The sequence below is a fragment of the Flavobacterium sp. genome, from assembly GCF_041392005.1.
Lineage (GTDB): Bacteria > Bacteroidota > Bacteroidia > Flavobacteriales > Flavobacteriaceae > Flavobacterium.
This window is the reverse complement of the sequence record NZ_JAWKMX010000004.1, coordinates 57672-161971: the sequence shown is the minus strand read 5'-3', so window position 1 is coordinate 161971 and position 104300 is coordinate 57672. Positions and strand designations below refer to the sequence as shown.

Sequence of the window (104300 nt, the reverse complement as noted above, 5' to 3'; positions counted from 1 at the left end):
CGCATACTACTCGATGCAGCGTCTTTTAAAAGCAAGAATGTATAGCGATTTTTTAAGTAAATTCAACTTTTGGGGTTGGCAATTAATTATTGTAGGAGCAGCTATAACATTGCCACTTGGTATTACATCCTCTAAAGAATATGCCGAGTTAGAATGGCCTTTCGATATCGCCATTGCTTTAGTTTGGGTTGCTTTTGGTGTAAATATGATAGGAACTATTATTAAAAGAAGAGAACGCCATATTTATGTTGCTATTTGGTTTTATTTGGCAACGTTTATTGCGGTTGCATTGCTTCATATTTTTAACAGTATTGAAATTCCAGTTTCAGCGTTCAAAAGTTATTCTGTTTATGCAGGTGTACAAGATGCGTTAGTGCAATGGTGGTACGGGCATAATGCAGTAGCCTTCTTTTTAACCACTCCATTTTTAGGTTTAATGTATTATTTTGTACCAAAAGCGGCTAATCGTCCTGTATATTCATACCGATTATCAATTATCCACTTCTGGTCGTTAATCTTCATTTACATTTGGGCTGGACCTCACCACTTATTATACTCTACATTACCCGATTGGGCACAAAACTTAGGGGTTGTGTTTTCGGTAATGTTAATTGCGCCATCTTGGGGTGGTATGATTAATGGTTTGTTAACACTTCGCGGTGTTTGGGATAAAGTGCGAGTTGATCCTGTATTAAAATTTATGGTAGTGGCTATTACAGGTTATGGTATGGCAACGTTCGAAGGGCCTATGTTATCCTTAAAAAATGTAAATGCTATTGCCCACTTTACCGATTGGATTGTAGCTCACGTGCACGTTGGTGCCTTAGCATGGAACGGTTTTATGACTTTTGGTATGATTTATTGGTTAATACCACGAATGACGAAAACGAAATTATATTCTATAAAATTAGCTAATTTCCATTTTTGGATTGGAACTTTAGGTATTATTTTATATGCGTTACCAATGTATGTTGCTGGATTTACACAGTGGTCTATGTGGCAACAATTTAATCCAGATGGATCGTTAGTATATGGTAACTTTCTAGAAACCGTTACCGAAATTATGCCAATGTATGCTATGCGTGCAATTGGAGGTACATTCTTTTTTATTGGTATTTTAACATTGGTTTATAATGTTATTAAAACTGTAGCTGCAGGTTCTGCTGTAGAAGATGATTTAGCAGAAGCTCCAGCTCTTGCTAAAATTTCGAAACACCAATTAAAAGGAGAAGGATGGCACTCTTGGTTAGAAAGAAGACCTGTTCAATTTATTCTTTTAACAACTGTAGCTGTAGCTATTGGTGGTATTATTCAAATTGTACCCATGTTAGTAGTAAAATCAAATATTCCTACCATAGCAAGTGTTAAACCATATACTCCGCTAGAATTGCAAGGGCGCGATTTGTATATAAGAGAAGGTTGTAACAACTGCCACTCGCAATTGGTTAGACCTTTCCGCCACGAAGTTAAACGTTATGGCGAGTATTCTAAATCGGGCGAATATGTGTACGATCATCCATTCCTTTGGGGTTCTAAACGTACAGGACCAGATTTACAACGTGTAGGAGGAAAATATAACGATAACTGGCATTTTAACCATATGTACGATCCGCAAAGTACTTCGCCAAACTCAATTATGCCAGGCTACAAATGGATGTTTGCAAATAAGCCAATAGACAATAGTTTAATCGAGAAGAAAATGGAAGTTATGCAAACCTTAGGTGTTCCTTATACTAATGAAGATATTGCAAATGCTCGAAAAAGTATAGAAACGCAATCGGCTAAAATTGAACAAAATTTACATGCAGATCCAGATTTTGTAAAACAATACGAAAATAGTAAAAAGCGTATTACAGCTTCTGGCGAAAAATTTGTTCCTATGAAAGACAGAGAAATCGTGGCGCTTATTGCTTATTTACAACGATTAGGTACTGATATAAAAGTAAAAGACGAAGCTAAATAATAGAAATTATGCTAAAATTTGTTAAACATAATCTAGAAGGTATAGCCAATGTTGAAGTATATCCTATACTATCATTAACTTTATTCTTCATAATATTTGTTGTATTCTTTATTTGGGCAATGACCTACAGTAAGGAAAAAATTAACGAATTAAGCGATTTACCATTTAAAGAAGATAAATAAAAAATCAACCGAATTATGAGAAAATTAATTCCAGCATATGTAAGAGTTCCATTAATATTTGCCATAGTATTTGGCGCAATGGAGTATTTTATCGATTCAGGAGATAAACCCGCCTTTATAGAATACCCTATGGTTTCTGTGTTTTTATTAGTATTTCTGTTTTTATTAATAGCTATAGAAATTGTTTTAAATGCAGTAGATAAGGTTACTTATAGCTTGTTAACAGACGAACAAAAGAAAAAGCTAGACGAAGCACAATCGTTCTCTTTTGAAGATAGTAAATTAATGAAAATGCTTACGCGTTCAAAATCTATCGACGAAGAAAAAGATGTAATGTTAGATCACGATTACGATGGCATTAAAGAGTTAGACAATGTATTACCACCATGGTGGGTAGGTCTTTTTTGGGCCACTATAGTTTTTGGTTTAATTTACATTTTCCGCTTTCATATTTATAACGATTACACGCAAGATCAAGAGTATGAACAAGAAGTAGAGTTAGCAGAACTTGAAGTACAAGAATATTTAAAAAATGCTCCTGATATTACAAACAAAGACAATGTAACACTGCTCACCGATGCTGCTGATATTGCCGCTGGTAAAGAAATTTTTATGGCAAATTGTATGGCGTGTCATAAAGCCGATGGTGGTGGCTCAATAGGTCCTAACTTGACCGATAAATTCTGGATTTTAGGAGGTGGTATTAAAAATGTATTCAATACAGTTTCAGAAGGAGGCCGTTCAGGAAAAGGTATGGTGCCTTGGAAAGAAACCTTAAAACCAAAGGAAATTCAAAAAGTGTCAAGTTATGTGTTATCGTTACAAGGTACCAATCCGCCCGATGCTAAACCTGCAGAAGGCGATGAATGGATAGAAGAAGGAACAGCACCAACTGATGCTACAGAAGCAACAATAACAACCGTTGTAGATTCAACAAAAACAGAATAATTTTTAAAAAAGGATTTGGTACTATCAAATCCTTTTTTAGCCCTAAACACAAAATTATGGCAACCTCTCATTTACCAGACGAAAGTTTTAGAGATAGTATAGGAACTATTACCGAAGACGGTAAACGTAATTATATTCATCCTAAAAAACCTTCTGGAAAATATTACGATAAAAGAAAAATAGTAAGCTATGTATTATTATTGTTTTTATTTTCGGCTCCTTTTATAAAAATAAACGGCAACCAGTTTCTATTATTTAATGTATTAGAACGCCGATTTAATATTTTTAGTTTTCCGTTTTGGCCACAAGATTTCTACTTATTCGTAATTTCAATGATTGTTGGCGTAGTTGGGCTAACTTTATTTACGGTAGCCTTTGGACGTATATTTTGTGGATGGTTTTGTCCACAAACTATCTTTTTAGAAATGGTTTTTCGTAGAATAGAATTTTGGATAGATGGCGATAGAGGAAAACAAATTCGACTAGCAAAGCAAGAGTGGAATGCCGAAAAAATAAGAAAAAGAATAACCAAATGGGTTATTTTCTTCATTATTTCTTTTATAATTGCGAATGTGTTTCTAGCGTATTTAGTAGGAAGCGACACATTAATTCAAATGGTAACAGAAGGCCCTGCAAAGCATTTAAGTACTTTAATAGCACTGCTTGTGTTTACGTGTGTTTTCTATTTTGTATTTACTTGGTTTAGAGAGCAAGTTTGTATTATTGCTTGCCCATATGGCAGAATGCAAGGTGTGTTGTTAGATAATAAATCCATAAATGTAGCCTATGATTATGTAAGAGGAGAAGCTAAAAATGGTAGAAAGAAATGGCGTAAAGATGAAGATAGAACTGCATTAGGCTACGGCGATTGTATCGACTGTAACCAATGTGTAGTTGTTTGCCCTACGGGTATCGACATTAGAAATGGAACACAACTAGAATGTGTAAACTGTACGGCTTGTATTGATGAATGCGATACCGTAATGGAAAAAGTTGGGCTACCTACAGGATTAATCCGTTATGCTAGCGAAGATGAAATAGCTAAAAATGAGAAGTTCACTTTAACTACTCGAATGAAAGGCTACATTGCAGTTCTTACCATTTTAATAGGTGTTTTAATTGCGCTACTTTTTATGCGTACCGAACTCGAAGCTACCGTTTTACGTTTACCTGGGCAGTTATACGAACATAAAGGCGAAAATATTAGTAATGTTTATACCTATAAAATTGTAAACAAAACAAATAACGATTATAACAATGTTCAGTTTAAATTGGTATCGCCTAAAGGCCAAATAAAAATGGTAGGAAACCCTACAGTTAAAGTTGAAAAAAACAGCTTATCGCAAGGAACATTGTTTATCGAAATAAATGAAGCTCTATTAGAAGGCGATAAAACAAAACTAAAAATAGAGCTGTATGATGGCGATAAACGTATTGAAACCACATCGTCTAATTTTTTAGGACCACGTAATTTTTAAAAAAAGAAAAATGAAAATAAATTGGGGAACAGGAATTGTAATTGCAATTGTTTTATTTATGAGCTTTATACTCTATTTCGTAATAAAAGCGCAAACCAATCCAGAGTTTGATAATGAATTGGTAACGAATGAATACTATAAAGAAGAAGCTTTTGTAGAGCAAGATATAGAAAAGCAAAAACGTGCTAATAGCCTAGAAGAAAAACTAAAAATAACAAAAACAACGGAAGGAATTGAAGTTGTTTTTCCATCAAATTTTTTATCAGAAAACATAACTGGAAAAGTGTCCTTTTATAGACCGTCTAGCCAAAAGTTAGATTTTGAAATGCCTATTTCGTTATCTAATTCACATTTGCTCATACCTAAAAAAAGTTTGGTTAGCGGTCTTTGGGACATTACCGTAGATTGGGCATATAATAACGAAACCTATTTAAACAAAGAAACTATTTACTTTTAAATAAATGCTTTATACGGCTATAATTTTAGGTTTAATAAGTAGTTTACACTGCATAGGAATGTGTGGGCCAATAGCCCTAATGCTTCCTGTTGACCGAAAAAATGAAGCCAAAAAAACACTCCAAATTATAACCTATCATTTAGGACGATTAACAGCCTATGGCAGTTTAGGTTTATTATTTGGTAGTATAGGAAAAGGATTATTTATAGGGAGTTGGCAACAACAAATTTCTATTGCAATTGGTATAATTATGATACTAATTGCGCTAGTTCCAGAAAAAGAATTTGCAAAATACAATTTATCGAAGCCTATATACAAAATACTATCAAAAATTAAAGTTTCTTTAGGTAAGCAATTTAAGAAAAAAACATTTGGTTCTATTTTTACCATTGGTTTATTAAATGGATATTTACCCTGTGGAATGGTTTATGTAGCACTTTTTGGTGCGTTGTCTATGGGTACAATTGCTGGTAGTTTCTTTTATATGGTTTTGTTCGGAATGGGTACTATACCACTAATGAGTATTGTAGTTTATGTCGCAAATTTATTAACAACTTCGGTTCGATCTAAACTTCAAAAAGTAATTCCTTATGTAATTGTTACAATAGGTATGTTGTTTATTTTAAGAGGATTAGCACTTGGTATTCCTTATATTTCGCCTAAAAATGTAGATTTATTTGTACAAAGCGAAGCAAATTGTCATTAAAAAATTATTATTTTTTTTGTAACCCCATTTTTTCAGCTTTTTTTATTATAAATTGACGAGCAGCATTATATTCATTAGTAATTTCGCCTTCTAAAATAGCTTCTTTTACGGCTTCTTTTAAAATGCCAATTTCACGGCCTGGTTTTAAGTTGAATAATTCCATAATTTCTTCGCCGTCTATTGGTGGTTGAAAATTTCGAACCCTATCTTTTTCTTCAACTTCTATAATTTTTTCGCGAACAATTTTAAAATTATTGTGGTATTTCTGAAATTTTTTAGGGTTTTTTGTGGTAATATCAGCCTCACAAAGTGTCATTAAGTCATCAACATCTTCGCCAGCGTCAAAAACCAAACGGCGTACAGCAGAATCGGTAACAATATCTTGCGCTAAAACAATAGGTCGCGAACTCATGGAAACCATTTTTTGAACAAACTTCATTTTTTGGTTCAACGGCATATGTAAGCGCGTAAATATTTTCTTAACCATTTTTCCGCCTAAAAATTCGTGTCCGTGAAATGTCCAACCTTGTTTTTTATTGAATTTTTTTGTTGGTGCTTTACCAATATCGTGTAATAATGCTGCCCAGCGCAACCATACATCATTAGTATTAGCGGAAATATTATCGACTACTTCAAGTGTATGATAAAAATTATTTTTATGTGTTTGTCCTTCTACTTCTTCTACATTGTTTAAAGCAGTAAGTTCGGGTAAAATAATATCTAATAGTTTTGTTTGGTAAAGTAATAAAAAACCGATTGAAGGCTTTGGCGTAGCCAAAATTTTATTCAATTCGTCAACAATTCGTTCGCCCGAAATTATTTTTATACGTTCTGCATTTCGAGTAATTGAATCAAGTGAATTTTTCTCAATTTCAAACTGTAATTGCGTAGCAAAACGAATAGCACGCATCATTCGCAATGGATCATCAGAATAGGTAATATCTGGATTTAAAGGCGTTCGAATTACTTTGTTTTCTAAATCGGTTACACCATTAAACGGGTCAATTAAGTCGCCAAAATTGCTTTCATTTAAAGAAAAAGCAAGAGCATTTATGGTAAAATCACGTCGTTCTTGGTCGTCTTTAAGTGTTCCGTTTTCCACAACAGGATTTCGGCTTTCGAAATTATAACTTTCTTTTCGAGCTCCCACGAACTCCACATCCATGTCTTTATAGCGAAGCATAGCTGTTCCGTAATTTTTAAAAACTTGTACCTTTGGAGTATTAGGTAATAGAGAAGAAACCTTTAAAGCTAAATCGATACCGCTACCAACAGCAACAATATCTATATCTTTTTTGTAGTCTCGTTGTAGTAAAATATCACGAACAAAGCCACCAATTACATAAGATTCTAATTGAAGCTCATGTGCCGCTTGTGTAATGATTTTAAATATTTTGTTATTTAATTGTTCTTTATAGTTCATAATTTAATTTGAAAATTTTCAAATTATTATTTTCTAATAATCTTCACTTGGCTATCTAGCGTTAATTTGATGATAGTGGAAGGTTTGTCGCAAATTTTGTCGTGGTGCAAATTTACAACATAGTCCACACCTTTAATAATTTCGGGTGCAATTTCTCTAAAGGATTTTGGTGTAGGTTCTCCAGAAATGTTTGCTGATGTTGATACTAAAGGACGTTTTAAGCGTTCCATTAGTTTATAACAGAAAGGTTCGGTAACCATACGCACGCCTAAAGTATTATCGTTTGCAATTATATTTTTAGCAATGTTCTTAGGTTTATCTAAAATAAGCGTAGTAGGTTTTTCGAAATTATCCCAAATTTCCCAAGCTACTTGTGGGATATCTTTAAAAATTTGGTACAACATGCGTTCGCCGTTTACCAGCGTAATCATGCTTTTGCTTTCTTCGCGTTGTTTTAAATTGTATATTTTTTTTACGGCTTCTTCGTTAGTAGCATCACAGCCAATTCCCCAAACGGTATCGGTAGGGTAGAGTATAATGCCACCTTGTTGTAATATTTGAAGTGCTTTTTGGATTTCGGTATTCAAAATATAAATTATATTGAATTAATAATTCTATTTTTGCATTATATTAGTTGCAAATATAAGATTAATGGGATTAAGGAGAAACTTTGAAAAATATAAAAAAATATTTTTTGAAAAATTTAACTTAGAAAATAATATACATGCTTTTTGGTGGTCACCTAATAGAGGAGATGGAATGGAAAATTATGGTGATATATTAAATCCATTTTTAATAGAAAAATTAACAAGTAGGAAAATAATTCATATTAATTTAAACGAATTAAAAAATAATTTATATAAAAAAGAAATTTAATTATTTTGTAATAGGCAGTATTTTACAATTTTCAAATTCAAATAGTAGGATATGGGGAAGTGGTATAATAATATCAAATGAAGAAGTAAATGCCTCTAAATTTTTTGCTGTTAGAGGTCCAAGGACGAGAAAAAAGATTAATTGAACAAGGAAAAAATGCCCTGCGATATATGGCAGATCCAGCATTATTATTACCAATTTTTTCTTAGTGATAATGTTAAAAAAAATAATATGAAATAGGAATAATACCCCATTATGTAGATTAAGATTATGTAACTTCAACATTTGGTAATAATGAAAATATAAAAATAATTAATTTATTGACTAATGATATAGAGTCAAAACAAAAGAAATTTTATCGTGTAAAAGAATAATTTCTTCATCTTTGCACGGGGTTATAGTTCCTCAAGTGCTTATGGAATTCTGCAATTTGGGTGCAATTTTCAAATAAATTATCTGGAGATAATGTAAAATTTTTTGATTATTTTGAATCAGTTGATATTATTTATAATGAAATTTATAATATCGATACTTTCAAATTTGACCTATGTTTCAGTAAATGATTTTTTTCACCATTAATATGCCTATAGTTTTACCATCAAAATCAATTTTAAAAAAAGAAAAATGAATTAATTAAGAGTTGTCCTTTATAGATTCTAAAATTAAAAGGGAAAATTAAATTTTGAAAAAATGATGAATGAAAAGTAAGTATAATTATTCCAACATATAACCAAGCCAATTATATTGAATACACTTTAAAATCTGTACAAAAGCAAATTTATCAAGATTGGGGAAATGTATTATTATAGATGATGGTTCAACAGATAACACAGAGCAAATTGTAAAGAATTTTATAAAAGATGATATCAGATTTATTTACATTAAAAAAGAGAGACGGAGGAGCTAGTTCAGCAAGAAATTTAGGATTAGATAAAGCAAAAGGTAATTATATACAATTTTAGATTCTGATGATTACTTGGATAGCGTTAAATTATCTAAAAGTATTGAAGCTTTCGGAACAAGATTTAAATTCAAATATTGTTATTACAAATTTTAAAATGTTTCAAAATGATAGTAATATAGATGCTTCGTTACCTTATTGTAATTTAGAAAATGAAATATTTAATTACGATTCTTTGCTGTTAGATTGGGATATAAAGTATACGATACCTTGCATTGTGCTTTATTCAAAAAACTGTATAGGTAATTTAAGATTCGAAGAAAAACATACAATCAAAAGAAGATTGGGTTATGTGGTTATCAATTTTTGTAATGGTTTAAAAACAATATTTTTAAATGAGTATTTAGCTTACTATAGAGTTAATGAATATGGAAACCACACGAATGATGGATAAAAATTTTATTATGGTTACAAACTTTATTTTTAAGACTTTAACGATTCGCAAAAAGAGGCTTTTTTTAATAGAATGACTAATAACTTGTTAAAGTAAAATTTAAGTTAAAAGAATGTTCTTATTATAATGATGTAAAGGAAAAGAAATTGGAACTAATAAAATTAAGACAAAAAAGAAATTCACTTTTTAAAAAAATATATAAGGTAATTAAAAATCAATTTAAGAATTTTTAAATATTATCTGCAAAAAATGATTTAATTATTTCTTCAACTTTTTGTTTTGAGACTGGATATAGACTTTTTTCAGAATTACTTGACAGTATATTCCATTTTTCTTGATTTTCATATAAATCAATAATTGATTTAGCAAAATCTTCAGACGAATCTGATATTATTACATTTTCGTTATTTTTTAAAAACATTCCTTCGATGTTGTTACAACAAAATAATATTCAAAGGCTTGCCCTATTTTTCCTTTTACACCAGCACCTATTAAAAGTGGGGCAACCATAAATTTTGAATTTAAAAAATAGGGTTCAATATCTGCAACATAACCATGGAATTTAAATCGTTCATCGTTAATATTATTTATTACTGTATTTATATTGCTCATTACATGAACTATTATTTCAGGAATATTTTCCCAAACTTTTGGCATTATTTTTTTGTAAAGTAGTTGTAAAGCATCAAACATTTGGGTGATGAGTGGAACCAATAAATACTAAATCTTTTCTTTCTTCAAAATTTGGTATGGATTTATTATCAACTTTTGGATAATGAATATTAGAAATTGTGATCATTTTATCTTCATTTGTGAAAGATTTCATATATTCTTTTTCAGCATCAGAAATAGTAATGATAATATCAGAAACTTTTGAAGCTTCAACCTCTATCTTTTTATATTTATCAGCTTCTTTTTCAATTTTTTATTATTAATATCAAACTCTAATGCTCTTTCATATCTCAAATGATGAATATCAAATCCATGTCGTACACAAATTTCGCATTTGTAAATAATGATTTTACTTTTATTAAAATAACGATTAAACGCATTTGGTCCATAAAACCACACATAATTGGTACTTTTACAGAATGATTCTATGAAAAATTGATAATCTTTATATTGCTTATATTCATAAAAGATGTTTACTCCTAATCTTTGGTAAGTATTTAAATAGGCTTGCCAAATAAAATATCTTTAGTTATAAATGTTACATGAAAACCTTCTTTTATAAAAGAATCCATAATTTCTTTAAACGATTAGATCCCGAATCTTTATCAAATTCTGGAACAGTATCATTAAAAAAACAATAGAATTATTATTGTTTAATTCTAAAATTCTTTCTTCAACACAGATAGAGTTAATACTATTAATTTGTTTTTCCCATTTATTGTAAAACTTTTCCTGATTTGTTTTAAAAAGAATTTCTTTTCGGTTTAAACTTTCTTGATTTTCTTTTGATTTACTATTGTAAGTAATGCCATTAAAATGCAGTACTTTTGAAAAGGCGTATAATAAATGTGTTTTTTTTGATTATACTTAAATCAAAGCACAAATCAGTTTCTTCAAAATAAGCAGGAGCAAACTGTTCGTCTAATAAGTTAATCGTACCATTTTCTTTATGTTTTTTAAAAAGTAGACTACAGCCTGAGCAATAATCTACTTTTCTGATATAATTTACCTCAGGATAAAAAGGTTTTCTGTTTCTTACGATTTGATGAATCGTAAAATCTTCATAAAAACACAACCTGCTTCTTGTAGTGTTAAATTAGGATTTAAAAGCATTGAGCCAACAGCACCAACATTTTCAAAATTTTCAAATACATAAAAGTTCGTCTAAAAAGTTTTCATATAATTTCGTGTCATTGTTCAACAGATAAATATATTCACCTTTGGCAAAATTAATTCCTTTGTTTACGTTTCTTAAAAACCTAAATTAGTTTCCTGTTTTTAATTAAATTAATACCAGATATGTTTGAAAAATCATATTCTTCACTACTATTATCGTCTATTAGAATTATTTCATAAGGATAATTATTTGGTAAGATTTTTACTTAAAAATTGTAAGCAATTTCTTGTATAATTCTTGATTGTAAAATGGAATTATAATTGAAACTTTTAGGGTTGTTTGAAGGATTAAAAGAGATAGAGCTTCTATCAATTGTAGTTAATTGTCTTGGAGTAATTTTTTTTAATCGGTCGTCAAGTTGTTTAACTTTTCTTCTTCGTCTAAAAAAAAAAAGGCTTATTTTCTTTTTAATCCCATTTTATTTAATTTCTTTTATTATTTTACTAACCTATTTTTTGAAAATATTCTAAAATTAATGAAGAGCTTTTAGAAAGCTTATTCCAAAGTTCTTCATCATTGTATAACTTCAAAATATTTTTAGCAAATTCAACAGTATTATTAGCAATTAATGCTGTTTCATTATTTTTAAGATTCATCCCTTCAGCTCCTATCGATGTAGTAATTAAGGTGTAAAAAAAATATTCGTATGCTTGTCCTATTTTGCCTTTTACACCAGCCCCATATCGTAATGGAGCAATCATAAATTTTGAACTTAAAAAATAAGATTCAATATTTTCAACATAACCTAAAATCTAAAATTAGGATTATCATTAGCATGTATTTGTTCATTAACATTACCAATTATATTTACCTTAATATTTTGGTTTTCTCTCCAAACTAAAGGCATAATTTCTTTATATAAGTAGTTTACATCTATATTAGTGGGTAGAGCCAATAAATAATAAATCATTTCTTTCGGAGAATGATTTTACGTTTTTATCGTCAATTTTTGGGTAATGAATATTTGAAATAACTTTTATTTTATCAAATTCAATGTATTTTAACATTGTTTCTTTTTCTTTCAGAAATTGCAATTATTAAATTCGATTTTTTTGCTAATTGTGTTTCAATTTTTTTGTATTTAAAATAGCGTTTATAATTTGAAATCACTGATGGATTTAACTTAATTGCTCTATTATATCTTAAAAATGAATACCAACCATGTCATAGATTAACTTAGATTTTGGTAAATTATTTTCTAAATAAATTTAAATTTTTTTAAATGAATTAGGACCATTAAACCAAACGTAATCAATTGAAATTATATTTTTTAAATCGTCAATATAGTTTATTATCTTTTTAATAACGATTTTTAGTCCTTTTGAAATAAAAAAGCATAGTATTTTTCTTGTTCAAAAATTGAATCAACTAAAAAATAACAGTTAAAATTATTCTCTATAAAAGCTTCAATAATTTCTTTTAATCTGTTAGAACCAGAATCTTTATCAAATAATGGTAAAATATTGCTAACAAAAAGTATTGATTTTTTATTTTTCAAAATTTAATTATTATCACTTGTTTGTTTATGTTTCAAGGAGTCATTTAATCGTCCGCCTCTGAATAGTACTTTAAAAAGCGACCAGTATTTTGGTTTTCTTATACTTTTTATAAAATACTTTATTTGTAAAAAAAGTAAAATTATTCTATAATTAAAATAGCCGTAGTGTTTACGTATTACATATAATAACGATATTTTTAATTCGGTTTTTATAGCTATCGATTTTGGTGTACTTTTACCATGAAAATGGATAAATTTAGCACTTGGAATTAAATAGGCATATTTATTAATTTTCGATAATCGAATACATAAATCAGTTTCTTCTTGATATAAAAAAATGTTAGTATCAAAACCACCTACTTTCCAGAAATCTTCCGATCTAACCACCATAAAACTTCCCGACACAAATTGCCCTCTTTTTGGTTTTGTATATTCAAGTTTTCTATTTGGGTATTTTTGTGGATTAATTTTTTCTAAAAAATAACGCCCAAAAAGTTCTTTAAGTGGCGATGAAAAATGGTCTAGTGTGGGTAATAAATTTCCATTTTCTTTATAACTTTGTGGACCACAAATTCCATATTCTGGATTGTTTTCCATTGCATTTATAATAATAGAGAAACAATCATTTAGCAAAACAGAATCGTTATTTACAAAGGCATAATATTTAGCATCTGAAAATTGACAACCAATCATGTTTCCACCGCCAAACCCAGTGTTTATATGATTTCGGAGCAACTTAATTTTATTATTGCCTAAAGCTGAAATTGCTTCTTTTAAATTTGAATAATCATCGCTACTAGAATGATTATCAACCACAACAATACTATAATTTAGTGTTTCTGAAGTATGTTTTATAATACTTTCTAAACAGTTTATAGTATATTTACTAGTATTATAATTTATAATTACAATTGTTAAATCCAATTCAGAAGCTTTTTTAAGCAAGTTACAATATATCCTTTTAATTTATGTAAAATTTATTAGCTTTACAGATAATAAATTATACGCCGTAAAAGTACTAAATAATTTGATGAAAAACACTACAAATAATGTGTTGATAAATTACTTTTTTTTAGTTTACCAAGACTATATTTTAGACTAATTTAAACAATATAAATGAAAATACTTCATATATCGGGTGCAAATGGTTGGGGAGGAAATGAACAACAAATTATATATTTACTTCCAAAATTAAACGAATTAGGGATTGAAAATGTTGTTTGTGGATTGAGTGGTTCTATTTTAGAAAAAGAATGTAAAAAGCATAAAATTAATTTTGTTCCATTTAAAGGGAAAAAACTAAAAAAGTTTTCCAATTTTAAACAGCTTTCTGAACTTACTAAGACTGAAAAACCTGATATTATTCAACTTCACACAAGTGATTCACTGATGTTTTTCCTTTTGGCAGATTTATTTTTTAACATTAAAGGTAAATTGGTTTTTTCAAAAAAAGGAGTAGGAGTAAGCGGCAGTTTTTTTAGTAAAATAAAATATAATCATCCACGAATTGATGCTATTTTGTGTGTTTCTAAAATGGTTGAAGATTCTTTTGGTAAAATTTTAAATGAAAAAACGAAACAAAAAACACTAATTATAAACGATAGTGTTTCACTAGATGTTTTAAATTTTGAAAGAACATTAAATATTAGAGAACTCTATAATATACCAAACCATAAAGTATTAGTAGGAAATATTGCTAATCATACTAATGCAAAAGATCTTTTTACTCTAATTGACGCATTAGCTGAAGTAAAATTTAAGCATCATAGAGATGATATTATTTTCGTTCAAGTAGGAGAATTCTCTAAGAAAACAGATAAATTAAAAAATTATGCAACACAAAAAGGTGTTTTAAAAGATGTTATTTTTATGAATAAAATAAAAAACGCATCGAGCCTTAATAAGCAATTCGATATTTTTTTATTGACTTCGCAAAGAGAAGGCGGACCAACTTCTTTACTCGAAGCTATGTTAATGGAAACACCAACAGTTTCTACAAAAGTAGGAGTAGTACCCGATGTTATTGAAAACGGAGTTAATGGTTTTGTTGCCGAAATAAAAGATTATAAAAAATTAGCGGAATATGTTATTACACTGGTTGATAATAAGTTGTTACAGCAACAATTTGGCTTAAAAAGTAAAGTATTAATTCAAGAAAAATTTACAGCTTCTTATATTGCAGGTGAAATTAAAAACGAATTTGAAAAAATTGCAGCTAAAAATTAATTCAAATACTGATTAATCCCTTTTTCTATATAAACAATTTTATTTTCTCGCACTTCATCTTCTATAGCGTTATTTAAAGAAATATGACTTTTATCTTGCTCTTTATGATAAATATGATACGCAATTCCAACGTGTTTTAAACGCTTACCCCAAATACCTATGTTGTGCAAACGCTGAATCATTTCTGAATCGTCAACACCCCAACCTACTAAACCTTCATTAAAACCGTTTACTTTTATAAAATCGGCTTTCCAAAACGACATATTACAACCGCGTAATTTTTTTGAAATAGAAGTGTGTGGTTTTTCAAATAGCATAAAAAAAGGCATTCGTACTGTACGTAATCTTTTTTTAATTCCTTTAGAAAACAAACCAAAAGTAATTTTCTTTTCATTAAAAATTTGAGGTAAAATACTTTTCTGAATATTTACTCTTGATCCAAATAAGTAAAATCCTTTTTTAGCAAAATGTAAATGATCTTTCACAAAATCTTTGTGCATTATAATATCACCATCAATTTCAATAATGTATTCATATTTAGCTCTGGCAATTGCTTTATTCATTATTTTTGGTTTTTGGTTGCCATTATCTTCGTGCCAAATATGAATTAAGGGTACAGGAAATTTTTTTTGAAATTTTTGTACTAATTGCGTTGTTTCTTCTTTTGAACCATCATCAGCAATAATTACTTCATTGGGTAAAACAGATTGGTTTAAAATGCTAAGCAACAGCAATTCTAAAGCATTAGGCCAATTGTATGTTGGCGTAACTAAAGAACATTTTGGTAACACTTGTTTCATTTTTTTTGTAAAATTATTCATTTAATTGCAATTATTAAAACCATTATCTACTTTTGACAAAAAAATATTTGTTTACAATTTCTACAAAATACCAGACTATAGCAACACAAATTCGTAATTGCTTCCTTAATTTTGATAATCAAGGCGAATGGTTTATTCGTGGTTCTCGTAATGCTATAAAACTTTTTTCTATTGATAATTTGGTCGTTAATGTAAAAGCTTTTAAAAAGCCAAACTTAATAAACAAAATTGTCTATCGTTATTTTCGAAAATCGAAAGCGCGTCGTTCGTTTGAATATGCTTCCATATTAAAAGAAAAAGGTATTGGAACTCCAGAACCTATTGCTTATCAAGAAAACTACGATATTATTGGATTAAAAGAAAGTTTTTATGCTTGCGAACATTTAATTTGCGATTTAACATATAGAGAGTTAGTAGAAACCAATTATCCCGATGCCGAAAATATTTTGCGTCAGTTTACGCAGTTTACTTTCGATATGCACGAAAAAGGAATTGAATTTCTCGATCATTCACCAGGAAATACTTTAATTAAAAACGAAGGAAATGGCAATTATTCGTTCTATTTAGTCGATTTAAATAGAATGAAATTTCACAACCAACCACTCGATTTTTATACCCGAATGAAAAATTTATCGAAAATTACACCTAAAGAAAATATGGTGGCAACGATGAGTAACGAATATGCAACATTATATAGCAAAAAAACAGAAGAAGAAATTTTTGAGTTAATGTGGAAACTAACTTCGGAGTTTCAATATCGTTTTTACCGTAAAAAAAGAATTAAAAAGAAACTAAAATTCTGGAAAAAGTAGTATTTTCACTTTTTAAACTTTTTCATGAAGGTTTCTATTATTATTACAACATACAATCAAGAAGAATGGCTCAAAAAAGTGCTTACTGGTTACAGTGTACAAACCGAGCAGGATTTTGAAATTGTAATAGCTGATGATGGTTCAACTGATGCAACTAAAAAAATAATTGAATCTTTTCAAAATTTATTTAAAAACCCAATAATTCATGTTTGGCAACCCGATGAAGGTTTTCAAAAATGTAAAATACTTAACAAAGCTATTTTAAGAACAAATGCAAATTATTTGCTTTTTACAGATGGCGATTGTATTCCTAGAAATGATTTTGTTGCACAGCACCTAAAGCATCAAGAAAAAGGGTATTTATTGTCAGGAGGTTATTTTAAACTTCCTATGAAAACTTCAGTTGCTATTACTGATAAAAATATTAAAACTCAAGAGGCATTTTCTAAAAGATGGTTAGTAAATAATGGTGTAAAAAAAACATTTAAATTATCGAAATTAACTCAAAATAAATGGCTTGCTGCTTTTATGAATTGGGTTACACCCACTAAAAAAACGTTTAATGGGCATAATACTTCTTGCTTTAAAGAAGACATAATAGCAGTTAATGGGTTTAACGAAGAAATGCAATATGGAGGATTAGATAGAGAAGTAGGTGAACGTTTATTTAATTACGGAATTTTAGGGAAGCAAATCCGTTATAGTGCCATTTGTCTTCATTTAGACCATAAAAGAAGTTATGCTACAGCAGAAACTTGGCAAAAAAATAATGCAATTCGCACGTTTAATAAAAAACACAAAATTGTAAAAATTGAAAAAGGGATTAATCAGTATATAGATTAAGTTTCCTATTGAGGTGGGTTAGGGGCGTGTTTTATTTTAGAATTTCTTCAAAAAACGACTTCAGTTTTTCTTTTATTAATTCGATAGGATATTCGTCAAAATAGTTAAAAGTGTGTTCTTTTATATATTTTTCATCGTATTGGGTATAAATTTCAGGTTTCAAATCTTTTAAGTGAATGGAAATATTTTTTTCATCTTCAAAAATTTGCCACGTTTCTTTATCTACACTTGGCGAAAACAACGAAAAAGTAGGAATAAATAAAGCTTTTGCCATATTTACCGAACCACCTTCGTTACCTATTAAAGCGTCGCATTGCGATAATAAACCTAAAAACGAACGTAAATCATTTGCATATAAATCAAAATAAATGCGTTTTTGTGTTTCGGGTTGGCATAAATTATAAATTTTTAAAGCGTCTTCTTTTTGCTTCGGAATATAGTTAAAAAGTAAATTAGCATTAGTCGTTTCTACAGTAAAATCTAATAATTCTGCCATTTTTTCAAACGGATAGGTTTTGTACCATTCGCTTCCTAAAATTCCAATCATAAAAGTGGGAGCATCTTTTTGTAATGAAAATTTATCGATTAGAGCTTTAGCTTCTTTAATTTCAGTTTCAGTTAAAAATACTTTGGGTTTATAATCGGTAAATTCTTTCTTGATTAGAGGTTTTAATAAGCGTAAACGATTAATTATAGCCAAACCTATATCAGATTTTGTCCCATTTTTTAAACGTTCAATATTATAATTGTAAAATAAATTGGAATAGCCTTTTTTATACGAAATTTTATACTTTGCTCCTGAAAAAAAAGTAATTAAATTGGTTTCCAGTTTGCTGTAAGCATCAATTATAGTATCATATTTTTTAGAACGAATTTGAAAAATAAATTTAAAAAGAGAAAGATAATTTTTCCTAACTTTTTCTTCTAAAACAATAACGTTATCAATATTTGGGTTATTCTTTAAAACATCAACACAATTGGCATAACACATATAGTCAACCTGCGCATTTGGATACGCTTTTTTTAAATTATTTGATATAATAGTTGAGGTTAATACATCGCCTATTCTCTTTTGTTGTATGACTAAAAACTTCATGTTCAATTTATTTTGTGCTAAAATACACAACTAAGCAAGATTTTGGAACTTAACGAACAAAATAATTTAGTTACTTTTGCTAAAATTTTATATAAAATGGCAATTAGTGGTTTAGTAATTACTTTTAATGAGGAAAAAAATATAGGTAAATGTATTGATGCACTTTTTAAAGTTTGTGATGAAGTAATAATTGTTGATTCTTTAAGTAGCGATAATACTGTAAAAATTGCCGAAGAAAAAGGAGCAAAAATTATTTTGCAAAAATTTTTAGGAGATGGTCCACAACGTTCTCATGGTTTACCTTATTGTAAAAACGATTGGATATTAAACCTTGATGCCGATGAATTTTTAGATAAAGATGCTGAAGCCTTTATTTTAAAAGAAAAATATTTAATTGGGAATTACGATGCGTTTGCTTTTAGAGTTAAGAATTTTTTAAAAGATGAGCTAATCGATTTTTCGGGTTGGTATCCAGATAGTAAAGTGCGTTTTTTTAATAAAAAAACAGCTCATCCGTCAGACGCTAAAGTGCACCAAAAAATTATTACTACAAATGAGAAAAGCGTTCCAGTGCATATTTTGCATTATGGTTGGAGTTCGTTTGACCAAATTTTAGCTAAAAAAAATCAATATTCAACTTGGCATGCACAACAACTCTTCGATCAAGGAAAAAGAATAAATAGTTTAAAACCTGTTTTAAACGGAACCGTTGCTTTTGTTAGATGTTACTTCTTTAAAAAAGGAATTTTTAACGGTTTAGATGGTTTAACTATAGCCATGATTCAAGCTTTTTTTTCGTATATGAAATATGCTAAATTATTAAAACTGCAAAGAGAAGAAAAATTACTGAATCGTTAATTCGTTGTTAATCATTCTTTCATTAAACGATTGAATGTAAGCTTTTATAAAGCGTTCCATTTTTTTTGCAACTTCTGGTTCTTTTTGCAAAAGATTGTTTTTCAGTAATTCATCTTCTTTAAAATTATAAAGACCAATTGCATTTTTTCCGTCAAATGCCATATAATAATCGCTATCTATATAATGGTAAATGTTATCTAAATAATATACTACAAAATCGTTATTAGATTGATAAGGTTTACCAAAAGTAACAATTTTTGTGTTGATATTTAAATGCTTTAATACCGATGGCATAATGTCTATTTGCTGAAAATTCTTGTCTAGTTTGCCTTTTAAAGCAGCATCGGTTGGTTTATAGAAAAGAATAGGAACTCTAAATTTACCTACATTTGTTCTGAATTTTTCCGCAGTTGGCTCCGAAGAAGTATGATCGGCAGTAATAACAAATAAGGTGTTTTTAAACCAATCTTGTTTTGCGGCCGATTCGAAGAATTTTTGCAAAGCAAAATCAGAATACGCAATACTTTCCTGAATTTTAGTAGTTCCTTTCGGGAATTTTCCTTTATATTTTTCTGGGATAGTATAAGGATTATGCGACGAAATACTAAAAATTGAAGTGAAGAACGGCTGTTTAAATTCCCCCATTTTTTTACAATAAAACTGAAAAAAATCTTCGTCAAATACGCCCCATTTTCCATCAAAAGATTCCGGACCTACATATTCATTTTTACCAAAATAATTATCAAAACCAATGGCGTTACAATATTGATCAAAATTCTGACTCCCGTTAAAAGCACCGTGAAAAAATGCCGTATAATAGCCATTGTCTTTTAAAACTTGAGGCAAGGCATACATTTTATTTACAGCATAACTCGAGGTAATAAGCGACTGATTCATTAAACTTGGAATGCTCGATAAGGTAGAAGGTACGGCGTCAATTGACAGTTTGCCATTAGCAAAACCATTTTCAAAGAACAACGATTTGGTAATTAATGAATCTAAAAACGGCGTTTGTCCGCATTGAATATTTTCGCGACCAAAACTCTCTAAAATAATGATAACTACATTTTCTTTTGTAGGTTTCTCTTCCGAATTAAATGCTAAAACTGGATTAAAAATAGTGTTTAATTCTTCTTCCGAATAATATTTTGTAGCATCTAAATTTCCTTTTTTCCCAATCGTCTTTAAAATGCAAAAAGGCGTATTTAAAACCAATGCCGATTGATTGATAGAACCATATTCTACAGCGGTAACGATACTAATTGGTTTTTTTTGCCAACCACCACGAGCCAATAAAAAAACAATTCCCATTAGTAAAATAAAAATTCCACTTTGTTTTAAAAGGGTAATTTTTGTGAATTTTTCAGTTTCCGAAAATTGTAAATTAGGCAGTACTTTCCATAATAATATAGCTAATAGAACCGCTATAACTGGAAAATACCAAAATTCAGTTAGAAAAGAAAGTACTAATCCGCCAATTTCGTTTTCCATTCCGTTTGCGGTAATCATACTGAAAGTACTTCGGCGTCCGGTAAATTTAAAATATTCAAAATCTACAAAATTAGTTAGCATAAATGCCAAATTCACTACATAAAAGCTAACTTTCAATACTCTTTGGTAGGTTGCATTGTTTTTAAAATTCCCAGGAATTAAGTGCAATAAAGCAAAAAGTAAATTAATAAAACCAAGAGCCGAAAAATCAAATCGAATGCCGCCTAAAAAAGCTTTTAAACTTACATCGGTAAAAGCACTTCTATTAAAAAGATAAAACAAAACTCTACAAACCTGATAAAAAGCAAAAATCAACAAAAAACGTTTGGTAAATAGTTTTACATGGCTATAATAGTTTTGCATAAAAATTAGATTTGTAGAATTTTTAATTCGGTTAATTATACAGCCACATTATATTCACGTAACGCATCGTTTAACGATGTTTTTTTATCGGTACTTTCTTTACGTTTACCTATAATTAACGCACAAGGAACTTGATATTCGCCAGCAGCAAATTTTTTAGTGTAACTTCCCGGAATTACAACAGAACGCGCTGGAACATGTCCTTTATATTCAATGGGTTCATTACCAGTAACATCAATAATTTTTGTTGAGCCTGTTAATACCACGTTTGCACCTAATACAGCTTCTTTTTCAACACGAACGCCTTCCACAACAATACAACGCGAACCTATAAATGCGCCATCTTCAATAATTACAGGAGCCGCTTGTAAGGGCTCTAGTACACCACCAATTCCAACACCACCACTTAAATGGACATCTTTGCCTATTTGTGCACAACTACCCACAGTAGCCCAAGTATCTACCATAGTTCCCGCATCTACATAGGCGCCAATATTAATATAACTCGGCATCATAATTACTCCTTTAGAAACATAAGCTCCGTAACGTGCAGTTGCTGGCGGAACAACACGTACACCTTTTTCGGCATAATTGCGTTTTAACTCCATTTTATCATGATATTCGAAAATACCCGCTTCCCAAGTTTCCATTTTTTGAATAGGAAAATACATGACAACTGCTTTTTTTACCCATTCATTTACTTGCCAACCCGAAGTCGTGGGTTCAGCAACCCGTAAATCACCATTATCTAGTAATTCAATTACCGATTTTATTGCGTTTTGGGTTTCCGTTTCTTGTAATAAATCTCGGTTTTCCCAAGCTTTTTCTATAGTTAATTGTAGTGCGTTCATCAAAATTAAATTTTAGCAAATATACTGTATAATCTATTTTTTAGCGAATGGTTTTAAAATTTAGGTAATAATTTATTTTTAGATTAAAATATTTATCGTAATATTGCAATATTAAATTAAATATGATGGGCGTAACAAAAACAGAACATTTTACCCAAGAACAAAATGAAATTTCAAGGTTAACTAAAGCAATTGCTCACCCGGCTAGAGTTGCTATAATTGAGTATCTTTTAGCGGTTAAAACCTGTATTTGTGGCGACATTGTAAACGAGCTGCCTCTTGCGCAACCCACTGTTTCACAACACTTAAAAGAGCTTAAAAATGCAGGTTTAATAAAAGGAACAATTGAAGGAACTGCAATTTGTTATTGTATTAATGAAGAGGCAATGCAAAAATTACAAGAATATTTCTCAAATACATTAACTAAATTATTACAAAAGCAAGATAACTGCTGTTAATACATCGAAAAATTATGAAATTATCGCAACTAAAAGCACTATTGCCAACATTAAATGCTATTGCATTTAAATTAGAAAACGGAATGCCTGTTCCCAAACATTTTCACATAACCGAAATAGGCGTGGTAACAAAAAAGTTTATTGATTGTGGCGGAACATTGCGCAATGAAACAGTAATAAACTTTCAACTTTGGAGTGCAAATGATTTTGAACATTGTTTACAGCCTCAAAAAATATTGCAAATTATAGAGCTTTCTGAAAAAGAGTTAAATATTGAAGATGCCATAATAGAGGTAGAATATCAATTGGAAACAATAGGAAAATACGATTTAGCATTTGATGGCGAGTATTTTATTTTAATGAACAAAAAAACAGCTTGTTTAGCCGTCGATAAATGTGGTGTTTTAACCGATAAAGAAAAGTTAAATTTAAAAGATTTGCCATCAAAAAAAGAAAACGTTTGTTTGCCAAATTCAAATTGTTGTTAAAAATGAAAAGTAAAATAAATAAGTATAAAAAGCCAATTATTATTACCACAGCATTAATTGTGCTACAGCTTATTTGGGGTTTCGATCCTAAGTTTTGTATTATTAATATTATATGGTTATTCGTTTAAATTATGAGTAAGAAAATTTTAGTACTTTGTACAGGTAACAGTTGTAGAAGCCAAATAGCAGAAGCTTATTTGCGACATTTTGCTAATTCAGATGTCGAAATTTATAGCGCAGGAGTAGAAACTCACGGAGTAAACCCAAGAGCTATTGCCACTATGAAAGAAGACGGAATTGATATAACCAAACACACATCGAACCACATTGATGAGTATGCGAAAATTGAATTTGATTATGTTATTACCGTATGCGATAACGCTAAAGAACGATGCCCGTTTTTTCCATCAAAAGCAAAAATGCTACATCAAAATTTTACCGATCCAGCTAAAGCTACAGGTACAGAAGCCGAAATTAACCAACAATTTGCACAAGTTCGACAAGAAATAAAAAACTATTGCAAAAAGTTTGTTTCAGAAAATTTATAAGCTAAACTTTCTATAAGTAACATCTAGTTAAGTTATTGTATATTTACCAAAAATTTAGAACCAAACGATGCCACAAATTTTAGCTATAGATTACGGAAAAAAACGAACAGGTATTGCGGTTACCGACGATTTTCAACTTATAGCTTCGGGTTTAATAACAGTAGAAACGAGCACACTTGTTTCGTTTTTAAAAAATTATTTTTTAGCCCATAAAGTAGAAAAAGTTATTATTGGCGAGCCTAAACAAATGAATGGAACACCATCGGAAAGTACTGTATTAATAACTAGTTTTATAAAACTTTTTCAAAAAGAATTTCCACAATTACCTATAGAAAAAATAGACGAACGTTTTACATCAAAAATGGCATTTCAAACAATGATTGATAGTGGATTAAAGAAAAAACAACGACAAAATAAAAGTTTAATAGACGAAATTGCCGCTACAATTTTATTACAAGATTATTTACATTATAGAAAATTGTAAGTAGAAAGTCGAAAGTCAAAAGTCAAAAGTCGAAGTTTTTTACTAAAAAAATCTCTATTTTTGCACCTAGAAAAAATATACAATCATGATTTTACCAATATACGGATACGGAGAACCAGTTTTACGAAAAGTAGGAGAAAACATACATAAAGATTATACTAATTTACAAGAACTAATAGCCAATATGTTTGAAACAATGTACAATGCTTATGGCGTAGGTCTTGCAGCTCCACAAATAGGTTTGCCTATTCGTTTATTTGTTATTGATACCACACCTTTTGCAGAAGGTGGCGATGTTTCTAAAGAAGAAGCAACAGAATTAAATGGTTTTAAAAAAGTGTTTATAAATGCTAAAATACTAAAAGAAGAAGGCGATGTTTGGGGTTTTAACGAAGGTTGTTTAAGTATTCCAGATGTGCGAGAAGATGTTTTTAGACACGACAAAATTACTATTGAATATTACGACGAAAATTTTACAAAAATAACAGAAGAATACGACGGCTTACGAGCACGAGTTATTCAGCACGAATACGACCACATAGACGGTGTTTTGTTTACCGATCATTTATCGACACTTAAGAAAAAGCTAATTGGTAAAAAATTACAAAACATTATGGACGGCAAAGCCCGACCCGATTACAAAATGAAATTTGCCAATAAAAAAGGACGTTAATTGTAAAATTAAAAACCGCGTTGCCGTTTTGCTTCAAACAATAAAACGGCTGCTGCAACCGAAACATTCATAGAATCAATAACACCTTGCATAGGTATTATTATATTTTGAGTGCTTTTTGTACGCCAAATTTTGGTTAAACCTGTAGCTTCTGTGCCTACAACTAATGCTGTAGCTTGCGTGTAGTTTTCTTTATAATAAGCATTAGAATTTTGAAGTGTAGCACTATAAATAGCAATGTTTTTAGCCTCTAAAAAAGCAATAACCTCTTCCGATGTTCCAACAGCAATTTGACGGGTAAACAAACAGCCAACACTAGAACGAATGGTATTTGGATTGTATAAATCAGTTTTTGGATTGGCAATAATTACCGCATCAATATTTGCCGCATCGGCAGTTCGCAATAAAGCGCCTAAATTGCCAGGTTTTTCAACAGATTCAGCAACTAATACCAACGGATTTTTAGATAATTTTAAATCGGATAAACGCAATGGTTTTGTTTTGGCAACGGCTAAAATTCCTTCGGTAGTATCGCGATACGCTAATTTTTGATAAACGTCTTTTGATATTTCGATATACGCAACTTCATTACGAATAGGTAATTGTTTTAGTTTTTCTATCGAAAAAATTTCAGAATATACTAAAATTGTTTCTATATCATAATTTCCTTTTATAGCCAATTCTATTTCGCGTAAGCCTTCAATTAAAAAAGTTTGCGTTTGCTTGCGAGCTTTCGATTTTTCGTGCAATTGTACAAGCAATTTTATATAGGAATTTTGAATAGATTCTATTTTTTTCATTTTGAAAATTTACACAAAAATAAAAAAAACGCTTAATTGATTACATATAAATATCCTAAAAGAGCATCGGGATAAGCAGGATCGTTTAAGTAAAGAATATAAAAATAAGTTCCTGTTGAAGTTTTATTAGTAAACAATCCGTTTTCTGTAGTGCCATTCCAATCTGCTGTGTTATTATTTCCTGTCCATACGAGTTTTCCCCATCGATTATAAATTTCGAGTTTAAAATTTACGAAAACATCTCGTAAACCATCAATAAAAAAAGCATCGTTTACACCATCGTTATTTACTGAAACTACGTTGTGAATATTAGGTAAACAATTTGTTGTATTTAAATAAAACGATGTTATACTATAACAACTCGTATCGTTTTTTATTCGCACAAAAATTTGAAAAGGCGTTTGACTAGCAAAATAATTAGAACTATTACTAATTGGGTTTGTGTTATTGTTAGCGTCTTCATAGGTTTCAAAAAATGAAATAGTATAGGTATCGTTTTCGGCATAATTAGAAAAATCGAAATAACTACTCGTAAATCCTAAATTACAGTTGCTTATATTGTTAAAAGTAAGTGGAGTAGGGGGCAATAATTGTGTAATGCTTAAATCGTTCGATTTGTTGTTATCTTCATTTAACTCGAAAACTAGATTAGTATTATCTACAAAGGCAGTTAATATAAAACTTTCTGGAGTATTTACAGGTAAGTTTATTACTATAGTTCCACTTTCATTATCGCCTATGGCAATGTCGTTTTGTGTAGTTGTGCTTCCAACTAAATCGGACGCTATGTAAAAACCAATTTGCGTATTTGCAGGCAGCACATCGGTGCTGTTTACATTATAAACCGTATAATCAATTGTTACAGCATTGGTGTTGCAACTTGTAGTAAAATTTTCTAACGTAACTGTTGCATCTGGCAATTGGCTATTTATTTTGGTAACAACGGTATTCATTAAAATTACATCTTGTGTTGATGTTAATTCAATTGTTGCATTTGTGTTGCCAACTTGTATATAATCTTCAATCGCATAAATATCTAAATCCATATTATAATATTGGCTTGACCCCACACCTAAAATACTATTTGTACCATTAAAAACATTATTAACAGGGTTAAGATTGTTGCTTAATTCTTGTCCGTTTATATAAAAATGTTCTGTAGGTAAATCTACATCGCCTTCCCAAGCTAAAAAACCAGCAGTTGCATTGTTATTATCTAGAACATTTAAATTGGTTAAATTAATAGTTAACGTATTGGGCACGCTTTGTAAACCATCGTAAATATTTAGTTGGTTTAAGGGTAAGGTTGGTTTTTCATAAACAATAATAATTGCCCAGCCGGCAAAGTTTGTTTTTCGCATAAAATGATCACTTTCATAAGGCGAAATGTCTAAATCGGCAAGCGTATAAGTTCCGTTTCCTGTTGTTTGCACATAAGACGTAATATCTTTAAAAGCACTAAAATAACTAAGAGAATAAGGCGGAATAGTAAAGGTGCGTGTGTAAGAAAATGTACGTTCTGGAGTAATTGCATTTTCGTTTAAAGTAACATCAAAATCGCCATCGCCAGAACCAGCCCAATATAAATAAGCTCTAATTACAGTTTCATCGCTTTCTAAATTTAAAGTTGTAGAAGATGTTGTACCTGTTACATAAAAATTAGATACATTATTTTCGGCACTATTCATAGTATTGCCTATAAAGGTAAAATCGTATCTTCCGTTAAGTTGTTCGTATAGCGTAACGTTTTGACCAGTAGCTGTTTGTGAACAAAACAAAAGAAATAAAAAAACAAACTTATAGGTATTCATACATCTACAATTCTGCAACCAATTTACAAAATATAATAATAAAAACCATTGTTCGTTTTATTACTCATATAAAAATCATTAATTTTCGGCATTATTTTAAAAGATTTGCATTGTTTATAGTAAAATTATATAATGAAAAATATTACACTATTTGGAACGAATTTGTAGGAAAAGCTAAAAACGCTACTTTTTTATTTCATCGTAATTTTATGGACTATCACAACGATAGATTCCAAGATTATTCGCTTTTAATTTTTGATGAAAAAGAAAACCTAAAAGCCATATTACCAGCAAATAGAGTAGAAAACACTGTTTATTCGCATCAAGGATTAACGTATGGCGGATTAGTACTTGCGCCAAAAACTAAAACTAACGATACGTTTAAATTATTAGATACCGTTTTACATTTTTTTAAAAATAATGCTATCGAAAAACTTCAAATAAAGAAGTTTCCTGTTTTTTATTCGCCATTTGGCAATTGCGAATTCGATTATTATTGTTTTAAAAATAAAGCAAATTTGATAAAGCGCGAAATGAATTTGGTTTTTCCTTTAGGTTATAACGAATTGCTTTCGAAAAGCAAGTTAAAACACTTTGCCAAAACCAGTAAATTAGCTTTAGAAATAAAAGAAAGTACTCGTTTTAATGCGTTTTGGAATATGGTTTTACTACCACGATTAGCCGAAAAACACCAAACGAAACCAGTACATACTTTAGAAGAAATAACATTGCTAGCCCAAAAATTTCCTAATAACATAAAACAGTTCGATGTGTATTTTGAAAACACTATTGTTGCAGGAATAACACTTTTTATAGATAAATATGCGGTTAAATCGCAATACGGCGCTACAACAGCTTTAGGCGAAAAAATTCGTGCGTTAGATTTTTTATATTTTAGTTTATATGAAAAATTTGTCACTACCAATATACTTTACTTCGATATGGGCACAGTTACCGATTTTTCTTTTGAACAAGACTATAATGCTGGACTTTTACAACAAAAAGAAGAATTAGGCGGTGTGGTTTACAATCAAGATTGTTACGAATTTGATTTAAATTCCTTTTGCGTATGATAAAATTTCTCAATTTGAAAAAAATAAACAAACCATTTGAAGCTACATTCCAAGAAAAGTTGAAACATTTTTTTGAAGAAGGATGGTATATTTTAGGAAATGAAGTTACAAAGTTTGAAGAAAATTTTGCCCAATATTGCGGTTTAAAATATTGTGTAGGTGTTGGAAACGGATTAGATGCTATAACCTTAACTTTAAAGGCATATATAGCACTAGGAAAATTACAAAAAGGCGATGAGGTTATTGTTCCATCAAACACCTATATTGCTACAATTTTAGCCATACTACAAGCCGATTTAGTACCTGTTTTAGTAGAACCTAAGTTAGAAACATTCAATATAAACCCTCATTTAATTGAGGAAAAAATAACACCACGTACCAAAGTTATTTTACCGGTTCATTTGTATGGTCAACTATGTGAAATGGAAAATATTGAAGCCATTGCAAAAAAATATAATTTAATTATTATTGAAGATTCGGCGCAATACCACGGAGCATTTTCACAGTTTAGTCAATCATATCTAAGCCATACCAAAACGTTTAGTTTTTATCCGGGTAAAAATTTAGGTGCTTTAGGCGATGCTGGTGCAGTTGTAACCAATGATTTAAAATTATACGAAACCATAAAAATGTTACGCAATTACGGTTCACAAGTAAAGTACGAAAACGAAATTATAGGAGTAAATTCTCGGTTAGATGAGCTTCAAGCGAGTTTTCTCAATATAAAATTACCCTATTTAGATAAGGAAAACAATAATCGTAGAGAAATAGCAAAACGGTATTTATCTGAAATTAAGAACAAAAACCTGCAACTGCCATTTTGTAACGATATTCAAAAACATGTATTTCATTTGTTTGTTATTCGAACCGAAAATAGAATCAATTTGCAAAAATATTTATACGAAAATGGAATAGAAACCATGATTCATTACCCAATTGCGCCACACAAGCAAAAGGCAATGACTTTTTTAAACCATTTATCGTTCCCAATTTCTGAAAAAATACATAACGAAGTACTTAGTTTACCTTTAAATAGTAGTTTAACAGATGAAGAATTGAATTTTATTATCAAAATTTTAAATCGGTTTTAATGAATATTATTTCTAAAATACAAAACTTCTTTTTTATACGATTACGAATTATAAAGTATCAGTTTCTTTCTAAAAATAAAACAACGGGAAGTAAATTGATTCTAACTTATCCTGTTTTGTTTTCAGGGAAAGGAAAAATTGTAATTAAAGATAAAATTAAATTTGGTTATAGTCAATCGCCTCATTTTTTTAATACTTATGGTTATATTGAAGCACGCACTCAAAATTCGGAAATTGTTATAGGAAAAAATGTAGTTATAAATAATAACTTTTCGATTGTTGCATTAAACCGAATTGAAATTCAGGATAATTGTATTATAGGAGTTAATTTTTCTGTAATGGATAGTAATTTTCATCATTTAGAGCCTACTAAACGAAATCATCCAAATCCAGTTTCACAGCCGGTTTTAATTGGTAAAAATGTTTTTATAGGTAATAATGTAACCGTTTTAAAAGGTGTAATTATTGGAGAAAATTCAGTAATTGGTAGTAATAGTTTAGTAACGCATACTGTTCCAAATAATGTTGTAGTTTCAGGAAATCCAGCCCAAATTATAAAAAAAATATAAGAAGTTTAGTAAAACTTAAGACAATAATGAAAAAGGAAAAAATATTAGTTACCATATTTATTCCAGTTTATAATGGAGAAAAATATCTGCATAAAACATTAACTTCTATAAAAAATCAAACCTACCAGCATATAGAAGTTTTAGTAGTAGATGATTCTTCCGAAGATTCAAGTCTTTTAATATTAAATAATTTTGCTTCCAAAGATGAAAGATTTAAAATTTTTGTTAAAGAAAACGGAGGTATGGTTTCAAAATCTATTAATTTTATACTGCCAAATATAAAGGGCGATTTCTTCTTTTATTCTTCTCAAGATGATATTTTTTCAGAAAATTTAATAGAAAAAATGGTAAATAGGCACATTGAAACAAAGGCAAATTGTGTTTTACCAGATATGGAATATTTTTTTGAAGAAAGAATAAATAATAAAAGAATTATAGGATTAAACGGCGATAGAAGTGTAATTTTATCAGGTAAAGAAGCACTTATACAATCTTTGAACTGGAATATACACGGCGCGGCTTTGTTTCACTCAAATTTGGTTAAAAGCGAGAAGTTTCCAGAAGACGCTTTCGATTCTGATGAATATATTACAAGAAAAATCTTTTCAAAAAGTAATAAAATTGTATTTTCTGAAGGAGTTTTTTTTTATAGACAAGATAATTTAAATGCAATAACGAAAACATTTTGTGTAAAAAATTTTTATAGATTAAATACTTCAATAAAACTTTATGAACTATTGTTTAGTGTTAACGTAGGCGAAAAATACTTGTTAAATCAAAAAATAAACATAATAATTGAATTTCTTCAATATAAACAGAAAGCTAAGCGTTATAACTTTTCTAGTTTAGATGAAAAAATGAAAGTATTCTTTTTTTTAGCAACATTTAAAAAGGAGGTTTTAGAAAATAAATTTCATATTAAAAATATAAACGTTTCATTATTAGTATTAAAAATTAAAAAAAGAATTTTGTTTTACCGCAAGCAATAGAGATTATATGAGTCAATTTAGCTTTCATAATATACTATTTAAAAGTACTGGGCTTTTTGGAGTTTCAAAATTGCTAACTATGGCTATTAGTGTTATAACCAATAAAGTGGCGGCTTATTTTATAGGTGTAGAAGGAATTGGTAAAGTGGGCTTGCTTGAAAATACTGTAAATTTAATTCAAAGTATTACAACATTAGGTGTAACACAAAGTGGTGTAAGAGAAATTGCAGTATTAAACGATGCTAAAAAAGAACAACGATTACTACAAATTTTATACAAGTGGGCTTGGATATCGGGCTTAGCAGGTGTTGTAATTTGTTTGCTTTTTGCCAATACAATGAGTCAGTTGGTTTTTAAAAACGAGAATCATAAGTTGGTATTTTTAGCGTTTAGCGTTTATTTTCTTTTTGCTTCGGTTTCTTCTATTCGTTTAGCGGTATTAACAGGTATGCGAAAGGTAAATAGCTTGGTATTGTACCAACTTTTATTTGCTATTTTTTCGGCCATAAGCACTATTGCATTGTACTATTTTTTTAAAGAACAAGGAATAGTTCCTTCATTTATTATTACATCGTTTATTGGTTTTTTGTTGAGTTTGTATTTTACAAGAAATATTTCAATTACTAATACAAAGTTGCCTAATAAAGAATTTGTGAATGCTTTACAACCAATTATTAAATTAGGTCTTTTGCTTTCGGTAAATGCTATTTTTGGGCAATTGTGTTTTTATATTATTAGATGGTTTCTACAAAATAATTCTGAAGAAGCATTGGGTTTTTATCAGGTTAGCAATACTTTTTTAGTAAGCTATTTAGGAGTAGTTTTTATAACTATGTCTAAAGATTTTTATCCGCGATTAACCAATTACGAAAAAAACACGAAAGAATTTAATAATTTAGTAAACGACCAAACCGAAATTGCACTTTTTATAATAGTACCGGCCATTTTAGCACTATATTTAGTACTACCAACATTAATTCCTATTTTATATTCAAATACGTTTTTACCTGTTTTAAACATTTTGCATATTGGTCTTTTTTCGGTAATTTTAAAAGGAGTAGCTTGGTCAATAGGTTATATTGCTTTAGCAAAGGGTAACAAGTCTTTGTTTTTTAAACAAAATATAATTGGCGATGCTTTAAATATTATTTTCTCTATAATTTTATATCATTATTTAAACTTACAAGGACTAGGAATTGCAATAGCGTTAATGTTTTTAATATCGTGTGCTTATACCTATTGGACAGTAGCCAGAACCTACCAATTTAGATTTAGAACCGATACAAAAAAAGTTATTGCAATATCGTTTCTTTTTGGAAGTGTAGCTATTGCAGCCGTTTTTTACACAGGATTTTCAATAAGTAATCCTATTTTAATTATAACATTTATAGTAGCAGTCTTTTATTCTGTTTATCAATTGAAACAAAAATTATAGTAGTTTTGCTTTGGTTTTAATTTTTAACCAAAGTAGTTTTACACTAATATCTACATTTAAATTTTTTAGCGTAACATTAAGCAATTCGTTTATTCTATTTAGGGAAAGTTTATACTCTTCTTTTGTAGTATTTATAACAAAAATATTTTTAAGAATTAAATAGCTAGAATAGTTTAGTCGCCACGTTTTTTTGTTTAATTTTTTATAAAAGTAACTCGACAAATTAGAAGAAAACTCTCGTTTATTAACCAATGTTTCTGGAATATACTTAAACTGAAAAACTCGAGATGCTCTAACCCATAAATCTAAATCTTCATAAGCCAAGTTCTCGTTATAATAACCTACGGTTTCAAAAACTTCTTTTTTTACCATAGAACCTACAGAACAAATTTTAGCACTTCGGCTTATAATCATATTATAAATCATACCACTTTCGGGCTTGTCTTTTTCAGTATAATAAGTATTCATAAAAGCACCATTTTCATTTACGATATTAATGTTGCTATAAACAATTCCTAGTTTTTCATATTTAGAATTTAAAAAAGTAGCCATTTGAGTTGCCACACATTCGGGCTTAAGTACATCATCGGCAGCTAGATCAATTATATAATCGCCATTTGCATATTTTACCGCATTATTAAAGGTTTTAGTGTTGCCTAAATTTTTTGTATTGGGTAAAAAAAGAATAGTTGGGTGTTGCAACAACCATTTTTCAATAACTGTTTTAGAATTATCAGTACTACAATCATCGGTTATTATTAACTCAATATTTGTGTAACTTTGTTGTAAAACCGAATTTAAGGCTTCTTCAACAAATTTTTCATGATTGTAAGAAATGCAAATAACAGAAACTAACGGTTCGTTTTTCATAGCGTATGAGCAGAGTTGTTATATTTGTGCTAAATTAGTTAATAGTTAATGAGCATACAACACACAAACTATAAAATTGCATTAATAGGTTATCAATTAGCAAATGGTGGTCTTGGTCGTGCTATGGCAAATACTTCTATGGTGTTAAGTACTTCAAACGCTATTGATGTTTATGTAGTAGTGCTCGAAGATAGCGTAGCCTATCAGTTTGCAGGAAATTTAGTGAATTTTGGTGCACAAAACACTTCGTTTTTTAAACGGAAAATTAAAAAATATACACAATTAAGAACGTTTTTGAAGAATAATAAATTCGATTTTGTTATTGATTTTCGCTACCGCTTAAACCCGATAAGTGAATTTGTTTTTACGCAATGGATTTATAAAAACCAACAAGTAATTTACAGAGTAGCGAGTTCTAATTTGCAAACCTATTTTCTTAAAAGTACTTGGCAAACTCGTTTTTTATATAAAAAGGCCTACGCTTTTGTGGGTGTTTCCCAGTTTGTTACCAAAAACGTAAAAGAAAAATACGGTTTTAAAAATGTAATAACAATAAATAATGCTCTAAATTTTGATGAAATTGATACCTTGAAAAATGAAGAAATTCCATTTCATTTTAATTATATATTAGCTGTTGGTAATTTTAGAAAAATTAAACAATTTGATAAATTAATTTTAGCCTATCTCAATTCGAATTTACCCAAACAAAATGTAAAACTGCTATTACTAGGAAAAGGCGAAGAAGAACAAAATTTAAAAAAATTAGTACAAATTAATAATGCAGAAGAAAATATAAAATTTGTTCCTTATTCAAACAATCCATATCCGTATATGAAAAAGGCTCATTTTTTAGTGTTGTGCAGTGCTTATGAAGGTTTTCCAAATGTATTAATAGAAAGTTTAGCTTGCGAAACGCCAGTTGTTAGTTTTCACTTAGAATCGGGTGTTAATGAAATAATTCATAACCAAAAAAATGGAATTTTAGTTGAAAATCAAAATTTTAATGCGTTAACAACAACATTAAATAAATTAAATTATAGTAGCAAGCTAAACGAAAATACACGAAAAAGTGTAGAAAAGTTTACTTTTACCACTATATTAAAAAAATGGCTGTTAGTATTTAACAAAGCAAACAATGAAACATAAAATTATACCAATACCCAAAATTGAAGATCGTAGAGGAAACTTATCGGTAATTGAAAAAGATGTAGTGCCGTTTGCTATTAAACGGGTCTATTATTTATACGACGTGCCAGCTGGTGCAGAACGCGGCGGTCATGCTCATATTGCACAACACGAATTTTTAATAGCTCTTTCGGGCAGTTTTGAAGTTGTACTAAACAACGGAACCGAAACAACAATAGTTACATTAAATAAACCTTATGAGGGTTTGCTTATACCAAATGGTTACTGGCGAGAACTTAAAAACTTTTCTTCTGGAGCAGTTTGTTTAGTTGTGGCTTCAGAAGTATTTGAAGAAGAAGATTACATTCGAAATTATAACGATTTTTTAGAATGGAAATTTAATGATAAACCGTAAAATCAATTCCTTTACTGCGTAACCAATGTTTTGCTTGTAGTAATTTTTGCAATATAAAAGGTGGCATTTTTAACAATACTTTAGTTTTAAACGGAATTGTAGTAGTTACGTCTTTTAAATAACTATTCGATTTTTTTACTTCTCCATAAATTCTAAAATGCAAACCATATTCTATACGATACAAATCGAGAAATTTTTTTAAACTTTCATTTTTTTGTTCTGCTATTTTAAATTGAGAGAAATCGGGTAATGTTTTGTGGGTTATTTTTGTTTTCGATAACGAATTAGGAATTTGATACTCATAAATAGCAGAAACTACATTGTTAATAGCAACTTTATTATCAATTGCTAGTCTAATCCATAAATCTAAATCTTGCCCACTCGATATAGCAGTATCAAAACCATTATGTTGAATTAGTATTTTTTTAGAAAGTAATACAGAAGAAGTAGTTGCTACTCTATTTACGTAACTCGATTTAAAAAAATCAGTAATAATCCCTCTATAATCATCTGTAATATCGAGTAAATTAGTTTTAACATATAAATTTTTTGCCATTTTTGTTGTATATCGACTACAATAAATAGCACAATCTGGAAAATCTAAATATAACTTATATAATTCACTTAAATGATTGGTTTTCCAAAAATCATCAGCATCTAAAAAAGCAATTAAACTGCTAGTTGCTTTTTCAATTCCTAAATTTCTAGCTGCCGCTGCACCTTTATTTTCTTGATGAATTAAATGAATGCGATAATCTGTAAACGTTTTAACAACGGAACAAGAATTATCTGTAGAACCATCATTAACAATAAGTAATTCAAAATCGGTAAAATTTTGTGTTAAAACAGATTCTATTGTTCGTTTAATCGAAAAACCTTTATTAAAAAGGGGTATTACAACGGAAATTTTTGGCATCAATTAAGTAAACACAATTTTATTAAACGTAAAAATACTATTTTTGACACCTAATGCAACAAAAAAGTGTAAATATTGTGTCGTTCGATAATCCGTACCCGCCAAATTATGGCGGTGTAATCGATGTGTATTTTAAAATTAAAGCATTACACGAACTTGGTTTCCAAGTACATTTACACTGTTTTGCAAAAGAAATACCAACTGCATTTGATGATTTAAAAAAAATAACACATTCGGTTTATTTTTATACTATAAATCAAAAATGGTACTACATACTAAGTAAACTTCCATTATCTGTAATTTCGCGAAATAACAAAGCATTAGTCAATAATTTACTTCAAAATAGTTATCCTATTTTATTTGAAGGTTTAAAAACAACTTGCAGTATTCAAGATATTCGTATTAAAGATAGAATAAAAATTTTACGGTTACATAATCTTGAACATAATTATTTTAAAGGAATTGCACACAATGAAAGCAATATTATAAAGAAATATTTTTATTATAGAGAATTTTTAAAATACCGCAATTATTTGGTTTGGAATAATTTTACAGCCATAAAAACGCTAGCTAATTTTGAAAACGAATATTTAGTTAAAAAAGGCTTTCATGCTCAATATGTACCTGTTTTTCATGGTAATACTAAAGTGCAGTCGCTTTCTGCTTTTGGAAAAATAGTGTTATACCATGGCGATTTGTCCACGTCAGATAATGTAAAATCGGCATTTTTTTTAATTGAAATTTTTAAAAAATTACCAAGTTATAAGTTAGTAATTGCATCTGGAAGTGGAAAACAAAAAATTGAAAATAAAATAGGTTCATCATCAAATATTTCGTTTGAAGAAATACAATCGTTTAACGATTTACTGCTTTTGTTTAAAAAAGCACATATTTGTATTAGTTGGTCTTTTCAAAAATCGGGAACAAAATTAAAACTATTAAACGCATTGTTTAATTCTAGATTTTCAATAATTAACCAAAATATTATAGACGACACTAGTATAAATAAGTTGTGCGAGCTAGCTTTAACCGAAGAAGATTTAACTGCAAGCATACATAAATTAATGAAAATGCCATACGAGCAACATCATATTTTAGAAAAACAAAAAATGCTTTTAAATGAATATAACGATTTAAAAAATGCACAAAAACTAATGGAATTATGAATAGAAAGCAACTAGCCGATATAATTTTAAATAGATTACTTGAAGAAAAAGAAACTTTAAGTAACTTTTTTGAGCATTCTAAAACTCAAATTGGTTATTTTTTTATTGACGATGTTTTACCTGAAGATTTGGTTTACCAACTAAATGAGGTTTTTCCACTTTCGGAAGAAATGGTATTAAAAAAGAGTTTAAGAGAAGACAAATTTATTGGCGTTCAAATGAATAATTACAATCCTTTACTTGAAGAGGTTTTGTATGCTTTTCAAGACGAACGTATTGTAAAAGTTATTGGAGAAATTATAAAAGTAAGCGGGCTTTTTCCAGATGAAAATTTATATGCTGGAGGAATTTCTTTAATGCAACAAAATCAATTTTTAAATCCTCACTTAGACAATTCTCACGATAAAGACAGAGAACGGTGGCGTGTGCTAAATTTGTTGTATTACATTTCGCCAAATTGGAAACTAGAAAATGGTGGAAATTTAGAATTATGGCCAAATGGGTTGGCTAATTCGCCTATTACAATAGAAAGTAAATTTAATAGATTGGCCGTTATGGCAACGCATAATGCTTCATTGCATTCGGTTTCGCCAGTTAAAGAAAATGTGTTGCGTAAATGTATTTCGAATTATTATTTTTCAAACGAGCCGTTGCGAAAAGAAGATACGTTTCATGTAACTTCATTTAGAGGCAGACCAGAAAATAAATTTACCGATGTGCTACTACAAGTCGATACTTTTTTAAGAATGGGAATTAGAAAAATTTTTAAAAAAGGAATAAAAGAAAATCCACACGTTTATAAGAAAAGTAAAAAGTAAAAAGTAAAAAGTAAAAAGTATTTTTATTAATAGCTAACTTAAACTGTTCTTTGCACTACTTCAAAAACTTTTCCTTCGTCTATTTTTAAGGTTTTCGATGGAAACTTTAATAAAAGCGCATAATCGTGTGTAGCCATAATTATAGTTTTACCATTTACGTTAATTTTTCGCAGTAATTCCATTACTTCAACACTTGTTTGTGGATCAAGATTTCCAGTAGGTTCATCGGCTAAAATAAGCTCTGGGTCGTTTAGCAAAGCTCTAGCTATTGCAATTCGTTGTTGTTCGCCACCCGATAGTTGATGCGGCATTTTGGTTTGGTAATTTTTCATACCTACTTTATCCAACACTTCTTCAATTTTAACGTTCATTTCAGCTTTTTCTTTCCAGCCAGTTGCTTTTAAAACAAAAAGTAAATTGTCTTTAACACTTCTATCGGGTAATAATTTAAAATCTTGAAAAACAACACCTAATTTGCGTCTTAAAAACGGAATTTTACTTTCTTTTAAAGTATGCAATTCAAAATCTACAATAGTTCCATTTCCTTCTTTCAAAGGTAAATCGGCATAAAGTGTTTTTAAAAAGCTACTTTTTCCAGCGCCCGTTTTTCCTATCAAATATATAAATTCGCCTCTATTAACTTCAAGATTCACATTGGTTAATATCGGATTTTTTTCTTGATAAATATTTACCGATTGTAAAGAAAGAATTGTAGAAGACATAATGCGTTAAATTAGACTGTAAAAGTAAGAAGATTTTTTGGGCTACAAAATTTTGTTTGCGAAAAAGAAAATCGTTAATAAATCTGTTCAAAAGTCTTACAATATAATAGGGTAAAGGTTCGTTATTCACTATAGTAAAACGTATATTTGAAGTTTAAAACAAAACAGATAAAATGAATAAAATTTTCAGATTTTCTTTTTTAGTAGTGGCTTTTAGCACTACCATTGCAACAGCACAACAATCGGCAATTTATACTCATAATTTGCAATATTTCGATAGAGCCGAAGCACTTTATAAAGATAAACAATACCAATCGGCACAAATTATTTTTGAAAAAGTAAAAGAAAACACTTCTAATACAGATGTTCAAGCTGATTGTGCCTATTATATTGCCAATTGTGCCATTCGATTAAACCAAATTGGTGCCGATGAAATGGTAGAACGTTTTGTAGAAAACTATCCAACAAGCACCAAGCAAAACCAAGCCTATATAGAAGTAGCACATTACTATTTTGATCAAGGAAATTATCCAAAATCGTTAGAATGGTTCGATAAAGCCAATGTTTCGGCAATGTCTAACGAAGAAAAAGAACGCTATAATTTTCAAAAAGGGTATGCTTATTTTACGGTTAAAAATAAAAAAGAAGCCGAAAAATATTTAAATCGTGTGGTAAATTCTAAAGCATACGGTAGCCAAGCGAAGTATTATTTGGGTTATATGTCGTACGAAACAGACGATTATAAAAATGCCAATCAATATTTCGACCAAGTTTCAGACCAAGATAAGTACAAAGAAAAAATGGGCTATTTTCAAGCCGATATGAATTTTAAATTGGGTAATTTTCAACAAGCTATCGATTTAGGATTAGCTCAAATGCCAAAATCGCCTGCTTCAGAAAAAAGCGAATTGTCTAAAATTATTGGCGAAAGTTATTTCAATTTAAAGCAATACGATAAAGCTTTGCCATATCTGCAAGATTATAAAGGAAAACAAGGCAAATGGAACAATACCGATTTTTATCAATTAGGTTATACCTACTATAAAAATGGCGATTACGAAAGTGCAATAAATCAATTTAATAAAATTATAAACGGTCAAGATGTTGTGGCACAAAACGCCTATTATCATTTGGCAGAATGTTATTTAAAAACCAATAAAAAACAACAAGCATTAAATGCGTTTAAAACGGCTTCTGAAATGGAATTTGATACCAAAATTCAGGAAGATGCGTATTTGAATTATGCTAAATTAAGTTATGAGCTAGGAAATCCGTATCAATCGGTTCCAGAAGTTTTAAATGCGTATTTGGCAAAATACCCAAATACTTCGTATAAGCAAGAAATAAACAATTTGTTGATAAGTTCATACATTACTTCAAAAAATTATACCGAAGCATTAACATTATTAGAAAAAAATAAATCGGCAGAAAACCGTTTGGCCTACCAAAAAGTAGCCTTTTATCGCGGATTAGAATTGTTTACCGATGGCGATTATAATGCAGCTTACGATTTGTTTAAAAAATCAATAACCGAAAATAAAGATGCTCTGTTTACTACTCGCGCTACCTATTGGAAAGGTGAAACCGAGTATAATTTAGATCAATATAATGATGCTGTATTAAGTTTTCGTCAATTTGAAACTTCTTCAGAAGCTATTTCAACACCAGAATATAAGAATTTAGCATATAATTTAGCGTATGCTTACTTTAAACTAAAAGATTACGATAACGCCATTAAATATTTTACAAATTTTATAGCCGATGTTAAAAACAATAATATTCGAAAAACCGATGCGTATTTGCGTTTGGGCGATTGTAATTTTATTTCGGCAAAATATTGGCCAGCAATGGAAGCTTATAACAAGGCTATCGATATGAATGGCGTTCATAGCGATTATGCGGCATTTCAAAAAGGAATTAGCTATGGTTTTGTAGGTAGAAACGAAAAGAAAATAGAAGATTTAGAAGCATTTGCTAAAAAATATCCCAATTCACAATATGCCGATGATGCACTTTACGAATTAGGAAATACTTATGTAAACCAAAATAACGAAAGTAAAGCAATTGCCACATACGATAAATTAATTGCTTCGTATCCAAAAAGTTCGTATGTTTCTAAATCCATTCTAAAAGAAGGATTAATTTATTATAACAATAATAAAAATGAACCAGCTTTGGCTAAATTTAAAAAAGTTGTAGCCGATTTTCCTAATACGCCAGAATCGTTAGAAGCTGTTTCAACGGCTCGATTAATTTATGTAGATAATGGTAGAATAGACGAATATACCACTTGGGTTAAAGGTTTGTCTTTTGTAGAAGTAACCGATGTAGATTTAGATAATACCGCATACGAATCGGCTGAAAAACAATATTTATTAAATAATAGTAAGCAGGCTATTTCTGGTTTTAGTAATTATTTAGCCAAGTTTCCTAAAGGATTACACGCTTTGCAGGCCAATTTTTATTTAGCCCAGCTTTACTTTGCAGATGGCTTAGAAAATAATTCAATAAAGCATTACGAGTATGTAATTAATCAAGCAAGAAACGAATATACCGAACAAGCACTGGCTCGTTTGTGCCAAGTGCATTTAAAAACAAAAGATTATACAAAAGCAATTCCTGTTTTAAAACGTTTAGAAACCGAAGCCGATTATCCGCAAAATATAACCTATGCGCAGTCTAATTTAATGAAAGCATATTACGAAAAAGAAGATTATACAAATGCAGGTAATTATGCCGACAAGGTATTGGCTAACGATAAAATTGATGATAGAATTAAAAGCGATGCACAGATAATTATTGCCCGTTCGGCAATTAAAACCAATAACGAATCAAAAGCGCGTTCGGCGTATGCTAATTTGCTTGCCATAGCTCAAGGCGAACTGGCTGCCGAAGCTTTATATTACGATGCGTATTTTAAAAATAAAGATGCAAAATTTGACGAATCAAATAAAGTAGTGCAAAAATTAGCCAAAGATTATTCGGGCTATAAGTATTACGGTGCAAAAGGTTTAGTTATTATGGCTAAAAATTTCTACGGATTAAAAGATAGTTTTCAAGCTACTTATATATTAGAAAGTGTTATTAAAAACTTTAAAGATTATACAGATATTGTAGATGAAGCCCAAACCGAATTAACAAAAATTAAAACCGAAGAAGCTAAAACTAATTCATCAATTACCAATTAATTTTTTATCATTCCGCAATTGTTTCGGAATCTCAAAATTGAAAATTTGTAATTCGTAATTTAAAAATGAACATGAAGAATTTAAGAATATATTTTCCAATAATTATCACAGCAATGGCTTCACAATTTTCTTTAGCACAAGAAGAAACTATTGGCTCTGAAGTAGTAAATGTGGTAAAACCTTATACACCAACAATTTCCGATGCTTTTAAGGTAAAAGAAACACCAACAATTGAAGACGATACCAATACACAAAAAGAAGAAGTAAAATACAATATTTTTTCTTTTCCAGTGGCTTCTACTTTTACACCCGCTAAAGGAAAAGCAGCTGGTGTAGATAAAGAAACTAAAGAACGTATTTACAACAACTATGCTACAATAGGTGCTGGAAACTACGGAACTGTAAATGCCGAATTTTTTGTAACAAAAAATTTTAGTAGAAACAGTTATATTGGCGGAATGCTTCGTCATTTGTCATCGCAAGGCGGCATTAAAGATGCGGTTTTAGACGACAACTATGCTAACACAGCCTTCGATTTAACTTACGGAAATCGTAGCCGCGACATAAATTGGAATGCCGATTTAGGGATTAAGCACAATACTTACAATTGGTACGGTTTACCTATAGATGATGTTATGTTTGATGATGCAATTCGTAATGCAATTGACCCAAAACAAAACCATACTACTATAGCACTTGGTGGTCGTGCTGCAATGAGCAATAGTTTTTTTAGCGAAGCTGCTATGCAGTTTAAGCGCTTTTCAGATGCTTTTGGTTCAGGAGAAAATCGTTTTTGGATACAACCTAATTTTGATGTAGAAATACTCGATTATAAAATTGATACTGATGTAATTGTAGATTACGTAGGCGGATCTTTTAACAGTATGTACGAAAACGAAACTGCAATAAATTATAGCAATTTAATTTTTGGCGCAAAACCAAGCTTTTTATACCAACAAGACGATTTGTCAGTTCAAATAGGAGCTGGATTATTTTATGGAATAGGAAAAATAAATAACGAAAACGAAGCTAAGTTTTTTGTTTATCCAAATGTAAAAGCTTCTTACAAAATTGTAGGCGATTTACTTATTGGTTACGCTGGTGCCGAAGGTGGGCTACATCAAAATTCGTATGCCGATTTTGTTGCTGAAAATCCGTTTGTTTCGCCTACGCTATTTGTTGGCCCAACCGATAATAAATACGACGTTTATGCAGGTTTAAAAGGAAAATTAACCAATTCGGTTTCTTTTAATATTAGGGGTTCTTACAATAACCAAGAAAATAAACCATTATTTAGTAGTAACCCTACTGTTTTAGAAAATACTAATACCGAAGGTTATGCTTATGGAAACTCGTTTAATGTAGTTTATGATAATGTAAAAACCATAAGTTTTTATGGGGAAATTAAAGGCGATTTTTCAGAAAAAGTGAGCTTGGGTTTAAACGGAACATTTAATAGTTTTTCTACCAATACGCAAGATGAAGCTTGGAATTTACCAGAACTTAAAATTGGTGCTAACCTAGAGGTTACTATTACTAAAAAATGGTATGCAGGCACAAATATCTTTTTTGTTGGGGAAAGAAAAGATATTATAACTATTCCTACTGATGCAGCTGTTGTACCAATACTTTACACACAAAAACAAATTACTTTAGACAGTTATTTCGATTTAAATGCACATATTGGTTATAAATACAACGAACGTTTAACGGCATTTTTACGCGGCAACAATTTAGCCAACCAGCAATATAATCGATGGGTAAATTACCCAGTACAAGGAATTCAAGTTTTGTTAGGTGCTAGTTATAAGTTCGATTTTTAATTTATACAAATGCTATACTAGTTGGTTTTCGTAAATAGTAAAATAAAATAACCCGTAGTGCATTTAGAAAATTTTATTTGTTTATTTCGTCAGTTCGAGCATTTCTTAGATAAATTTTCATAAAATTTATCTAAGAAATGTATCGAGAACTTACAATTTAATACTTCTCGATACAATTTTTCTTCGCTTTACTACGAAAAATTACTCGAAGCTACGTTGTTTAATAACTTTTAGCTTCTAAATGCACTATGGGTTAAAATAGGATTAATTTTCTAAAAACTGTTTAATTTTTTTAAGCACATTGGCATCGCCTAAAATTTTTCGGTGACCAAGTTTTTTCGTAATTAAAAGTTGACTATTTTCTAAGTGCTTATGAATGCTTTCAGAAGCCGAAACAGGAACATCATCATCATCTTGATCATGAATAACTAAAACAGGTATAGCAACATGTTTAGCCGCTACATAAGCCGAGTAGCTTTCCATGTCTAAATTATATTTTTCTTCAAAAGAATATTTCATTTTTTCTGCAATTTTTGGCTGTAATTCTAAACGAGAAACAAAATCTAAAAGAATATCGGTTACACTGTTACCACTCGATATTATAACTGCCTTTTTAACTTGCAAACCTTGCTTTATTGCATTTAATGTTGCCATGCCACCAAGTGAATGACCAATACAAAATTCAAACGGGCCAAATTGTTTTTCAATTGTTAATATACTTGCAATAAATTCTATCATTACAGTAGTTTTTCCTGGCGATTTACCATGTGCTGGCGCATCAAAACTAATAGTACTGTAACCCATTGCAACAAGCATATCGGCAATTTTAACTAATTGTGTACCTCGACCCGACCAACCGTGTACTAACAAAACCTTTTTTGGCGAATTTCCATAATGATAAATTCTTATAGTTTTATTTAGCGATGGAACATTTATAAAAACTTGCTGGCTTTGTTTTTCCATTTCAAATTCTCGTTTCGGAATTTTATATTTTATTGGTGTTACAAATAATCGCGAAGCAAAAGATACAGCCAAAGAAGGTGCCACTTTTTCAAGAAATTTAGCTAACCATAGAATAGGTTTTGGTATAGTCGAAAGATTTTTTTTTCGTTTCAATTTTACTGAATTTAAAATTTATGTAAAAGTAAAGAATAAACTTATGCTTAAAAAATGGAATCATTTTTGCAATGTATTTTTAAGAATTAATTAACTTTGTTTAAAATAATAAAAAAATGAATTTTAAAATTAAACTTGTTTTAGGATTATTGTTCGCATTGGTTTTATCGTGCGCTAAAAATCCGTTCACTGGAAAAAGCACTATGGCATTAGTACCTAATAGTCAAATTTTGCCAATGGCTTTTCAACAATACGATCAGTTTTTATCTGAAAATAAAGTAATTACAGGTACTACAGATGCAAAGCGTGTAGAAACTGTAGGAACAAAAATTAAAGTTGCTGCAGAACGTTGGTTAAATGCACACGGGTATTCAGATTATTTAAAAGGATATGAATGGGAATATAAATTGGTTGACGATCCTACTGTAAACGCATGGTGTATGCCAGGTGGTAAAATTGTAGTATATAGTGGTATTTTACCCGTAACAAAAACCGATGCAGGTTTAGCAACCGTAATGGGACACGAAGTAGCACACGCATTAGCAAATCACGGGCAACAGCGCATGAGTGCAGGTGTTTTACAACAAGCTGGCGCTGTAGGCGTAGCAGTAGCTACTGGAGGAAAATCGGCAGAAGAACAAGCACTTTGGATGCAAGCCTATGGTATGGGTTCTCAAGTAGGAGGTATGCTACCCTTTTCTCGTAAACACGAAAGCGAAGCCGATATGATTGGTTTAACATTAATGGCAATTGCAGGGTATAATCCAGATGAAGCCGTACCGTTTTGGGAAAGAATGGCAGCACAATCTGGCGGACAAGAACCCGCAGAGTTTATGAGTACGCACCCAAGTAATGCTACTCGTATTGCAAATATTAAGGCCTTAATTCCTGAAGCTAAAGCCGAAGCAGCTAAATTTGGTGTTAAGTTTTAAAAAACATTAGAAATATTAAAATCAAATCCCGATATTAGTCGGGATTTTTATTTACTATTTTATGCCATTATTAGAAAAAGGAAATTTAAAGCTTCGCAATGCTTGGGCGTTTTACGATTGGGCAAACTCTGTTTATTCTCTTGTAATATCGTCGGCAATTTTTCCGTTGTATTATGGTTTTTTATTTCCAAAGGAAAATCCAACGGTACATTTTTTAGGTTACGATTTTAAAAATACAGCACTAATTAGCTTTGTTACTGCATTTGCATTTTTAACGGTTGCAATACTATCACCTTTATTATCGGGTATTGCCGATTATGTGGGTAATAAAAAACGTTTTATGCAATTTTTTTGTTATTTAGGCGCATTTTCTTGTATAGGAATGTATTGGTTCACACCCGAAAATATTTATTTCGGAATACTATGTTTTTATTTAGGATTAATTGGTTTTTGGGGAAGTATCGTTTTTTATAATTCCTATTTGCCCGATGTTGCCTACCCAGAGCAACAAGATAAGTTAAGTGCTAAAGGGTATTCATTAGGATATGGCGGTAGTGTATTACTACTTTTAGCTTGCTTGTTTTTAATTATGACAAAGGAAGGAACAGAGGCGCTACAAGCTATGCGTTTTTCGTTTGTATTAACAGGTATTTGGTGGTTGCTATTTAGCCAATATTCATTTTATTATTTACCAATAGGTAATAAAAATAGTGGCAAAATAAGTAAACATATACTTTTTAATGGCTTTAAAGAATTGCTAAAAGTTCAAAAAGAGCTGTTTCAACATATAGTATTAAAACGCTATCTTATTGCATTTTTCGTATATAGTATGGCGGTACAAACAGTTATGCTAGTGGCGACTTATTTTGGAGAGCAAGAAATTAATTGGGGTGGCAATACCCAAAAAACAATGGGATTAATTATTAGCATATTAATGATACAAATAGTAGCTATTTTTGGAGCACTTTTAACATCATTTTTAGCAAAAAAAATAGGTAATATTAAAACACTATTGTTTGTAAATTTTATTTGGGTTGTAGTTTGTATAATTGCTTTTTTTATTACAGAACCAATAGAATTCTATATTACAGCAGGAATTGTAGGGTTAGTTATGGGCGGAATACAATCGTTATCGCGTTCTACCTATTCTAAATTTTTACCCAATACTTCTGACACAACTTCTTACTTTAGTTTCTATGATGTAGCCGAAAAAATAGGAATTGTAATAGGAATGTTGTTATACGGTTTCATAGACCAAATTACAGGTTCTATGCGAAATTCCATAGTATTTTTAGCTTTGTTTTTTACTGCAGGAATATTTTTATTATTGCGTGTACCAAAAAAATAATTAACTTTAGCCATTAAAAACAATTAAAATGAAAAAAATAAATTTATTAGTTACAATTTTTTCAATACTATTTCTATTTTCTTGTTCTAATGACAATGAGCCCGTTGATCCAGTCTTAATTGGTCAAACAGGTTCTACAGGTAATGGAAATTTCATCTTTAAAGCCGATTTTAACGGTACTACTTGGAATGCCAATCAGGCATCGGCACAATTAGGAAGCGATTTTATTACCATTGCAGGAATAAATAGTACAGGCGATAGTTTTTCATTTATTATAGAAGCAAATCAATTGGGAACATTTCCAGCAAACGAAAATATTTTAAGCTACAATCCTGCAAGCGGCGGTGGTTATGGTTACTGGAGTATCAATGTAGATAATGAAACAGAAGACACAGGTTCTATAACCATAACAAATATTAATACAGCAAATAAAACAATATCAGGAACTTTCCAATTTACAGGTTATTGGTCGAATATTGATGAAACTTCAATTGCGCCATTAAATTTCACAAATGGCGTTTTTCAAAATATTCCATATACAGGTTATGATGATCCTGGCGCCGATTCTTTTTTTGCAAAAGTAGATGGTGTGGGTTTTACAGCTACCGATATTTTTGTAGCAACTATAAACGAGGTAATAGGAATAGGAGCTTCAGATGATAACGACCAAAATATTACAGTAGGCGTAAATGAAAATTTAGGAGTAGGAACATACACTATTACAGGTAATACTTCATCAGACGAAGTACAAGCTACATACGAAATAGGCGGTAATTCTATATTAGCCACTTCTGGCTCAGTAACTATAAGTACCAAAACCGCAGACAGAATATCAGGAACATTTAGTTTTGTAGCAACCGATAGTGGAACTTCGTATTCAATTACCGAAGGAAGTTTCGATGTAAGTTACTAGTAAAAATAATCTATCAAAATTTAAAATCCGCTTTGTGCGGATTTTTTTATTGGCATAACTATTGACTATATAAATTGAAAACATAAATAAAAAACATATAAGTTGTTGTTTTATAGAATGCTATACTTTTTTTATAACGGTAAAGTTCTCTAAAAACAATGACAAAATGACTTAATTACGACTATGCCAAATACAAAAATACTAGGTTTTGACAGTTTGTCACTACAAGAAATTAATGAAGATGCCGAATTAATTCCGCTTTTAACACCAGAAGACGAGGAAGAAATGAACCAAGAAAAACTACCCGAAGACATTGCTATTTTGCCTTTGCGAAATACCGTGTTGTTTCCAGGTGTGGTTATTCCTATTACTGCAGGACGCGATAAATCGATTAAATTACTAAACGATGCCAATGCAAAAGGAAAAGTTGTTGGCGTAGTATCGCAATTTGACGAGGCTGTAGAAGAACCTACAAAAGATGATATTTATACGATAGGAACTGTGGCCCGAATTATTCGTGTTCTAAAAATGCCCGATGGTAATACAACAGTAATTCTGCAAGGTAAAAAACGTTTCGAAATAGACCAATTTACACAAGAAGAACCGTATTTTAAAGCAACAATTAAAGAAGTTCCAGAAGTAAGACCAAAACAAAGCGATTCTGAATTTACTGCTATAGTAGAACAAATTAAAGAGCTGGCTATCGATATTATAAAGGAAAGTCCCAATATTCCTACCGAGGCTACTTTTGCTATAAAAAATATAGAAAGCAGTCCGTTTTTAATCAATTTTGTATCGTCTAATATGAATTTATCGGTAAAAGATAAACAAGATTTATTAGCCATTCCAAATTTAAAAGAACGCGCATTAGAAACGTTACGTTTTATGAATATAGAGTTGCAAAAATTAGAAATTCGTAACGATATTCAATCTAAAGTACGTTCCGATTTAGACCAGCAACAACGCGAATATTTCTTACAGCAACAAATGAAAACCATTCAAGAAGAATTGGGTGGTGTTTCGTATGAAGCAGAAATTGAAGAAATGCGTGCAAAAGCGAAAACAAAAAAGTGGAACGAAAAGGTAGCACAACATTTCGAAAAAGAAGTATCAAAATTACAACGAACAAATCCTAATTCGCCCGATTTTGGCATTCAGCGTAATTATTTAGAATTGTTTCTCGAATTACCTTGGAACGACTATTCAAAAGACAATTTCGATTTAAAACGAGCTCAAAAAATACTTGATCGCGACCATTACGGGCTAGAAGATGTTAAGCAACGTATAATAGAGCATTTGGCAGTTTTAAAATTGCGAAACGATATGAAATCGCCTATTTTATGTTTGTATGGTCCTCCGGGTGTAGGTAAAACATCTATTGGAAAATCAATTGCCGAAGCTCTTGGTAGAGAATACGTGCGTATGTCGCTTGGTGGTTTGCGCGACGAAGCCGAAATTCGAGGTCATCGTAAAACGTATATTGGTGCTATGCCAGGTAGAATTTTACAAGCTATAAAAAAAGCAAAAACATCAAACCCAGTATTTGTTTTAGACGAAATCGATAAATTGTCGAGTAGCCATAATGGCGATCCATCTTCAGCTTTGCTCGAAGTTTTAGATCCAGAGCAAAATAGCGAGTTTCACGATAACTTTTTAGAAATTGGTTACGATTTATCGAAAGTAATGTTTATAGCTACTTCTAATAGTTTATCGACTATTCAACCTGCATTAAAAGATCGAATGGAAATCATTACCATGTCGGGTTATACTATTGAAGAAAAAGTAGAAATAGCGAAACGTCATTTGTTACCAAAACAGTTAAAAGAACATGGTTTAACCGAAAAAGATTTGCAAATAGGTAAAAAACAATTAGAAAAAATAGTTTCGGGCTACACAAGAGAATCGGGCGTTCGTGGGTTAGAAAAGAAAATTGCACAAATGGTTCGCCACGCTGCAAAATCTATTGCTATGGAAGAATCGTATAATATAAAAGTTACCGATGAAGATATAGTTGCAATATTAAAAGCACCACGACTAGAACGCGATAAATACGAAAATAATGAAATTGCTGGCGTAGTAACAGGATTAGCTTGGACACGTGTAGGAGGCGATATTTTGTTTATAGAATCGACTATTTCTAAAGGAAAAGGTAATATAACAATGACGGGGAATTTAGGCACAGTTATGAAAGAATCTATTACTATAGCAATGGAGTATATTAAAACTAATGCGGAAGACCTTGGCATTAAAAGAGAAACAATAGAAACTCATAATATTCACATTCACGTTCCCGAAGGTGCTACACCAAAAGATGGCCCAAGTGCTGGTATTGCTATGTTAACGTCTATGGTTTCAAGTTTTACGCAAAAGCGAGTAAAAAAATCGTTAGCTATGACAGGCGAAATTACACTTCGTGGAAAAGTATTACCTGTAGGCGGAATTAAGGAAAAAATATTAGCCGCAAAAAGAGCCAATATTAAAGAGATTATTTTATGTAACGAAAACAAACGCGATATAGATGAAATTAAACCCGAATATTTAAAAGGGTTAACTTTTCATTATGTAGATACTATGCGTGAAGTTTTAGATATTGCTATTACCAATCAGAAAGTTAAAAATGCGAAAGCGATTTAATTTTTCTTCACTAATATTCTTTTAGTAAATGCAAATCCTAATTGTCAAAATAATTAGGATTTGTTTTTTATGTGGTAATATAATTTTATCTTCGCATTTACGTTAAGTTTACTAAACACAAGTAATGCAATCTAAAAAACTGATTTTACTTTTTATTCTTTTTACGCTTCCAAGCTACACACAAATTGGCGGAAAGTATGTATATCAGTTTTTAAACTTAGCACAATCGCCACGCCAAGCAGCACTTGGTGGTAAAACCGTTACAATTGTAGATTACGATGTAAACCAAGCTAGCTACAATCCGGCAGTTATTAACGAAGAAATGGACAATAAACTGGCTCTAAATTACGGAAACTATTATGGCGAAGTTTCCTACGGAACAGGTGCTTATGCTTACCACTGGGATAAACATGTAATGACGTTTTATGGTGGAATTCAATATATAAATTATGGTACGTTTCAAGGTTACGACGAATTAGGTAATAGCACTGCAGATTTTACTGGAAGTGAAGCTGCTTTGTCATTTGGTTATGCTTACAATGTGCCGTGGACCGATTTTTACATGGGCGCAAATGTAAAGCTAATTTCTTCAACTTTAGAAAATTATAATTCTTGGGGTGCCGCTACCGATATAGGTTTTTTATACATTGATGAAAAAAACGATATAAACTACGGTTTAACAGTAAGAAATCTTGGGTTTCAACTAAAACCGTATGCCGAAACCAACGAAAAATTGCCACTTGCTGTAGATGCTGGAATTTCACAATTACTCGAACACGTACCTATTCGTTGGCATTTAACGCTTGAAAATTTACAAGAATGGAATATTGGGTTTTCAAATCCAAATAGAGCCGAAGAAACATTAGATGGAGAGGTTCAAGAAGAAAAGATATCGTTTTTTAATAACGCATTACGTCACGTAATTGTTGGTGCAGAATTATTCCCAGAAAAAGGTTTTAATATTCGATTAGGCTATAATTTTCGTAGAGCCGAAGAACTTCGAATTGTAGATCAACGCAATTTTTCAGGAATTTCAGTAGGCGTAGGCTTAAAATTTGGAAGAGTTCGTTTTAACTATTCGTATTCGCGTTATACACTGGCTGCAAATACAAGTTTGTTTGGTTTAATGATTGATTTAGATCGAGATTATTATCGTTAAGTATGAAAAAAATTACAATAGCAATAGACGGATTTTCATCTACTGGAAAAAGTACACTAGCAAAACAGTTAGCTAAAACGTTAGGTTATGTTTATGTAGATACTGGTGCTATGTACCGTGCCGTTACTTATTTTATAATGCAAAACAATTGGATAACACCAACCAAAATTGATAAACTAGCGATTGTAAAAAATTTAGACAAAATAAATTTGCATTTTCAATTTAATGAACAATTAGGTTACGCCGAAATGTATTTGAACAACAAAAATGTAGAAAAACAAATTCGAACACTTGAAGTTTCTCAAAATGTAAGTCGAATAGCCGAGATTTCTGAAATACGAGCAAAATTAGTGCAACAACAACAAGAAATGGGTAAAAATAAAGCAATAGTAATGGACGGAAGAGATATAGGAACTGTTGTATTTCCTAATGCTGATGTTAAACTTTTTATGACAGCATCTGCCGAAACACGTGCACAACGACGCTTTAATGAATTAGTTGAAAATGGCCAACGGGTAAGTTTTGCCGAAGTTTTAGAAAATGTACAACAACGCGATTATATTGATACACATCGCGAAGATTCGCCTCTTGTTAAAGCCGAAGATGCAATTGTAATAGATAACTCTGTTTTAACTAAAGAAGAGCAGTTTAAAGTTGTTCTCCAAATAGTAAACAAACACCTCTAAATTTATTTTTAAATATTTGTAAAACAAATAATTATTTGTACCTTTGCCAACCTTTTGGCAGGAATGGATTTTCATTAGGAATCAATTATTTATGTAAAACAACTGTTGTTGTTTTTAGCTGCATAAAAAATCCAATAAAAACGCAACATACAAATAATTTAATCAGCATGTCTGAAATTAACAAAACACAAGAAGAATTCTTAGCAAACTTTAACTGGCACAATTACGAAGAAGGAATTGATGCAGTAGATGAAAAAAACTTGCAAGAATTTGAAGATTTAGTATCAAAAACTTTCGTATCTACAGACGATCAAGAAGTAGTAGAAGGTGTAGTAGTAAGAATTACCGATAGAGATGCTATTGTTGATATTAATGCTAAATCGGAAGGTGTTATTTCTTTAAACGAATTTCGTTACAATCCTAACTTAAAAGTTGGCGATAAAGTAGAAGTTTTAATCGATATTCGTGAAGATAAAACAGGTCAATTAGTATTATCGCACAGAAAAGCAAGAGTTATTAAAGCTTGGGATAGAGTTATTGCAGCAAATGAAACTGGAGAAATTGTTAATGGTTTTGTAAAATGTAGAACAAAAGGTGGTATGATTGTAGATGTTTTCGGAATCGAAGCATTCTTACCAGGTTCACAAATTGACGTTAAACCAATTCGTGATTACGATCAATACGTAAACAAAACTATGGAATTTAAAGTGGTAAAAATTAACCACGAATTCAAAAACGTTGTTGTTTCTCATAAAGCGCTTATCGAGGCTGATATCGAAGAACAGAAAAAAGAAATTATTGGTCAATTAGAAAAAGGTCAAGTATTAGAAGGTGTAGTTAAAAACATTACTTCTTATGGTGTATTCATCGATTTAGGAGGTGTAGATGGTTTAATTCACATTACCGATTTATCTTGGTCTCGTATTAACCACCCATCTGAAGTATTAGAATTAGACCAAAAATTAAACGTTGTTATCTTAGATTTTGATGATGAGAAAACACGTATTCAATTAGGTTTAAAACAATTAAACGCACATCCTTGGGACGCTTTAGATGCTAATTTAGCAGTTGGCGACAAAGTAAAAGGAAAAGTAGTTGTTTTAGCAGATTATGGTGCTTTTATTGAAGTAGCTGAAGGTGTTGAAGGTTTAATTCACGTTTCTGAAATGTCTTGGTCAACGCATTTACGTAGCGCACAAGATTTCGTAAAAGTAGGCGATGAGGTAGAAGCGGTTATTTTAACATTAGATAGAGACGAACGCAAAATGTCGTTAGGTATTAAGCAATTAACTACCGATCCTTGGACTGATATTACAACTAAATACCCTGTAGGTTCTAAACACACAGGAACAGTTCGTAACTTTACAAACTTTGGTGTTTTCGTAGAGTTAGAAGAAGGTGTAGATGGTTTAGTATATATCTCAGATTTATCTTGGACTAAGAAAATTAAACATCCATCAGAATTTGTTAATGTAGGCGATAAATTAGACGTTGTAGTATTAGAATTAGATGTTGATGGTCGTAAATTATCATTAGGTCATAAACAAACTACAGAAAACCCTTGGGATAAACATGAAGAAGCTTTTGCTGTTGGAACTATCCACAATGGAACAATCGGAGAAATGGTTGACAAAGGTGCAACTGTAGACTTCGGTGACGATGTTGTTGCTTTTATTCCTACTCGTCATTTAGAGCAAGAAGACGGTAAAAAATTGAAAAAAGGCGATACTGCCGATTTCAAAATTATCGAGTTCAACAAAGAATTTAAAAGAGTTGTAGCTTCTCATACGGCTATTTTCCGTGAAGAAGAAGAAAAAGCAATTAAAGAAGCAGCTGAAAAAACTACCGCTAACGTAGAAAAAACTACTTTAGGCGATATTGATGCTTTAGCTGAATTAAAAGAGAAAATGGAAAAAGGAAAATAATTTTCCGTTCATTTAATCATAAAAAAATCCCGATTATAATTTATAATCGGGATTTTTCATTTTTACCTATTTAGTTTTTTTATTCAATAATCATGGCTTTTAGCTTTTCTCTATACTTTTCTAAAATTCGTATTTTAGATATGAAACCAACAAATACACCATTCTTTATTACAGGAAGTACATCTTCTTGCGAAGCATCAAACTTATCCATAATCGCATCAATACTCTCATTAAAAAAAACAATTTCTTTTGGAGGCTGCATAACTTCTTTTGTACTTGTATAACGTATTGTAAAATTTGAAAACAAAACCGATCGAATAGCATCGATATTTATAATTCCTAAAAGTTGCTTATCGTTATTCACAACAGGAAATAAAAATTGCTTGGTTTGCTGGCTAATATTATGAAGTTCAAGCAACGAGTTCGATTCGGAAATAACTTTAATATGCGTATCAATAAATTGCGAAGTTTCTAATGAATTTAGTATGTTTTTATCTTTATCATTTGTATATACATCGCCTTTATAAGCTAAATCTTTAATATCGAACGAATACGGTTCAAATCGTTTCGAAATAGCAAAGCTTATAGAAGAAACAATCATTAACGGCACCATAAGATTATAACCACTAGTAATTTCTGCAATTAAGAAAATAGCCGTTAATGGTGCGTGAAATAAACCACTTAAAATGCCAGCCATTCCTACTAATGTAAAGTTGCTAACCGAAACATTATCGGTTATTCCTATAAGGTTAATTAATTTTGCTACTACAAAGCCTAAATAGGAACCTACAAACAACGAAGGTGCAAAATTGCCACCATTTCCGCCCGAACCTAGTGTAAGTCCGGTTGCATACACCTTAATAAGCATAGTAGCGCCCACAAATGCTAGTAAAACCCACTGGTTGTTTTTAAAATCTTGTAAAATGGTATTGTTTAAAATAGTTTCAGGATGTTGATTGGCGAGTATTTTTATACTTTCGTACCCTTCGCCAAAAAGTGTAGGGAAAAAGAAAATTAGAATGGCTAAAATAGATGCTCCAAAAAAAGCTTTTTTATAGGAGCTTTTTCTTTTGTGAAACCATTTTTCTATTTTTCTAAAAGTTCGGGCATAATTTATAGAAACAAACCCCGAGAGCAAACCTAATAGAATATAATAAGGAATGTTATGATAATCGAAAACTTCGCCTTGTTTAAAATTAAGCAAAATATCTTCATTAAGTACAACAGCCGAAACCAAAGCGCCTGTTGCCGCACTTATCATAATAGGTATAAAAGCAGTAATACTAATTTCGGCTAAAACCACTTCAATAGCAAATAAAACACCCGCAATGGGTGCGTTAAAAGCGGCCGAAATTCCAGCAGCAACGCCACACGCTAAAAGTAAAATTCTATCTTTAGAACTTAAGCGGTAGTTTTGCGCATAATTACTGCCAAATGCAGCTCCTGTAACAGTAATAGGCGATTCTAAACCAGCACTTCCACCCATACCTACGGTAAATGAACTCGTAATTATTTGCGAATACATTTGTTTTCGAGGCATTATACCGCCTTTTTTAGCTATTGCATGTAAAATAGCACCCGATCCTTTTTGTATAGAACCATCTAAGAACTTTTTAATAATAAAAACCGTTAGTAAAATGCCAATTATTGGAAAAATACTATTGCTATACGGCAGGTGCAAAAAACTGTCTAAATATTGCGCGAAATTATAAACCGAATGCGCAAAAAACTTTAATACAATTACGGCTAAAGCTGATGAAATACCAACAAGCACACACGAAACATAAATAAATTGCCGCGGTGTAATTAACGATTTTATTAAAAATAAAAACTGTTCAAATCGTTTAAAAGTTTTATACAAAAAACGAACAATTTTATTTTTTTTTCTAGTAGGCATTGTGTCAATTTCAAATAAAAAACAAAGTTACTTTTAATTGAAATGCTACCCAAGTTCTTTTAGTTTTTCTTTGCACATTTTTTCTATTTCAACCATAAATTCAAAAAATTCACTTTCAAATTCTAAGTAAAACTCTTGTACTTCACTTATCGCTTCACTCATGTCTATTGTATAGTTTATTCTGCGACTCATTTGCCATAAAATGGTTTGTAAACCATCTAAAGTAACATACGATTCTAACCAATTTTGATCAATCATAAATGGAACTAATCGTTGTGTTTTTACAGGTAAAAGTGAACTGTTTTTCGAAATAGATTGATAAAAACGCAATACAAAATCAGATAAATTTTCAGTTGAAAACCGATTCCAATTTTTAGCCAAATAGTGGTCATAAACTACATCCATAATAATACCCGAGTAATGCCCGTATTTTTTATGTAACCGATGTTTACTTTTTCTGTATATTTCATTGGTATCGGTAAACGAATCAATGGCTCGGTGTAGTAAAATTCCCTTTTGTAAATCGCCAGTGTACTCTAAATAGTTATTCCCTTTTATACTATCGGCCATAAAATTGCCAATTTTGAGCATTTCGTTGTCGCCAGATAAATAGATGTGTGCCAAAAAATTCATTATTTAAAACTTAAAATGCTAGTAGTTTAAAGGTCAATTAGTATATTTGTTTGCAATTTAAAATTTAAAATTCATAACGCATAATTTATATGACATTAATAAAATCAATTTCAGGAATTCGTGGAACAATTGGCGGAAACGTAGGCGATAATTTAACACCAGTAGATGCGGTAAAATTTGCTTCGGCTTACGGAATGTTTTTAAAACAAGCAAAACCAAACAAGCGATTAAAAGTTTGCATTGGTCGCGATGCTCGAATTTCGGGTCCAATGATTCATAATTTAGTAGTGAATACTTTAATAGGTTTAGGAATTGATGTTATTGATTTAGGACTTTCTACAACACCAACCGTTGAAGTTGCCGTACCACTTGAACAAGCCGATGGCGGTATTATTCTTACGGCTTCGCATAATCCAAAACAGTGGAATGCGCTAAAATTGTTAAACGAAAAAGGCGAATTTTTAAGTGGCGCCGATGGTGCTATAATTTTAGAAATTGCCGAAAAGGAAGCGTTCGATTTTGTTGAGGTAGATAATTTAGGCGAAATTACTGAAAATGATGCGTATATGGATATTCACATTGATGAAGTGCTAAATTTACCTTTGGTCGATGTAAATGTTGTTAAACAAAAGAAATTTAAAGTTGTAGTTGACGGTGTAAATTCGTCGGGCGGTATTATTATTCCTAAAGTTTTAGAGCAAATGGGAGTAGAGGTTGTAAAATTGTATTGCGAACCTAACGGGCATTTTCCGCACAATCCAGAACCATTGAAAGAGCATTTGGGCGATATTTGTAAATTGGTTGTTGAAGAAAAAGCCGATTTCGGAATTGTAGTAGATCCTGATGTAGATCGTTTAGCGTTTATTTCAAACGATGGAGAAATGTTTGGCGAAGAATATACTTTGGTTGCCATTGCCGATTATGTATTGAGCAAAACACCAGGAAATACGGTTTCAAATATGTCGTCTTCTCGCGCATTGCGCGATATTACCGAAAAACATAACGGAAGTTACCAAGCTAGTGCTGTAGGCGAAGTAAACGTGGTAGAATTAATGAAGAAAACCAATGCCGATATTGGTGGCAAAGGCAATGGCGGAATTATTTACCCAGAAATTCATTATGGTCGCGATGCGGTTGTAGGTGTATATTCTTAACGTATTTAGCCAATCAAGAAAAAACGGTGGCCGAGTTACGTGCCAGTTATCCGCAGTATTTTATGAGTAAAAATAAAATTGAGTTAACACCACAAATTGATGTAGATAACGTTTTAAAAACAATTGAAACCAATTATAAATCTGAAAATTGTACTACAATTGATGGCGTAAAAATCGATTTTCCTACCGAATGGGTACATCTTCGTAAATCGAATACCGAACCAATAATTCGTATTTATACCGAAGCACCAACACAAAAAGAAGCCGATGCTTTAGCCAAACGTTTTGTTAGCGAATTAAAAACTATTGCTGGAATTTAAATTTTTAATTTAATGTCCAAATTATAGCTTTTTCTTTAGTTGCTCTAAAAATAGTTGTATGTTTCTCTGAAGGTTCATCAGCATATTTCCATTTTAAATTCGGATAATTTTCATTTTTTAAAATAGCAGACAATTCATTTGTATAAGGCGAAATATCGGTTGCGCTAGAACCAGCAAACCAAAGTTTTCATTTAAAGGAAACTTTTTTAAATGCTCATTTGCTTTGCGAACCAAATAATGATTGTTCCACCACAGCGATGGGTCAAATGCTATGTAATTATCAAACATTTCAGGTTCTAAAAAAAAGGTTTCCATAACAAAAACCCCGATAACGACTCGCCAATAATACTTTCATTTGTTATACGGTAGCGTTTGGCTATTTCAGCAAAAAGTTCATTTTTAATAAAAGCTCTAAAATTTTCAGATCCGCCAATAACTGGTGCAATTTCTTTGTCTTTTTCAACTTCGGTAAAACCACTTAAATCTCTTCGTCTTTCGGTATTTTCTATACCTACTAAAATTATAGGTTTAATTTTGTTTTCTTGTATAAGTTCTGCCAATGTATTCGCTATATGAGGAAAATCTTCTTTTATACCACCATCGGCCATATACATAACGGGTAAAGAATCTAGACTTGTGGTATAGTTTGTAGGCGTCCATACATTAATAATACGTTTTTCATGTACCAGTTCCGATTGTAACGTAAATGTATCGTGTTTAGGAATAATATCTACAGTTTGCGATGTTTTTGAACAACTGGTAAAAATTACTGTTGCTACAAATAGTGTATAAATTATATTTTTCATGGTTCTATTATAATTTAAATTTGAATTGAAATATTTTAATACGAATATAAAAAATAATTGGAAAGTTAAAATATTAAAAATTTAAACGATTAGTTTTATAACTTTCAACAAAATTATATATTTGCTGTCCTTAAATAAAAAATATGAGTGTTCAAAAAATATTAGCCATTTCTGGCAAGCCAGGTTTATACGAGTTAAAATTGCAAACCCGTACAGGCTTTGTAGCCGAGTCGTTATTAGATGGAAAACGAATTACAGTAGGAATGCGTAGCAACGTTAGTTTACTTTCTGAAATTGCAGTTTATACGTATTCGGAAGAAATTCGTTTGTTCGATGTTTTTAAAGCTATTGCAACTAAAGAAAATGACGGATTAGCAATTTCTCACAAAGAAAACGACGATAAATTACGATCGTACTTTAGAGAAATTTTACCCGAGTTTGATGAAGATAGAGTATATACATCAGATATTAAAAAAGTACTAAATTGGTACAATACCTTACAACCAAAAGGTTTGGTAACGGTTGAAGCTTTATCGAAAGAAGACGCTAAAGAAGAAACAGCCGAGTAATACTTAGTAATTATATGTCAAAATCCTGCGTTTTAAATGCGGGATTTTTTATTTACATTTTTACCTTTACCTGTTAACTAAACTTGTTTCAGTTTTTAACTATAAATTTTTAAAATGAACTCACGCCAACAACAACTCCAAGCCTTTGATAGATTGTTAACTATTATGGACGATTTACGTGAGAAATGTCCTTGGGATAAAAAGCAAACTTTAGAAAGTCTTCGCCATTTAACTATTGAAGAAACATACGAACTGGGCGATGCCATTCTCGATAATAATTTGCAAGAAATTAAAAACGAATTAGGCGATTTGTTGTTGCATATTGTGTTTTATGCCAAAATAGGTAGCGAAAGTAACGATTTTGACATAGCCGATGTAGCCAATGCTATTTGCGATAAATTAATAGAAAGACATCCGCATATTTATGGCGATGTAGTGGTAGCAAATGAAGAAGAAGTAAAGCAAAACTGGGAAAAACTAAAATTAAAAGAAGGAAAAAAATCGGTTTTAGAAGGCGTGCCTAAAAGTTTGCCAGCATTAGTAAAAGCAAGCCGTATTCAAGATAAAGTAAAAGGCGTAGGTTTCGATTGGGAAGAGCCGCACCAAGTTTGGGATAAAGTACAAGAAGAGTTACAAGAACTACAAGTAGAAGTAGAAAATAACAATCAAGATAAAATTGAAGCTGAGTTTGGTGATGTTTTATTTTCGATGATTAATTATGCTCGATTTTTGAAAGTAAACCCTGAAGATGCCTTAGAACGTACCAATAAAAAATTCATGAAGCGCTTTATGTATTTAGAAAGTAAAGCTTCCGAACTAGGAAAACCTTTAGCTGATATGACTTTAGCTGAAATGGATGTATTTTGGGAAGAAGCGAAAAAACTTTAGTGAATTTATTGATTTGTTTATTTGGTTATTTGGTTATTCGAAGAATTCAAATTAACAAAAAACAGATTAACATATTAACATATAAACATGTACTACGCAGTAATTTTCACATCAACACGAACAGAAATAGAAGAGGGCTATGTTGAAATGGCAATTAAGATGGTGGAATTAGCAAAAGAACAACCCGGTTTTTTAGGAATGGAAAGTGCACGAAATGAAATAGGAATAACCGTTTCCTATTGGGAAAGTTTAGAAGCTATAAAATCTTGGAAAGCAAACACAGAACATCTTTTAGCTCAAGAAAAAGGAAAATCGACGTGGTACAAAAACTATAAAGTTAGAATTGCAAAAGTGGAGCGAGAATATGAGTTTTGATTTACACTGAAACGAAAACACTAACTTCGGTATCAATTTCTAGCTTTTCTTTTTTACGAATAGCAGCTTTTAGTGGAAGTAAATAGGTTTTAGCCTTAGAATCAAACCAAATAGCTGTTTCCCATTCGGTAGTGTTAATTTTTGCTGTTGCTTTTAATCGACCCCAACCTTCTTCTTGCCATTGTAACAATTTTCTAATTTCTGATGAAATTTCAACTGGTAAAGAAATAAAATACCATCCGCCTTTTTCCATTTTGTACTGCCACACTTTTCCTATGAATTGATATTTTATTTTTCCTTGCATAATAAATTATAAACCCCAAGCTTTCACTTGGGGTTTGGTATTAAATTTCTCTTAATTTGTTAAGTTTTTCTTTCCACAATTTTAATTCTTCCTTGTGGCGTTCAATATTTTTTTGAACTTCTTTTAAAAGTGGATTATCTTTTTTAGCATTCGTAATAAACTGAATGTTATTTTCTAATTGAAAAATTTCGTTTTGAACTTCGTCTATTTTTTTACGAATAAAAAACTGTTCTTTTTCTATAGCTCTTTCGTTGTCATTTTCAACCCATTGCTCTAATTTGGCATCAAACTTCATTAACTCGGTGTCTTTTTTAGATAGGCTAAGTTTTTCAAATAAGGCGTCGAGCACTTTATTAAACTTTCCTTCAATATGACGGCGATTATGAGGCACTCTGCCTAATCCTTTCCAAGTTTCTATATGCGCTTTAATTGCATCTAAATCGGTTTTATGATTACCAGTAAGTTCAAATTCTTTTAGTTCAACTAAAAACTCTTTTTTCTTATCAAATGCTTCAATTTCTTCTTTGTTTTCGGCATTTCGTACAGTGTGAAGTCGGTCGAAATAGTGGTTGCAAGCGTTTTTAAACTCTTTCCAAATTTTATCGGAAAATTTTCTTGGCACATGACCAATTTTTTTCCAATCTTCTTGTATTTGTTTCATTATAGGCGTAACACTCGCAAAATCGTCGCTATCTTTTAACGATTCTGCTTGCGCTACAAGCGCCATTTTTTTGTTTAAATTTTCTTGTTGCTCGTGTTTAATATTTTTGTAAAAATTATTTTTCTTACTATTAAAACCGCGAACAGCTGTTTTAAACTTATCCCAAGTTTGCTCGTTTACTTCTACTGGAACACGGCCTGCTTTAAAAAATTGTTCGCGTAGTGCTTCCATTTTTTTAATTTGGTTTTGCCAGCCGTTGTGCGAGTTTATAGGCTCTTCGCCTAGCGCAATAATAGCTTCAATTATAGTGTTTTTAGCTACTAAATTTTCGCTTTCTCGTTCGCGAGCTGCACCAAAATAAGCTTCGCGTTTGTCGTGCATTTGTTTGGTAATGTCGCTAAATTCGTTCCATATAGCTTCGCGATGTTCTCTATCTACAGGGCCAATTTCTTCTTTCCATACACGGTGTAACAATTGTAATTCTCTAAACGCTTTTAGTGTGTCGTTCTCGTTAAGCAATTCTTTTGCACGTGCAATAATGCCTTGTTTTTCCTCTAAATTAAGTTTAAAATCTTGGTCGCGCGCTTCTTTATCTAAATGAATTAAATCGTAAAAACGTTCAATATGAAAATGATAATTGTTCCAAACAATGTTGTATTTATCTCGTGGAATTGCACCGGCTACTTTCCATTGATCTCTAATTTCGTTTAAGCGCTTAAACATATCGGCAATAGAAAGATTTTCATCGGTATTATCGACTAATGCTTTTAACTCTTCAATTAGTTCGTTGCGTTTGTTTAAATTGCCCTTTAAATTTTTTTGTAACTGATTATAGTGTTGATTGCGTTTGTCTTTGTAATCGGTGTAAGCTTCTTCAAATTTATGTTTTAATGGAAAATCGTATTCAAACGTAGCATTTTCATCGGTATTGTTTTCGTTAAATTCATCACGTTTTTCATCGATAAGATGATGATAATGATTCATAAACGCTTTCCGAATTTCTTCTACATGATCTTTTATAGCCATTACCTTATGGTTGTTAATTAGTTTTTCTAATTCTGAAACTAATTTTTCCATTGGCATAGACTCATAATCTTCCATAGGTATATTATGCTTGTCTTTAATAGAGTCGTCTTCGTTTTCTTCTGCATTAGAATTATCAATTTCATCTTGAGCAGATTGGTTTTGCGCCACAACGTTTTCTTGCGATTCTATTTGTTCTTGTCCGTCTGCTTCTTGCAGGTTATCATTCTTTTCTTCTAACATTGTAAAATGTTTAAGGTTACTATAATTTTATATGCCGAAGATACTAAAGCCACTTGATATTTCAAAAAAAAACTACTAAATCTGCTATTTTTTTAGGGAATTAATAAATTGCAGATTATAACGAGTACATTTTTAGTAATTTTTTACCTATAGTGCATTTAGAAGCTAAAAGTTATTAAACGACGACGTTAATTCGAGTAATTTTTCGTAGTAAAGCCAAGAAAAATTGTATCGAGAAGTATTAAATTGTAAGTTCTCGATACATTTCGTAGATAATTTTGCATAAAATTTATCTAAGAAATACTCGAACTGACGAAATAAACAAATAAAATTTTCTAAATGCACTACGGATTATTTTTTTTGATAAGAAAATTATTTATTCCAAATTTTCCATGATTTTTCGGCTTGAAAAACAAGCATTTCGTAACCATTTTTAATAGTTGCACCATTGGCTTTTGCTTGTTTTAAAAATGTTGTTTCATCGGGGTTGTAAATTAAATCGAAAGCAATATGTTGGGTTGTAAACAAGCTATAATTTAATGGCGGACAATTTGAAATATTAGGAAAAGTGCCTAGTGGAGTAGTGTTAATAATAATTTGGTAATCGTTAAATATTTCGGTGTTTAGCTCATCGTAAGCCAATTCATATTCTGAAGGGTTTCGTGAAACAAAATCGTATTCAATTTTTAATTCTCGTAGGGCATAAGCAACTGCTTTGCTTGCGCCACCAGTTCCTAAAATTAATGCTTTTTTATGATGTTTTTTCAGTAATGGTTTTAATGCTTTTTTAAACCCGTAATAATCAGTATTATAGCCTTTTAGGGTTTTGTTTTTAGTAATTTTAATGGTGTTAACAGCACCAATTTTTTGTGCTGTTTTTGATAGTTTATCTAAATATGGAATAACCGTAACTTTATATGGAATGGTTATGTTTAAACCACGTAAATTTTTATTTTTTGCAATTATTTTTGGAAAATTTTCAATTGAGTTGCAATCAAAGTTTAGATATTCGCAATTATCAAAATGAAATTGGGAAAACTTATTACTAAAATAATGTTTTGAAAAAGAATATGAAATATTTTGTCCGACTAAGCCATATTTCAATTGCTTTTTTGCTTTTTTCATTTGGTTTATTTTTTTCCGATTCTTACGGCTACTTTTTCAAGAATAAAAATAATAAGAAAGCCAACTATTGCTAAAAGTATAGCCATTGCAATCTTTGGTTCGCCATTAAAATATTGTGGTAAAATGCTTTTCTCAATAAAAGGAACGGTTTTTCCATGGCTATCGATTCTGGTTTCTAAAACTTGTTTCCAAGGCCATATTTTATTTAAAGAACCTATCATAAAGCCAATTAATAAAGCCAAAGTTGTGTTTTTATGATGCGAAAACATCCATTTTAAAACTTTTGAAAATAATTTTAAACCTAAAATAGCGCCAATTGCAAATACGCCTAATTTTAATAAGGCTTGTGCTAAAATTTCGACATTTAATTGTGTTAAACCTTCTCGAAACTGATTTATAGTTCCAATAACAGATTGGTACGAGCCTAATAAGAGTAAAATGAAAGCACCAGAAACACCAGGTAAAATCATAGCAATTATGGCTAAAAAGCCTGATAAAAATAAGAAAGGTAAACTGTCTGGTGTTTGTGTGGGTTGTGCAATTGTGATGTAATATGAAATGAAAGTTCCTATGCTTAATGCAACAATTGCTTTAGGCGACCATTTTGTAATTTCTTTCCAAATAAATACAATACTAGCAATGACTAAACCAAAGAAGAACGACCAGACTAAAATAGGCTGCGTGGCTAATAAATGTGTAATTACTTTTGAAAATGTTAATACGCTAATTCCAATTCCAGTGAGTAAGGCTAAAAGAAAGTTTCCGTTTAGTGCAGCCCAAGTTGCTTTTAATCCATTTTTTCGTAGATTTTTTAGAGTATCAAAATTAACTCGGTTAATACTGTCGAGCAGTTCTTCGTATATGCCAGAAATAAATGCAATTGTTCCGCCAGAAACACCAGGTACAACATCGGCAGCACCCATTGCCATTCCTTTTAGGGTAATTAATAAATAGTCGGGAAAAAGTTTTCTCATAGGTTAAAAAAATCAAGCTAAATATACTTTAGAACGATTGTATTTATATTATGTAAAGGTTAATTTTTGAAATTTTTAATTTTATCTTGCACTTCGACTAATTGCCAAACTGAAGGAAAAAAATACTGTATAAAGGTATGATTGTGATAGTTTAAACGCAAACCATTGGCTAAGTGAAAGCTTCCTTTTTCTATTTCGTTAATCAAATAATACAAACCTGCTAATCGATATTCTAATTCGTATTCTTCAGGAAAAACATCGGATGCTTGTAGTAGTATATCAATAGCATTTTCAAATTCGCCTGTATATTGAAGCGTATCTGCCCAAAGTATGAAAGTGTCTAAGTTAATATCGCCATTTTCGAATGCTTTTCGGTAGCCTAATTCGGCTTCTTCATAAAAATGCAAGGCTTGGTTAATAGCGGCATAACGTTTCCAATAATACGTATTAGTATCGTCAATTCCTAATGCTTTATTTACATAATATAAAGCTTTTCGATAATTTTTTTCGGTAATGTAAAAATCGGTAATAGCAATCCAACCTTTATCTAAAAGCGGATCTTCGTGAACTGTTTTATGGTAAAATTCTAATGCTTTTTCTTTGTTTCCTAATTTTAAATAGCATCTTCCCATTCGCAATAGTGCAAACGAAGTAACATCGTCTAATTCTGTAGTTATGGTATAAGCTGTTATGGCTTCTTCATAGCGTTTTAATTTTTCGTATGCTTTTGCTTTTTCCATATAAGCGCCTAAAAAAGTATCGTCTATAAGCGTAGCATAATCGAAAGCCCAAACTGCTTTTTCGTATTTTTTTAGTGTGTAAAATTGGCGCCCAAGTTGGTGCCAAGCCACTTCGCTATAAGGATTTTTATCGATAAATTTTTCTAAGTATTCAATCGCTTTTTCATTTTGGTCTAGAAAATCAAAACAATAAACCACGTTATAAAGAGCAGAATAATCGAGTTCATCAATTTCTAAACATAGAATAAAATAGTCTTTAGCTTTTTCTAAATCGTCCATAAATAAATATTCCATTCCTATCATAGAATAAATATCGGCTAAATCATCAGTATATTTTAGGGCAGTTTGTAACGAGTGTATGGCTTTTTCGTGTTGGTCGCGCTTTGAAAATATATTAGCTTGCTGAATGTAAATTTCTTCGTTAGTGGGTTCTATTGCAAAAAGTTCGGTTAGTAATTTTTCGGCTAGTTCTAGCTTATCTTCATAAATAAGCATTTCTACTTGTACCAATTTTATTCCAGTAGATTTTGGATGTTGTTCTAAGCCAATTTTTAAGGCTCTTTTGGCTAAATTTATTCTTCCCGTATCCATATAATGAAGTATAATTCCTTCAAATTCATCTGAATCGAAAAAGAAAACTTTGTTGGTTTTTAGCATCGATTCAAATTTTGATAACGAAAGGCTGTTGTCGTCTTCATCAAAACTCATTTTCATCTTTACAAAATATTTTAAATTATGGAAGATGGAATGCCCATTTTGAACATCTTCGGTGGTTTCGTAATTATAGTAATGGGCATTTCATAGCTTTCAATTTTACAGTTTACCACTTAATAAAGGTAAGAATTTTAACACGGTTTCATTCGTAAGAAACCAATTGTTTTAAACAATTTAATTAACAATTTTTGATTTTGGATAAAAGGTTTTATTTAATTTTATATACTTTAGAATCATTAAACTATACTATTTAATACGTCAATAATAATGCCACAACCTTTTTTTATTTCTTCTTTTGAAATAGTTAGTGGTGGCGTTATGCGTATGGCTTTTTCTTCAAATAATAACCAAAATAAAATTAACCCACGTTTATGGCATTCTAAAATAACGCGGTTGGTAATATCGGCACTTGGTGTCATGGCGGCTAACATTAAGCCTTTTCCTCTAATTTCTTTTATAAGTGGATGAACTAAAAGTTCTCTAAATACTTGTTCTTTTTCTAATGCTTTTTGCATTAAGTTAGTTTCGGTAACTTCTTGCAAAGTTGCTAAGGATGCTGCTGCAATAACTGGATGACCACCAAAAGTGGTAATGTGGCCTAATTTTGGATCATGACTTAACAAATCCATCATTTCGGCTGAAGCTGTAAAAGCCCCAACGGGCATTCCGCTTGCCATACCTTTTCCCATAACAACAACATCGGGAACGATATCGTAGTTTTGAAAACCAAATAATTTACCTGTTCGCCCAAAACCAGGTTGGATTTCGTCTAAAATCATAACTGCACCAACTTCGGTACATCGTTGACGGATTTTTTTCAAAAAATCGTTTTCTGGTTGGATAAATCCTGCGCCACCTTGTATGGTTTCTAAAATGACACCCGCTGTTTTTGTAGTAATCTTTTCTAAATCAGCCTCGTTGTTGAAAGTAATAAAATCGACATCGGGTATAAGCGGACGAAAAACTTGTTTACGTTCTTCAAACCCCATAACGCTCATGCTGCCCATCGTATTACCATGATAAGCATTATGGCACGAAATTAATTGGCTACGCCCAGTAACTCTACGAGCCAATTTTAAAGCGCCTTCAATGGCTTCGGTTCCAGAATTTACTAGATACGTTTTATTTAAAGGTTCCGGTAGGAGAGAAGCTAATAGTTTGCAAAACTCGGTTGCGGGTTGTTGGGCGTATTCGCCATAAACCATTACGTGCGAATATTTATCGAGTTGTGCTTTTATGGCGTCGTTTACTCGCTTTGGTTGATGCCCTAAAGTATTTGCGGAAACGCCTGCAACGAAATCTAAATAAGCATAATTATCAGTATCGTAAATGTAACTTCCTTCGGCTTTTGATATTGCTATTGCTAGCGGGTGTGGCGATGTTTGGGCTTGGTATTTAAAAAAGTCGTTAAGCATTTTTTAGTAAAGAGTGATTAGTGAAGAGTAATTAGTAAAGTTAATATTTACTATTATTATAATCTGTTATTTGTCGAAACGGTTATTAGATAAATATTTTATTATTTCATCTGTTGTCATTTTAGAGAAATCAATTAAATTTTGTTTTTTAGTTCCCAAATAAAATTCAACATCATAATCATTTATGTAATCATTAGTTTTAAGCGAACCATAATTTAGAATTATTTTGGTGTTCAAACTATTTTTATATAAACTATCTATAATTTTTTCATTAATATTAAGATTGCTTTTATTGTGAAGTTTAAGTGTTTGATGTTTAAAAAAATTATGAACTAATTTTATATAATCGTCATTGTTGTCTAATCCCTTAATAGAAAATTTGCTAAATAAAAAAGGCTTATAAAAATAATATTCTTTATCAGAAAAAGGGAAGACTTCTTTGTTATGTTTGAGTTGTAAATAATTGATTATTTCTTTATTAAATAATAAGCTGTCAATTGCTTGTGAATTATAACCTTTACCTAAAAGATAACCTTTTTTATCAAATAATAAATCACGTTCAATACCTGTAGAAAGTTTATTTTTGAACGTTACATGATTAATTTTAATTTGTTTGAGTCTATTATTAGATACTCTAAATTTATAAGGAATAAAAATGACAATGCTATCATTACCTTCAAAAGAGGAATAAGGAGCAATTTTAATAGGAATGTTATTTTCGACTTCAAGTTGTTCAACTTGTATGGCTGGTTTTATATAAAAATAGATGATTACAATTATTACTATTATTAAAATGAATATTAAAAATTTCAAGATTTTTTTCATAATTGTATAATACTAATGAATAGTTACTAATCACTAATCACTCTTCACTAATTACTTTTCACTTTTATTCTTTTCATCATATTCCAAAGTTTCAGGCAAAACTTCCATTGGCGTTTCGTTTTCTTCGGCTTTTTGTTTGGCTTCTATTTGAATTTGTTTGTCGAGTTCTAATTCTTCTTCGGGAAAAATGTCGTTTTTCGATTTAATACGTTCATCGCCACGCCAAGTAAATCCTCTTAATTTTCTGGCGTTTTCTGGAAATTCGTCTTCTGGATATAAGTTACTTTCTACATCTTTGTAAGCTGTAACGGTTTCAATTTGATTATCGGTAATTTGTAAATTTATTTTACTACACTTTTTCTTATCTATTCCTATAAGTTCATTGTCTTCGGAATACATATAATAGATAGATTCGGTGTTTTTTATAATGTCAACTTCACGAAGTTTATTGTCTTCAAATCTACCGTATAAATTTTGACCTTTCATTTGGTTGTAGCCATTTTTGCTTAATGTGTCTTTTTGAATTAAAAACGCGTTATTAAGTACTTTTAACGAATCGAGTTTTTCGGTTTTGTTATTTCCTATTAGGTGCATAATATCGCCAGTCATTTGGTTGTCGTTGTTCCAAACTACAGGATTTCCAATAAGTTTTGTTAGCGCCGTTTTATTGTTAGAGTGTATAGAATCGCATTTTCCACTCATATCGGTTTTGTAAAAACGAACGTTGTTAAAAGCACGAATAACCCTGTCTTCTGGAGGTCCGGTAACTAACATTTTTTTTCCGTGCATATAAAGAGAATCGCCTTCAACTTTAGTTATTACAAGTGCTTTTTTGGTAAGAATAATAGAATCTTTTCGGGTTTGAGCATTGCGCCATAATTCGGCATAATGTCCTTTTGCTACCATATTGTTTAAGGTGTCGGTAATTTTTACATTGTTTATTCCTTTTGAAAAATTTTTGTTTCTATCGTAAAAAAGTTCGTCGCCTTCTATAATTTTATTATCGTAGTAAATTTTGGAGTTCTTTTTAAGAATACCTGTATTTCGTTTTGTATCGTAAAATCCGTTTTCGGTATAAATTACATTTCCTTGATTGTAAATGTTTGATGGTCCAAAAACGTAGGCATGCCCCGAGTTTTCGTAATAATCTAACCTATTGGTTTCTATTTTCGCTTTAGGATTTGTAACAACTACGCGTGTAGTAAATTGGTACATTTTGGCATTAACATAATATTTACCCGATCTACTTTTTAGCGTATTTTCTTTATTTACAATAGTTCCAGAATTATTATAAAATGCCATTTGCCTAGCTTTGTCATAATAAATGGTATCGGTTGTTAATGTAGATTCTGGCGAACGCAGTAGCACATTTCCTGTTGCAATGGCTAATTCTTTTTTTCCATCGTATTCGGCATATTGACTATTTAATGTAATGCTATCGCCTTGGTTAATACGCACATTTCCAAAGGCTTTTACGTAATTTTCTTTATCAAAATAGTATGCTTTATTACAATTAATTATAACGCCTTTATGTACTACTTCTACATTTCCTGTAAATACTGTTGCGCCAGGTATTTCATCTTCATTTCTATCGACAAAATCGTTTTTTACAATTTTTATAGTATTCGTGTTTTCTTCTTCTTGCGAGTGTGCAAATTGCACACCAAACAATAGAATTATAAGGTATAAAATTACTTTTTTCAATTCAGTTTTATTTTAAGTCAAAAATAAGTAAAAAGTAATGAAGGCAGTTAGTATTAAGAAATTTTTATAATAAAAGTGCTTTATAAAAGCACTTTTTTATTTTAAATTATTTTGAAATGGTTTGCGTTCTATCGGGTCCGACAGAAATTATTGTAATAGGAACTTCAAGTTCTTCTTCTATAAACGAAATATAATTTTTAAGTTCTTGTGGTAATTCATTATACGATGTCATTTCGGTTAAATCGGCATTCCATCCTTTCATTTCGGTATAAATTGGTTCAAGATTTTCGGGTTCAATAGTATATGGAAGATGTTTTATAGTTTCGCCTTTATATTTGTATGCAGTGCAAACTTTTAAAGTATTAAAGCCCGAAAGCACATCGCCTTTCATCATATATAATGCGGTTACGCCATTTACTTGAACGGCATATTTTAGCGCTACTAAATCGAGCCAGCCACAACGACGAGCACGACCTGTTACAGAGCCAAATTCGTTACCTACTTTTGCCATTGTTTGTCCTACTTCATCAAATAATTCTGTTGGGAAAGGTCCGGAACCTACACGAGTAGTATAGGCTTTAAAAATACCAAAAACGTCTTTTACTTTGTTTGGTGCAATTCCTAGACCTGTACAAGCGCCTGCAGCAGTAGTGTTTGATGATGTTACAAAAGGATAAGTGCCAAAATCGACATCTAAAAGAGAACCTTGTGCGCCTTCTGCTAAAATAGATTTTCCTTTTTTTAAGGCTTGGTTTAAATAGTCTTCGCTGTCTATGAAAGTGAGTTGTTTTAATGCAGTAATAGCTTCAAAAAATTCTTCTTCCATTTCTTTTAAATCGTACTGTAAATCGACATCATAAAAAGCAATCATTGCTTGGTGTTTATCGGCTAAATTGCGGTAGCGCTGTTTAAAATCGGCTAGTTCAATATCGCCAATTCGCAGACCGTTTCTACCTGTTTTGTCCATATAAGTAGGGCCAATTCCTTTTAAAGTAGAACCAATTTTTGCTTTTCCTTTTGAAGCTTCGGAAGCAGCATCAAGCAATCTATGCGTTGGAAGAATTAAGTGTGCTTTTCTTGAAATGAATAATTTAGAAGTTACATCCATGTCAAATTTTGCTAACCCTTCTAATTCTTTTTGAAAAACCACAGGGTCAATAACGACACCGTTTCCAATGATATTTATAGCGTTTTTATGAAAAATTCCTGAAGGGATAGTGCGTAAAACGTGTTTTATTCCGTCAAATTCTAATGTGTGTCCTGCGTTTGGTCCGCCTTGAAAACGAGCTATAATATCGTATTTTGAAGTAAGTACGTCAACAATTTTTCCTTTGCCTTCGTCGCCCCATTGTAATCCGAGTAATAAATCTACAGTCATTTTGTGTTGTTTGTTGTGTGTTTATGAATTAAAATTATTTCTTTTTTGTTCCGTAAAAATATAGTGAGTGGTTTTGAATTTCAACACCAAAAATTTCTTCCATGGTTTGTTTTATTTGTTGAATTCGAGGATCGCAAAATTCGATAACTTCACCTGTGTCGGTTAAAATAATATGATCGTGTTGCTTGTCGAAATACGATTTTTCATAATGCGCTTGGTTTTGTCCAAATTGATGGCGACGCACTAAGCCACAATCAAGTAATAGTTCGATAGTATTATAAAGAGTGGCACGACTTACGCGGTAATTTTTATTTTTCATTTTGATATATAATGATTCTATATCGAAATGTTCGTTAGAGTTGTATATTTCTTGAAGAATAGCGTAGCGTTCTGGAGTTTTACGATGTGCTTTTTCTTCTAAATAATTGGTAAATACGTTTTTTACAATTTCTTGATTGTTATTGTTTTCCATCGGAAATTTTTATAAATCGTTGCAAAGATACTTTTAAAAATTAGAATTTAGAAATTAGAATTTAGAAATTAGAAAAAACGCTAACAGAAAACAGATAACGGTTAACTTAATTTTTATTTAAACGAATTACTTTATCTACACCATCTACTTTTTTAATGTTGTCCATAAGTTTTTTTAATACATTGTTGTTAGGTACTACAACGGTAATTTTTCCATTAAAAATACCTGCATTTCCATTTAAAGATAAACTTTGAATGTTAACGAGCATTTCGTTTGATATAACTCGTGTTAATTCGTTAGTTAATCCCATTGTATCGATTCCTTGAATTTGTATAATAGCTTTAAATTCTTCTTGGCTAGAATCTATCCATTTAGCTTGAATTACACGATACGCATAATTGGATTGCATACTAATAGCATTTGGGCAATCTTTTTTATGAACTTTTATACCTTCGTTTATGGTTACAAACCCAAAAACATCGTCGCCAGCAATAGGGTTACAACAATTTGCAAATTTATAATCTAATTTTTCTTCATCTTTACCAAATACTAATAAGTCGTAGTTTTTGCTTAATACATTAGCGTTTAGTTGCTCGGAATTTACATTTGTTCCGCTACGTTTAATAGTTTTCTTAAAAAAGTTTACTAAAGTATTACTTTTTTGTGCCGCAAAATCTTTTAAATTTTGGTTGTCTATTGCGCCTATGCCAACTCTATAAAATAAATCTAAACTGGTTTTCAGTTTAAAATAATTAACTAATTCGTTAGTTGTAGATTCGTTAAGTGTTATTTTTAAGTGTCGAAGTTTTCGTGTAAGGATTTCTTTTCCGTCTTCGGCAATTTTTTTAGCATTTTCGTTAAGCGCATTTTTTATTTTAGTTTTGGCTCTTGCTGTGGTAACAAAATCTAGCCATTGTAACGTAGGCTTTTGATTTGGAGAAGTAATTACTTCTACTTGGTCGCCACTACTTAGTACATAATTAAGTGGTACTAATTTTCCGTTTACCCTAGTTCCTCTTGTTTTTAAACCAACATCGGTATGAATTGCAAAAGCAAAATCGAGTGCAGTAGCGTCTTTTGGTAACGATTTTATATCACCTTTTGGTGTAAAAATATAAATTTCTTTGGCGTATAAATTTAATTTAAAATCTTCTACAAAATCTACTGCATTCGTGGTTTGGTTTTCAAGTGCTTCTTTTAATTGATTGAGCCAAATTTCGAGACCGTGTTCTTCTGCATCGGCATTTTTATACTTGTAGTGCGCTGCGTAGCCTTTTTCGGCAATTTCATCCATACGTTCACTACGAATTTGAATTTCTACCCAGCGGCCTTTTGGTCCCATAACGGTTATATGCAATGCTTCGTACCCTGTAGATTTTGGCGATGAAATCCAATCGCGCAAACGGCTAGGACTTGGTCTGTAATGATCGGTTACAACGGAATAAATTTTCCAAGCTAAAAATTTTTCATCGTTTGGTTTCGATTTGTAAATAATGCGAAGTGCAAACTTGTCGTAAACTTCTTCAAAACTTACATCTTGTGTTCGCATTTTTCGTCTAATGGAATAAATAGATTTTGGTCGTCCTTTTATAATAAAATCTATATTTTCATCTTGTAACGATTGGGTTAAAACATCGGAAATAGATTTTATATACGCATCTTGTTCTTGCTTGGTTTCTTTTATTTTACTTACAATTTCGTTGTAAATTTTTGGTTCAGTATATTTTAATCCTAAATCTTCAAGTTGCGTTTTTATGTTATAGAGTCCTAAACGGTGAGCGAGTGGTGCGTAAATATAAAGTGTTTCCGATGCAATTTTTGCCTGTTTATAATCGGCCATGCTGTCCATTGTTTGCATATTGTGTAAACGATCGGCAATTTTTATTAGGATAACTCGAACATCTTCGTGTAGTGTGAGCAGCATTTTACGAAAATTTTCGGCTTGTAACGATACATCGTGTTCGGTTTTTACTTTAGCAATTTTGGTTAATCCTTCTACAATTTTTGCAATTTTAGGATTAAACATATTTTCGATATCTTTTACTGTAATTTCAGTGTCTTCTACTACATCGTGCATTAATGCCGCGGCTATAGAAGTAGCACCTAAACCAATTTCTGATGCTACAATTTTAGCTACAGCAATAGGATGAAAAATATAGGCTTCTCCCGATTTTCGACGCTGATCTTTGTGTGCATCTACAGCAACGTCAAAGGCTTTTCGAATGAGTTTTTTATCGTCACTTGAAAGTGTTTGATAGCTGATGCGAAGTAGTTCTTTATATTCTTGCGCAATGGCTTTGTTTTCGGCTTCTAATTCTAGTTCTGACATGCAAATAGTTTTGTAACTTAAAAGTATTACAAACTTTTTAAATGGGCAAAGTTTTTTAACTTATTTCGCAATTATAATGTTAATTCTCCTAAAATTTCTTCTTTCATAAATGGTCCGCCAGGGTAGGTTGCTGTATAATCGAGGTTTAACCAAATTTTTCCGCGTTCGTCTATGTGGTAATGAATATCTTTACCTTTACTTTCGGCACTAAACAAAACTTCTTTAATTAAATAAATGGCCGTTTCTAAATCGCTATTATTGCCTATGAGCATTTCTGGGTAAATGTGTCCGCCTGTATGAATTAATCGGGGTGAACCACCAATAGCTTTTATACAAGCCGCCATTAAAATGGCATGATCGTCGCAATCGCCAGAAAAATGTTGTAAACTTTCTGAAGCGTAGGCTATATATTCGCTTCCTTTTGGGTCGTTTACGTAATTCCACCTTTTTTTTATTTCGGCAAAAACAGCAAAACATTGAATCATTCGTCTGTCTTTTTCGGTATGTTTAATGTTTTTAAAGTGTTGTGTTGTGGCGTAAACTGCAAAATTTCTAACTTTTGGATTGGTGTAATCTACAGCATCAATAATTTTTGATTTGTTAGGAAAAGGCAGTAGTTTAGAAATAATAATATCTTGAGGTTTCGGATTTTCGGCCATGGCATAAATCATATAACGGTAATCGTCGAAAACGCGTTGAAAGCCATAATTTCCAAACAATGTTCCGTAGGTTAGCACTAGCATATATATAAAAATGCAAACAACAAGAATGGTTTTCATAAGACGTAAAACAAGCTGAATAACAATTAGAATAAATGTAAAAAGCAGTATTCTATCTAGATGAAACGGCCAATTTAACTCAATTAAATTTTGATGTGCAATAATAAAAACAGGAATTGTTATAAGTATATTTAGGGTTAAAATAATAACCGAGTCCCAAGGTTTTGGTAAAGAAAGTTTTTCTTTTAATTGTTGTAATGAAATTTTTGGAAAGGTTATCATTTTAATTCAAAACGACAAAAGTACATTTTTATTTAGCGATTGCTTCAAATGGAGCTATTTTTTCAATAATATTTAACGAAAATAATTGTTGTTGTACCTTTTCTATTGTTTTTTTATCAATCTGTTTTTGAGACCATTGCGTTAGCGAAAGCCATTCTCGAATATCTTCAATTTTTTGATTGAATTTAGAGGCTAGTGTTCTATCGATACTTGGAATATATTTAAACTCTTCTGTTGTGGTATTGATAATTTCTAAAATGTGTTCTATAATATGCGGTTCTTTTTCTAAAATTTCATTTCTAACAGCAATTACAAAACATGGCCACGGAGTAGGGCAGTCGGCAATTTTGCGAAACGTTCCGTTATCGACCAAAGGTTTGGTCATAAAGCGTTCCCACATAAAATAATCGGCTTTATGGGTAGTTAGTGCATCAACCGCACCTTCAATAGTATTTACAATTTCAAATTGAAGATTGTTTGTATTCCAACCTTGATTTTGTGCGTTTACAAAACTCATTAAATGCGAACCTGAACCGTAGCGCGATATAGCTGCTTTTGTTCCGTTTAAATCGTCTAATTTTTTGTAATTAGAATTAGCGGCTACGTGAATTCCCCAAATAAGTGGCGATTGTACATATACTTGCACAATTTTACTCGAATTTCCTGCAATAATATCTTTTACAATTCCTTCGGTAAGAATTACCGCAATATCAGTTTCGTTATTGCGAAGCATTTGGCACATTTTTCCTGTTCCTTCGGGCACATCTGTCCATTGTAAATTAATACCAACTTCTTCAAATTCGCCATTTTCGATGCACATTTGCCATGGTAAATTAAAATGTTCGGGTACACCTGCTATTTTTATGGTTTTCATTACTTGTAGTTTAAATGTTAGTAGATAGTTTTGTAATACACTCTTCTCTAATTTTCCAAACTTCGTTAAAAGTTTTTGTTTGATGCGATGTTTTTAGCCAATTTCTTAAAAAGTCTTGATGATAATTTACTTTAAAATCAATTACTTGTTCGGGCTGAATTTCAATTTCTTCTAAAATATCGTTTTTTATGGTTTCGAAAAGTGAGTTTTGAGTAGTAACATCAATAACTTCAGTATTTACTCTCAAATAACAATGTGCTTCGGGAATATAATCTAATTTGTTTTGCGATAAAATGGGTGCTATTTTAGGCGTATTTTGTTCGTTCATTTTAAAAATTCCGATATACAATTTTACGTTTTCAATATCATTTTTATCGGCAAAATCTTTTAAAAAAGCGTGCTTTGAGCTGCATGTTCCCTTATTTTCGGTTAAAATCAACGAAAAATCAGTTCTGTTTGAATTTCTTCCGTACGGAATTTGTTTTACTTTTTCGATTAATTCTTTAAAATTCATATACTGAATACTGTACTGAAACTGATTACTGATTATTTTGAAGCGTACCAAACACAAGGAATATGGTTATTCCAAGTATATTCGTTTTTAAATTGTAATCCTAATTTTTCTAAAATTCTACGAGAACCTTTATTATCAATATGAGCAGAGGCATATAAAGTATCAACTTTTAAAATTGTAAAAGCATAACTATACCAAGCTTTTGCAGCTTCATACGCATACCCTTTTCCCCAAAATTCTTCTTTTAATCGGTAACCAATTTCGTAAAAATGAGAATGATTATTTTCTTCTTCGGTAATAAACTTTAAACCGCACCAGCCAACAAATTTATTACTGTTTTTAGTAATCATTGCAAAACGACCAATTCCGTTTTCTTCGTATTGATTTAGTATATTTTTTAAGTAACCTATACTTTCTTCTTTAGAAGTAAGCGGATTGTTTCCTAAATAAATATGTACATTAGGATTACTGTCCATTATAAACATATCATCTGCATCGGAAAGTTGTAAGGGACGAAGCAATAAACGTTGCGTTTCTAGGTTAAAATTCATGGTTTATTTGCTTTAAATGATAAAATAAATGGTTTAAATAGTCTTCAATTAAAAATTTAAAATTAGACATTTCTTGGTTGGGAAGAATAATTTGATAGGATAAGGTTTCTTTCGTTTGATTATTAATAAGATATAAAATATGACTATTTAATTGTAACCATAAATTGATTAAATCATCACTATTTTTATTTTGATAGTTATTGGATTGTACCAATTCATCTTGTTGATATTTTCTTATTATGTAAGGTTTTTCTAAATATTGAATTTCTGTAAAACGTTGAATATTATTAATTGCAGAATCTACTAAATGTCCTAAAATTTCTTTTTTAGACCATTTTTGAGTTAATTTTAATTCAAAATCATCAATTTCAAAAAACTTCTTTGAAATCTTAATTTGACTTAGTAATCTATCAAATTGATCTATTTTATTTATCATTTTACTTTTAATTTTGAAACAACTATTCTATAACCATCTGGATCTAAAAACATTTTACCATTTTCATTCCAATACGGATTTTTGGACTTAATTAATTGAACGTTATTTTCAATAATACTATTAATAATATCTTGATATTCTATTTGGGTTTGTGGATAGAATACTAACATGTCATCTTCTCCAAATGTAAATTCTATTTTTTCTTGATTTTCAGTAAATTCTAAATGCCAATTTTGGTTTTGTTTTCCAATAAAAATTCCATTATATCCATTATGATTTTCAAAACTTCCTAATATTTCAAAGTGTAAAACTTGAGTGTAAAATTTTTTTAGCTTTTCTAAACTATTAGTATGTCTTGCAAAACGAAAAGTCATTTACTATTCGGCTAATTTATTCAAAGTATATTCAATCAATTCATCAACTGCTTTATAAGGATTTTTACTAAAAGTTCCGTTGGCACGATTGGCAATAATGGCATTCATCGATAAACATTGATGCCCTAAGAGTTTACCCAAACCGTAAATGGCACCTGTTTCCATTTCGAGATTCGTCATTTTTGTTCCGTTATAATTAAAACTATCCATTTTAGTATTTAATTTTGGATCTTGAATAGCCAAACGTAAAACTCTACCTTGTGGCCCATAGAATCCGCCAGCAGTTCCTGTAAATCCTTTAAAAATTTGATTGCTTTCTAATTTTGTAGCTAATTTTTTGCTTCCTGCCACTACATAAGGACGTCCTTTTCGTAAATCCCAATTGGTTTGTTTAATAAAAGCGTCTTCAATTTCGTGTTCGCAAATATTATCAATAACATACGATTGTAGCATATTATCTAAACCTAAACCGTATTGACTCATTACAAAACTATCTACAGGAATATCGGCTTGTAATGAACCCGAAGTTCCAATACGAACAATGTTTAACGAAGTAAGTTCAGGTTTTATGGTTCGGGTTTTTAAATCGATGTTTACTAGTGCATCTAATTCGTTCATGACAATATCAATATTATCTGGACCAATTCCGGTTGACATAACCGTAATGCGCTTTCCTTTGTAAGTTCCTGTTTGGGTTTTAAATTCACGTTTTTGAGTGGTAAATTCAATAGTATCGAAATGTTTAGTAATTTTTTCTACTCTGTTTTGGTCGCCAACAAAGATGATGTCGTTTGCAATATTTTCGGGTTTTAAATTAATGTGATAAATACTACCATCAGGGTTTAGTATTAATTCTGATTCTTTAATCATTTTATTTATGTATTATGCTTTAGGCAAAAAACGTTAAGCAATTTGTAATTTATAATTCGTAATTCGTAATTCAAAAATTGAATTTACCCACCTACGCGCTTGGTTTTAAATCCTTTATCTTGTAGTAATTTCATTATTTTATCGCGATAATCGCCTTGAATAATAATTTCGCCTTCTTTAAAACTTCCACCAACGGCTAGTTTGCTTTTAATTTCTTTTGCTAACAGTTTAAAGTCTTCATCTTCGCCTTCGTAACCCGAAATTATAGTTGTAGGTTTTCCTTTTCTTTTTTCATATTTACAAATCATAGGCTCTTTTTGAACATATAATATGTGCTCTTTTTCTTCTGTTTTTTCAACTTCAGTTGAAGCTTGATGATTAGGAAAAAGTTTTTTTAATTGTTCTTGTAAATCCATAATAGATGTAAAATTACAAAATCTAAAATTTTAATTTCAAAGATATTCTGAATTTTATTAAGAAAAGTTATAGAAAGCAAAAAATGCAGCCTATAGACTGCATTTTTAAAACAAACTAAACCAAAATTTGCAATTAAAAGCAATACGCATTTTCAGCAATTACTTTTTCAGCAATTTTATTTCTTAATGCCACAACATTGGGCATATTTACATATTTTGTAAAACGGCGTAAGCCCATAAGCATCATGCGTTGTTCATCTCCTTCTGCAAATGAAACAATACCTTCTTTTCCTTTTTGATTAATGATATCTACCGCATTGTACAAATACAATTGTGCCATGGCAATTTGTTCTTGTGCCTTATCTTGACCTACTTTTTTAACCAATTTTTCGGTACGTAAAAGCGTGCTTTCTGCCATATAAATTTCAATCAACATATCGGCTGCTGCCATCAATAATTGTTGGTGCGATTCTAATTCTGGACCATATTTTTGCACCGCTGCTCCCGATACCATTAAAAACGCTTTTTTCAATTTGGCAATCATTTCTTTTTCTTCAGTAAATAATTCCGAATAGTCGGGTACATCAAATGATGAATTGCCATCGTTCTTCTGCTACAGCGGACTAATAAATCAACATGTCTTTTCATTGCTTTTTTAATCAACATTCCTACGGAAAGCATGCGATTAATTTCGTTTGTACCTTCGTAAATACGAGCAATACGAGCATCGCGCCAAGCACTTTCCATAGGTGCATCTTCAGAAAAGCCCATGCCACCAAAAATTTGAATTCCTTCATCGGTGCAATGTTGTACGTCTTCAGAAACGGCTACTTTCAAAATAGAACATTCTATAGCAAATTCTTCAACACCTTTTAATTCAGCTTCTTGATGTGAATTACCTTCATTTTCACGAATTTCAATTCTTTTTTGAATGTCAGCTGCTGCACGGTAAGTGGCACTTTCTCCAGCATAAGCATTGGTTGCCATTTCTGCTAATTTGGCTTGAATAGCACCAAAACTAGAAATTGGGACATTAAACTGAAATCGTTCATTAGCATAATTTACCGCTGTAGAAATCGTTCTTCTTTGTGCTTCAAGACAAGCGGCTGCTAATTTTATACGACCAACATTGAGCGCATTCATAGCAATTTTAAACCCTTCACCACGACTATGCTAGCATATTTTCTACAGGAACTTTTGTTTCATTAAAAAATACTTGTCGAGTAGAAGAGGAGCGAATTCCTAATTTATGCTCTTCTTCACCAAGAGAAATTCCGTTTGAAGGATCATTTTCTACAATAAATCCAGTGATGTTTTTATCATCTTCAATACGAGCAAATACTATAAATAATGAACAAAATCCCGCATTTGAAATCCACATTTTGCCACCAGTAATTTTGTAATGTGTACCATCTTCAGATAAAACGGCTTTGGTTTTCCCTGAATTGGCATCAGATCCTGCACCCGGTTCAGTTAAGCAGTACGCACCAAACCATTCTCCCGAAGCCAATTTTGGTACATATTTTTGTTTTTGTTCTTCTGTACCGTATAAGGTTATTGGCATGGTACCAATTCGGTATGAGCTCCAAAGCTGTTGAAAATAGGCAGTTGCTCCAGAGATATAATCGCAAACCAAAACGGTATTGATGAAACCCATTCAATCACTTCATAAGCACCAGGAACCGCTACACTTAAATAGCCCCAATTCACCTGCTTTGCGCATTACTTCTTCCGTAAGGCATAATCTTTTTTTCGAAACGTTCTTTAAACGGCCATAATTATTTATCTACGAATTCGATAGCGAATCGCGCATCATGATTTGTTCTTCCGAGAAATCTTCCGGGTGTGAAAACGTCTTCACATTTAGTTTCTTTAACAAAGATTGACCTCCTCTTAGTATATCAGCCATAGTGTTGTTATTTTAAATGAATTTTAAATGTTTTATTATTTTTTTGATGTTATTATTATTTTGGCAATAATATTTATTATATGTTCAATTTCTCAAGATGAGGTGATACATCCAACTTTTGTTAATTCTGATTTATCTAATAATTTTAACCAATATTTTGTTTCTCTTGCCTCCTTGGAAGCGATTGACATTTACTAATAAATCTTTTTAGATTGTGCTGCAATAGCTTCTTCTATATTAACACCAATACTTGTTCCAGTTTTCAAAGTTGCTGAAATGACAAATTACTTTCCTTTTAATAGAATATAAAGTGCAATAATTGTTAATTGAAAATTCAAAGATTTTATTAGCTATTAAATTATCACCCTTCATAATTTAAAATTCAACATTTATAATAATTCTCATTGCCGCTGCTCCTTGTCCTGTTCCTACACACATGGTAACCATTCCGTATTTGTTATTACGTAAACGCATTTCATCGAATAATTGAACGGCTAATTTGGCACCTGTACAACCCAATGGATGTCCTAAAGCTATAGCACCGCCATTAACATTGATTATTTCTGGGTTTAAGTCGAGTTCACGAATAACTGCTAATGACTGTGAAGCAAAGGCTTCATTCAATTCAATTAATTCAATATCTGATTGTTTTAAACCTGCTTGTTTTAGTGCTTTTGGAATTGCTTTTACAGGGCCAATTCCCATTATACGTGGCTCAACACCTGCTGCTGCATAATTTACTAATCGTGCAATTGGTTCAAGATTTAATTCTTTTACCATTTCTTCACTCATAATTAAAACAAAAGCAGCGCCATCACTCATTTGCGATGAATTTCCAGCAGTTACACTTCCATCAGCAAAAACAGGTTTTAATCCTGCTAATGCTTGTACTGAAGTTCCTGCTCTTGGCCCTTCATCTTTTGAAACCGTATAAGAAGTGGTTTCTTTTTTACCTTTTTCATTAACAAATGTATGCTCTACTGAAATAGGAACAATTTGGTTATCAAATTTACCTTCTGCTTGTGCTTTTAAAGCTTTCATGTGCGATTGATACAAAATTCATCTTGATCGTCACGAGAAACATTAAATTGTTTAGCGACAGCTTCTGCGGTTAAACCCATTCCCAATAATAATCTTCATGACCTTCTTTGGCGATTTTATAATCAGGAGTTGGTTTGTAAACACCCATGGTATATAACTCATACTTTCAGCACCACCAGCAATAATACAATCAAACCATGCCAACGATTTTGCAGTTGCCACTCCGCTGGTGTTCTGAACCAAGAAGCACAATAGCGATTTACTGTTACCTGGAACATCATCGGGTGCATTTCAAACCCATCAATAAAAATTAAACGCCCCATATTTAAACCTTGTTCGGCTTCGGGCATGGCATTTCCAACCATTACATCATCTATACGGGTTTTATCAAAATTGGGTAATTGATTTATTAAATAATCAATGGTTTCAGCTGCCAATTCATCGGGTCTTTTGAATCGGAATAATCCTTTTGGAGCTTTTCCAACGGCAGTACGATATGCTTTTACTATATATGCTGTTTTCATTTTAATTTATTTTAGATGAAAGAAGAAAGAGAAATAATTGTCTTAATACTTAATTTTTATTACTTGATACTAATTTCTAAGCGGCTTCCCTTTAGTTCTAACATATGTGAATGCGTTCTAAAGTTTTTCGTTCAGCAGTTAAACTTAAAAATGCTTCCCTCTTTCAAAATCTAATAAAATATTGTTTACCTTCTTCAAATTCGGTTTCTGACAAATCGCCACCTGCCGTCACCAGCTGTTTGTGCAATTTTTTATCAATGAGCCGATATGTATTTCCCAAACACCATACTATCAGTTCCTACTAAAGACATACCTAATGCTTGTTTTCCCAAATACTTTTTATATCTTTTCTCGTTTTACAGTTTGCATATAACCTTGTTCGGCCATTGTAAGCTACTTGTTTTGCAGATTCTGTTTGACGATCTTTCTTTACTACTACTATATCGCGTCTTACTTTTGTAAAACTCCGAGTATCAAAACCTTCATGCTCACTGATGTTGCAACACCGCCATACCAACGATTAGAAATATTCTTGTAAAACGTTTAGTTCAACATCATTTTACCGAAGTATCAGCTGCACGTAATGCCATTCTTTAGATCCGCCACCACCAGGAATTAATACACCAATTCGACTAATCTGATATACGTTTCTGCTGCAACAGCTCGGTCGGCGTATGGTTAATTCATCACCACCCAATGTCCATTGTGTGGGCAGCAATTACCAGTGTGCCAAGATAGCGACAACGCATCATCGTATCTTGAAACATTTTGATAGCCAAATTCATTTAAATCGTATTCTTGTTCTACTGCCATCATAAAAATCATACCTAAATTGGCACCCACTGAAAAGTTAGCATCTTGATTGCCAATGACTAAACCATTATAATTTTTTTCGGCTAAATCGATTGCTTTATTAATTCCTTGAAGTACACCAGCACCAATAGAATTCATTTTTGAAGTAAATTCTAAATTTAAAACACCATCGCCTAAATCAGTAATTATGGATTCGTTGTTATTCCAAACTTTTTTATTTTCTCTTATATTATTTAAAATGATAAAAGCATCTTGTCCAGGAATTTTTTCAACTGATTTGGAAGAAATAGCGTAGTAATTAGTGGCGCCATCTTTTACAGAATAAAAAGAAGTCGTTCCTGAAGCTATCATTTCATTTACCCATGAAGCTGGTTCATAACCTTCAGCTTTCATCATTTCGATACCTTTTTCAACACCAATTGCATCCCAAATTTCGAATGGACCATTTTCCCAACCGAATCCAGCTTTCATAGCATCATCAATTTTGTATAAGGCATCCGTGATTTCAGGAATTCTGTTTGAGCAGTAAGCAAACATTGCCGAGAAGTTTTTTCGGTAAAATTCGCCTGCTTTATCTTTACCACCAACTAAAACTTTGAATCGATTAATAGGTTTATCGATAGTTTTAGTAAGCTCTAAAGTCGCAAAAGACGCTTTTTTATTTGGTCGATACTCTAATGTATTTAAATCTAGTGAAAGAATATCTTTATCTACTTTTTTATAAAAACCTTGCCCAGTTTTACTTCCTAACCAATTATTTTTCATCATCGTATCAATGAAATCTGGCAATTTGAATAAATTATGCGCTTCATCATTAGGACAATTTTCAAAAATTCCGTTGGCTACATGCACCAAAGTATCTAAACCAACAACATCGACCGTACGAAACGTTGCTGATTTTGGACGACCAATAACTGGACCAGTTAATTTATCAACTTCTTCAATGGTTAAATTCATCTCTTTTACTTGATGAAATAAACTCATAATGCCAAAAATTCCGATTCGATTACCTATAAATGCTGGAGTATCTTTGGCAACAACCGATGTTTTTCCAAGGAATTTTTCGCCATAACCATTTAAAAAATCAAGCGTTTCTTGTGAAGTTTTTGGTCCTGGAATAATTTCAAATAATTTTAAATAACGTGCCGGATTAAAAAAGTGGGTTCCGCAAAAATGTTGTTGAAAATCATCGCTTCTACCTTCACTCATAAAATGAATAGGAATTCCAGAAGTATTGGTTGTAATTAATGTTCCTGGTTTTCGATATTTTTCAACTTGTTCAAAAACCAATTTTTTAATATCTAAACGTTCCACAACTACTTCAATAATCCAATCGGCTTCTGCAATTTTAGCCATGTCATCAGTAGTATTACCAGTCGTAATTCGGTTGGCAAAACTTTGATGATAAATAGGAGAAGGTTTCGATTTTAGAGCATTGGTTAAATGTTCATTTACAATTCGGTTGCGAACTAATTTATTTTCTAATGATAAACCTTTTTTTTGTTCAGTTTCCGTAAGTTCTTTTGGAACAATGTCGAGTAGTAGCACTTCTACGCCAATATTGGCAAAATGACAAGCGATGCCACTTCCCATAATACCTGAACCAATTACGGCTACTTTTTTAATATTTCTTTTCATTATATAAATGATTTATTTTGATGTGTTGTTAAAAATTTTTTTGTCGGATATTAAATCGTTAATTAATTCGGCAACTTCCATAAAATGATTTAATTTTTCTTTGGATACATTATTTTTAATTACCTCGTTAAATTTTAAAACCGTATTTTTTGAAAGTTCTCTTTTTTCTAGCCCTTCTTTTGTTAAATGTATTAATACACCTCTGCCGTCGTCTGGATTTTTTTTTCTTATGATTAATCCGCGTTCTTCCATCGATTTTAAGGTTCTAGTTAAGCTTGTGGCTTCCATTCCCATTTTTGGCCCAAGGGCTGTTGATGGTGTGCCATTTTCTCTATCAATACTTAATAATGCAAAACCTGTTGCCATTGTTGCGCCATATTTTGTAGCTTCTTCATTATACATTCTCGATACAGCTTGCCAAGTAGCTCTTAAAGCGTAATCAATTGTTTTATCCTTCATTTATTTTAGATAATTGTTCAAATATAAAAAAAAATACTATGCGCGCATAGTATTTTTAATAAAATTTTATTATTTTTTAATTTAAGTAACTAAATATAAAGGTTTAACTATAAATTTTGTGGTATAAATCTTTATATTTTTCTAGTATTATTTTTCGTTTTAATTTCATAGTTGGTGTTAAATGCCCTGACTCGATAGACCAAATATCTGGTGTTAGCTCGAATTTTTTTACTTTTTCCCAATTACCAAAATTTTCATTTACACGATCTAGTTCTTTTTGGAAACGTTTTATAACGCGTTCATTTTTTATAATGTCTTCTGGTGTATTTCCTAGTTCAATATTTTTTCGTTTTGCCCATTCGGCCAAAAATTCAAAACTAGGTTGAATAAAAGCGGCTGGCATTTTTTGCCCTTCGCCGATTACCATTATTTGTTCGATAAATCGCGATTGTTTAAAGCTATTTTCTAAAACTTGAGGCGCAACATATTTTCCGCCAGAAGTTTTGAACATTTCCTTTTTACGGTCGGTTATTTTTAAGAAACCATCGCTATCGATTACGCCAATATCGCCTGTATGAAAATAGCCATTTTTAATAGCTTCATCTGTTTTTTCTTGGTCTTTATAGTAACCTATCATTACATTTGGACCTTTACAAAGAATTTCGCCATCTTCGGCAATTTTAACTTCTACACCTTGTAAAACGCGACCCACAGAACCAAAACGAACACCTTTGTTATTTAGCTCATTTACCGAAATTACGGGTGAAGTTTCGGTTAGACCATAACCTTCAAGAACTGGAATGCCTGCTGCCGAAAAGACTCGAGCCAAACGTTCTTGTAAGGCCGCACTTCCACAAACTAAAACATCGAGTTGGCCACCTAGAGCTTCTTGCCATTTTGAGAAAATGAGTTTGCGTGCTATTTTTAATTTTAAATTGTATAAAAAGTCGTTTTCATTATTAGGTTTGTACTGCATTCCTAAATCGAGTGCCCAAAAGAAAAGTTTCTTTTTTATACCTGTTAAATCGGTTCCTTTAGCGTAAATTTTGTCGTACACTTTTTCAAGCAAACGTGGTACCACAGTCATTACATTGGGTTTTACCTCTTTTAAATTTTCTGACATTTTTTCGATGCTTTCTGCAAAATAAACCGATATACCATAATATTGGTAGAGGTATAAAATCATACGTTCGAAAATATGACAAATTGGTAAAAAACTTAAGGCTTTTGCCTGTCCTTTAACTAATGGTACTCGTGGTGCACTCATAAGTACATCTGAAACAATATTTTGATGGGTTAACATAACTCCTTTTGGTCTTCCTGTTGTTCCCGAAGTATAAATAATTGTTGCCAAATCTTCGGTTTTAATGCTGTTCTTTCTATCTTCAACTACATCTTGATTGGAAGTTTCTTTACCTAATTCTAGCAGTTCTTTCCAATTTTTAGCATTTTCAATTTCATTAAAAGTATAAACTTCTTTTAATGATGCAACTTTATGTTTAATAGCATTTACTTTATTTAACACTTCTTCATCAGAAACCAAACAATACGACGATTCGGAATGGTTTAAAATGTATTCGTAATCGTCTTCGGAAATGGTTGGGTAAATAGGTACAGTTTGTGCGCCTGTTTGTAAAACACCAATATCGCAAATATGCCATTCGGTTCTATTATTTGAAGAAATAATGGCAACTTTTTCATTTTTATTTAAGCCTAAACGCAGAAAAGCTCTGGAAATGCAATTGGCCTTGTCAATATATTCTTGAGTAGATGTTTTAACCCATTCGTTTCCATACTTGGTTACTAATGCGTCTGATAGCGGGTATTTTTCCAATTGATAATATGGAAAATCAAATAAGCGGTTAATATTGTTCATATTTTGCAATTAATGTGTGATGCAAATTATGAAAATTTCATTAATTAACCAATTTTTTATGAATATGTTAATAGGTGTTTTTTAAAATATTGAACTTTAGTATATTATGTATGCATACTAAATAATTTATTTTTTTATAATGTATGTTTATAAATTTTTCTTATCAATAATAACAGCGTTTACACTTATGCTATTTTGATTAATGGCAACAAATTTTACTTCATTTGTTGTATAGTTTAATTTTAAAAGTCCAAATTGATTTGTTTGTTTAAATACTAAATTTAAAACTTCTTCGTCTGTACAAAATCCATTAGAATAAATGTTGCCAAGACTGTAAAATGTGTTTTGCGACTTATCGGTTACAACATTATTTGTTAGGTTTATTTCAAAAGGTTTACAAGCATTTACCCAATTTGTACCTCCTAATTGAGTATAAGACAAAGTTGTGTTATCAATTTTAGCTAATGTTGATGCGCCAACCGTTGTGGTAATTTGGGTTACAGTTTTTAAATTAAGATCTACTTCTAAAATTCCGTTGTTTAATGAAGACATGTATAATTTATCATTTGCATATACCAATGACGTTATGCCTACTTGATAAAAACTTATTTCCAAATCTGTAATAGTATAGGTTTCTGGGTCAATGGCAACTATTTTACTTGGATGTGTGCTATTGGGTAGATTCTCATTAACAACAGCAAGAATAGAATTACCATCAAATGTCATTTGTGCTAAGAAAGGTTCGTTCATAGTGCTGGTTACAGAGCTAGGAATAGTAATATTTATGGTTGATGTAGTATTTGTTGCCTTGTCATACTCATAAATTACATTGGCTAAAGGAATATTAGCTTCCTTACAAATAATTTTAGTATTGAAATTTATAAAAGATGTTAACATAAGTAAATTGTCTTGCGTAGTAATTTGCCCAATTTGATTTATTGTTCCCGTATTATTTCCGATTTCAAAAATTTTACCTTCTGAGTTTGCCGTTACAATTTTATAAGTATCTGTAACCACTTCGTTTTGATTATTATTGTTTTCATTATTAGTTTCATTTGTTGGTGCTTCATTAGCGCTATCACAAGAAATGAATACAATCAAAATTGATAGTAGTAAATTTTTCATATTTATATGTTTATTTTTTATTTTCAATCCATTTACGTGCATTAACAAATGCTTCTAGCCAAGGCGAAACATCGTCTTTTTGATTGCGTTCTGGATAATATGCCCAATTCCAAGGGAAAATAGAACGTTCGATATGTGGCATCATTACAAGATGTCTTCCAGTTGCATCACATAACATGGCAGTATTATAGTCTGAATCATTAGGATTGGCAGGATAGCCTTCGTAAGCATATTTGGCTACAATAGTATAGTTTTCTTCAGCATAAGGTAAATTGAATTTTCCTTCGCCGTGAGAAATCCAAACGCCTAAAGTTGTACCTTCTAAAGATGAAAGCATTACGGAATTATTTTTTTGAATTTTTACTGAAGTAAAACCGCTTTCATGTTTTTGAGAAGTATTATGCTGCATTTTTCCATGTACGTTATGTTCAGGGTTAATCAATTCTAATTCCATAAAAAGTTGACAACCATTACAAATTCCAACAGATAATGTATCTTCTCTTTTAAAGAAGTTTTTTAAAGCGGTATTGGCTTTTTCATTGTATAAGAAAGCACCCGCCCAACCTTTTGCTGAACCCAATACATCAGAATTTGAAAAACCACCAACAGCACCAATAAATTGAATATCTTCTAAAGTTTCACGACCCGAAATTAAATCGGTCATGTGCACATCTTTTACATCAAAACCTGCTAAATACATAGCATTTGCCATTTCACGTTCGGAATTACTTCCTTTTTCTCTAATAATTGCAGCTTTTGGTTGAGTTCCTGCAGGAATTTCAGGTTTTTTTCCATCAAAATTATTTGGAAATGTAAAGTGTAATGGTTGGTTTTTGTAATTTGCATAACGCGCCTCAGCCATTCCATTTTTTGATTGTTTTTGATCTAATAAATAGGACGTTTTGTACCAAATATCTCTGGTTTCAGCAATAGAAAAATTGAAGTAATCTTTTCCGTTATTGATAGAAACGAAATCACCTTCTACAACTGAACCAATATTGAAAATTTCAATTCCGTTGGCTTTGAAAGTCGCTTCAACTTCATTATCCGCTTGAAAAACAACTGCAATATTTTCATTAAATAACGCTTTTACAGAATCTGATTCGCCTAAAATAGATAAATCGTAATTAGCTCCAACACCTACTTCAGCAAAAGACATTTCTAATAAAGTAGTAATTAAACCGCCACTTCCAATATCGTGTCCAGCATTAATTTTTCTTTCTTTAATTAATAATTGTAACGTATTGAATGCCTTTTTAAAATAATCAGCATTTTTAATAGTTGGCACTTCCGAACCAACTTTATTTAGAATTTGATAAAATGAACTTCCTCCTAATTTAAAGGTATCTTGCGATAAATTCAAATAATAAATATTGCCTCCATTTCTTTGTAAAACAGGCTCAACTACTTTTGTAATATTAGAGCAATTTCCTATGGCTGATATTATTACAGTTCCTGGTGCAATAACTTCATCATTAGGATATTTTTGTTTCATAGATAACGAATCTTTACCCGTTGGGATATTGATTCCTAATTCAATTGCAAAATCGGAGCAACCTTGTACAGCATCGTATAAACGTGCATCTTCGCCTTCATTTTTACAAGGCCACATCCAGTTTGCAGACAATGAAACCGATTGTAATCCATTTTTTAAAGGTGCCCAAACTAAATTTGATAAAGCTTCTCCAATTGAATTTCTTGAACCAGCTATAGGGTCAACCAAAGCTGAAATAGGGGAGTGCCCAATTGAAGTAGCGATGCCTTCTTTTCCTTTAAAATCTAATGCCATCACACCCACATTGTTTAAAGGTAATTGTAAAGGACCCGCACATTGTTGTTTTGCTACACGCCCTCCAACACAACGGTCAACTTTATTGGTTAACCAATCTTTACAAGCTACAGCCTCTAATTGTAAAACTTGATTTAAATAATTTGGAATTTCTGAAATAGTATAATCGGGACTAGCATAATTATGAACTATATTTTTATCGTTCATAATGGTTTTAGGTGAACTACCGAAGAAATCTTCCAAAGCATAATCCATTGGTTTTTCACCCGTAGTTTTTGATTCGAATGTAAATCGATGATCATTAGTAACATTTCCAACGGTATACATTGGTGCACGTTCTCTTTCAGCAATTTTTTGTAAGGTATCAAGGTCATTATTACCGATAACCAATCCCATTCGTTCCTGCGATTCGTTACCTATTATTTCTTTAGCAGATAAGGTCGGATCGCCAATGGGTAATTTATCTAAATCGATTAAACCACCTGTATTTTCAACAAGTTCCGACAAACAATTTAAATGTCCACCGGCACCGTGATCGTGAATAGAAACGATTGGATTATTTTCGCTTTCCACTAATCCACGAATGGCGTTTGCAGCTCGTTTTTGCATTTCAGGATTGGAACGTTGAATAGCATTTAGCTCAATTCCAGAACCAAATGCACCCGTATCAGCAGATGAAACGGCAGCACCGCCCATTCCAATTCTATAATTTTCACCACCTAAAATAACGATTTTATCGCCAGATTTTGGCTCTTTTTTAATGGCTTGATCTAATTTTCCGTATCCAATTCCTCCCGCTTGCATGATTACTTTATCGTAACCAATTTTACGATTTTCTTCTTCATGTTCAAAAGTTAAAACTGAACCAGCAATTAAAGGTTGCCCAAATTTATTTCCAAAATCAGAAGCACCATTTGACGCTTTGATTAAGATATCCATAGGAGTTTGGTACAACCATTTTCTTTCATCCATACCCTTTTCCCAAGGACGTGTTTCTTCCAATCGAGAATATGATGTCATGTAAACGGCTGTTCCAGCTAACGGCAATGAACCTTGTCCACCTGCCAAACGGTCACGAATTTCTCCACCTGAACCTGTTGCAGCACCATTAAATGGTTCAACAGTTGTTGGAAAGTTGTGTGTTTCTGCTTTTAATGAAAGTACAGAATCAAATGTTGTTTCTTGGTAGAAATCAGGTTTGTCTGCACTTTTAGGAGCAAATTGAGTTGCTTTTGGTCCTTTTATAAACGCTACATTGTCTTTATAAGCTGAAACAATTTCATTGGGATTTGTTTCAGATGTTTTTTTAATTAATTTGAATAAAGAAGAAGGTTTTTCTTCACCATCAATAATAAATGTTCCGTTGAAAATTTTATGACGACAATGTTCAGAATTGGCTTGAGAGAAAGCAAATATTTCAGAATCGGTTAATTTTCTTTCTATTTTTTTTGATAAATTATATAAATAATCAACTTCTTCTTCGCTTAAAGCTAATCCTTCTTGGTTATTATAGGCAGCTATATCATCTATTTCTAAAATTGCTTCTGGTTGAACATTTATTGTAAAAATATTTTGATTTAGTTGCGAATATTTTTGAGAAATCATCGGATCGAAATCAGTAAAATCTTCTTTTACTATATGAAATTCTTCAATTCGAATTATCCCAGAAATTCCCATATTTTGAGTAATTTCTACGGCATTTGTACTCCAAGGCGTAACCATTGCGGCTCTTGGGCCAACAAAAAAAGCATCTAACGATGCCTCAGTAGAATTTATTTTGGTATAAATGTTATTCTGTTGTGAGTTGAATAACCAGTTTAATTTGTTGCTATCTTCATTCGATAAATTGTTTTGCGTTTGTACCGCATAAACAGTGTTGGATTGGTTTCCGAAGAAATGAATCATTGTATATAAAAGTTAGTGTGTTGTTGATTGTGCAAATTTATTTTAAAAAGTTGAAAGGCGAAAGTTTGAAAGTTAAAAAGTTATAAAAAAATAGCTACTCAATTGAATAGCTATTTTTATAATGATATAAGAAAATTATTTCACTCTTTTAGAAATAATTTCCATAGTTTTAAATTCAGTGCCATCGGCATTTACATCGTACATTTCCATTTTTTGAGTATTTTCATCAATATAAGTAAGCACTTCTTTTTGATTTTTTTCTTTTTTAGTAACTGGATCCATCATACTACCAGTTAATGTTATAGCTTTTGAGTTTTCATCATAAGTGCCACGCATTACCATTAAACCAGTTCCCATATTATCTATCCAAGTTGAAATATATTGTTGGCTAGCATTGTCAAAAGCAGTAGTACTTCTACCTTCAAATGGCATGCCCCACATTTCGCCTTTATAAACACCTTCTTGGTAGCGTCCATCTAAAATCATTTTGTATTCTGCAGTTGATTGCATAGTTTCTGCAGGCGCATCAGGCGTATATGAATTCCAAAATTTCATATCGGCAGTCCATTTTCCTGTATCTTTAGCTAACATTTCATGTGCTTTTGAAGGTGTCATATATGCCGTCCAAGCATTTGTAATTGTAGTTGAGTCTGGAATTTCAGTTACAGCATCAGCAACTTCAGTTTCAGGTTTTGTAGCTTCTGGTGTAGCTTCGGTTTTTGCTTCTTCTTTTTTACAAGAAATCACAGTTATTGCTAATGCAGCAATTGGAATAAAAATTTTTTTCATTAGTTTAGTTTTAAAATTTATTCAAATATAATAAAATTATAAGCGCCGATATCTGAAGGATTTGTTCTACTGTTATTTAAAATATCAAAACTTCCTGCAGAATATGTAAAATTTGCTGCTCCTTTTGCAGCAGAATCTTCACCAATTATTAATTCGTTATTATTTGGGTTTTTAAAATCGGGTAAATTATTATTATAGCTTTCAGCAACTATACAATTGGTATAATGTGAACCGGCAAAATTATATTGCGGTAATGCACTTAATTGATTTGAAGTGTCTATAAATTTTAGTAAACAATTTTCAAATTGATAATTAAAATTAGCATCAGTACCTTCTTGTAGAATATTTAATGAAATATTAGGCGAACCATAAATAATACAGTTTTTAAAATTAGCTTGTACTAAAGTATATTCCATACTTCCATCATAATCATCGAGTACTACGCAATATTGCGTAGGCGAACCCCAATAATTTGCAAATGTACAATGTGTAAACTCGTAGCTTCCACCAAAGCTTCCCATAAAAGCTGCTTGGCCGCAGTTGTTGATCACTACATTTTCACCTTGCATATAAGCTGTAGTGGCATAAATACCAATATTTGAGCAATTGTAAACTTGAACGTTGTGTAAACTTGTAGTAACCGAATTGGTTTCGTCGTTTCCGTTTACATACAAACCAATAACGGCATTTTTTATAGTTAAATTGTTTAATATATTAGAATGACTACCTTTCGTTAACCAAATAGTTCCCCATTGCCCAGCTACATCAGCAAAATCAGGTTCAAGCCGGTCGCCTTCAAAAATAACTTCATTTTCTAAATCTTCCGTTGAAGAAGAACTACCATTTACTTGAAGCGAAGCATTATTGGCTACAATTAAACCCGATTCGGCATGAAAATGAATTCTTGCACCTGCTTCTACAGTTAAAGTTTTGGTTGGTGGAACAACCGCATAACCATAAATAACATAAGGTTTGGTATTATTCCAAATAAGTTCGTTTCCATTTATAGCATCATTTTCGTCTAGTTCCATTCCACGAATAGTTATAGGATTTCCGTTTTCATCAGTTCCTAAATTAATTTCTTCGTAAGTGTAGCTATTATCCGAGTTTTGTGTTCGTTGTGGGTAAATAAAATAAGCATCTTGTATAAGCGTTACCAATTCCACTTTTTGAAAATTTCCTTCGTCGCCAAATAACAATTGATCGGTGTATAAAAAGTCAGACGGATTTGCATCGGCAACTTCGGCAGTAACCGAAATCATTACAAACATACTATCTTTTGCTAATAGTTCAACATTATCGAATGTTGTTCCCGCCATACCATCAACCATTAAACGATATTTTGTAGTGTCGCCATTTTTTAAACGAATTTTAGGAATAGCAATATCTTTATCAGATTTATTATAAACTTTTAAAGTGTAAGTGCTAGAGCTAATATTGGTAAAAACAGTATCGAGATAAATGGTGTCTTTAGAAAAACCTAAATTTCCTACACTCGATTCAAATTCAAAATCATTTCGACAAGAAGTTAATATTATGATAAAAACAGCTATAAAAGCCACTATATACGATTTCATTTTGCTTTCATTTTAGGGTAAAAATACTACTATTTTTAACATAACGAAAATTTACTACTACTTAGTTTGTTTCGCAAACCAAAATTTAGTTTTATTTTTGAAAAAAAATATACAGTATGTTCAACAAAGATAAAGTACTAGCATTGTGTACCCAACTTTCTAAAAATACCTTAATGGAAACTTTAGAAATAGAATACATAGATGCTGGAGAAGATTTTTTAACAGCTAAAATGCCTGTAAACTCAAAAGTGCATCAACCTATGGGTTTATTGCACGGCGGTGCTACCGTAGCACTTGCCGAAAGCGTAGGAAGTGCTGCTTCTATTATGTTTGTTAACCCAGAAAAACAAGAAGTTAGAGGTATAGAAATTAGTGCCAATCATTTAAAAAGCAAGCGCGAAGGAGTTGTTTTTGCAACGGCACGTATTATTCATAAAGGAAGAAGTTTACACTTATGGGAAATAAAAATTGTAGATGAGGAAAATAATTTAATTTCGCTATGTAAATTAACCAATATGGTATTGCCTAGAAAAAGATAATATGAGTTTGTTTGAAAAAGCCAAAAATCATTGCAAAGCAGCACTCCCGTTTGTTTTGTACTGTAAACCCAATACCGATGAAGTAATTGGAATTTTTCAAAAAAATGCTAATTTGTATTTACTTAATGATTATGCTGAAAAAGGCTTTGCATTTGTTTCCTTTACTACCGAAGAAAAAGTGTTTTTACCTATTGCACAATCTGAAATTATAACTGAAAAAAAATCAAGTTTTCCACCAGAAACCAAAACAATTACGCATCATTTTTCAATTGAAACCAAAATTAGTTATGAACAATTGGTTACTAAAACAGTTGGTTTTATAAAACAAGGAAATTGCCAAAAAGTAGTAACATCAAGAAGAGAAGAAGTAGCACTGTTACATTTTTCAGAATTAGCCACTTTTAAAAAGTTACTTGCATTATACCCTACAGCATTTTGTTATTGTTTTTACCATCCAAAAATAGGAATGTGGTTAGGGGCAACACCAGAGCAATTACTAAAAGTTGAAGATAATTTTGTAAAAACAGTAGCGCTTGCTGGAACCAAAAAAGCAAGTGAAACTGCTGAAAATTGGGGCAAGAAAGAACAAATAGAACAACAATTGGTAACAGATTTTATTGTAAAAAATGTATCAAAATTTGTTGAGAATTTAACTATTACAAAGCCTTACACATATAAAGCTGGAACTTTATTGCATATAAAAACCGATATTTCAGCAATTTTAACATATAAAAATCAGTTAAAAAATATAATTGAAGCCTTGCATCCAACACCTGCGGTTTGTGGTTTTCCAAAAGAAATAGCAAAAGATTTTATCATACAAAATGAAGGCTATAATCGAGAATTTTATGCAGGATTTTTGGGCGAATTAAATTTTTCATCAAATAATAATTCAACCAATAATTCCGATTTATTTGTAAATTTGAGGTGTATGAAAGTTGAAAATTCAGTTGCCAATATTTATGTTGGCGGTGGAATAACTGCCGATAGTATTGCCGAAAACGAATTTTTTGAAACGGTAAACAAATCGGAAACAATTAAAAAAGTATTATGATAACATTAGATATACTAGCATTTGGTGCACATCCAGACGATGTAGAGTTAGGTTGTAGCGGCACACTTTCGAAAGAGATTTCGTTAGGCAAAAAAGTAGGAATAGTCGATTTAACTCGGGGCGAATTAGGAACTCGGGGTTCAGCAGAAATTAGAGATAATGAAGCCGCCAAAGCCGCAAAAATTTTAGGTGTTTTGGTTCGTGAAAATTTACATTTTCGAGATGGCTTTTTTGTAAATGATGATAAACACCAACTTGAAATTATAAAAATGATACGAAAGTATAAACCCGAAATTGTTTTGTGTAACGCTATAGACGACCGCCATATAGATCATGGAAAAGGAAGTAAATTAGTAAGCGATGCTTGTTTTTTATCGGGTTTATTAAAAATAGAAACCAAACTAAACGGAAAAATACAAGAAGCGTGGCGACCAAAACAAGTGTATCATTATATTCAATGGAAAAATATAGAGCCCGATTTTGTGGTTGATATTTCGGAATTTATGGATAAAAAAACAGAATCGGTTTTAGCATATAGTTCACAATTTTTCGATAAAAATTCTGATGAACCTGTTACACCAATTGCTACACAAAATTTTTTAGACAGCATAACGTATCGTGCTCGCGATTTAGGAAGAATAGTAGGGGTAGAGTATGCCGAAGGTTTTACGGTAGAAAGGTGTTTGGCTGTCAATAGTTTAGCAGATTTAAAATAAAATTTGTTATTTTTTGTTTGTGCAAAAAAAGAATTACACTATATTTGCACTCGCAAAAGCAATTTTGCGTTTTTTCATAATAAATGGTGATTGTAGCTCAGTTGGTTAGAGCGTCGGATTGTGGTTCCGAAGGTCGCGGGTTCGAGACCCGTCTTTCACCCTTAAGCCCAGTTTTGCTGGGCTTTTTTAGTTTATAAACATTTAGGTCTTAGGTTGAGAAAAACATAGTTTGTATTAATGCCGACATTTATCGTCGGTATTCGAGACCCGTCTTTCACCCTTAAGCCCAGTTTTGCTGGGCTTTTTTATTTAAACTATTTATTAAAAAAATGAGGGTTGAAATATAATAATTTTTTTGTACTAAATTGAAGTATCAATTTTATAGCTTACCGTTAGTGTTAGTATATATTGAATGCCAACTTCTACCTGATTGGGATTAATTACTTTATCAAAATCTGTTAATGAAGCACCATTATAATAGAAAGTTTTGTTTTTTCGTTCTATTTTTTTTAAGTACTTGGCATCACTTCTATAACCATAACTAGCTTGAATTTCAGAACTTTCATATGCCTGATACGTACTGTATTGTGTTTTCGGAAAAACAATTGAAAATTCTTCTGTAGCATTTGGTGTACCTATTATTCTTTTTTTAAAAGCTTTTAAATACTTATCTTTTTTAACATCGGCCATTGCAAGTGCTTCATCAAAAAGCGAATAATGTGTAGTATTGGTATCAAAGTTAAAATAATCAACTTTTATTACGTCATAAATTTCAAATTCAGAAGCCATATCAATTAGTTTTTCAATATTCGTAGCGTTTGATGTGGTAATAATAATATTCTTTTTAATTTCAAATCCTTTTTCATATTGATTGGCTGTATTTTCATTAACCGAAAAGTCGTAAATTTTGGTTTGCGAAATAAAATCGACATAAAAATCGTCTTTTTTTATGCCTAACGATTTGGCTTTGGCTAAAAAACCATCAATTCGTTTATTAATTTTTGTGTTGCAGTCATTTACCGTTTCGGCTTCCTGATTTAGACCTAGTGTTAGCGAAAAACCATCTGCTTTTTTATTCATTAAAATTTTTACCGTAACCGAAAGTATATTGTCGTTTACCGATACGGTTCTGCTATTTCCAGAGTAGTTGTTACCAGAATAATTGGTTTGATTGCCATACACTTGGTTACCGCTAATTTGCGCTTGTAATTGCATTGTTACAATTAATAAAAATACTACAATACCTACTGTTTTTGTTTTCATATTATTTGTTTTTAAAATTATTTTGAAGCAATACTACAACGTTTCGATTTACAAGTTTTAGAAAAACCGCTTTCTGGTTACTGTAAAGATTTTTCGCTACTTTTACAGTGGTTTTACAGTAGCTATAAAATTTGAAAAGTTACTTTTGAATACGATTAAATGGAAGTACTATCAGTTTTTCAACAATTAAAAAAAGATGTTCTTTTGCAATACAAAGAGCATTATCCTTTTTTTGAAGGAAACTGGAAATCGTTTACTTCGCAAGACATTCAAAATTTAATTGATTTAATTGCGGTTGAAGTAAAGCAAACGGTAAGCGAAAAATGGATTTACACGCATTTAAAACCCGAACAGAATGAAAAGTTGCCACGAAAAGATATGTTAGATATTTTTTCGCAATTTGTAGGTTTTTCGGGTTGGGACGAATATGTTTTTCGCAATACAAAGCAAGTTGTTGTTGAAGAAAAAAACAAAAAAAAACAATTTAATTGGAAATGGATTGTAGCTTTTTTTATACTAATATTCGTTTCATTTTTCGGTTTTCAATTTTTTAAAAAAGAAGAAAAACAACATATTGAAATTCAAGATATTTATACAAAAAAAACCATTGAAAATGAACAAATAAAAGCAGTTGCAATTGAAAACAATAAAGAAATACCAATTGAAGTTAATCATTCTAAAATAGAAACATCTTTATCGGATAGCATAAAACTGAAAATAAAAAGTCCGTTTTACAACGAAAAAACAGTAATAATTAAACCCAAGGAAACAACTAAAATAGAATTGCAACCTAACGATTATGCAATGATGTTAAAAGCATTTATGAAAGCCGATATAAAAGATTGGCAAACCCGAAAAGCGCAACTTCAACTTATACTTTCTAGTGATTTAGAAGTTTTGGTAATGTTAAAAAACAATTTAGGAACAGAATATTTTAACAAAGAAGAATTTACTGAATTATTAGTTGTACCAAGTATTTCGGTTAAAAAAATGGAAGTTTTGGAAATACAATATGCTAACAATAAGAAAATTAACTTTATAAGAATACAACAAGAATAATGAAATTTACCTTTTACATAACAGTACTTTTTTTTATTTCCTTTTTTGGGTTTTCGCAAAGTGTTGCCACGCCAAAATTGTTAGCAATAGAATCGAATTTTTCTGTAGAATCGGTTAAAGTGTATCAAAATAATGCAAATTTGAAGATAGAAGATTTTTATAATTATTTATCGCTATATTCTCAAGAAAATACTTCGGAAGAATTAAAAATTGAAGTGAAAAAAAATATTTTTCGATTGGTAGAAAATGAAACTATTTTACTTTCAAATTTTACAATTGCTACAGATGAAACTATTTTGTTACTTAATTTTCTTGCCGCAATAAACAATAAAAATTACACATTTGAAGTTGATGCTATTCAAAATACACCTTCAACAGAATTTAATTTTTGGATAACAAATTATCAATTAAAAATTACGCAAAACAAAAAAGTAAAAATCGTAAATTGTTCGCAAAAGGTTTTTTTTAAACCTGTTCAAAAAACATTTGGTTCCAAACAAAAAGAAGTTTGGACTGTATTTTTGAGTACTATTAATGTAATTTAAAATTAGGCATTCGATTTTTTATTTAAAAAGAATTGAAAGCCTAATGATAGCAAAATAGTTAATAATGCACCAATAAAATTTAACCATAAAAAGCTAACAACATCAACATAATAGATATAAAAAATAATTAACTGCGAAATTGAAGCACCAATAAAAATAGCTTTTCCTTTTACATATTTTATATAAAACCCTACCAAGAAAATGCCCAAAACGGTTCCGTAGAATATTGAACCAATAATATTTACCAATTGAATTAAATTTTCGAAAAGTGTTCCTATACAAGCAAAACCAATAGCTACTAAACCCCAAAATAGTGTAAAAAATTGTGTAGCATACACATAGTGTTTGTCTGATTTTTCCGCAACATTTCGTTTGTAAATATCAATAGCAGTAGTGGCGGCTAACGAATTTAAACCCGATGCACTAGACGACATTGCTGCGCTAAAAATAACGGCTAAAAGCAAACCTAATAAACCTTTAGGCAAATAGTTAAGTATAAAATATAAAAACACATAATCTTTATCGTTAGTTTCGGCACCCGAATTTACACTCGAAATTAAATTTTTTGCTTCTTCTCGTAATTCTTTTTCTTTGGTAGAAAGTGCCACCATTTGTTTGCGAAGCGTAGGATTGTCGTAATCGTTATGTTGCAATTGGTTTACATAAATTTGATTAACTACTTTTTTATCAACATTAATTTTTTCGAGTTTTTCTTCTAGGTTTTCATATGCCGCTTTCTTGTTTGATGCTTTTACCAGCTCAACATTTGTTGGGTTAAAATGAAGTGGTGTATCGTTAAATTGAAAGAAAACAAAAACTAAAACACCTGTTAAAAGAATAAAAAACTGCATAGGTACTTTTAAAATTCCGTTCATAATTAATCCCATTTGGCTTTCTTTAACCGATTTTCCCGATAAATAACGGCCAACTTGCGATTGATCTGTTCCAAAATACGACAACATTAAGAAAAAACCACCCGTAATTCCACTCCAAAAGGTATAGCGTGTTTCGGGATTGTATGAAAAATCGAGAATATCCATTTTTCCATTAGCGCCCGCAACGTGTAACGCATTTCCTAAGTCTAAATCGTTTGGTAAATAAGAAAGTATTACAAAAAAAGTAATGAACATACCACTCATTATCACAAACATTTGTTGTTTTTGCGTTACGTTTACTGCTTTTGTTCCGCCAGTTACGGTATAAACAATAACCAAAAGACCAATTATAATATTGAGCATCGTTAAATTCCAACCTAATAAGGCCGAAAGTATAATTGATGGTGCATAAATAGTTAAGCCTGTTCCTAAACCACGTTGTATTAAAAACAAAATGGCAGCAAGCGAACGGGTTTTTACATCGAAACGTTGTTCCAAATATTCGTAAGCGGTATAAACTTTTAGTTTATGATAAATAGGAATAAACGTATAGGCAATCACAATCATAGCCAGCGGCAATCCGAAATAGAATTGTACAAAGCCCATTCCGTCATGATAAGCCTGCCCAGGTGTAGAAAGAAACGTAATAGCACTAGCTTGTGTTGCCATAACAGAAATTCCGACGGTAAACCAAGGTGTTTCATTATTATCAAGCAAATAATCTTTTACATTTTGACTTCCTTTTGTTTTTATGGCTCCATAAATTACAATAAAAAGTAGGGTAGAGCCTAGTACAATCCAATCTAAACTTTCCATTTTACGAATAAATTTCCATTAGTATATAAAACAATAAAATGTAAAGTGCATTAAGAAACAGCACCAAAGTATAACTTTTTTTCCATTCGTTTTTTTTGCTTTTCATTATTCTAATGCAATTAAATTTGCTAATAATTTATACGCACCACTTACGCCTTCGGGCAATTCTCTAAAAAATGATAATCCAGTATAAATGTAGTTTCCTTTACCATATTTGGCAATAAGCAAACTACCTTTTAAATCATCTTCATCAATATCGTGCATGGCTAATATAGGAATAAATTCGGAACTCCACTTATCAGGAAAGTATAAACCACGTTCTTGTACCCAATTAGTAAAATCTTCTTTTGTAATGGTATTTGGAAAATGTAAAACAGTATGATTTGGTTGTAAAAATACTACTTCCGAGTTCTCATCGGTTACTCTATCGCGCGAAATTTCTAAAGAATACGGCGCAACTTCATTGGTTACTAAGCTTCTATTGGTGTTGTATTGCACAATAACATTTCCTCCGTTTTTAACATATTCAAACAATACTTTATTCTTAAACTTCAAATCGTCTAATACATTAAAAGCTCGAATTCCTAAAATAACAGCATCAAATTTTTGTAAATTTTCTAAAATTAAATCTTCAGTTTTTAGATAAGTAATGTTATAGTTTAAGTTTTGAAGAAATTTTCCTACTTCGTCGCCAGCGCCCATTACATAACCTATGTTTTTACCCGAAGTTTTTATAGTAAGGTTAACAAATTTAGCCTGAGACGACTCTAAAATAGTCTGTTTTGGAATATGGTTATAATCAATTTGTGTAAGTTTTTTATCGAATTTTATTCCGTTGCTTGTAACAATTGCTTTTGCAGTAGAAGTTTCTGCATTTTTTGGAGCTGTTACAGTAAAAACAACCACTTTACTTTCGTTTTTTGTAGAAATAGTAATTGGAATTTCGTTAGGTTCAACTTTCCAATTTTTAGGCAAATCCAATGTAACTGTACCTGAAGAATTAGCTTCAAAGGCGCTAACTTTTACTTCAATTTTTTGCGACTGATTGGCATTAAAAATACTAACAGGATTTAGAATTTCAGTTGTAAATTTCGGAACTACACAAAAAGGTTCGTAGGTTTCGCCAAAATCGGGTTTATTGGTTTTGTAAACTAAGTTTTTTACTATCGAAAAATTTTCGTCAGCAATAGTTAATTCAAATATAACAGGAAACGGATTTTCTATTTCGGGTAAATTTCGTAAAGAAGTATTGTTTACGGTGTACATTCCGTTTTGCTGTTTTTCGTTTAACCAAAATAAATTAGAATACGGCGTAGTATTTGGCAATTGAAATGTAACGTTTTTCGAAAATTTTTGATTGTTTTTTAATATTGTATTAGCTTCAATAGTTGTAGCATTTAAAAGATTTATAGCATTTAGTTTAATAGCAACGTTACTCCGATTAATTGCTTCAATTGCTATTTCAAATTGCGCATTTGGTGTAACCATTTCTTCTGATGAAACGGCTTCGAGATACAAACCTGCACAACTTTCGATAATTTGTTTAATTTCTTCTAATTTTATAGCTTTCCAATGCTCGTTGTCTAAATTTTGGATAAGTTTGTAAGCTGCAACTAATTGCGGAATATGAACCGATGGATTATTAAAATTGAAATGTTCTTCAATTGGTTTTAAAATTTTTTCAATTGCTTCGCCGCCTTTTACTCGTGTCCACGAGGTATTGATGCCTTCAAACAGATTATTATTTGGCGGAAGCGTTCCTTTTATCAATTCTAAATATTCTAAATCGTTGCCACGCGTTCCAATTGTTCCAAAACCTTGACATTGATGTTGACTACGGCTTAGTGCGGCAATTTCGTGGTTGCTTTTTCCTAATAATGGATAAAACACATTAGCATCAATACTTAATAATTTCGATTTATCGGCCTTATCAAATTTATCTTGACTTCCGTAAAACCACCACGATGTATTAAAAAATACTCTTTTAGGTTGTATAATTGCCAAGTTGTAGGCTTCTAAACTCAATTGAGCCGATGCGGTGTGATGACCGTGTGTTGTACCTGGTGTACGGTGGTCGAAACGATTAATAATAATATCGGGTTGAAATGTATTAATTACTTGAAGCACATCGG

The 104300-nt window shown here is 31.1% G+C and carries 92 protein-coding genes, 1 tRNA gene and 5 pseudogenes (1 of these 98 only partly in view); 47 read left to right on the top strand and 51 right to left on the bottom strand.

What is annotated here, in order from left to right; all coding sequences use genetic code 11:
- The 6 genes from ccoO to R2808_RS04220 form a co-directional block, all read left to right on the top strand.
- The coding region (ccoO, locus tag R2808_RS04245; protein WP_371269711.1) for a cytochrome-c oxidase, cbb3-type subunit II at nt 1-1963 on the top strand (1963 nt) is incomplete at its 5' end.
- An 8-nt stretch (nt 1964-1971) separates the two neighbouring features.
- Nucleotides 1972-2145: a CcoQ/FixQ family Cbb3-type cytochrome c oxidase assembly chaperone gene (locus R2808_RS04240; protein ID WP_371269710.1), complete on the top strand. Its 174-nt coding sequence runs from the start codon at nt 1972-1974 to the stop codon at nt 2143-2145.
- Nucleotides 2146-2160: 15 nt separating this feature from the next.
- Nucleotides 2161-3093: a cbb3-type cytochrome c oxidase N-terminal domain-containing protein gene (locus R2808_RS04235; protein WP_371269709.1), complete on the top strand. Its 933-nt coding sequence runs from the start codon at nt 2161-2163 to the stop codon at nt 3091-3093.
- Nucleotides 3094-3149: 56 nt separating this feature from the next.
- Complete coding sequence (ccoG, locus tag R2808_RS04230; RefSeq protein ID WP_371269708.1) at nt 3150-4571, top strand: cytochrome c oxidase accessory protein CcoG; 1422 nt, start codon at nt 3150-3152, stop codon at nt 4569-4571.
- Nucleotides 4572-4581: 10 nt separating this feature from the next.
- Nucleotides 4582-5028, top strand: coding sequence for a FixH family protein (locus tag R2808_RS04225; protein WP_371269707.1), 447 nt, complete (start codon nt 4582-4584; stop codon nt 5026-5028).
- A 4-nt stretch (nt 5029-5032) separates the two neighbouring features.
- On the top strand, nt 5033-5734 hold the full coding sequence (locus tag R2808_RS04220) for a sulfite exporter TauE/SafE family protein (protein WP_371269706.1): 702 nt from the start codon (nt 5033-5035) through the stop codon (nt 5732-5734).
- 7 nt (nt 5735-5741) lie between these two features.
- On the opposite strand, the gene R2808_RS04215 is transcribed toward R2808_RS04220, so the two are convergent.
- Together R2808_RS04215 and R2808_RS04210 are read right to left on the bottom strand one after the other, a co-directional pair.
- Nucleotides 5742-7157, bottom strand: a complete 1416-nt coding sequence (locus R2808_RS04215; protein ID WP_371269705.1) for a CCA tRNA nucleotidyltransferase — start codon at nt 7155-7157, stop codon at nt 5742-5744.
- 26 nt (nt 7158-7183) lie between these two features.
- The gene (locus tag R2808_RS04210) at nt 7184-7753 is read right to left on the bottom strand and encodes an L-threonylcarbamoyladenylate synthase (protein WP_371269718.1); all 570 of its coding nucleotides are present in this window, start codon (nt 7751-7753) and stop codon (nt 7184-7186) included.
- Nucleotides 7754-7808: 55 nt separating this feature from the next.
- Between R2808_RS04210 and R2808_RS04205 the strand changes: the two genes are divergently transcribed.
- The 4 genes from R2808_RS04205 to R2808_RS04190 all read left to right on the top strand — a co-directional run bounded on the left by R2808_RS04205 (nt 7809) and on the right by R2808_RS04190 (nt 9388).
- The gene (locus R2808_RS04205) at nt 7809-8033 is read left to right on the top strand and encodes a hypothetical protein (protein ID WP_371269703.1); all 225 of its coding nucleotides are present in this window, start codon (nt 7809-7811) and stop codon (nt 8031-8033) included.
- 710 nt (nt 8034-8743) lie between these two features.
- Nucleotides 8744-8842 carry a glycosyltransferase gene (locus R2808_RS04200; RefSeq protein ID WP_371269717.1) on the top strand — a complete coding sequence of 33 codons (99 nt, stop codon included), beginning with the start codon at nt 8744-8746 and terminating at the stop codon, nt 8840-8842.
- Entirely contained in the window at nt 8821-8940 is a 120-nt protein-coding gene (locus tag R2808_RS04195) for a glycosyltransferase (RefSeq protein WP_371269702.1), read from the top strand. The genes R2808_RS04200 and R2808_RS04195 overlap by 22 nt, the downstream gene beginning before the upstream one ends.
- Before the next feature lie 61 nt (nt 8941-9001).
- Nucleotides 9002-9388 (top strand): hypothetical protein, encoded by a 387-nt coding sequence (locus R2808_RS04190; protein WP_371269701.1) that lies wholly within the window; start codon nt 9002-9004, stop codon nt 9386-9388.
- 411 nt (nt 9389-9799) lie between these two features.
- Here the strand turns inward: R2808_RS04190 and R2808_RS04185 are convergent, their stop codons facing one another.
- The 5 genes from R2808_RS04185 to R2808_RS04165 all read right to left on the bottom strand — a co-directional run bounded on the left by R2808_RS04185 (nt 9800) and on the right by R2808_RS04165 (nt 13659).
- Nucleotides 9800-10081, bottom strand: coding sequence for a glycosyltransferase (locus R2808_RS04185; protein WP_371269700.1), 282 nt, complete (start codon nt 10079-10081; stop codon nt 9800-9802).
- 1599 nt (nt 10082-11680) lie between these two features.
- Nucleotides 11681-11989, bottom strand: coding sequence for a glycosyltransferase (locus R2808_RS04180; RefSeq protein ID WP_371269716.1), 309 nt, complete (start codon nt 11987-11989; stop codon nt 11681-11683).
- A gap of 126 nt (nt 11990-12115) precedes the next feature.
- On the bottom strand, nt 12116-12244 hold the full coding sequence (locus tag R2808_RS04175) for a hypothetical protein (protein WP_371269699.1): 129 nt from the start codon (nt 12242-12244) through the stop codon (nt 12116-12118).
- A 305-nt stretch (nt 12245-12549) separates the two neighbouring features.
- Nucleotides 12550-12735: a hypothetical protein gene (locus tag R2808_RS04170; RefSeq protein ID WP_371269698.1), complete on the bottom strand. Its 186-nt coding sequence runs from the start codon at nt 12733-12735 to the stop codon at nt 12550-12552.
- Between the two features lie 3 nt (nt 12736-12738).
- Entirely contained in the window at nt 12739-13659 is a 921-nt protein-coding gene (locus R2808_RS04165) for a glycosyltransferase family 2 protein (protein WP_371269697.1), read from the bottom strand.
- Between the two features lie 192 nt (nt 13660-13851).
- Here R2808_RS04165 and R2808_RS04160 point away from each other — a divergent pair, with 192 nt between their 5' ends.
- Entirely contained in the window at nt 13852-14961 is a 1110-nt protein-coding gene (locus R2808_RS04160; RefSeq protein ID WP_371269696.1) for a glycosyltransferase family 4 protein, read from the top strand.
- Here the strand turns inward: R2808_RS04160 and R2808_RS04155 are convergent.
- Nucleotides 14958-15761, bottom strand: coding sequence for a glycosyltransferase family 2 protein (locus tag R2808_RS04155; RefSeq protein ID WP_371269694.1), 804 nt, complete (start codon nt 15759-15761; stop codon nt 14958-14960). The genes R2808_RS04160 and R2808_RS04155 overlap by 4 nt on opposite strands.
- A gap of 53 nt (nt 15762-15814) precedes the next feature.
- Between R2808_RS04155 and R2808_RS04150 the strand changes: the two genes are divergently transcribed.
- Nucleotides 15815-16594 (top strand): Kdo domain containing protein, encoded by a 780-nt coding sequence (locus R2808_RS04150; protein WP_371269693.1) that lies wholly within the window; start codon nt 15815-15817, stop codon nt 16592-16594.
- Nucleotides 16595-16618: 24 nt separating this feature from the next.
- Nucleotides 16619-17437 carry a glycosyltransferase family 2 protein gene (locus tag R2808_RS04145; RefSeq protein WP_371269692.1) on the top strand — a complete coding sequence of 273 codons (819 nt, stop codon included), beginning with the start codon at nt 16619-16621 and terminating at the stop codon, nt 17435-17437.
- A gap of 31 nt (nt 17438-17468) precedes the next feature.
- Here the strand turns inward: R2808_RS04145 and R2808_RS04140 are convergent, their stop codons facing one another.
- The gene (locus tag R2808_RS04140) at nt 17469-18533 is read right to left on the bottom strand and encodes a glycosyltransferase family 9 protein (RefSeq protein WP_371269691.1); all 1065 of its coding nucleotides are present in this window, start codon (nt 18531-18533) and stop codon (nt 17469-17471) included.
- A 96-nt stretch (nt 18534-18629) separates the two neighbouring features.
- Here R2808_RS04140 and R2808_RS04135 point away from each other — a divergent pair, with 96 nt between their 5' ends.
- Nucleotides 18630-19391: a glycosyltransferase family 2 protein gene (locus R2808_RS04135; protein ID WP_371269715.1), complete on the top strand. Its 762-nt coding sequence runs from the start codon at nt 18630-18632 to the stop codon at nt 19389-19391.
- On the opposite strand, the gene R2808_RS04130 is transcribed toward R2808_RS04135, so the two are convergent.
- Nucleotides 19377-21245: an LTA synthase family protein gene (locus tag R2808_RS04130; RefSeq protein ID WP_371269690.1), complete on the bottom strand. Its 1869-nt coding sequence runs from the start codon at nt 21243-21245 to the stop codon at nt 19377-19379. The genes R2808_RS04135 and R2808_RS04130 overlap by 15 nt on opposite strands.
- Nucleotides 21246-21280: 35 nt before the next feature.
- On the bottom strand, nt 21281-22096 hold the full coding sequence (locus R2808_RS04125; protein ID WP_371269689.1) for a 2,3,4,5-tetrahydropyridine-2,6-dicarboxylate N-succinyltransferase: 816 nt from the start codon (nt 22094-22096) through the stop codon (nt 21281-21283).
- A 125-nt stretch (nt 22097-22221) separates the two neighbouring features.
- On the opposite strand from R2808_RS04125, the gene R2808_RS04120 reads away from it, so the two are divergent.
- The 5 genes from R2808_RS04120 to def all read left to right on the top strand — a co-directional run bounded on the left by R2808_RS04120 (nt 22222) and on the right by def (nt 24747).
- Entirely contained in the window at nt 22222-22554 is a 333-nt protein-coding gene (locus tag R2808_RS04120; RefSeq protein WP_371269714.1) for an ArsR/SmtB family transcription factor, read from the top strand.
- 14 nt (nt 22555-22568) lie between these two features.
- Nucleotides 22569-23042: a DUF6428 family protein gene (locus R2808_RS04115; protein WP_371269688.1), complete on the top strand. Its 474-nt coding sequence runs from the start codon at nt 22569-22571 to the stop codon at nt 23040-23042.
- 131 nt (nt 23043-23173) lie between these two features.
- Nucleotides 23174-23590, top strand: coding sequence for an arsenate reductase ArsC (locus R2808_RS04110; RefSeq protein WP_371269687.1), 417 nt, complete (start codon nt 23174-23176; stop codon nt 23588-23590).
- Nucleotides 23591-23657: 67 nt separating this feature from the next.
- Complete coding sequence (gene ruvX / locus R2808_RS04105; RefSeq protein WP_371269686.1) at nt 23658-24074, top strand: Holliday junction resolvase RuvX; 417 nt, start codon at nt 23658-23660, stop codon at nt 24072-24074.
- Nucleotides 24075-24159: 85 nt separating this feature from the next.
- Entirely contained in the window at nt 24160-24747 is a 588-nt protein-coding gene (def, locus tag R2808_RS04100; RefSeq protein ID WP_371269685.1) for a peptide deformylase, read from the top strand.
- Nucleotides 24748-24755: 8 nt separating this feature from the next.
- On the opposite strand, the gene R2808_RS04095 is transcribed toward def, so the two are convergent.
- Both R2808_RS04095 and R2808_RS04090 read right to left on the bottom strand, forming a co-directional pair.
- Entirely contained in the window at nt 24756-25547 is a 792-nt protein-coding gene (locus tag R2808_RS04095; protein WP_371269684.1) for a TrmH family RNA methyltransferase, read from the bottom strand.
- A gap of 32 nt (nt 25548-25579) precedes the next feature.
- Nucleotides 25580-27358 (bottom strand): gliding motility-associated C-terminal domain-containing protein, encoded by a 1779-nt coding sequence (locus R2808_RS04090; protein ID WP_371269683.1) that lies wholly within the window; start codon nt 27356-27358, stop codon nt 25580-25582.
- A 110-nt stretch (nt 27359-27468) separates the two neighbouring features.
- Here R2808_RS04090 and R2808_RS04085 point away from each other — a divergent pair, with 110 nt between their 5' ends.
- From R2808_RS04085 to R2808_RS04065, 5 genes are read left to right on the top strand one after another with little or no spacing between them, the layout of a single operon-like run.
- Complete coding sequence (locus tag R2808_RS04085) at nt 27469-28431, top strand: FemAB family protein (RefSeq protein WP_371269682.1); 963 nt, start codon at nt 27469-27471, stop codon at nt 28429-28431.
- The gene (locus R2808_RS04080) at nt 28428-29522 is read left to right on the top strand and encodes a DegT/DnrJ/EryC1/StrS family aminotransferase (RefSeq protein WP_371269681.1); all 1095 of its coding nucleotides are present in this window, start codon (nt 28428-28430) and stop codon (nt 29520-29522) included. Before R2808_RS04085 ends, R2808_RS04080 begins: the two co-directional genes overlap by 4 nt.
- Nucleotides 29522-30091, top strand: coding sequence for an acyltransferase (locus tag R2808_RS04075; RefSeq protein WP_371269680.1), 570 nt, complete (start codon nt 29522-29524; stop codon nt 30089-30091). Before R2808_RS04080 ends, R2808_RS04075 begins: the two co-directional genes overlap by 1 nt.
- Before the next feature lie 26 nt (nt 30092-30117).
- Nucleotides 30118-31080, top strand: a complete 963-nt coding sequence (locus tag R2808_RS04070; RefSeq protein ID WP_371269679.1) for a glycosyltransferase family 2 protein — start codon at nt 30118-30120, stop codon at nt 31078-31080.
- 7 nt (nt 31081-31087) lie between these two features.
- A complete protein-coding gene (locus R2808_RS04065) occupies nt 31088-32515 on the top strand; it encodes an oligosaccharide flippase family protein (protein WP_371269678.1) in 1428 nt (475 codons plus the stop codon).
- Here the strand turns inward: R2808_RS04065 and R2808_RS04060 are convergent.
- Entirely contained in the window at nt 32510-33385 is an 876-nt protein-coding gene (locus tag R2808_RS04060; protein WP_371269677.1) for a glycosyltransferase family 2 protein, read from the bottom strand. The two genes, R2808_RS04065 and R2808_RS04060, sit on opposite strands and share 6 nt — an antisense overlap.
- Nucleotides 33386-33433: 48 nt before the next feature.
- Here R2808_RS04060 and R2808_RS04055 point away from each other — a divergent pair, with 48 nt between their 5' ends.
- Together R2808_RS04055 and R2808_RS04050 are read left to right on the top strand one after the other, a co-directional pair.
- A complete protein-coding gene (locus R2808_RS04055) occupies nt 33434-34531 on the top strand; it encodes a glycosyltransferase (protein WP_371269676.1) in 1098 nt (365 codons plus the stop codon).
- Complete coding sequence (locus R2808_RS04050) at nt 34521-34925, top strand: FdtA/QdtA family cupin domain-containing protein (protein ID WP_371269675.1); 405 nt, start codon at nt 34521-34523, stop codon at nt 34923-34925. Before R2808_RS04055 ends, R2808_RS04050 begins: the two co-directional genes overlap by 11 nt.
- On the opposite strand, the gene R2808_RS04045 is transcribed toward R2808_RS04050, so the two are convergent.
- The gene (locus tag R2808_RS04045; RefSeq protein WP_371269674.1) at nt 34909-35841 is read right to left on the bottom strand and encodes a glycosyltransferase family 2 protein; all 933 of its coding nucleotides are present in this window, start codon (nt 35839-35841) and stop codon (nt 34909-34911) included. The genes R2808_RS04050 and R2808_RS04045 overlap by 17 nt on opposite strands.
- A 53-nt stretch (nt 35842-35894) precedes the next feature.
- Between R2808_RS04045 and R2808_RS04040 the strand changes: the two genes are divergently transcribed.
- Nucleotides 35895-37007: a hypothetical protein gene (locus R2808_RS04040; protein ID WP_371269673.1), complete on the top strand. Its 1113-nt coding sequence runs from the start codon at nt 35895-35897 to the stop codon at nt 37005-37007.
- Complete coding sequence (locus R2808_RS04035; protein ID WP_371269672.1) at nt 37004-37825, top strand: 2OG-Fe(II) oxygenase; 822 nt, start codon at nt 37004-37006, stop codon at nt 37823-37825. The genes R2808_RS04040 and R2808_RS04035 overlap by 4 nt, the downstream gene beginning before the upstream one ends.
- A gap of 38 nt (nt 37826-37863) precedes the next feature.
- Here the strand turns inward: R2808_RS04035 and R2808_RS04030 are convergent, their stop codons facing one another.
- The gene (locus tag R2808_RS04030; protein WP_371269671.1) at nt 37864-38547 is read right to left on the bottom strand and encodes a cell division ATP-binding protein FtsE; all 684 of its coding nucleotides are present in this window, start codon (nt 38545-38547) and stop codon (nt 37864-37866) included.
- A 173-nt stretch (nt 38548-38720) separates the two neighbouring features.
- On the opposite strand from R2808_RS04030, the gene R2808_RS04025 reads away from it, so the two are divergent.
- Together R2808_RS04025 and R2808_RS04020 are read left to right on the top strand one after the other, a co-directional pair.
- Nucleotides 38721-41735 carry a tetratricopeptide repeat protein gene (locus R2808_RS04025; RefSeq protein WP_371269670.1) on the top strand — a complete coding sequence of 1005 codons (3015 nt, stop codon included), beginning with the start codon at nt 38721-38723 and terminating at the stop codon, nt 41733-41735.
- A 71-nt stretch (nt 41736-41806) separates the two neighbouring features.
- Nucleotides 41807-43558: a TonB-dependent receptor gene (locus R2808_RS04020; RefSeq protein WP_371269669.1), complete on the top strand. Its 1752-nt coding sequence runs from the start codon at nt 41807-41809 to the stop codon at nt 43556-43558.
- 264 nt (nt 43559-43822) lie between these two features.
- Here R2808_RS04020 and R2808_RS04015 read toward each other — a convergent pair whose 3' ends face one another.
- Nucleotides 43823-44674: an alpha/beta hydrolase gene (locus R2808_RS04015; RefSeq protein WP_371269668.1), complete on the bottom strand. Its 852-nt coding sequence runs from the start codon at nt 44672-44674 to the stop codon at nt 43823-43825.
- 116 nt (nt 44675-44790) lie between these two features.
- Here R2808_RS04015 and R2808_RS04010 point away from each other — a divergent pair, with 116 nt between their 5' ends.
- The 7 genes from R2808_RS04010 to rpsA all read left to right on the top strand — a co-directional run bounded on the left by R2808_RS04010 (nt 44791) and on the right by rpsA (nt 54271).
- The gene (locus R2808_RS04010; RefSeq protein ID WP_371269667.1) at nt 44791-45606 is read left to right on the top strand and encodes a M48 family metallopeptidase; all 816 of its coding nucleotides are present in this window, start codon (nt 44791-44793) and stop codon (nt 45604-45606) included.
- A 61-nt stretch (nt 45607-45667) separates the two neighbouring features.
- On the top strand, nt 45668-46954 hold the full coding sequence (locus tag R2808_RS04005) for an MFS transporter (protein ID WP_371269666.1): 1287 nt from the start codon (nt 45668-45670) through the stop codon (nt 46952-46954).
- 28 nt (nt 46955-46982) lie between these two features.
- The gene (locus R2808_RS04000) at nt 46983-47867 is read left to right on the top strand and encodes a DUF6252 family protein (protein ID WP_371269665.1); all 885 of its coding nucleotides are present in this window, start codon (nt 46983-46985) and stop codon (nt 47865-47867) included.
- Nucleotides 47868-48050: 183 nt separating this feature from the next.
- Entirely contained in the window at nt 48051-50501 is a 2451-nt protein-coding gene (gene lon, locus R2808_RS03995; RefSeq protein WP_371269664.1) for an endopeptidase La, read from the top strand.
- A 124-nt stretch (nt 50502-50625) separates the two neighbouring features.
- Nucleotides 50626-51660, top strand: coding sequence for a type IX secretion system protein PorQ (porQ, locus tag R2808_RS03990; protein WP_371269663.1), 1035 nt, complete (start codon nt 50626-50628; stop codon nt 51658-51660).
- 2 nt (nt 51661-51662) lie between these two features.
- Nucleotides 51663-52346, top strand: coding sequence for a (d)CMP kinase (gene cmk / locus R2808_RS03985; protein ID WP_371269662.1), 684 nt, complete (start codon nt 51663-51665; stop codon nt 52344-52346).
- A gap of 167 nt (nt 52347-52513) precedes the next feature.
- Entirely contained in the window at nt 52514-54271 is a 1758-nt protein-coding gene (gene rpsA, locus R2808_RS03980) for a 30S ribosomal protein S1 (protein WP_371269661.1), read from the top strand.
- 79 nt (nt 54272-54350) lie between these two features.
- Here the strand turns inward: rpsA and R2808_RS03975 are convergent, their stop codons facing one another.
- Nucleotides 54351-56168, bottom strand: coding sequence for a chloride channel protein (locus R2808_RS03975; RefSeq protein WP_371269660.1), 1818 nt, complete (start codon nt 56166-56168; stop codon nt 54351-54353).
- Between the two features lie 45 nt (nt 56169-56213).
- On the bottom strand, nt 56214-56801 hold the full coding sequence (locus R2808_RS03970; protein WP_371269659.1) for an ACP phosphodiesterase: 588 nt from the start codon (nt 56799-56801) through the stop codon (nt 56214-56216).
- A gap of 89 nt (nt 56802-56890) precedes the next feature.
- Here R2808_RS03970 and glmM point away from each other — a divergent pair.
- Nucleotides 56891-58275: pseudogene (gene glmM, locus R2808_RS03965) on the top strand (phosphoglucosamine mutase).
- 4 nt (nt 58276-58279) lie between these two features.
- Here the strand turns inward: glmM and R2808_RS03960 are convergent.
- A pseudogene (locus R2808_RS03960) lies at nt 58280-59081 on the bottom strand (alpha/beta hydrolase).
- A 143-nt stretch (nt 59082-59224) separates the two neighbouring features.
- Between R2808_RS03960 and R2808_RS03955 the strand changes: the two are divergent.
- From R2808_RS03955 to R2808_RS03945, 3 genes are all read left to right on the top strand, one after another.
- The gene (locus R2808_RS03955; RefSeq protein ID WP_371269658.1) at nt 59225-59650 is read left to right on the top strand and encodes a DUF5606 domain-containing protein; all 426 of its coding nucleotides are present in this window, start codon (nt 59225-59227) and stop codon (nt 59648-59650) included.
- Between the two features lie 114 nt (nt 59651-59764).
- Nucleotides 59765-60538 carry a nucleoside triphosphate pyrophosphohydrolase gene (gene mazG / locus R2808_RS03950; protein WP_371269657.1) on the top strand — a complete coding sequence of 258 codons (774 nt, stop codon included), beginning with the start codon at nt 59765-59767 and terminating at the stop codon, nt 60536-60538.
- 87 nt (nt 60539-60625) lie between these two features.
- A complete protein-coding gene (locus R2808_RS03945; protein ID WP_371269656.1) occupies nt 60626-60913 on the top strand; it encodes an antibiotic biosynthesis monooxygenase in 288 nt (95 codons plus the stop codon).
- A gap of 1 nt (nt 60914) precedes the next feature.
- Here R2808_RS03945 and R2808_RS03940 read toward each other — a convergent pair whose 3' ends face one another.
- From R2808_RS03940 to R2808_RS03805, 28 genes and pseudogenes are all read right to left on the bottom strand, one after another.
- Entirely contained in the window at nt 60915-61217 is a 303-nt protein-coding gene (locus tag R2808_RS03940; RefSeq protein ID WP_371269655.1) for a DUF1905 domain-containing protein, read from the bottom strand.
- Between the two features lie 40 nt (nt 61218-61257).
- Nucleotides 61258-63144: a DUF349 domain-containing protein gene (locus R2808_RS03935; RefSeq protein WP_371269654.1), complete on the bottom strand. Its 1887-nt coding sequence runs from the start codon at nt 63142-63144 to the stop codon at nt 61258-61260.
- Between the two features lie 372 nt (nt 63145-63516).
- On the bottom strand, nt 63517-64269 hold the full coding sequence (locus R2808_RS03930; protein ID WP_371269653.1) for a shikimate dehydrogenase: 753 nt from the start codon (nt 64267-64269) through the stop codon (nt 63517-63519).
- A 5-nt stretch (nt 64270-64274) separates the two neighbouring features.
- Nucleotides 64275-65243 (bottom strand): DUF368 domain-containing protein, encoded by a 969-nt coding sequence (locus R2808_RS03925; protein WP_371269652.1) that lies wholly within the window; start codon nt 65241-65243, stop codon nt 64275-64277.
- A gap of 59 nt (nt 65244-65302) precedes the next feature.
- Nucleotides 65303-66697, bottom strand: a complete 1395-nt coding sequence (locus tag R2808_RS03920; protein WP_371269651.1) for a tetratricopeptide repeat protein — start codon at nt 66695-66697, stop codon at nt 65303-65305.
- A 236-nt stretch (nt 66698-66933) separates the two neighbouring features.
- Complete coding sequence (locus tag R2808_RS03915) at nt 66934-68112, bottom strand: aspartate aminotransferase family protein (RefSeq protein ID WP_371269650.1); 1179 nt, start codon at nt 68110-68112, stop codon at nt 66934-66936.
- A 66-nt stretch (nt 68113-68178) separates the two neighbouring features.
- Entirely contained in the window at nt 68179-68937 is a 759-nt protein-coding gene (locus R2808_RS03910) for a hypothetical protein (RefSeq protein ID WP_371269649.1), read from the bottom strand.
- Nucleotides 68938-68988: 51 nt separating this feature from the next.
- Nucleotides 68989-70641: an OstA-like protein gene (locus R2808_RS03905; protein ID WP_371269648.1), complete on the bottom strand. Its 1653-nt coding sequence runs from the start codon at nt 70639-70641 to the stop codon at nt 68989-68991.
- A 106-nt stretch (nt 70642-70747) separates the two neighbouring features.
- Nucleotides 70748-72019, bottom strand: coding sequence for an adenylosuccinate synthase (locus R2808_RS03900; RefSeq protein WP_371269647.1), 1272 nt, complete (start codon nt 72017-72019; stop codon nt 70748-70750).
- 34 nt (nt 72020-72053) lie between these two features.
- A complete protein-coding gene (locus R2808_RS03895; RefSeq protein ID WP_371269646.1) occupies nt 72054-72491 on the bottom strand; it encodes a Fur family transcriptional regulator in 438 nt (145 codons plus the stop codon).
- Between the two features lie 106 nt (nt 72492-72597).
- Nucleotides 72598-74820 (bottom strand): bifunctional (p)ppGpp synthetase/guanosine-3',5'-bis(diphosphate) 3'-pyrophosphohydrolase, encoded by a 2223-nt coding sequence (locus tag R2808_RS03890; RefSeq protein ID WP_371269645.1) that lies wholly within the window; start codon nt 74818-74820, stop codon nt 72598-72600.
- 71 nt (nt 74821-74891) lie between these two features.
- Nucleotides 74892-75821, bottom strand: a complete 930-nt coding sequence (locus R2808_RS03885; RefSeq protein ID WP_371269644.1) for a transglutaminase — start codon at nt 75819-75821, stop codon at nt 74892-74894.
- A gap of 28 nt (nt 75822-75849) precedes the next feature.
- The gene (locus R2808_RS03880; RefSeq protein ID WP_371269643.1) at nt 75850-76695 is read right to left on the bottom strand and encodes a substrate-binding domain-containing protein; all 846 of its coding nucleotides are present in this window, start codon (nt 76693-76695) and stop codon (nt 75850-75852) included.
- A gap of 10 nt (nt 76696-76705) precedes the next feature.
- The gene (locus R2808_RS03875; protein WP_371269642.1) at nt 76706-77209 is read right to left on the bottom strand and encodes a hypothetical protein; all 504 of its coding nucleotides are present in this window, start codon (nt 77207-77209) and stop codon (nt 76706-76708) included.
- A gap of 32 nt (nt 77210-77241) precedes the next feature.
- Nucleotides 77242-77760, bottom strand: a complete 519-nt coding sequence (locus R2808_RS03870; RefSeq protein ID WP_371269641.1) for a GNAT family N-acetyltransferase — start codon at nt 77758-77760, stop codon at nt 77242-77244.
- Complete coding sequence (locus R2808_RS03865; protein WP_371269640.1) at nt 77750-78196, bottom strand: DinB family protein; 447 nt, start codon at nt 78194-78196, stop codon at nt 77750-77752. Before R2808_RS03865 ends, R2808_RS03870 begins: the two co-directional genes overlap by 11 nt.
- Nucleotides 78193-78570 carry a VOC family protein gene (locus R2808_RS03860; protein ID WP_371269639.1) on the bottom strand — a complete coding sequence of 126 codons (378 nt, stop codon included), beginning with the start codon at nt 78568-78570 and terminating at the stop codon, nt 78193-78195. Before R2808_RS03860 ends, R2808_RS03865 begins: the two co-directional genes overlap by 4 nt.
- A gap of 3 nt (nt 78571-78573) precedes the next feature.
- On the bottom strand, nt 78574-79440 hold the full coding sequence (locus R2808_RS03855; RefSeq protein WP_371269638.1) for a nucleoside phosphorylase: 867 nt from the start codon (nt 79438-79440) through the stop codon (nt 78574-78576).
- An 83-nt stretch (nt 79441-79523) separates the two neighbouring features.
- Complete coding sequence (locus tag R2808_RS03850; RefSeq protein WP_371269637.1) at nt 79524-79856, bottom strand: translation initiation factor; 333 nt, start codon at nt 79854-79856, stop codon at nt 79524-79526.
- A 133-nt stretch (nt 79857-79989) separates the two neighbouring features.
- Nucleotides 79990-81765 (bottom strand): annotated as a pseudogene (locus R2808_RS03845) (acyl-CoA dehydrogenase family protein).
- Nucleotides 81766-82140: 375 nt separating this feature from the next.
- Nucleotides 82141-83330: pseudogene (locus tag R2808_RS03840) on the bottom strand (acetyl-CoA C-acyltransferase).
- Nucleotides 83331-83399: 69 nt separating this feature from the next.
- Nucleotides 83400-85781 (bottom strand): annotated as a pseudogene (locus tag R2808_RS03835) (3-hydroxyacyl-CoA dehydrogenase NAD-binding domain-containing protein).
- Between the two features lie 12 nt (nt 85782-85793).
- Entirely contained in the window at nt 85794-86240 is a 447-nt protein-coding gene (locus tag R2808_RS03830; RefSeq protein ID WP_371269636.1) for a MarR family winged helix-turn-helix transcriptional regulator, read from the bottom strand.
- Nucleotides 86241-86343: 103 nt separating this feature from the next.
- The gene (locus R2808_RS03825) at nt 86344-88116 is read right to left on the bottom strand and encodes a long-chain fatty acid--CoA ligase (RefSeq protein WP_371269635.1); all 1773 of its coding nucleotides are present in this window, start codon (nt 88114-88116) and stop codon (nt 86344-86346) included.
- 147 nt (nt 88117-88263) lie between these two features.
- Nucleotides 88264-89241 carry a hypothetical protein gene (locus R2808_RS03820; protein WP_371269634.1) on the bottom strand — a complete coding sequence of 326 codons (978 nt, stop codon included), beginning with the start codon at nt 89239-89241 and terminating at the stop codon, nt 88264-88266.
- 10 nt (nt 89242-89251) lie between these two features.
- Nucleotides 89252-92935: a phosphoribosylformylglycinamidine synthase gene (gene purL, locus R2808_RS03815; RefSeq protein WP_371269633.1), complete on the bottom strand. Its 3684-nt coding sequence runs from the start codon at nt 92933-92935 to the stop codon at nt 89252-89254.
- Between the two features lie 135 nt (nt 92936-93070).
- A complete protein-coding gene (locus R2808_RS03810) occupies nt 93071-93724 on the bottom strand; it encodes a DUF1579 domain-containing protein (RefSeq protein WP_371269632.1) in 654 nt (217 codons plus the stop codon).
- Between the two features lie 17 nt (nt 93725-93741).
- Nucleotides 93742-95301, bottom strand: coding sequence for a hypothetical protein (locus R2808_RS03805; protein WP_371269631.1), 1560 nt, complete (start codon nt 95299-95301; stop codon nt 93742-93744).
- A 116-nt stretch (nt 95302-95417) separates the two neighbouring features.
- Between R2808_RS03805 and R2808_RS03800 the strand changes: the two genes are divergently transcribed.
- The 4 genes from R2808_RS03800 (at nt 95418) to R2808_RS03785 (ending at nt 97771) form a co-directional block, all read left to right on the top strand.
- Complete coding sequence (locus R2808_RS03800; protein ID WP_371269630.1) at nt 95418-95840, top strand: PaaI family thioesterase; 423 nt, start codon at nt 95418-95420, stop codon at nt 95838-95840.
- 1 nt (nt 95841) lies between these two features.
- A complete protein-coding gene (locus R2808_RS03795) occupies nt 95842-96894 on the top strand; it encodes a chorismate-binding protein (protein ID WP_371269628.1) in 1053 nt (350 codons plus the stop codon).
- Complete coding sequence (gene bshB1 / locus R2808_RS03790) at nt 96894-97610, top strand: bacillithiol biosynthesis deacetylase BshB1 (RefSeq protein ID WP_371269713.1); 717 nt, start codon at nt 96894-96896, stop codon at nt 97608-97610. Before R2808_RS03795 ends, bshB1 begins: the two co-directional genes overlap by 1 nt.
- 85 nt (nt 97611-97695) lie before the next feature.
- Nucleotides 97696-97771, top strand: a tRNA-His gene (locus R2808_RS03785).
- 199 nt (nt 97772-97970) lie between these two features.
- On the opposite strand, the gene R2808_RS03780 is transcribed toward R2808_RS03785, so the two are convergent.
- Complete coding sequence (locus tag R2808_RS03780; protein WP_371269627.1) at nt 97971-98873, bottom strand: SIMPL domain-containing protein; 903 nt, start codon at nt 98871-98873, stop codon at nt 97971-97973.
- Nucleotides 98874-99032: 159 nt separating this feature from the next.
- Here R2808_RS03780 and R2808_RS03775 point away from each other — a divergent pair, with 159 nt between their 5' ends.
- Both R2808_RS03775 and R2808_RS03770 read left to right on the top strand, forming a co-directional pair.
- On the top strand, nt 99033-99932 hold the full coding sequence (locus R2808_RS03775) for a hypothetical protein (protein WP_371269626.1): 900 nt from the start codon (nt 99033-99035) through the stop codon (nt 99930-99932).
- A complete protein-coding gene (locus R2808_RS03770; protein ID WP_371269624.1) occupies nt 99932-100477 on the top strand; it encodes a hypothetical protein in 546 nt (181 codons plus the stop codon). The genes R2808_RS03775 and R2808_RS03770 overlap by 1 nt, the downstream gene beginning before the upstream one ends.
- A gap of 2 nt (nt 100478-100479) precedes the next feature.
- Here the strand turns inward: R2808_RS03770 and R2808_RS03765 are convergent, their stop codons facing one another.
- Nucleotides 100480-102168 (bottom strand): sodium:solute symporter, encoded by a 1689-nt coding sequence (locus R2808_RS03765; RefSeq protein WP_371269623.1) that lies wholly within the window; start codon nt 102166-102168, stop codon nt 100480-100482.
- Nucleotides 102169-102273: 105 nt separating this feature from the next.
- A protein-coding gene (locus R2808_RS03760) for a PIG-L family deacetylase (protein ID WP_371269622.1) crosses the window boundary here: on the bottom strand, nt 102274-104300 show its 3' portion. 418 nt of this gene lie beyond the right edge of the window; 2027 of the gene's 2445 nt are visible here — the last part of the coding sequence; its start codon lies beyond the right edge, outside the window — the gene reads right to left on this strand; its stop codon occupies nt 102274-102276.

What these genes read in the sequence shown, in the direction of transcription:
- lon (WP_371269664.1), top strand. Translation starts at nt 48,051, where the DNA reads ATGCCAAATACAAAAATACTAGGTTTTGACAGTTTGTCACTACAAGAA.
- R2808_RS04160 (WP_371269696.1), top strand. Translation starts at nt 13,852, where the DNA reads ATGAAAATACTTCATATATCGGGTGCAAATGGTTGGGGAGGAAATGAA.
- R2808_RS04110 (WP_371269687.1), top strand. Translation starts at nt 23,174, where the DNA reads ATGAGTAAGAAAATTTTAGTACTTTGTACAGGTAACAGTTGTAGAAGC.
- R2808_RS03795 (WP_371269628.1), top strand. Translation starts at nt 95,842, where the DNA reads ATGAGTTTGTTTGAAAAAGCCAAAAATCATTGCAAAGCAGCACTCCCG.
- R2808_RS04025 (WP_371269670.1), top strand. Translation starts at nt 38,721, where the DNA reads ATGAATAAAATTTTCAGATTTTCTTTTTTAGTAGTGGCTTTTAGCACT.
- R2808_RS04070 (WP_371269679.1), top strand. Translation starts at nt 30,118, where the DNA reads ATGAAAAAGGAAAAAATATTAGTTACCATATTTATTCCAGTTTATAAT.
- R2808_RS04140 (WP_371269691.1), bottom strand. Translation starts at nt 18,533, where the DNA reads ATGAAGTTTTTAGTCATACAACAAAAGAGAATAGGCGATGTATTAACC.
- R2808_RS03910 (WP_371269649.1), bottom strand. Translation starts at nt 68,937, where the DNA reads ATGAAAAAAATCTTGAAATTTTTAATATTCATTTTAATAATAGTAATA.
- R2808_RS03860 (WP_371269639.1), bottom strand. Translation starts at nt 78,570, where the DNA reads ATGACTTTTCGTTTTGCAAGACATACTAATAGTTTAGAAAAGCTAAAA.
- R2808_RS03935 (WP_371269654.1), bottom strand. Translation starts at nt 63,144, where the DNA reads ATGTTAGAAGAAAAGAATGATAACCTGCAAGAAGCAGACGGACAAGAA.
- cmk (WP_371269662.1), top strand. Translation starts at nt 51,663, where the DNA reads ATGAAAAAAATTACAATAGCAATAGACGGATTTTCATCTACTGGAAAA.
- R2808_RS04215 (WP_371269705.1), bottom strand. Translation starts at nt 7,157, where the DNA reads ATGAACTATAAAGAACAATTAAATAACAAAATATTTAAAATCATTACA.
- R2808_RS04130 (WP_371269690.1), bottom strand. Translation starts at nt 21,245, where the DNA reads ATGCAAAACTATTATAGCCATGTAAAACTATTTACCAAACGTTTTTTG.
- R2808_RS03820 (WP_371269634.1), bottom strand. Translation starts at nt 89,241, where the DNA reads ATGAAAAATTTACTACTATCAATTTTGATTGTATTCATTTCTTGTGAT.
- R2808_RS03830 (WP_371269636.1), bottom strand. Translation starts at nt 86,240, where the DNA reads ATGAAGGATAAAACAATTGATTACGCTTTAAGAGCTACTTGGCAAGCT.
- R2808_RS04190 (WP_371269701.1), top strand. Translation starts at nt 9,002, where the DNA reads ATGATTACTTGGATAGCGTTAAATTATCTAAAAGTATTGAAGCTTTCG.
- R2808_RS04235 (WP_371269709.1), top strand. Translation starts at nt 2,161, where the DNA reads ATGAGAAAATTAATTCCAGCATATGTAAGAGTTCCATTAATATTTGCC.
- R2808_RS04050 (WP_371269675.1), top strand. Translation starts at nt 34,521, where the DNA reads ATGAAACATAAAATTATACCAATACCCAAAATTGAAGATCGTAGAGGA.
- R2808_RS03955 (WP_371269658.1), top strand. Translation starts at nt 59,225, where the DNA reads ATGAGTGTTCAAAAAATATTAGCCATTTCTGGCAAGCCAGGTTTATAC.
- R2808_RS03895 (WP_371269646.1), bottom strand. Translation starts at nt 72,491, where the DNA reads ATGGAAAACAATAACAATCAAGAAATTGTAAAAAACGTATTTACCAAT.
- R2808_RS03870 (WP_371269641.1), bottom strand. Translation starts at nt 77,760, where the DNA reads ATGAATTTTAACCTAGAAACGCAACGTTTATTGCTTCGTCCCTTACAA.
- R2808_RS04145 (WP_371269692.1), top strand. Translation starts at nt 16,619, where the DNA reads ATGAAGGTTTCTATTATTATTACAACATACAATCAAGAAGAATGGCTC.
- R2808_RS04205 (WP_371269703.1), top strand. Translation starts at nt 7,809, where the DNA reads ATGGGATTAAGGAGAAACTTTGAAAAATATAAAAAAATATTTTTTGAA.
- R2808_RS04010 (WP_371269667.1), top strand. Translation starts at nt 44,791, where the DNA reads ATGAATTTTAAAATTAAACTTGTTTTAGGATTATTGTTCGCATTGGTT.
- R2808_RS04030 (WP_371269671.1), bottom strand. Translation starts at nt 38,547, where the DNA reads ATGTCTTCTACAATTCTTTCTTTACAATCGGTAAATATTTATCAAGAA.
- R2808_RS04080 (WP_371269681.1), top strand. Translation starts at nt 28,428, where the DNA reads ATGATAAAATTTCTCAATTTGAAAAAAATAAACAAACCATTTGAAGCT.
- R2808_RS04125 (WP_371269689.1), bottom strand. Translation starts at nt 22,096, where the DNA reads ATGAACGCACTACAATTAACTATAGAAAAAGCTTGGGAAAACCGAGAT.
- R2808_RS03880 (WP_371269643.1), bottom strand. Translation starts at nt 76,695, where the DNA reads ATGAAAACCATAAAAATAGCAGGTGTACCCGAACATTTTAATTTACCA.
- mazG (WP_371269657.1), top strand. Translation starts at nt 59,765, where the DNA reads ATGAACTCACGCCAACAACAACTCCAAGCCTTTGATAGATTGTTAACT.
- R2808_RS04005 (WP_371269666.1), top strand. Translation starts at nt 45,668, where the DNA reads ATGCCATTATTAGAAAAAGGAAATTTAAAGCTTCGCAATGCTTGGGCG.
- R2808_RS04135 (WP_371269715.1), top strand. Translation starts at nt 18,630, where the DNA reads ATGGCAATTAGTGGTTTAGTAATTACTTTTAATGAGGAAAAAAATATA.
- R2808_RS04065 (WP_371269678.1), top strand. Translation starts at nt 31,088, where the DNA reads ATGAGTCAATTTAGCTTTCATAATATACTATTTAAAAGTACTGGGCTT.
- R2808_RS03850 (WP_371269637.1), bottom strand. Translation starts at nt 79,856, where the DNA reads ATGGATTTACAAGAACAATTAAAAAAACTTTTTCCTAATCATCAAGCT.
- R2808_RS03775 (WP_371269626.1), top strand. Translation starts at nt 99,033, where the DNA reads ATGGAAGTACTATCAGTTTTTCAACAATTAAAAAAAGATGTTCTTTTG.
- R2808_RS03890 (WP_371269645.1), bottom strand. Translation starts at nt 74,820, where the DNA reads ATGTCAGAACTAGAATTAGAAGCCGAAAACAAAGCCATTGCGCAAGAA.
- R2808_RS03885 (WP_371269644.1), bottom strand. Translation starts at nt 75,821, where the DNA reads ATGATAACCTTTCCAAAAATTTCATTACAACAATTAAAAGAAAAACTT.
- R2808_RS03765 (WP_371269623.1), bottom strand. Translation starts at nt 102,168, where the DNA reads ATGGAAAGTTTAGATTGGATTGTACTAGGCTCTACCCTACTTTTTATT.
- R2808_RS04020 (WP_371269669.1), top strand. Translation starts at nt 41,807, where the DNA reads ATGAAGAATTTAAGAATATATTTTCCAATAATTATCACAGCAATGGCT.
- R2808_RS04090 (WP_371269683.1), bottom strand. Translation starts at nt 27,358, where the DNA reads ATGAATACCTATAAGTTTGTTTTTTTATTTCTTTTGTTTTGTTCACAA.
- R2808_RS04060 (WP_371269677.1), bottom strand. Translation starts at nt 33,385, where the DNA reads ATGAAAAACGAACCGTTAGTTTCTGTTATTTGCATTTCTTACAATCAT.
- R2808_RS04175 (WP_371269699.1), bottom strand. Translation starts at nt 12,244, where the DNA reads ATGTTAAAATACATTGAATTTGATAAAATAAAAGTTATTTCAAATATT.
- R2808_RS04045 (WP_371269674.1), bottom strand. Translation starts at nt 35,841, where the DNA reads ATGCCAAAAATTTCCGTTGTAATACCCCTTTTTAATAAAGGTTTTTCG.
- R2808_RS03925 (WP_371269652.1), bottom strand. Translation starts at nt 65,243, where the DNA reads ATGAGAAAACTTTTTCCCGACTATTTATTAATTACCCTAAAAGGAATG.
- R2808_RS03975 (WP_371269660.1), bottom strand. Translation starts at nt 56,168, where the DNA reads ATGCCTACTAGAAAAAAAAATAAAATTGTTCGTTTTTTGTATAAAACT.
- def (WP_371269685.1), top strand. Translation starts at nt 24,160, where the DNA reads ATGATTTTACCAATATACGGATACGGAGAACCAGTTTTACGAAAAGTA.
- R2808_RS04185 (WP_371269700.1), bottom strand. Translation starts at nt 10,081, where the DNA reads ATGTTTGATGCTTTACAACTACTTTACAAAAAAATAATGCCAAAAGTT.
- R2808_RS04040 (WP_371269673.1), top strand. Translation starts at nt 35,895, where the DNA reads ATGCAACAAAAAAGTGTAAATATTGTGTCGTTCGATAATCCGTACCCG.
- R2808_RS03770 (WP_371269624.1), top strand. Translation starts at nt 99,932, where the DNA reads ATGAAATTTACCTTTTACATAACAGTACTTTTTTTTATTTCCTTTTTT.
- R2808_RS03930 (WP_371269653.1), bottom strand. Translation starts at nt 64,269, where the DNA reads ATGAAAAAAGCAAAAAAGCAATTGAAATATGGCTTAGTCGGACAAAAT.
- R2808_RS03825 (WP_371269635.1), bottom strand. Translation starts at nt 88,116, where the DNA reads ATGAACAATATTAACCGCTTATTTGATTTTCCATATTATCAATTGGAA.
- R2808_RS03915 (WP_371269650.1), bottom strand. Translation starts at nt 68,112, where the DNA reads ATGCTTAACGACTTTTTTAAATACCAAGCCCAAACATCGCCACACCCG.
- R2808_RS03875 (WP_371269642.1), bottom strand. Translation starts at nt 77,209, where the DNA reads ATGAATTTTAAAGAATTAATCGAAAAAGTAAAACAAATTCCGTACGGA.
- R2808_RS03780 (WP_371269627.1), bottom strand. Translation starts at nt 98,873, where the DNA reads ATGAAAACAAAAACAGTAGGTATTGTAGTATTTTTATTAATTGTAACA.
- R2808_RS03805 (WP_371269631.1), bottom strand. Translation starts at nt 95,301, where the DNA reads ATGAAATCGTATATAGTGGCTTTTATAGCTGTTTTTATCATAATATTA.
- R2808_RS04055 (WP_371269676.1), top strand. Translation starts at nt 33,434, where the DNA reads ATGAGCATACAACACACAAACTATAAAATTGCATTAATAGGTTATCAA.
- R2808_RS03865 (WP_371269640.1), bottom strand. Translation starts at nt 78,196, where the DNA reads ATGATAAATAAAATAGATCAATTTGATAGATTACTAAGTCAAATTAAG.
- R2808_RS04000 (WP_371269665.1), top strand. Translation starts at nt 46,983, where the DNA reads ATGAAAAAAATAAATTTATTAGTTACAATTTTTTCAATACTATTTCTA.
- purL (WP_371269633.1), bottom strand. Translation starts at nt 92,935, where the DNA reads ATGATTCATTTCTTCGGAAACCAATCCAACACTGTTTATGCGGTACAA.
- R2808_RS04095 (WP_371269684.1), bottom strand. Translation starts at nt 25,547, where the DNA reads ATGAAAAAAATAGAATCTATTCAAAATTCCTATATAAAATTGCTTGTA.
- R2808_RS03970 (WP_371269659.1), bottom strand. Translation starts at nt 56,801, where the DNA reads ATGAATTTTTTGGCACACATCTATTTATCTGGCGACAACGAAATGCTC.
- ccoG (WP_371269708.1), top strand. Translation starts at nt 3,150, where the DNA reads ATGGCAACCTCTCATTTACCAGACGAAAGTTTTAGAGATAGTATAGGA.
- R2808_RS04155 (WP_371269694.1), bottom strand. Translation starts at nt 15,761, where the DNA reads ATGAAACAAGTGTTACCAAAATGTTCTTTAGTTACGCCAACATACAAT.
- R2808_RS03900 (WP_371269647.1), bottom strand. Translation starts at nt 72,019, where the DNA reads ATGACTGTAGATTTATTACTCGGATTACAATGGGGCGACGAAGGCAAA.
- porQ (WP_371269663.1), top strand. Translation starts at nt 50,626, where the DNA reads ATGCAATCTAAAAAACTGATTTTACTTTTTATTCTTTTTACGCTTCCA.
- R2808_RS04075 (WP_371269680.1), top strand. Translation starts at nt 29,522, where the DNA reads ATGAATATTATTTCTAAAATACAAAACTTCTTTTTTATACGATTACGA.
- R2808_RS03810 (WP_371269632.1), bottom strand. Translation starts at nt 93,724, where the DNA reads ATGAAAAAAATTTTTATTCCAATTGCTGCATTAGCAATAACTGTGATT.
- R2808_RS03920 (WP_371269651.1), bottom strand. Translation starts at nt 66,697, where the DNA reads ATGAAAATGAGTTTTGATGAAGACGACAACAGCCTTTCGTTATCAAAA.
- R2808_RS03855 (WP_371269638.1), bottom strand. Translation starts at nt 79,440, where the DNA reads ATGATTAAAGAATCAGAATTAATACTAAACCCTGATGGTAGTATTTAT.
- R2808_RS03945 (WP_371269656.1), top strand. Translation starts at nt 60,626, where the DNA reads ATGTACTACGCAGTAATTTTCACATCAACACGAACAGAAATAGAAGAG.
- R2808_RS04115 (WP_371269688.1), top strand. Translation starts at nt 22,569, where the DNA reads ATGAAATTATCGCAACTAAAAGCACTATTGCCAACATTAAATGCTATT.
- ruvX (WP_371269686.1), top strand. Translation starts at nt 23,658, where the DNA reads ATGCCACAAATTTTAGCTATAGATTACGGAAAAAAACGAACAGGTATT.
- rpsA (WP_371269661.1), top strand. Translation starts at nt 52,514, where the DNA reads ATGTCTGAAATTAACAAAACACAAGAAGAATTCTTAGCAAACTTTAAC.
- R2808_RS04035 (WP_371269672.1), top strand. Translation starts at nt 37,004, where the DNA reads ATGAATAGAAAGCAACTAGCCGATATAATTTTAAATAGATTACTTGAA.
- R2808_RS03940 (WP_371269655.1), bottom strand. Translation starts at nt 61,217, where the DNA reads ATGCAAGGAAAAATAAAATATCAATTCATAGGAAAAGTGTGGCAGTAC.
- R2808_RS04240 (WP_371269710.1), top strand. Translation starts at nt 1,972, where the DNA reads ATGCTAAAATTTGTTAAACATAATCTAGAAGGTATAGCCAATGTTGAA.
- R2808_RS04225 (WP_371269707.1), top strand. Translation starts at nt 4,582, where the DNA reads ATGAAAATAAATTGGGGAACAGGAATTGTAATTGCAATTGTTTTATTT.
- R2808_RS04220 (WP_371269706.1), top strand. Translation starts at nt 5,033, where the DNA reads ATGCTTTATACGGCTATAATTTTAGGTTTAATAAGTAGTTTACACTGC.
- R2808_RS03800 (WP_371269630.1), top strand. Translation starts at nt 95,418, where the DNA reads ATGTTCAACAAAGATAAAGTACTAGCATTGTGTACCCAACTTTCTAAA.
- R2808_RS04120 (WP_371269714.1), top strand. Translation starts at nt 22,222, where the DNA reads ATGGGCGTAACAAAAACAGAACATTTTACCCAAGAACAAAATGAAATT.